This is a genomic window from Leptothermofonsia sp. ETS-13, assembly GCF_049200465.1.
GTDB lineage: Bacteria > Cyanobacteriota > Cyanobacteriia > Leptolyngbyales > Leptolyngbyaceae > Leptothermofonsia.
Genome location: NZ_CP120836.1, coordinates 4,435,238 through 4,550,580, shown reverse-complemented (window position 1 = coordinate 4,550,580; position 115,343 = coordinate 4,435,238). Strand labels below are relative to the sequence as shown.

Genomic DNA, 115,343 nt, shown 5'->3' with positions numbered 1-115,343 from the left:
CACCCTCCCTGATTAACGACTGATAACTAACAACTAGTTCTCCCCTTACTCCTCATTCTGAGCGGTTCTTGTAGGAAAAGCACCGGGTTGTACTGAAAGGGCAACGATTTGTCCATTCCGGCGCAACTCGACTTGCAGGGTACCGCCGATGGATGCACGATCAACTGCCTGCTGAACTTCATCCGCCGTTTTTACAGGCTGACCATTGATTTTTTTAATTACGTCACCCATTTTGAATCCGGCTCTGGAGGCAGGAGAATTCCGCATGACACCAATGATCAGGACTCCCTCGTCATCCTGAACATTAATATCCGTTTCGTTAGAACTGTTGATTTGCCTTCTCAGTTCGGGAGTCAGGGTGGTCATCTGAATGCCCAGGTAAGGATGATCAACCTTTCCTTTAGCAATGAGTTGATTAGCGATGCGCTGAGCCGTATTGATTGGAATCGCAAAGCCTAAGCCCTGAGCACCACCGATGATAGCAGTGTTCATACCGATGACTTCGCCGCGTTGATTGAGCAGGGGACCACCGGAATTACCAGGATTAATGGCCGCATCGGTTTGGATGAAGTTGACGCGCTTATCCGGGACACGAACCTGAGAGCTACGGCGACCCGTACCACTGATGATGCCTACCGTAACGGTGTTATCAAGCCCAAGGGGATTACCGATCGCGATCGCCCATTCACCAGGACGCAAGTTATCTGAATTGCCGAGCGCAACAGTTGGCAAATTATTTGCCTGAATTTTGACTACAGCAACGTCAGTGAGGCTATCGGTCCCCATTACCTTGCCCTGGAATTCACGTCCATCCTTCAGCTTCACGGTTACGGTATCAGCACCGCTGACTACGTGGGCATTAGTGAGGATCAGCCCATCCGACTTGATGATGAAACCTGAACCCGTTCCCTGCTCCACGCGGGTGGAAGGCGGCAAGGGAATATCGGAACCAAAGAATTGCCGGAAGAAAGGATCGTTAAAAATGGGTGGAACCCTAGTTCTTACTGTCCGCGAGGAGTCAATTCGGACCACCGCCGGACCCACCCGGTCAACGACATTGACGATGAAGTTGGGGTCTGTCGCTGAAAGGATGGCACTGCTGCGATTGGGTGCCTGAGCGACCACAGAGGTATCGGCTGTCGCAGTTTGTGCGATCGCCGGTGAATCGGGAAAAAGATTGGAAGACAGCAGGCGATCGCCTGCCAGAGCAGTTCCTGCTCCTACTAAAGGCAGTAGTAAGTAAATAGCAGGTTTCTTCCAGAAAGCCTTACGAGTTTTGTCCTGGGAATGATTCGGAGTCATCATCGTCATGCTGTTAGGTCGTCCACTAGATTGAATGATTGTGTCAAAGGATTAACTAGATGAATGCTGGATTACCCGGTTGAAGTGTTTCGCAGAAGCGGTTACACAATCAAGAAGCGACTCAAGGGATCAACAATACAACTATCCTACTGATTCCAAATACTAGATGGCATGTATGACATTTTCATCACATTGAAATCACATTAGGATAAAAAATTTTGGCGTTGTAACCCACCTACTCTCTCACCCTCACTTTTTCTATAGCAACCCTAAATCAGTTGTGAGATAGAAAGGCTTTTTAAGAACGGGGCCCTGCGGAACCTTTTATCACAATCCAATAGGATCACTGTAACAACCAGAACTACAACTCTCACTATAGCGATCCTTCTTGAAATTTGAACGGGGTACAAGGATTCCACCCCTGGCTGGGGGCGCCCCCTTGTTCACAAACAGTTTGTAAACGTCATAGCGATCCTATTTGGATTGTAAGAAGGAGTTGCAGAACTCCTTCCCACAAAGCCTGTCCATTTCACAGCTGATTTAGGACTGCTGTATATAGGAGACGTTAAAAAGAGAGATTTGCTCCCAATTCAAATTCTTTCCAAAGATAATGAATTTATGGATAGTGAATGCCAGATGTCAGGGGAGTCGTAGGTGAGGCAAGCATGATAGGATAGAGCCGAACCTGTCACTTCAAGTTCATGATTGAAACACAGGATTGACAAGTCCCCTTGATAGCTTTTAATCACAGGTGAATGAACTGCAAGGACAGAAAAGCCACACCAATCTGGTGCACCTCACACTCATTTTTAATCCTGGAGAAAGCATATTAGCTATTCTTTGGGGTTGCGGTGTAGGGTTGCTTAAGCTGTCCTTTTTTTTAGCAGGAGGCAGGAGACAGGAGGCAGGAGGCAGGAGAGGAAAGGCCAATGTGGGTGGGCGAAATTAAGCTATCAGTTTTGGGATGATGAGGTGATAGCGTGATGGGGTAAAGAGGTGAAGGGTTTTAGGTTCTGAGCTTTGAGTTCTAAGCTCAAGGTGAAAGGGCAAAGGTGAAAGGCCGTTATCCCATCATTCTGTCAGTCCATCACTTCTCCACATTACCGGCATAGAACTTTTGCCACAATGCACTAATGGTTCACCAAAGAAACTTTGCCTGGTTATCTAAACTCGGAAAAACTAATTTAGGGGGTTGTGATGGGTTGAAAAACCCTCAAAACACCCGAGAATTGGGTTTTGTAGATCTGAGTTATCCCTCAAATCTATCCTGACGGACTACTACTAGTGGCCAGGGATGAAAGTAATTAAGCTTTTTACTAAGCAGTCAAATCGTCAGATAGTTGAATGCCATAGTCTCAATTTGCTGCGTGGTTATGGGATTGAAGGGGATAGTAATGCTTGCGCTGGTAGTCCCCGGCAACTCTTACTGGTTGACCAGCCCACGCTTAAGCAATTTGATTTGCAGCCTGGGGATCTATCTGAAAACATCCTGGTTGATACCAGTCTCCAATCTTTAGAGTCAGGAACTGTCCTTCGAGTAGGAAATGCGTTAGTTCGCCTCACATTTCTTTGTGAACCGTGCTCTAAGCTGGAGTCTTTGCGTCAGGGGTTGGCCAAGGCAATTAAGGGCAGGAGGGGAATTTTAGGGATGGTTGTCAAGAGTGGGGTTGTGACTGTCGAGGATGCGATCGCACCCACTCCCTACACCCTCCCTGCACTCTCTGAAGATGTCAAGAGTCGATTTCAGGAGTTTGTTGCCAGAATTCCAGCGGGTAAAGTAGTCACTACAGTTGACTTGCTTCTGGCACTTGGAGTAGCCAACGCCTACTACCGGGTCATTCCAATTTTTATCAAAAACGCCCCTGCTTCTCTACCCCTACATCGGATTGTGTCGGTAGACGGCAAATTATTAACACCCCATATTCCCGACCAGCTTCAAAAACTGGTCTGGGAAGGCGTGAAAGTAGAGCCAGAAAGGATGGACGCTTCTCCTATCAGGGCATCAGATATAGATACAGAGCGATCGCTAAACCCGGCCAAACATACGGATTGGTTCATACGTTACCGCTGGGCACCTGAACAATTCCACGATCTGGGTAATTTTCTCTAGAAGGAGTTTTGAGTTTTCATCTCACTCCTCTCTCCTCACCCCTCACTTAACTAACAACTAACAACCAACAACTACCCCCTCAGACCGCTGCCAGTTCAGCGTGTTCAATCCGAGTTCCCAGTACCTTCAAGAATTCTGCTAACCACTTGGGATGGGCAGGCCAGGCCGGAGCGGTAACCAGGGTGCCATCCACAACTGCGTCAGTGATTGGACCTTCAATATAATATCCACCAGCACGGGTTACTTCTGGGGCGCAGGCCGGATAAGCAGAACAGCGTTTGCCCTGGATGACATCAGCCGTTGCCAGAAGCTGAAGTCCGTGGCAAATAGCAGCGATCGGCTTATTGGCTTTGGCAAAATGCTGCACCAATTCAATCACCGCTGGATTGAGGCGAATGTATTCGGGTGCCCGTCCGCCGGGAACCACCAGTGCATCATAGGCTTCTGGGCTGATAGAGTCAAAGGTAGCGTTCAGGGTGAAGTTGTGTCCTGGCTTTTCAGTGTAGGTCTGGTCACCCTCAAAGTCGTGTACCGCCGTGCGAACAAATTCTCCCGATTTCTTGCCGGGGCAAACGGCATGAACACTATGCCCAACCATTTGTAATGCCTGGAAAGGCACCATCACTTCGTAGTCTTCAACAAAGTCTCCAACCAGCATCAGGATGTTTTTCCCAGCCATAATGAACTCCTGGTTTTCTCAATTCGTTTGGTAGTCCGAGCAGGTGGTGATGTTCTATAGCTGCCGTCGCCAGACTTAGGACGGGGCACAGAGGGTCTACCCCTGGCTGGGGGCGCAGCCCCCACACCCTCTTTAAACCAAGGATACTAAGCAACCTGGCGACAGCTATAAAACACGACCGGTAGGTTTATTCTTTCAACTTTTGTTGTGAATCGCTTCTATCTGTAAAAGAACGTAGTGAATCGATCTGCGATCGCCCCCTTTTCCTTGTTACGAAAACCGCAACAACCGCAAATTCCCATATGGGAATCCGTCATAATTGCATCCAACCAATCAACTGTGCAGAGGCTTTTCCATGCTGCTCAAGGATGCCCGATTTTATCAGATCCTGTTTCTGGGGCTGTTTCTAATGCTAGGAATTGGTACACGGGATTGGACCCTCCACCTGCAGATGGTCGGGGTGATGATTGCTACCTGTCTACTAACGCAGTGGGGAATGGGATGGGGCATTGGCTGCAGATCATGGAGGGGTTGGGGGCAGGCGATGGGTGACAGGCCACAGACGACAGAGCGTTTGGGATTTTCTGCTCTCCCTGCCCTTACAACTTCTCTCCCCAGTGCTCTCATCACCTCCCTCGGACTCAGCCTCCTGCTTCGGGCTGATCATTACAGTACAGTCATCCTGGCGGGGATGCTGGCGATTCTGAGTAAGTTCTTGTTGCGAGTGCGGGGTAAACATCTGTTCAATCCCGCCAATTTTGGAATTATTGCAGCCTTGGTTTTGACACCAGATGCCTGGGTATCTCCGGGACAGTGGGGTGAGGAGGGGTGGTATGTTTTGCTGTTTTTAGGAACTGGTGGGGTGGTGTTGCAGAAGGTCGGGCGGTGGGATACAACCGTTGCTTTTCTGGGAACCTATGCCGGGTTAGAAGCTATCCGTAATTTCTGGCTGGGTTGGACCTGGGATGTGTGGGCGCATCGGTTAATGAGTGGCTCACTGTTGCTGTTTGCCCTGTTTATGATTACCGACCCACGCACCATTCCCAATGCTCGTGTGGGGAGGCTGATCTGGGCTGTTGCGATCGCCCTCCTCACTTTTATTCTACGGAATGTCTTCTTTATCTCTACTGGCATATTCTGGTCCCTCTTCGCCCTTGCCCCCCTGACACCTTTGCTGGATTTCATCTTTCCGGCGGATCGATTCTCCTGGAGTTCTTTTCCTCCTTCTGGGACTAACTCAAAAGCGGTCGAGGTTGACACGCCCCCTGCACCCTTTACTCCCCTCATTTCCTAACAAAAGTTCTTTGGGGAACAGACAATGAAACTTCTACGAATAGTTTTAACCTTCCTGCTTGTGTGCTTCACCAGTTTCGTAATTGCACCAAAAGCCTGGGCCTTTTGTGGATTTTATGTCGCGAAGGCTGATTCCAAACTGTACAACCAGGCATCGCAGGTGGCGATCGCCCGCGCTGGTAACCGCACCGTTCTGACCATGGCCAATGATTACCAGGGGGAAGTGAAGGATTTCGCGATCGTCGTGCCCGTTCCAGTGGTATTGCAAAAAGAGCAAATCAAAGTCGCCAAACCAAAGATCATTGAGCGATTAGATGCCTTTAGTGCCCCCCGGTTAGTTGAATATTTTGACTCCGATCCCTGTGCTACAAACAATTACCTTGCTGAAAATCGAGCAATGGAAGTTCCTGCTGCACCTGCTGGAGCAGCACCCCGGATAGTCAGCAATGAATCCCTCGGGGTCACCGTTGAAGCCCGGTACACCGTTGGCGAATACGACATCCTGATTCTGAGTGCGAAAGAATCCAGCGGATTAGAAACCTGGTTGATTCAGAACGGTTACAAAATTCCAAAAGGAGCCAGGAATTTACTCAAACCCTACATCCGGCAAAAGCTGAAGTTCTTTGTAGCCAAAGTTAACCTGAAAGAGTTTGACAAAGCAGGATATCAGTCCCTGCGACCGATTCAGATCAGCTACGAATCGCCCCGGTTCATGCTGCCAATTCGGTTGGGCATGATCAATGCAAAATCAGCGCAGGATCTGATTATTTACCTTTTGACCCCCAACGGACAGGCAGAAGTGACCAATTATCGGACGGTGAAAGTTCCCTCTGGTTCTGAAATTCCAGTATTCGTCAAAAATGAGTTTAGCGACTTTTACAAAGCCATGTTCGAGACGGCTTACAGACGGGAAGATCGCAAAGTGGTCTTCATGGAGTATGCCTGGGATATGGCAAGCTGTGATCCCTGCTCTGCCGAGCCGCTAACTCCAGAGGAACTTCGTCAGGCGGGCGTTTTCTGGTTGGATAATCTCGCACCGCCAGAGGCCATGCCCAACCGAATCATCATGCCACCCAGGCCCTATGGTGGAATTTTCATCACCCGACTACACGTGCGTTATACCCGTGACAAGTTCCCTGAAGACCTGATGTTTCAGGAGACGGGCAACCGTGAGCTTTTCCAGGGGCGGTACGTTCTGCGCCATGCCTTTACGGGCAAAATGGATTGCCCCGCTGGTCAAGAGTATGGGCGATCGCTGCCTCGCCGATTCGAGAAAGAAGCCCAAACTCTGGCGAACCTCACAGGTTGGGATATTCAAGACATTCGCAAAAAACTGCCACAAATTCAAGCCCAATGGCTTCCCTGGTGGAAGCGGATTTGGCTTGGACGGATAGGGGGATGAGTTGGGGGGATAGGGGGATAGGGGGATGGCCTTGACATTCAGGACTCCATCATTCCATTACTCTCACTCGTCTACCCTCCCACTCCCCACTCCCTATTCCCCACTCCCCAACCCAATGGTTACTGGACTTATGCCATTGTCCACTAGCCTTCTGCCAAAAATTCACGGATGTACTGGTTGACAAGTTGGGGCTGTTCCTGTTGAACCCAATGGCTGCAATTGGGGATGTAACGGATGCGGAAGTCTTTGACATATTTTTCAGTGCCATAGGTTAACTCTTTGCCCAGGGGCATGTCGTCTTCTCCCCAAATCATTAAAGTCGGTACTTCGAGCACTCCCCACGATCGCTCTGTAAATCCCTGCTGAAATATATTGCGGTAATAGTTGAGAGTCGCTGTCTGAGCACCGGGTTTGGCAAAGGCGTTTTTGTACGCTTCAATGTCTTCATCGGTAAACGCGTCTTTTCTTACAGCCATGCCTCGAAACATCTGCTCAAGCAAGCGATAGTCATCAAACTGCAATAGCAACTCTGGTAATAGTGGCAGTTGAAAAAGGAAAATATACCAGCTCCGGAGTAACTGCTGCGGAGTTCGCAAACCTTCAGCAAATTTCCCTGGGTGAGGAATGTTGAGAACAATCAGGCGTTCAACCATTTGTGGAAAGGCATAGGCAAAAGACCAGGCGATCGCACCTCCCCAGTCGTGCCCCACCAAAACGCAGCGATCATACCCCAGCCCTTCAATCACCCCTTGAATGTCTTTAATAAATTCAGCCATGACATAGGCTGATTGTGATTCCGGCTTATCACTGTCGTTGTAGCCGCGGAGATCAATGGCCACTACTTTGCGATCGCGAGCAAACTCTGGAATTTGGTGCCGCCAGGAATACCAGAACTCAGGAAACCCATGCAGCAAAAGCATTAACGGTCCTTCACCCTGAGTCACGAAATGCAGTTTAATTCCGTTGGTCGTGATGGAATTGTGTGTCCAGGCTTCTTCGGGCATATAACAATCCTAAATTATTCAATGAAATTAAGGAGCTTTGTGAAAAGGGTTTCTGAAGGAGCCCTTTTACCATCCAGATAGGATCGCTGCAGCAAATTCTAATCCACGCCAAAGGCAGTCTAGCAATTGACAAATAGAGGCATCGAGTCAACCAAACCAACCGTTTTATAGTAGTTCCCGGCATCAGATGACCCATGATCGACTGTATCAGCCAAAGCCTTCGCTTTGCGAGATAGTGGTTAATTAAATTCAGGAAATTGATATTATGATTTCCTTATTTTATCCTTATGTTTTTGGCTTATGCTCATATCTTCATGCGGTTCCTTGTCATCAATACTTTGGATTATCCAAAGTAGAAATTTAGGTTAAACATTGCTCTAATTAGCAGTAGCCTGGTAACCTCAAATTAATAAAAGATCTGGAAACTCTAACGGTTTAGATATGGTAAGCCTATTTGGATTGTGAAAGGTCTTTCTTGATGGGGAAAACCTTTGACGATTCTCCTTATTTGTAAAGGATTCAGGATTACTGTATCAGCACTATGGTTGTTGGATCTAGTTTCTATGACTTTTCAGGAATTAAAGGAGTTCATCAAAAATGCCACTTTCAAAACGTTGTCTTGCAGAATTCATTGGCACTTTCTGGCTAGTCCTTGGCGGCTGCGGAAGTGCTGTTCTTGCAGCGGCTTTCCCTTATGCTGTGGGTACTGAAAAGGGAAGTAACTATTTTGGGTTGGGCTTCTTAGGCGTTGCCCTTGCTTTTGGTTTAACCGTATTGACGATGGCCTATGCGATTGGTCATATTTCAGGTTGCCATCTCAACCCCGCTGTTTCATTTGGCTTGTTTGCGGCAAAACGGTTTCCTGGTTCTGAATTGCTGCCTTACATTATTTCGCAGGTGTTGGGTGCTATTGCCGCAGCTGGCATCCTTTATCTGGTTGCGAGCGGTCGGGATGGATACGTGCTTGAAGGATCTAATCCACTAGCAACCAATGGTTTTGGTGCTCATTCGCCGGGAGGCTATTCTCTGTTGGCCTGCTTCATCACTGAACTCCTGCTCACCTTCTTCTTCCTGCTAATCATTCTGGGTGCTACTGATCGTCGTGCTCCTGAAGCGCTGGCTCCTGTTGCGATCGGTTTTGCGCTGACCTTGATTCACCTGATCAGCATTCCTGTCACGAACACTTCGGTGAATCCAGCTCGCAGTACGGGACCGGCTCTCTTTGCTGGGGCAGAGTTAGTCGGTCAACTCTGGTTGTTCTGGATTGCCCCAATTCTGGGTGCAGTGCTGGCAGGAATTCTTTACTACTCAGTGTTTGAAGCACCAATCCGGGAAGAGGAACGGGAAACGGCTAACGTGTAATCTTTCAGCAGCTTTATTGGTTGAGAAACACTATTCCTGATCACGATCCTCAGTCTCCTCAAGCGAGATTGAGGATCGTGTTTTCAAACATTACCCATTGACTCATCCACCCCACCTATTTACCCCTTAAAGCTATATCTATCAGGCTTAGGACAGAGGACGTTGTTGAATTTGGGTATGAAATAGATGCTGTATGTTCGAAACTTTGTTTCGATTCATATTGCTTTGCAGCAACGCCTAAGACAGGGTGCAGGGGTAGAACCCCTGGCTGGGGGCACAGCCCCCACACCCCCTTAAAACCAATGTCCTAAGCAACCTGGCGACAGCTATAAGTGGGGTTGTGCTAGCAGAAAGGCACAGATTGACTTGGCATCTGCCAGTTCTCCTGTGTGAATTGCTTTCTCTATTTCTTCTGCGGTCATCAGCACGGGTTCAAGGTCTTCATCACTATCCTGCTCAGGTGGGTCATCCAACAGTTCAAGATCCTGTGCTAGGAAGGCGTAGATAATTTCATCGGAATAACCAGGAGCAACAAAAAATTCACCCAGCTTTTGCCAGCGATTCGCACGATAGCCAGTCTCTTCTTCGATCTCTCGTCGAATGGTTTCTTCGGGGTTCTCGCTGACCTCTACTGTCCCTGCCGGAAACTCTAACAGGCGACCCTGCACCGTAAAGCGGTATTGCCGCACGAGCACCAATTTTCCCTCTGGCGTGACTGGTACAGCCAGCGCTCCACCGGGATGGCGGACGCATTCCCACTCTCCTTCCGTGCGGTTGGGCAGCCGCAGGCGGGTCGATTCGAAGGAAAACTTTCGTCCCTGATAGGTGAAACGTCGTCTTAGCAGTTGAGGCGGTTCTCCACCGTATGGCATAGTTCTAATTCTTTGACTCCTGAACAGTCTACCGTTTGAATCAGTTCTGCGATCGCCTTTCCCGAAACAGGCTCTACCCAGGCAGGGGCAATCTCTGCCAGGGGTACCAGCACAAAGGCTCGTTCCGCCATCCGTGGGTGGGGAATTTGGAGGTTGGGACTATCCAAGACTAAATCATCAAACAGTAGCAAATCCAGGTCAAGGGTGCGGGGGCCGTTACGTTCTTGCCGCACCCGTCCAAATCTAGCTTCTATTTGTAAAAGAGCTTGCAGAAGAGCCTCAGGCATCAGGGCAACCTTCAGCAGGGCACAGCCGTTGAGATAGTCCGGTTGGGGTGGACCAACAGGCTTTGTCTGATACCAGTGAGATCGCGCCTCTAATTCAATTCCGGGAGTCTGGCTCAGGCGTTCGAGGGCAGATTCAAGGGTAGTCAAAGAATCTCCCAGGTTGCTGCCAAGGGCGATCGCCGCCAGGGTTAATTGGGTAGCTTCAGGCGATGGTTGCATCACGCCAGACGGTACAGAATTCATTCTTCCTGCTCCTATCGCACCACGCTCAAAATAGCCGTTGCGATGCTAAGCAAAATCAATACCCAGAGAACCCAGCCAGGAATGAAGGTCAAAATTCCGATTCCACGCAAAACCCAAACTATTCCCGTCATCAGTAGCATGATCAAAAAAGCTTTTGTACTGGGCTTCAGTGTCCTGATCATTGCCCATTACCTCCCGCGACTGCTACGAATGCCGCCCAGAATGCCCATTCCAATGGAGAGCAGCACCAGTGCCCAAATAGCATAGTTTGGCAGGGTCGTTAGCACCCCCAATCCCTTTAGCAGAATCAGCACCGCCGTCAGCACCAGCATGATGCCAATGATGTACAGGACAATTGAAATGACGAGGTTAGGAGTTTCACCCACAAGTTCTATCTCCCTCAGCCTGGTGTGTAATAGAGCTTTAAATTATCGCCCCTATTGTGACACGGCAGGTCATCAAAGGATTTTTGAGAAATTGTAGGGCAAGGAGTCAGGAGCCAGGAGCCAGGAATGTAAGAGGTGGAGGAGTGGGAGGGTGGAGGAGTAATGGGGTGATGGAGTAAGAGGGTGGATGGGTGCCTAAGCAGGAACCTGAAAGCTCTAACTCAGGTCAGAAATCCTGGGTCTAAAAAATTATTATTTTGTTTTTACAAGTCAATTATGGGATTAGGCTGGTTCATTAACCTTTCTTATACATTCATACTTTTACTAAAGTTATCCAAATCTTCATCGTATCATGTAACACTTTTTAACTAGGTGAGGGTAAGGTCTTGTATAACAGGGTGCACTTGTGATGAGGTTGCCCCTAGTCCTAAAACCTGATTTGGCTTGCTTCAGCTTAACCCTATAATTGGGAGTTCTTCACCTGATGACCGCCTCTCTACAAACCTTTGCTTATACTCCCTCTCTCCCATCGCTTCAAGAGGATCGTCTACCTGCTTTGCTGAACGGAGAAATATTGTTGACCACGCGATCGCATACCGATTGGGGTGCAGCCGTTACTGCCCGGATGCATCTACCCATTCAACGAGGGAGGGTCTGGGAGAAGATCACAGAATATTCCCAATGGGTTCGCTACTTTCCTGCCCTTACTCACAGTCAGGTATTGCACGAGGGAGATAGTGGAGCCGCTAGAATCACGAAACGGCTCTACCAGGTTGCTAGCAAAACCTTTTTTCTCTTTACCGCTCAAGTCGATATTCGTCTTAAGGTTGTTGAAACAATTCATCAGCGGATTCAGTTTTATCTGGAGTCGGGCAGTTTCAAGGACTTTTATGCGGATCTGCATTTGCAAGAGTGCCGGGGTGGTACCTTGCTGACTTACTCAGTTCAGGCAACTCCTACCATTCCAGTTCCGTCCTTGTTTATTCAGCAAGCTATTCAACTGGATCTGCCTTCTAATTTGCGTAACATGCGCCAGCTTCTCTGTCAGTAGCCCTCCTTTGATTACGTTTGAGACGAAAGAAACAGAGCTATTCTTTTTCTTTTGGAGATTGGTAGTACAATTGCTCTATGCAAACGGTTTATTCGTCTCGTTTTCTGATAGCGAAGCAATCCGTTTGTAGAGATCCGCCTCTCAAACACTGCATGAACGCCTTCCACGACTTAGAGGACCAAATTATTCTGGGGATTGACCCTGCCATTGCGGCGATCGGTTTTGGCATTATTCGCGGCAAACAGGCTCTGGATTATGGAGTCATTACCACTCCTGCGGATGCCCCCATGTATGAACGCCTGAACCAGATTCGCTCAGATATTCAGGACCTATGTGAGATCTTCAAGCCCGACATTGCTGCCTTAGAGATGCCTTTCTTTGGGCGAGAAAATACGAATGCAGGCCGAGTTTTGCGAGCATTGGGAGTGATTGAGTTAGCCCTGGGTGATTGCGGATTAATGGACCTTATTTTTGTGCATCAATCCCAGGTCAAAGCTGCTGTAGCCCAGTATGGAGCCAGCAAAGCTGAGATCAGGCAAGCCGTGATGCTGATCTTCAACTTACCTAACCTCCCTTCCCCTGATGATAGTGCTGATGGACTCGCGATCGCCTACGCAGCCCAGTGTGGGGTGCGAGCCAATGTTGCCTGAGGGGTTAAACCATTCTTATTAGCATAGGGTGAGCTCTGGTTAAAGGAGCCAGGAGCTGGAAAGGGTCTGTCATTTTGACTTCTGGCTTCTGATTTCTGGCTTCTGCTATTGCTCCTCTTCCTGAATCCCAAACACTTCGCTGAACACCTTCTGCACTTTGTAACCCGAATCAATTGATTCCAGAGGGTCTTTGCGCAGTCGGTGGCGCAGACAGAGGGTGACTACGCGACGGATATCCTGCACCGTGACTTTAGTACGACCTTCAAACGCCGCCAGAGCTTTAGCTGCACGGTTGGTGACGATGTCGCCGCGCAACCCATCGACGTTCAGTTCAGCGCAGACTTGAGAGATTTTAACTCGCAGATCGTAGTCAATCGTGACCTGCTTCAGCAGTTCCTGAGCCTTCACCAATCGATGCCGGAGTTCGTCTTGCTGGGCCTGGTGCTTTTCTAAAAATGCAGGGGGATCCTGGTCAAACTCGGTTCGCTGTTCGACAATTTGCACCCGCAGGGCCGGGTCTTTTACAGTCCGAATTTCGGCATGCATCCCAAATCGATCCAGCAATTGGGGCCGCAGTTCGCCCTCTTCGGGGTTGCCTGAGCCAACCAAAACGAAGCGGGCAGGGTGACGAATGGAAATGCCTTCCCGCTCAACGGTGTTCCATCCGGAGGCAGCAGAGTCCAGGAGCACGTCAACCAGGTGATCATCCAACAGGTTGACTTCATCGACATAGAGGATGCCCCGGTTTGCTTTGGCTAACAGCCCTGGTTCAAAGGCTTTGACACCCTCAGAAAGCGCTTTTTCGATGTCAATGGTGCCACACACCCGGTCTTCGGTTGCGCCCAGAGGCAGGTCAACCATCGTCACTTTTTTCTTAACAACAGGAAGCTCAATCCCCTGTTCTACCTGCTGGCGAACGGTTTCACCCATCAGTTCTGGATCCGTAGGGCTACTGTTAAAGGGATCGTCGGCCACCACATCAATTTCCGGGAGCAAATCTGCCAGGGCCCGGATGGTGGTAGTTTTGCCGGTGCCGCGATCGCCCATGATCATCACACCGCCAATTTTGGGGTCGATGACATTCAACAATAGCGCCAGTTTCATCTCTTCCTGCCCGACGATCGCCGTAAAGGGAAATACGGGGCGACGACGGACGGTTGCATGGCGAACCGCCTGACCATTCTCGACGGCAGAAGGGGTGCTGACTTTATGGGATTTTTTAGACGACACGGATTGACTATCCTCAATAGCAGAGGGATTTGCAATAAAACTCACAGCTTTTCCGAAGGATTAGGGATGTTGATCACTGCCTCCCATTGTGCCATAGAGGGGGTAGATGGGTGGATGAGTAAGTAGCTAGGCGCAATTAAATTAAGGATAATTTCGGGGGTGGAGGGGGTGAAATCCCCTGCCTGAGGGCTCAGCCCCCATTCCCCCCTTACCAATTCCTTACCAATTAAGGATGACTACTGGGTGAAGGAGTGAGGGAGTGAAGGGGAGACTGAGCCTTTGCTAACCACACAGGTTGCCTGTAAAAGAATCAGATGATTTTCCTGGAGTACGGTGCAGCGATCGCGGGCTTGCTGAAGGATAGGGATTTTTTGCTGTTGCAGGGCGTTGGCTGCCTGGCTGGCAGCGGGCTGGTATTGTTGCAGCCAGGACTTTTGCAGATAGCGGGGGGTGAAGGTATCTGCATCTACCAGCCAGAAGTCAATTCCATACTTTTTAGTAAATTGCTGGACTTGCCTGGGGTCGGTACTGTACTGTGCCTGAATCTGGTCAATCACCCGGGCGCGCAGCTGGCGGTAGTAGCCCAGATGATAGGGGATGGCAAATTCTCGCCCAATCAGGACGGAGCGCCGGGCAAAGGTAGGAAGATTGTTGGCTTCCAGCAGGGTTGAGGCAATTAAGGTATCTTTGGGTTGCTGAGCCAGAAAACGGTAAGTTTCAGGGGCGATGCCAGAGATATAGCCAGGGAAGGGATTGCCTAACACTCTCACAACAGGGTAGGAGGTCTTTAAACAGGCGATCGCCGGGTACATCACCAGCGCCAGGGTCAGAAGCCCCACAAATCCCCAGGTAACCTGCTTCTTACTGGCTGTAGGACGCTTGTTGACCCACCCCAACCAGGCATCCAGCAGAATGGTGAGTGAGAGGGCAGCCGCGATCGCCAGAACAATCCGCAGACTGTGCTGGGTATAGCGGTTAGGGAGATGGAGCTTAAACAACAACAGATGGGCAGCGAAAAACAGGGACAGGGAAGACAGCACAGTCCATTGCAATGCCCAAACACCTTGTGTGATCGGTCGAGTCAGGGGAAATCGCGGTGACCTCAATATCCACGGCAGGAACAAGCCCAGCACCATAGGGGCAGGCAGGAAAATGCGCTCTGGACGGGCAAGCATGCCGCTGCGTTCAGAAAAGAACCAGAACGTCCAGGGGCTATGGCTGAAGAAGCTGTTGCGACCGGGGTCCCAAAATTCTGGCATCTGCTTTGCCTGTGTTGCTCCAATTACGGGGCCAAATTCAGATCCGCCCTGCAAAACGAAGGGAAGAATCACGATCGCCGCCACCCCCAGCCCCCACCCACAAAACCGATAATCCTGCCAGACTGGCGACAACCGTGGCCATTTACCTTCCCACTTAACCAGAGAAAACACCAGCACTCCGCAGGCAATCAACATCACCTGGGGGTAAAACAACCCTTGCAGGGCGATCGCGAACAGACAGGGCAACAACGACCTGCGCAACAGGTAGTACAAAAACGCCAGAAACAGCGGGTACAAAAAAGCCCTGGGAGTTGCCGAGTAGAGGTCATCGGACATCATCAGGTTTTGACTCAGCAGCAGCGATGCCAGAAAACCCGCTACCGGCACGGGCAAAATTTGGAAACAAACGCCAAAGCAGTAAGCTGCCGTTATTAAACCCAGCAGAGCAGGTAGCAATTTGCTAAACAGTAATGGCTCCATGCCAAGCGCTGCGCCTAAGCGGTAAACAGTGGTGTAGCCCAGGGGGGCAACGGATTGGAAGTAGTCTGCTATCAGGTCGTTAGGGAAATGCTCCGGGTCTATCAACCGTTGCAGCCAGAACACATGCTGACGAGCATCATCCTGAACTATGTATTCACTGCTGAAGGCTTGCTGAAAGGAAAGCAAGGCAATGGCTCCGGCACCCAGCAGGCTCAGCATGAACCAGAAAAGGATGCTAGCTCTGGAGGGTTTGGGAGTCAATAGCCGTTGCAGGCGGGTGAACATGGATTTCAAAACTGGAAACAATTACTTCTGCAAGGTACGCACCGTTGCCATGAACTGATTGAGGAAGGGCAACCCTGCGATCGCGGGAATTAGGTAGCGCGACGTACATAATACGCCTAAAGCTGCCGCTGTTGCCGCATTGAAATAGGGGGCATAGAGAAAAATTAGTGCCGCATCACGGGTGCCAACCCCAGCAAAAGTAAGCGGCAACAGCCCGGCCAGGATTGCCAGGGGCGACAGTGCCAGGTTGGTAATAAAAGGTGTCCAGGCATTCAGAGCCAGGATAAAGAACCAGATTTGCAGCAGGTGCAAAAACCAGAGAAAGACAGACGTGAGCGTAATTTTCAAGAGTTGGGGGCAATCGCTCCAAAAGTATTCATGCATCTCCTGCCAGGCTGTTTGCAACTTCAAAAGCGCTGCTTTGATAGGTTTCGGAGCAACTTTCTGGCCCAGCAAGAAAAAGTGTTGTGCAAACTGGCGTGATCCCAATACCAATCCACCTCCCACAAACCCTACCCCTACCCCCACCAGCATGATCCAGAAAAACCAGTCTTTTTGCGGATAGAGTAACAGACCAAAGGCACACCACAGCAACAGTGACAGCATGTCACACGCTTTCTCAAAAACCACCAATGACAACGCCAGTGATCCACTCAAATGCCCCCGCTCTCGCATAAAGTACGCCTTGGCAATATCCCCCATTTTTGATGGCAACACCATGTTGAGTGTACTGGCAACCAGGATGAGCCGATTTGCTTCGGGAAAGGAGAGGGTTTTGAGTTCTGAGTTTTGAGTTTTAAGTTTTGAGTTTTTGCCCGCTGCCTGTCGCCTGTCGCCTATCCCTCGTTGCCCGTCACCCATCCCCCTTTCCGGCATCAACTGCTGCAACCGCCACGCAGTCATCATAGTGATTGGTACAACCATTCCCAGGCTGATCACCATCCAGGGGCGATCGCAGTTTTGAAAAACTTGAATCAGACTTTGAAAGTCAATCTTCCAGTAAATCGCCGCCAGGATGAGCAGGCTGATGAGGAGGGAGAGCGATCGTTTCATTACGAACTAAGGCAATTCTCAAAATTAAGTAGCTAGGCGCGATTAAATTAAAGATAATTTCGGGGGTGGAGGGGGTGAATCCCCTTGTCTGGGGGCGCAGCCCCCACTCCCCCCTTGACAAATTAATGATGACTACCTACTTATCTGTTTTCAAAATTGTTGAAATTGGCGTTAGAAAGTTGCATAAAGCAAACCCTCTTCCAATTTTGGAAGAGGGCAGGTAGGAGCACTCATCAAGATTGTCTCAAAGGATTAAAGAGTATAGCTGTCGGCAGGTTGCTCAGGACATTGGTTTTAAGGATGGGCGGGAGTGCCCCCAGCCGGGGCTTTCACCCCTGCACCCCGTCCTAAGCCTGGTGGATAGCTATACCATTACGGTTGGTCTGCAGGGTAAGTAATGGCTCCGTAAACGATGAATGCAACACAACCGGATACAAACACGAGTAATCCTAAAAACACCCCAATGGCAGTAGGAGTGAACTCATTGCTGATAGAGGGTGGGGTATCGGCAGAAGCGATCGCGCTATTTAATCCCGTCCAATCAATCTCAATCCCTTCCAGCAAAATCGAAGCATTAAAGAGTTGCAGAATGATGAGTAAGAAGAGGAAAAACAGCACCATTAAAACTGCCATCCACGGGGTAGTGCCCCAGCCGGGAACCACCATCCCTGCATTTGAGTTCAACTTTTTGAGGATGTATTGGATCGGTGCGATCCTCTTTGGCTGAAAACGTTGGATCTGCATAAACGGCTCCAAATCTTAGAACGTAAAGACATTGAAACTCAGGCTTCGGCCCCTTCCTGGGCTGTGGTCTGTTCTCTGGCGATCGCCTGAACCACCTCTGGTAAGGGTTGTAAACCGCCTGGCGCAGGTGGTAACAATGGAGTGGTTGGTTCTGGAGCTTGAGATGCGGTTTGTAGGGCGGGTTTTAAGCGAGTGCTGCGGTCTCCCACCTTCTGGAATATGCCCCATTCAACCTGTTCAATATCCAGTTCAGGATCAATGCCAGCAAAGACATCGCGGAAGAGGGTGCGAGAGCCGTGCCAGAGATGCCCAAAAAACCAGACCAGAGCAAAGCAACAGTGGAAAAAGGCAAACCAACCTCGATTGCTGGTGCGGAAGACCCCATCGGAATTGTGGACAGTGCGATCGAACTCAAACGGTTCACCCAATTGAGCCTGACGAGCATATTTTTTAACCGTCATTGGATCGCTAAAAGTTTGACCATTCAGCCTGCCACCCAGGAAACTAACCGTGACTCCCGTTTGCTCAATGCTATATTTTGCCTCTGATTTGAAAAATGGAATATCAGCACGGACGACACCTTCTTTGTCCGTTAGAACCACCGGGAAGTTTTCGAAGAAATTGGGCATCCGACGCACCGTCAGTTCTCGTCCTTCCCGATCTTTGAAAACAGGATGTCCCAGCCATGCCCGTGCAACCCCATCTCCATCCACCATGCGACCGACCCGGAACAATCCACCCTTAGCGGGACTGTTACCCACGTAGTCGTAAAAAGCAAGTTTCTCAGGAATCGCTGACCAGGCTTCGGATAAACTCTTGCCTTCTGCCAGGCTGGCCTGCACTCGCCGTTCAATTTCTTTGCCAAAATAGTTTGAATCCCACTGGTAGCGAGTGGGTCCCCACAGCTCAATTGGAGTAGTTGCCGTACCGTACCACATCGTGCCACAGGCAACGAAACCCGCGAAGAAGAAAGTAGCTAGAGCACTGGCAAGGACTGTTTCAATATTTCCCATCCGCAAAGCCCGGTACAGGTTTTCAGAGGGGCGGACATTCATGTGAAACAATCCACCAATAATGCCCACAATGCCAGCCGCAATGTGGTGTGCTACAACCCCCCCTGGATTGTAGGGATTAAATCCGGCTGGCCCCCATTCTGGTGCCACAGGCTGCATGTGGCCTGTCAAGCCATAGGGGTCAGACACCCACATCCCCGGACCAAAAATACCCGTCAGGTGAAAAGCACCAAAACCAAAACAGGCCAGACCTGCCAGGAATAGATGAATCCCAAAAATTTTGGGTAGATCTAAAACGGGTTCGCCAGTTTTGGAATCAAAGAAAGTTGCCAGATCCCAGTATTTCCAGTGCCAGACGGCAGCCAAAAACTCTAAACCGGAAAACAGGATGTGGGCGATCGCAACCATTTCAAACGTCCAGAATCCCGGATCAGACACGGTTTCCCCCGTAATGCTCCATCCCTGCCAGGAATTCGTGACCCCTAAACGAGCGACAAAAGGCATCAAAAAACAACCCTGCCGCCACATAGGGTTTAACACCGGGTCGCTTGGATCAAATAAGGCCAGTTCAAACAATAGCATGGAACCAGCAAAGCCAGCACAAAGGGCGTTATGCATCAAATGCACCGCAATTAGCCGCCCTGGATCATTCAAAACGGAGGTATGAACTCGGTACCAAGGGAGTCCCATTGACTAATGCTCCTTTTTCTAAATAAGTGATGGGTAATCAATATGGGATGTAATCTCAAAAGCAATTTAATTTGAGTCAGCGATACATAATTGTCCTTTCGTTGCTTCTCATCGTTTTGCTTCTGCCACTCTTTTGTCCCCATTTAAGTTTTTGAGAAGAACCCAGTGAGGATGCTGTGTATGGATTCGTAATTGCTTGAAAATCAGGACAACCGATCGCCGCTTCAGACAGTGCAGTTGATGGATGAATCGTACATTTGAGGTAATAATTGCGAGTAAAAAACTGGCATTTAGCGCAGGGAATTTGATGTAACTGTGCCGCTTGATTCACCGTATCTTTGATCACTGTCCACGTACTCCAGAAGATCAGCAGAATCAGAACCCAGGCAAAGAAGAAACAAAAGGTAACCACCAGTGGCTGACTGGAAGAGTTTTGCAAAACCATCAGGTAAGACATAAGCCGATAACAGATAACAATGACCGAGGGTAGAAGGCCCAACTCCCTTATCGCTTCTGGCTTCTGGCTCCTGGCTCCTGCCTTCTGCCTTGGCCTATCGCCCGTTGCCTGTTGCCTCTACCAGGTGAGAATGATTAGGAAAGATGAATGATGAATGAGGGATTCACATTCATCATTCATCGTGAAACCGCTGTCGAGGGGCTAATCTAAATCAGGCATAGACAAAACTGGTTCATTTTTACGGTCAATGCCTCGAACAAACCCAGCCGCCGCTGCCCGGGAGCGTCCTCCATGCCAGAGATGACCAACCAGGAAGAGAAAGGCCATGATGAAGTGAAATGCCGCCAGCCAAGTACGAGGCCCAATAAAATTGAAAGAGTTCACTTCGGTGGCTAATCCGCCAACGGAGTTTAACGAACCAATGGGGGCATGGGTCATATACTCCGCTGCTATACGAATCTGCCAGGGCTGTACATCGTTTCTGAGCTTGTCCAGGTCAAGACCGTTAGGACCCCGCAGCGGCTCCAGCCAGGGAGCGCGACAATCCCAAAAGCGCATTGTTTCACCACCGAAGATAATTTCACCCGTCGGGGCCCGTTGCAAATATTTCCCCAGGCCAGTCGGTCCCTGAGCCGAGGCGACGTTGGCACCCAGGTTCTGATCTCGCACCAGGAATACCAGTGCCTGAGCCTGGGAAGCTTCTGCAATGGTGGGTCCGTAAAATTCACTGGGGTAGGCCGTGTTATTGAACCAGATAAAGAAGGTTGCAATAAATGCCTGACCACAAATGTTACCGAGGCTCTGGGCCAGATAGGCTTCGCCTGTCCAGGTAAACACCCCGTGGGTCCATTTCCAGGGTTTGGTCAGAATATGCCAAATACCTCCTGCAATCAGGATTCCACCCATCCAGATATGTCCGCCGACGATATCTTCCAGGTTGTTGACGCCGATAATCCAACCCGCTTCGCCGTAGGGCGAACGAAACAGATAACCAAAGATCCGGAGGGGGTTCAAGGTTGGATGGCTGATGATACGCACATCCCCACCACCTGGTGCCCAGGTGTCATACAACCCACCCCAAAACATGGCTTTCGCAACCAGGAGCCAGGCTCCAATGCCCAGGAAGATCAGATTAATGCCTAAAATCGTTGTGATTTTGTCCTTATCTTCCCAGTCAAAATCAAAGAAGCCAGACAGCTTTTCTGGACCCCGGATGGCGTGGTAAATACCACCAAAGCCCAAAACAGCGGAACCAATTAAATGCAGGACTGCAATTACAAAAAAGGGCATGATATCAACCACTTCGCCCCCGTGCCCGACTCCAAAACCCAGGGTGGCCACATGAGGCATTAAAATCATGCCCTGCTCATACATGGGTTTATTGGGAGTGTAGTGGGCCACTTCATAGAGCAGCATGGCTCCTGCCCAGAAGGCAATCAGTCCGGTATGGGCCACATGGGCACCCAAAAACCGACCTGACATATTAATGAAGCGAGCATTGCCTGCCCACCAGGCGTAGCCTGTAGATGCTTCATCTCGCCCTTCTCTGGCAGTAGTGATGGTCAGACCCTTGGCAGTCTTTTCTGTTTTAACGACTGCCCGATCAAAAAGTGTCGTCATATTGTTAAGAGGGATTGAGAAGGATTTCTAGAAGGTTAGAGTGTCGCTTAGAATTTGAGGAAAGATGGGCTATGAGTTTTGAGCCGTGAGTGGAATCTCCATCGCAATCGGAAACTCAACCCCCATAACCCATCGCGCTGTTAGAGCACCTTTATCCCGCAGCATTACCTCGCGGTAGAACTTCATCGGGGAAGACGAAATGCTCATGAGGCTGGTCTTCTTCTGCCATCCAGACACGCAGCCCTTCGTTTAGCAAAATATTTTTGGTATAAAACGTTTCGAATTCTGGGTCTTCCGCTGCCCGGATTTCTTGTGAGACAAAATCGTAGGCTCGCAGGTTGAATGCCAGACCAATCATCCCGATCGCACTCATCCACAGACCCGTCACCGGGACAAACAACATGAAAAAGTGCAACCAGCGCTTATTCGAAAAGGCAATCCCAAAAATCTGTGACCAGAAACGATTGGCCGTTACAAAGGAGTAGGTTTCTTCTCCCTGAGTTGGGCTAAATCCGCCGAAGGTATTGTAACTGCGACTGTCTTCGTAGAGGGTGTTTTGCACTGTGGCTCCATGAATGGCACACAACAATGCGCCTCCCAGGACCCCGGCCACTCCCATCATGTGAAATGGATTGAGGGTGAAGTTGTGAAAGCCCTGGACAAACAAAATGAAGCGAAAGATGCCAGCCACTCCAAAACTGGGTCCAAAAAACCAGCTCGATTGACCTAATGGGTAGATCAAAAAGGTGGCAACAAAGGTGGCGATCGGTGCCGAAAAGGCAAGGGCATTATAGGGACGCACACCCACTAGGCGAGCGATTTCAATTTGCCGTAGAGCAAACCCCATCAATCCGAGAACACCGTGAAACGCGGTGAATGTCCACAGTCCGCCAATCTGACACCAGCGAGTAAAGTCTCCCTGGGCTTCTGGTCCCCACAGGGTTAGCAGAGAGTGGCCCATGCTATCGGCTGGGGTGGAAACCGCTGCGGTTAAAAAGTTACAGCCTTCCAGGTAAGAACTGGCCAGTCCATGGGTGTACCAGGAGGTAACGAAGGTCGTGCCTGTGAACCAGCTGCCCAGTGCCAGGTAAGCACAGGGAAACAGTAACAAACCCGACCAGCCAATAAAGACAAAGCGATCGCGCTTCAGCCAGTCATCCAGCGTATTCAACCAATCCACCCAGGTTGGGGGGCGTTGAATGGCAATGGTCATTTAAATTTCCTCCTTGATTCAGCGATTAGCGATTAGTTGTTATAGCTGTCGTCAGGTTGCTTAGAACATTGGTTTTAAGGGGGTGGGGGCTGCGCTCCCAGCCAGGGGTTCCACCCCTGCACCCGTCCCAAGCCGGGTGGCTATAGCTATAGTTGTTGGTTGTTAGAGAGGCATGAGGGGTGAGGAGTGAGGTGACAGGAGTGAATGGGTGATGGGGTGAGGATTAGTTGTTAATTAAGTGAGGCGTGAGGTGAAAACTCATCCACCCATCTACCCATCCACTCCCGACTCCCCGACTCCCTCACCCTCTTGACTCCATCTGAACTCAAAACTCAATCACTCAAAACTCAACCACTAATATTCCAAGTTGCCGTTGTGAACGAAATAAGGGGCACCGGGCAATGAAAGGGTTTGAATAATGTGGTCGAAATAGGGAATCACTTCAACAGCATCCTCTTTGCCTAAGAGTGCGATCGCCTCCTCTTTCAGGCAGCGCACAGCTTCGACCCAGTTTGCCAGAGGAATTCCCAGGGGAGATGTACATCTCTTTCATGCCGAGGGTACCAATGTCGGTTAACGGTTTTTCGTCCCCAGCTAAAACACAGTAAGCAATGAGCCGGATGTACCAGCCCTGATCTCGCTGGCAGGAAGCCGTTTTGCGGGGATTACCGCTATTGCTGGGGGTCACGGGGCAGCGCTTCCAAAACTTAACGCACCCCCTTTTCCACCAGTTCTTTTTCGTGGTCTGCCAGGGTTTGAGCAATCCGGATGCGGCGATCGCCCGTTTTGCAAAAGTTTTGGATCATTCGGATTTCGCTCGGTGTGGGATAGCGCAACTCTTCGTCGGCATTCAAAATAACTTGCTGAACAAGACTCATCGCTTCCCTCCTGAAACAATGTGAACGCCTCCAAACCAACCAATGTGTAACTGCTTGGAATTCGTGATTGGGTGAATCAATCGTTTCCAAAGACGGGTATTGGTCATTGCCGCAAACCCATGCTTAAGGAGACGTTCCAATGGGTTTGTCAGGGTTTTGCGGTAAAAGTGTTTGATAAAAACGGAATCGGCTCGATCAAGTTTTGGCATAGGGCTGTCCACTCCTGGAATCAATACGCATTAACTTTGCCCACCCGGTTCGCTGAAGGCAGGTTGAGTGGTTGGTTGTTGAACTGGGGATGTCTCTGCTTTTTGAGAATTGGGCGTTTCGTTCGCTTCAGCCGGTTCGGACTCAAGCTGAAGTTGCTTCGCGGCATCCAATACTTCGTAGCTGAGCGGTTTTTGCTCCAGCAGAGCAGCTTGCAGTTGAGCCCGTTTATGGGCAGCGTCGCCACCTCCTAAGGCGGCCTTAATCCAACCACTAAAGTTCTCTGCCACCCGTGGTCCTGGTACCGAACTACCAAGACGTTCGTGTTGCAGTCGTAATGTTCCAGTACTACTGCGCGATCGCAGTTCGTATCCCCGTGGGGTCACAAACCGCTCATAGGGAACCGTATCTTCTCCAAAAGTAGCGATGTACTCAGGGCTATCCACCAGTTCATCAATCAGTGCGTAAAAGCCTTTTTTGGCGCAGATATCGTAGTAACGGCCCATTTCCTGCCGCCCGTAGGTGGGGCGACCCAACAAGCGTCGATGGATGTACTCGATCGCCTTTGTGATATAAAGCGATTCCCAGTACATATGCCGGAACGAACGAGATTTCGCCAGTTGGCGGACAAACTCCCGTACCGTGATTTCTGCACTTTTTAGCTTCAGTTCTGCTGCAGTCAACCGCTGCTCCGGGTATACTTCCCGTCCAAATAGCTGGCGATAGGTGCCTTCGATAATGGCAGTGGGGGAGTTTTTGGCCAGGTTAACGCTGACCCCCTGGGGTGAGGCTTTACCATGCTTGCCATTCGGCTGAGCCATTTGATTCAGCTTGAGCAGGCGATTCGAGGTGCCCGGAACCTGTCCCCAATTCAGCGCGTGGCTAGTTCCATGACCATTGCCTGCTTCGCAACTAATTAAAATGCGACGATGATCCTTATTGAAAGAGGCAGGATGATCGTTTCCTTTCCAGCTTGGTTGCGGGAAGATGGCACCAAAGCGAATTTCTAGCGGATCGTTGCCCGCTCCATAGGGATGCTGATTGGGCAGCGGTTTCTGGTAATCTCCAAACTGGGTAATGAATTGGGGAATTTTGTGGGCAGGGGCACAGAACTTAAAGAGATGAAGTTGTGGCCCCCAGTTCCGGCATTCCTGCGCCTCCAGCCCATAGCCTCGCAGGTAGGGAACGGTTTCTTCACCAAAATAGTCCGCATATTCCTGGGAATCAACCAGCGTATCAATCAACGCATGCCATCCCCGGCTGGAAACAACATCAAAATACTGTTGAAATTCTTCTGGAGAACTCACGCCCCGCCCCAGGAAATGACGCACGGCCAGTTCAATAAATCGACTGACAACAAAGGGTTCATAAAACTCATTGCGATAGAGGCGTGACTTGCCCATGCGGCGAACAAACTCTTTGGTTGAGATTTCCCCACTCCGGAACCTGGATTCTAAATCGGTCAAACTGACTCCGTATTCACGGGTAATATCTCGCTCAAATACTTGCCGATAGGCCGCTTTAATCACTTCCTGTTTTTCCGTCTCTGACAGGTTTGGCTTCATCACAAACCGATGGCGCGGAATCACTGACAGGGCATAATTTTCCGGTAATTCCAGTCCTTGCTGATCGTTGGAAATCCCCTGCCGCACCCGGTTTGAAGGCTTCTCAGCCAGGTAATCGGTGATCATCCCATCGAAGTATTCTCGAATCAGATCACAGGCTTCGGCATCCTGTTTGAAATAGTTGAGCGATCGCCACCGCATCTCGCGCATGGCAACCACCGTGGCCTCTGTCACATCTTCAGGAATGACTCCACGTAACCCCCGCACATTCACCGTTAAAATGCTGGCATCTCCTGCCACAATGGCATAGGTGACATACCGCAAAAACCAGGCCAGGTCTCGCATCGAGTTCTTCATGCGGCGAGGTCCGTAGCGTTTCACATGGATTAGCCGAAAGCCGTCTGGCAGCGGATCGCGATCGCCCCTCAACTGTGTTTGCATAAACTCCAAAGCGCCCCGAAATGGGTTCCCATAACTGGCGGTTTCAACTTGCAATTTCTCCTTCGGAGGCGCGCTTCTTGGCCGCAATGGAGTGTTCGATCCTGGCAGGTTTTCACGATTAGGTGGCGCCTCTAAATACGCCATCGGCGAGCCACCATAAAAGATGCGATTGGCGGCTGCCGCTACAATTTCATTCGCATGTTCTGACAGGACGGCTGCAACCTCTAACCGCTTTGCACCAGAACGAAAAAAGTTCGTCAACTCTTGCAATTCGCTCTGCCTCAAGCCACGATCCTGTTGTTCAGCTTGAGAAATGACTGCAATCGGTAAGGTACGGTATTGCTGAGGAAATATGGCAGGACTTCCGCCGCTTGCATGAGCACTCATGAGGCTTCCATTGCTCCCTAAAAACAGTTTTGAATAACCAATTTCTGTATCCATCCACTCATCAGCCATCCACCCCCCTGGCACTCAAGGGGGGGATAACTCACACCTGACCCTATTGGGGCGTCAGCCCTTGAATGATGTAGTCAAAATAAGGGGCGACTTCTGCTGCATCCTTAAGACTTAGCAGTTCCAGTGCCACTTCTTTAAGACAACCCATGCATTCAACAACATTTCTGAGGGGTACACCGAGTGAGTTGTACATTTCCTTGCCACCCTTTACCCCAATTTTTTCAATTGGAGTGATGTCTCCCACAATTACGGCATAGGAAACCAGCCGCACGTACCAGGATTGATCACGTTGACAGGATGCCCGGTAGGTGGGGTTGCCGCTATTGCTGGGAGTCACCGGGCAGCGTTCCCAAAATCGCTGGCTGCCACGCTCAACGATGTAACGTTCATTCGCCATCAAAATAGTGGCAATTCGCAGGCGATCGCTCCCCTCGGCAAAATATTCGCTAATTGCGCTCAGTTCTCCTGGGTTTAAATAGCGAGCTTCCCGATCGGCGATCGCAATAGACCGTGTAACAATACTCATGCCAGTGACCTAAGATTCAACAATTGCAAAGTTCAGAAAATCAATTTCCTCAATTCAATGGATCGCTTTGATGGATCGAACTCACGCAGAGATGCAAATCCTTGCGCCCATCCAGTCGATTATGGATAGCCTGATTTTTGAGAATTGGTTCGAGAATTGGTATAGCGGTAGTTATTGTGGTTAGGACGGGGTGCAGGGGTTCCACCCCTGGCTGGGGGCAAAGCCCCCACTCCCTCTCTAATTCCAATGTCCTAATGCACCCGCGTAGAGCTCTATGAATTGGAAAAATCAGCAGCGGACTTCATAGCGCATCAAAGATGATGATGAAAGGGCGGAGGACAGCAACCCGTTGATTCATCGTTGTATCCGTTATTGATCCGCTGCTAACTACTCCATCTAGCAGAGTCCTAAACTCCTAGCAGACCACTAGCTCAGTCCAGAGCAGATGTAGTCGAAGTAAACACCCATTTCTTTTCCGGCTTCAGCACCGACTAAATCGGCAGTCACTTCTTTCATTGCCTGAATGGCCCGAATCGTTCCACCAATTGGAACTCCCAACGAATTGTAGGTTTCTCTCAACCCATTCAAAATTCGCTCATCTAGGATGGAAGGATCGCCTGCCAGCATGGCGTAGGTGGCATACCGTAAAAAGTAGTCCAGGTCTCGAATGCAAGCTGCATAGCGACGGCAAGTATACATATTGCCACCGGGAGCAGTGATGTCGGTATACATCAAAGACTTAGCAACGGCCTGGGTCACAATTGAAGATGAGTTTGCGCTGATGGTGGTTGCTGCCCGCGATCGCAATTCCCCACTTTGAAAGTAAGCTCGCAGTTTCTCAACTCCTGCATTGTCCAGATACCGACCCTGGACATCTGAGGCATTAATCAGTGATGTAATAGCATCTTGCATGTTGATAACTCCTTAAATTAGGTTGAACAGAGTCTGGGTTGAACAGAGTAGTCGAGAGAGTAGAGACGAGAATTGAAAGATAGTAAATCCATCAGGATAGCGATCGAATGATTAGATCAAAGTAGGGAGCAACCTCAGTTGCATCCTCAGGTCTCAGCAAAGAAAGCGTCTCCTCTTTAACACAGCGCATACATTCCACAATGTTTTTGAGTGGAATTTCCAGAGAGTTGTACATTTCCTTGATGCCAACGGTGCCAATCTCAACCAGGGGTTGTTCACTGCCCGCCAAAATTGAGTAAGCAATCAGGCGAATGTACCAGCCCACATCTCGCTGACAGGAAGCCGTTTTACGGGGATTGCCGCTATTGCTGGGCGTCACCGGGCACCGTTCCCAAAACTTTGCAAAAGCATTCTGGATAATGCGCTGCTCATTTTCTGACAACGTGCTAGCAATTCGAATCCGCTGTTCACCCGTTTTCAGAAAATCCTGGAAGATACGCAACTCTTTGGGAGCTGGATAGCGAGCTTCACTGTCAGCATTGAGAATTAATTCAGTTACGAGACTCATTGATTTCTCCTTGGTTAGGAAAGATTGAAAGTTGAATCTATCGCAGTAGTTAGAAAAATTAGGGATGGTGCCCAAATCGTAATGATTTTGGGGTTGTTAATGATGGCGTTAGCGCCGCGCATCATAACTTTGTCAGATTTACCGAATTAGGAATTCCCCATTACAACGGTTGCAATCCCAGATGCAATGGGGAAACAACCATACTCAACCGATCGCTGGAGCTTTCATGGCAATGGGAATCGCCTCACCCCCCGCCAGGTCAAGCGGGAAATTATGAGCATTCCGTTCATGCATTACTTCAAATCCCAAATTTGCCCGATTGATCACATCCGCCCAGGTGTTAATCACCCGTCCCTGAGAATCCAGTACTGACTGGTTGAAGTTAAAACCATTCAGGTTGAACGCCATGATGCAAATTCCAAGCGCCGTTGCCCAGATGCAAACAACTGGAAACACGCCCAGAAAAAAATGCAAAGAACGGCTGTTGTTAAAGCTGGCGTACTGGAAGATCAAGCGGCCAAAATAACCGTGGGCAGCCACAATGTTATAGGTTTCGTTTTCTTGCCCAAACTTGTAGCCTAGGTTTTGAGACTCGGTTTCAGTGGTTTCCCTGACCAGGCTGGAAGTGACCAAACTCCCATGCATCGCACAGAACAGCGAACCTCCAAAGACACCCGCAACCCCCAGCATATGGAAAGGATGCATCAGAATGTTATGTTCTGCCTGGAAAACAAACATGAAATTGAAAGTGCCGCTAATCCCCATCGGCAAACCATCCGAGAAACTTCCCTGCCCAATTGGGTAGATCCAGAAGACGGAAGTTGTGGCTGCCAGGGGTGCAGAATAGGCAACAGCAATCCAGGGGCGCATTCCCAGACGGTAGCTGAGTTCCCACTCCCGCCCCATGTAGCAGCAAAGGGCTGGAATATAGTGGGCACCAATCATCTGGTAGGGGCCCCCGTTGTATAGCCACTCATCAATGCTGGCCGCTTCCCAGATCGGATAAAAGTGCAAGCCGATCGCATTGGAAGACGGAACGACGGCGGCTGTGATGATGTTGTTGCCATAGAGCAACGAGCCCGAGACCGGCTCTCGAATACCGTCAATATCAACGGGAGGCGCTGCAATGAACGCAATAGTAAAAACGCAGGCAGAAACGCCCAACAGGGGAATCATTAAAACACCAAACCAGCCAATATAGAGCCGATTTTCGGTGCTGGTAATCCAGTCGCAAAAACGATCCCACAAATCAGGAATCCTGCGCTGTTGGATAGTTGTAGTCATAGGTCTTGACCAGGATTGAACTACGATTGCAGAGTGGCTTAAAAATCGATTGGGTAATCGATCTTTTAAGCAACCAAAAATATGAAACCAAAGCGATCGCGCATTAAAGAGCTTGCCATCGGCACCAAGTACCGATTACTAACTTTCAATGCTTGTTACCTGTGCCAACAACCAGAATTGTTGTAATGGCTTCAGTAGATAACCCTTTGACTTGGTCTATTTGATAGACCAGCCAAAACTCATGCTGATTTTCAGATAGCTCAGAACTGTGCATTATCGATTGTTAACGCACTCTATAACTATGTTCTAAGCCGTTTGAAAACACTGTATGAATGAAGTTTCATGATTTGTAAGAAGAATAGTGAAAAAAGCTAAAGAACCTCTAAAGGTCATCTTATGTTTAGGAAACTTTACATAAGAAGATTCAGAAGACAGGAGGCAGAGGGAAAAGGAATGAGGGAGGGAGTGATCGATGTAAAAAGCTATCCCCCCATCCCCCAGTTCCTATCTTCCTCTTAAGAGATTGCACTTAAGAGATTGCACTCGCCATTCCCCGTAGCAGTCGCTCCCGCTCCAGGCGATTCAGGATTCGAGTCAACAATTCAGGGTGGGCGATCGCCTTGCTGATGCAGTCATCGGCACCAGCTGCAAAGACCCGACTCACTGTCTTAAAATCCATCTCAATTGTCAGAAACAAAACTGGTAAATCACCCCACTGGGGAGTATTTCGCAGGGCTTGACAGAGTTCAATGCCATTGAAATGGGGCATGTTAATGTCCAGAACCAGCAAATCGGGCGAAACCTCTTGCAAAGTTCGCCAGAAATGAAGGGGTTCCTCTAAGGTGGTGAGCCGCAATCCCAATGGCTCTAGTAAAGTACGCATCACCATCAGTTGTTGAGGATCATCATCGACCACCATCACCTTTGCGGAAGTGGTTTGAATGTGCGATCGCACCCTCGAAACGGCATCCAGTACCTTTTCTGGAAACAGGGGTTTACACAAAAATGCGTGGGCACTGAGGCGAGCCACTTTGACGCGATAGGCCAGAGAATCCTGGGCGGTGAGAAACAGCACCGGGATAGGTGGCACTCGATTCACTAAATTGGCTAAAAACACCAGGCTTTCCTCAGTGGCACTGGCAAGGGAAAAGTTGAGCAGCAACACATCCGGTACTGATCCGGGACGGCGATTACTTAAATTACGAGCCCCTTCAGACCGTAAAGATGAGTGAGAACGCAGGATATTTCCCACCGAAAGGAGATCGGGAGCCAGTAATACAGAGAATCCCCAGGTTTCTGCCATATCAAGGATTCGGGCAGACAATTCCGCATTCTCATCTACAATCAGCAGCAACGGGCGAGGAAAGGAAACGCCTGCATTGTAGGTGGATTGTTTGGTGAGCAAATTGGGTGATGGGCAGACCGTAAGTGGTGACAAATTCGTCTCTTTTACATTCCCCATTCCAGGATGCCCATTGGTTGCTCCAGCTTTTGACTCCTGCATCACGGCTCTTAACTTTGCCAGTAGACCCGCTAAGTGAAGGGCTTTTTGCTGGTTTAACCGTCCTCCCATTTGAAAAATTTCTTCCACTTCCTTCGCCACTCGTGAGGCTTCCTCAAACCCAAAAATTCCTAACGCTCCCGTCAGTTTATGGGCCGACTCCTGTGCCTTCTGACGCTGGTCGTCCTTGAGTCGGTTTTCAAGCCATTCAGCGGCGGCCTGCTCCAGAATGGAAAGGCGATCGCGGTTGAGCCCCTGGTAAGTTTCCCAGACGCTGGTCAGTTCTTCTTTGGTTTGTTGATGAATAGCTTTTGGGGTTTGCTTGGATTTTGGAGGAGACTGGGATGCCCTATTTGATGAGGCATTTGGAGCCTGCTTTAAACGATAACCCTGACCATATACGGTTTCAATTAAGTCGGAGGGTGCGCCCGCTTTTTTCAGTTTTTGTCGTAAATCTTTGATGTGAACGGTCACGGTTTCTTCGCTGGGCGCCTCTTCACTCGACCAGAGGTGGTCTAAGATGGCACTGCGGCTGAACACTCGATGTTGGTTACGCAGAAAAAGTTCCAACAGTCGATACTCCTTGGGGGTTAGATGCAGGGCGCGATCGCCATAGGTCACTTCACAAATGCTGGGATCTAACCTCAAATTTAGCCATTCCAGAGCAACTGGTTGGCAGGCTCTTCCCCGCCGCAGCAGAACGCGAATTCGAGCTAGCAGTTCCGACAATTCAAAGGGTTTGACCACGTAATCATCGGCTCCTGCATCTAAACCCAAAACCTTATCTATACTGGAGCTTCGGGCTGTTAGCAGTAACACAGGAGTCTCATCGTGATTCGCTCGCAGTTGCTGGCAAAAGCGAATACCATCAAGTCCAGGCAAATTCACATCCAGCAAAATCAGGTCGTAGGTAAATGCTTTAACAAGCTCCCACCCCATTTCCCCATCGGCAGCTACATCCACCGCATAGTGCTGATTGCACAACGTTTTTTCTAAGGTTTTTGAGATAACCTCATCATCTTCAACAAGCAGAATTCTCATGGCGCATCACACCATTCACCTTTAAGCTGATTGAGCAACAGAATTGTTAATTGTTATAGAAATTTGATTTTTTAGAAAAATGAGAATGCAGGCAGGCTCTTTCTCAGGAAATGAAAGTGATTCCTCACAACCACAAGGGTGGTGTTTTCTTTCCTAGTCGGCATTACCAGCAAATCAGCCTAAAAATTTCTGAACCCGTTATTGATACAATTTATATATCTTTTATATATCTTTAGCTAGAAACAGATTTTATTTTGCATAATTTTACATTTTTAAGGATGGGTGTTTTGCAACAGATTGGGTTTCACATCGGTCGTTTCCATTGGTAAGAACGTCTATGGGGCGTCCTTACCAAACCTCATCCACCGATCTAGTGGTCAGTCAATCAATAATTGACGGGTAGCCAAAATCCAGGTTGTTGAGCAGGGTTGAATTTTGCGGGTCTTCGACCCGTCAAAATTTTCCTGACGAAACACTAGAACCTCACCCTGCAACCAATCAGTAATCCGCAGGGTCGCGCTGATCCAGCGTCGGATGGTTGCTTTGCCCATCTACAGAATCGAACTTCAGTAAGTAAGTAGGTAGGTAGCCATAATTAATTGTCAAGGGGAGGAGAGTGGGGGCTTCGCCCCCAGGCAGAGGGTTTCACCCCCTCCACCCCCGAAATTATTCTTTTAATTGCGCCTAGCTACTTATTTACTTCCGGTAACTTTACTTCCGGTAACAGTTCATCTGCATCGTGCAACGACCTCTAATAAAATCAGAAAAAATGTAAAGAAAAATAGATAAATCCAACGAAAAGCAAAGAAAGATGGATTATCGAATGCGCTTGTTGATAATACACTTTAACGGGTAGCTATCCTTAATTTTTCTCAATCTATCTTTTCTGAATTTGTTTAAGATTCGAGCTTAACAGGCAGATGGGGATTGCCGTGCATGAGAATTCTGCTGGTTGAGGATGACGAGTGTATTGCAAGAACCCTTGAAACAATCCTCACAAAAGAAAACTACGCGGTTGATATTGCCTTTGATGGTGAAGTTGGTTGGCGGTTGATTGAAACCTTCGCCTACGACTTGATTTTGCTGGACGTGCTGTTGCCCAAGTTGGATGGGCTGACACTCTGCCAGCGGTTGCGATCGCTCAATTATCAGACTCCTGTTTTGTTGGTAACGACCCAGACGTCCAGTAGCGACCGAGTGGCAGGGTTAGATGCGGGAGCCGATGACTACCTCACCAAACCATTCGAAGTGCCTGAATTGCTGGCACGGATTCGGGTTCTGCTGCGACGAAGTAGTTCACCCGTTCTGTCAATGTTGGAGTGGGAAAAATTACGGATCGACCCCGGCTCGCGGGAAGTCCGCTATGGCGATCGCCTCTTGCATCTAACGCCTAAGGAATATCGACTGCTGGAGTTGTTTTTGCGCAATCCCTATCACGTCTTTAGCCGCAGCGGCATCCTGGAACATTTGTGGGCATCGGAGGAAGCACCCGGTGAAGATACAGTGACTGCCCATATTAAAGGATTGCGGCAAAAGCTGAAAAAAGCCGGAGCCCCGTCAGACTTAATTGAAACGGTGTATGGTATCGGTTATCGCCTGAAACGAAATGGTAGTAACGGTTCTGGCTCAATCCCGTCTTCCTTCACCTCAGTTCAGAACCCTGCGGAAGAAAATGCCGCAGAGGGCTCAGAAGCGAATACTCAGCCATCCTGGCAGGGGCAGCAGACAAAAATGGCTCTCGCCGAAATTTGGGAGAAGTTTAAGGACCTGAACAGCGATCGCCTGCAAGTGTTGGAACGAGCGATCGCCCTCTGGCAGCAGGGCGACTTAGATAGTAAGCAGCTTGAGCAGGGGCGATGGGCTGCCCATAAACTGGCTGGAGCATTGGGAATTTTTGGCTTAACCAGAGGTTCCCAAATTGCCACCAATTTAGAACCCTATTTCAAGAATGGTGAGCGTCCAGCCCTGCCGATACTCCAGCATCTGACCCAGCAGTTGGCAGAACTAAAAGCTGAGTTGTACCAAGGACCCAAACCTTCACCTCAACTTGCTGTAAGGATGAGTTGCCCCCTGTTGTTGGTCGATGATGACCTCGACCTGGTTGAGCAGATTGTGCAATCCTCCAGGGCACCTGCAATCCAGGTCAAGCAAATCTTTCATTTCCAGGCTGTGCGAGACATCATCATGGCCCAGTCGCAAGAAATTGGCTTCGATGCTCTGGTGTTGAATTTTCCCCTCACCACAGCAACAAAAACAGACCTGGAATTGCTCCAAAGTCTGGCTCACCAGCTTCCGCCAATTCCTATCCTGCTTTTCACCGATCAGGACAATCTGGATTTGCGCATCTGGCTGGCCCAAACAGGCATTTATGCCGTCATCTCAAAGGCTTTGGCTGGACAGGTGCTGGATATCATCCAGCGTATACAGTTTCGGGCTGGCAGGCTGGCGGCTAATGCGCGATCGCCCAACCTCCAGCCTGCACGGGTGATGGTGGTGGATGACGACCCACAGGTATTGATGGTGATGCGGGCACTGTTAGAACCCTGGGGGCTACAACTCACCACCCTGGAGCACCCACCCCAATTCTGGCGGGCTCTAAAAACCTGTGTTCCCGATTTACTGGTTCTGGATGTGGAAATGCCCCATTTTAATGGCATTGAGCTTTGCCGGGTAGTGCGCAATGCTCCTCAATGGAGCCAAATCCCGGTGGTGTTTCTCACGGTACATACCGATGCCGCAACGCTTCAGCAGGCCCTCGCCGCTGGAGCCAACGACCTGATTAGTAAACCTGTTAGAGACTCAGAAGTGGTGAGTCGCATCCTCAGCCAACTGGAACGGACTCAACTGTTACGAAGTATGGCGGAGTTAGGAAATGCAGTCTGAATTTCAGCCGCTGAAAATATTGCCCCCTGTTCCATCTTCCAGGACGGTCGATGGCTTTGAAGGGTTATTGCACCGAATGACGAATCGCATTCGTCAGTCTCTAGAGTTGCCAGAAATCTTGAATGCAACGGTGGCAGAGGTGCAGGCATTTTTGGGAACAGACCGGGTTAAGGTTTACCGCTTTTACGACGATGAAAGCGGTGAAGTCGTGGCAGAATCCATTCGAGATCAACGCCTGCCTTCTTTGATTGGGCACAGTTTTCCGGCAGAAGATATTCCACCAGAAGCGCGAGAACTGTTTCTAAAAGCCCGCCAGCGCTCCATTGTGGATATTGAAAGTGGGCAAATTGGACTCAGCCCTCTTAGGGAAGACTCAGAAGAGATGAATGGCGACATTCGCTTTCGTCCAGTGGACCCTTGCCATGTGGAATACCTGACCACGATGGGAGTCCGATCTTCCCTCGTTGTACCGATTCTGGACCGCGATCGCCTCTGGGGACTGCTCGTTTCGCACCACAGTGAACCCCGCCACATTGCGGAACAGGAACTTCAAGTGGTGCAACTCATCGCAGACCAGGTTTCGGTGGCAATTGCCCAGTCCAATCTGCTCAACCAGGCACGGCTGAAAGCCACCCAGGAAGCTACCATTAACCAGATCACCACCCTGCTTCATGCGACTCCTGATATACAGTTGCGAGAGGCGTTAGAACGGGCGATCGCCGCATTGCAGGGCTGTGGTGGCAGAATTTACCTGGCACCCCAAAATACCCAGCAGTCACCGCAACTCTTCACCTGCGGTAGCCAGCCTCCCATGCCTGACTCCTGGAAACTGCGAGATGCGAATGGAAACCGGCGGAAACCCCTTCAAAATCCTCCTCCGATCTTCCCAATCGAGCAGCACCCCCACTGGCAAACCTGGCTGGAAATGGAAGACCCCATTGACCCAGAAAACGGCATCTGGGCCATCTCCGACCTGTACCAGGCGGTCATGCCCTCTGATTTGGCGGTTGCTTTTCTGTCTACTAAAGTCCGTGGCTTGCTGATTGCGCGCCTCCAATACCAGCAACAAATTTTGGGTTACCTCACCGTCTTTCGAGGCGAAATCGATCTTGAGCGAGTTTGGGCCGGACGGTGCGATCGCGATGACCCCCGCCAACTTCGCCCCCGCCAATCTTTTGAAACCTGGCGCGAATTAAAACGCAACCAGGCTCATCCCTGGACCCATGCTGACATTAGCCTGGTGCAAGCGCTCAGCAACCACATTGCCGTTGCTCTCCATCAAGTCAGCCTCTACCAACAAGTTCAGGCACTGAACAGTGACCTGAAACGAGACATTCAAAAACGCAGACAGGCGGAAATCAAAATCTCGACCCTCAATGCCCAGCTAGAGCAACGGGTACTGGAGCGCACTACAGAATTACAACGGGCCAATTCTGAGCTCATGCGAGAAATTGCCGAACGGGAACGCGCCCTGCTAGAGCGGCAACAGGCAGAAGCTTCCCTGGCACGCCTCAGTCACCAAAACGAACTCATTCTTAACTCTGCTGGGGAAGGCATTTACGGCCTCGACCTCCAGGGCAAAATTACCTTTGCAAACCCAGCCGCTGCCAGAATGCTGGGCTACGAAGTCACCAAACTGATCGGGCAATGGATGCACACCCTCCTGAACCATGCCCGCTCCGATGGTACCCCCTACTTGCTTTCCGAAAACCCCATCTACGCCACTCTGCGCGATGGCACCCTCCATTCCCGGTCAGAAGATCTGTTTCAACGACAAGACGGCTCCTTCTTTCCAGTTGAATACGTCAGTACGCCAATCCGCGAACAGGGCAACATCGTTGGTGCCGTCATTATTTTCAAAGACATTACCGAACGCCAGGTCGTTGAACAAATGAAAGACGAATTCATTTCCATCGTCAGCCACGAACTCCGCACCCCCCTCACATCCATCCGTAGTACTTTGGGCTTACTGGCAAGCGGTTGGCTCAGCAGCCATCCCGACAAAAGCCAGCGCATGCTCGAAATTGCCTTCTCCAACACCAATCGTCTGGTACGTCTGATCAGCGACATCCTGGATGTAGAGCGCATCAAGTTTGGTAAAGTCACCATGGAGAAAAAAAGCTGCAATGCAGCCGACTTGATGGTGCAATCAGTCGATGCCATGCGAGCAATGGCCGATAAAGCCGGAATTGCCCTCTCAGTCAATCCTGTCACAGCCACCCTCTGGGCAGATCCAGATCGCATCATCCAAACCTTTACCAACCTTCTTAGCAACGCTATCAAATTTTCGCCTGCTGGTTCTACCGTATGGCTGACTGCAGAAGTTAGGAGGCAGGAGTCAGAAGGCAGAAGTCAGGAGGCAGGAGGCACAGCTTTTAACTCCACAGGCGATACAGGCATTGGAAACTCCGAAAGGAGTAAGAATTCAAAACTCGAAACTCAAAACTCCCTCACCCCATCCCCCCCATCCCCCTTCCACCCCCTTTATCCTTTTTCGCGTCAAAGATCAGGGGAATTGGCATTCCAGAAGATAAACTGGAGACAATCTTCGATCGCTTTCAGCAGATTGATACCTCAAACTCTCGCAGCCGGGGAGGCAGTGGTTTAGGGCTAACCATTTGTCGCGGGATTGTGCAACAGCACGGTGGACAGATTTGGGTGGAGAGCCAGTTGGGAAAAGGAAGTACTTTTTGCTTTACGTTGCCGCTGGGTGAAGCAGCGAATGGTTTAAAGGTTAAAAACTAGAAGTTAAAAAGTTCCTGTTCAAAACTCTTGTTTTCAGTTGGTATCAACTCGCTTTTCCATTTCCATTTTTGATTTTTCACTTTTAATTTTCATGCCTAAACGCGTCCTCATCATTGACGATGAACCTGATATTCGTGAAGCAACTCAAGTTTGTCTGGAGATTGCCAAAGGTTGGCACGTCACTACGGCCAGTTCCAGTAGCGAAGGGCTGGAAAAAGCGGCATCCGAACAGCCAGATGTTGTTTTGCTGGATGTGATGATGCCCGATATGGACGGTTTAGCAACTTTTGAACAGTTGCGAACCAACCCAACCACTCGCCATATTCCAGTTATTCTGCTAACGGCTAAAGCCCAACCAGCCGATCGCCGCCGCTTTACCCAATTGGAGGTTGCCGCAGTCATCACAAAACCCTACGATCCGCTCACTTTGGCAGACCAGATTGCCGAAATTCTGGAATGAAACAGTGATATTAAAGGGTGTACAGCAGCATCTGTGAAATTAAGGAATCGGGAGCCAGAAGCCAGAAGCCTCTCCTGAATCCTGGCCCTGCCTTCTTCCCCCTAAAAGCCAGCAAATATAACTGTCGCCAGGTTACTGAGGACATTGGTTTTAAGGGGGTGTGGAGGTGCAGCTCCCAGCCAGGGGTGGACCCCCCGCACCCCGGCCTAAGCCTGGTGACTAAGCTATATAGCTCTATGCGGATGCGTTAGGACATTGGAATAGAGGGAGTGGGGGGCTGCCACCAGCCAGGGATTCCACTCCTACACCCCGTCCTTATCTATTAGGAGTACTGCTATACGATCTCTAGAATTCTTATGCTCTTTACAATTCAATACAAAAAACCATGAGATCCACTGGAATCGTAACTTTTTTTGAAAAAGTCCCCTGCCTTCATAAGTTCTTCACCTTTTTTCCCTAACCTCTCTACTTGAGTGTTTCGGTTTCTCTTCAGAAGCAGGAAGAACTGGTAAAGATATTCTGACTGGATTGTTCCTGCTCATTTTCTGGAGGAATTCCGAAATCTGACTTCTCAATTTCAATACTGGAGGGTTTTCCCAGCTTGTGGATAAAAGAGCAGCGCAAGCGATCTTTTATCCCAACAAAATCCCTGAAATAGTGATTTTGATTGGTAATCAGCATTGCCTGACGCCAAGCGCTCAGGAGAACCTGCTGAATTATCTGGATTGAAAAGAAGTTTTAACCATCGACCAAGGTTGTCTGAAACCCAACTGTGCAGTGGACGGTAGCTTTTTCCAGTTACTCCCGCTGCCAATTCTCAAATTCAACAATAATATAAGCCCGTCGCACCTGGCCTAGGAAACCTCTGCGACGGGCAACTCCCAACTATGAAAGAAAGGAGCTTATAGCCTCATGATGACACAATTTGGTCGGGCGATCACTGCTGATAGCGATCGCCCCGATCAAATCACTGCACCCGCCCATCCAACCCAACGGAAACCAAGAACCTTCTCCTGGGAGCGGTTCTGTCGATGGGTTACCAGCACCGAAAACCGGATTTACATCGGTTGGTTCGGTGTGATCATGATTCCCACTCTGTTAACAGCTGCCATCACTTTTATCATTGCGTTCATTGCAGCTCCACCTGTCGATGTGGCGGGTACGGGTGAGCTGCTTTCGGGTTCGCTTTGGAGCGGCAATAATATCATTACCGCAGCGGTGGTTCCCTCTTCTGCAACGATTGGGCTGCATTTTTACCCGATCTGGGAAGCGGCTTCAATTCAGGAGTGGCTTTACAACGGGGGTCCTTACCAGCTCATCGTTTTCCATTTTCTAATTGGTATTATTTGCTATCAAGACCGCGAATGGGAGTTAAGTTACCGCCTGGGAATGCGCCCCTGGATCTCCCTCGCGTTTACTGCCCCAGTTGCCGCCACAGTATCGGTGTTGCTGGTTTACCCCGTTGCTCAAGGCAGTTTTTCATCGGGAATGCCGTTAGGGATTTCCGGCACCTTTAATTTCATGTTTCTGTTTCAGGCAGACCACAACATTCTGATGAATCCTCTGCATCAAATGGGAGTCATTGGCGTGTTTGGAGGTGCTTTCCTGAGCTCGGTGCATGGTTCTCTGGTAACCTCTACCCTGCTGCGAAAGACGAATCCTGACGAATCGATCAACGCCGGATACATCCTAGGACAACGGGAAGTGACTTACAGTTTCCGGGCTGCCCAAATCTATCAGCAGCGTCTATTTTGGCGACGGATCAGCTTTCCCAATCCTCGCTCTGTGCATTTTCTGTTGGCAGCGCTTCCGGTTGCAGGCATCTGGTCAGCAGCGATAGGCGTTGATATGGCCGCCTTTAATTTTGAGCAGATCACGTTTAATGATGTTCCTCTTTATTCCCAGGGACAACGAGTTCCAACGTGGTTTGACATGATCTGGCAAACCAATCGGGGAATTGCGGAGGCGAGCGATCGCACAACTCATACCTTTCCCCCCGAATTGATTCTGCCGGATGAGTTTTTGAATGATGAAGGTTAGTCATTGGTCACTAGTCATTAAAGCATGATGCATCACACTGGCAATTGATCATTAATCGCTCAAAACTGGCTAATGACATCACTTAACTAATCACTCAAAACTCGAAGCTCTTCTAAGTTTTCCATCTAGCAAAAGGAGAGTCTTGAATGGTTCCACGCACTCCTGAGCAGAAGCAACGCGTCAGGGTGGTTGTAGACAGAAACCCGGTTCCTACTTCATTTGAGAAATGGGCACAGCCGGGCCACTTCGACCGTACCTTAGCGAGAGGTCCCAAAACCACCACCTGGATTTGGAACCTCCATGCCAATGCTCACGATTTTGATAGCCATACCAGTGATCTGCAGGAGGTTTCTCGCAAAATCTTCTCAGCTCACTTTGGGCATCTTGCTGTTATTTTCATCTGGCTTAGTGGCATGTATTTCCATGGCGCTAAGTTTTCCAATTTTTCCGCCTGGATGGCTGACCCACTTCATGTAAAGCCTAGCGCTCAGGTGGTTTGGCCAATTGTCGGTCAAGACATTTTAAATGCAGATGTGGGCGGTGGGTTCCACGGCATTCAAATTACCTCTGGATTATTTCAGATGTGGCGGGCGGCAGGATTTACAAATGAATTCCAGCTTTATTGCACCGCCATCGGTGGATTAGTGATGGCCGCCATTATGTTATTTGCTGGCTGGTTTCATTACCACGTTAGTGCCCCCAAGCTGGAATGGTTCCAGAACATGGAGTCTTATATGAATCACCACCTGGCAGGGTTGCTGGGCTGTGGTTCGTTGGGTTGGGCTGGTCACCAGATCCATGTGGCGCTGCCGACGAATGAACTGCTGGATCGGGGTGTTCCGCTCAAAGATATCCCCCTCCCCCATGAGTTCATTATGAATTCAAACCTGATGTCGGATATCTATCCCAGTTTTGCCAAGGGGTTGACGCCTTTCTTTACACTCAACTGGGCTGCCTATTCGGATTTTCTGACGTTTAAGGGTGGATTAAATCCGGTAACGGGTGGTTTGTGGCTAACAGATACGGCGCATCACCATCTGGCGATCGCAGTTCTGTTCATCATCGCGGGTCACTTCTACCGCACCAACTGGGGAATTGGTCACAGCTTCAAGGAATTGATGGATGATGCCAAAACCCCCAAAATGTTGCCATTTTTGAGTTTCATTGGCCCTCGCGGGCACGAAGGTTTGAATGAAGTCTTCGAAACCTCCTGGCACGCGAATTTAGCTATCCACCTGGTTCAAATGGGAACCGCCAGCCTCCTGGCAGCGCATCATATGTATGCCATGCCGCCCTATCCCTATCTGGCAACCGACTATGCTACGGTATTATCCCTCTTTACTCACCACATGTGGATTGCAGGCTTCCTGATTGTGGGTGGGGCTGCCCATGCCGCCATCTTTATGGTGCGTGACTATGACCCAGCTCAACATATCAATAACGTGCTGGATCGGGTGATTCGCCACCGGGATGCGATCATCTCTCACCTCGCCTGGGTCTGTCAGTTCCTTGGCTTCCACAGCTTTGCGATGTACTGCCACAATGACACTATGCGGGCGTTTGGCCGTCCCCAGGATATGTTTTCAGATACGGGGATTCAGCTTCAGCCCATCTTTGCTCAATGGATTCAGCACATTCATACCGCAGCGGTTGGGGCTGGTAACGTGGCTCAACCGCTGGGCAATGTGTTTGGTGGACTGCGAAATATTGAACTGGGCGGACTGGGTGTAACGGCTCCCAATATTATGGGTCCCGTAAGCCACGCCTGGGGTGGTGGGGTGGTTGCCGTTGGTGGCAAGGTGGCGATGATGCCGATTCCCCTGGGTACAGCTGATTTCCTGATCCACCACATCCATGCCTTTACAATTCACGTCACAGTGCTGATCTTGCTGAAGGGAGTGCTGTTTGCCCGAAATTCGCGGCTGATTCCCGATAAGGGGAACCTGGGATTCCGCTTTCCCTGTGATGGTCCAGGCCGGGGCGGTACCTGCCAGGTTTCTGCCTGGGATCATGTGTTCATCGGTTTGTTCTGGATGTATAACTCCCTGTCGATTGTGATTTTCCACTTCTTCTGGAAGATGCAGTCAGATGTCTGGGGAACGGTTAACCCGGACGGGACAATCGCTCACATTACAGCGGGCAACTTCGCTACCTCATCAATTACCAACAATGGCTGGCTACGAGATTTCCTCTGGGCTCAGTCTACCCAAGTGATCACGTCCTATGGTTCAGCTCTGTCTGCCTACGGAATTGTCTTTTTGGGTGCCCACTTTATCTTCGGCTTCAGTCTCATGTTCCTGTTCAGTGGCCGCGGCTACTGGCAAGAACTGATTGAATCGATTGTCTGGGCTCATAACAAGCTCAAGATTACGCCCGCGATTCAACCTCGCGCCTTGAGCATTATTCATGGCCGGGCGGTGGGGGTTGCCCATTACCTGCTGGGAGGAATTGCGACCACCTGGGCGTTTTTCCTGGCCCGGATGGCGGCGATCGGTTAGGGAGTTTTGAGTTTTAAGTTTTGAGTTTTGAATGATAAACCGAATCGATCGCCCAAAACTCAGGCTTAAAACTCGCTTCAATCACTTCCTTCCCTAACTCAACATTCAACATTCAAAACTCAAACCTATTTAGAGCTATGGCGACTAAATTTCCAAAATTTAGCCAGGACCTTCAGGGAGACCCTACGACTCGGCGGATCTTCTATGCGATCGCTACAGCCCACGATTTTGAAAGCCACGATGGCATGACCGAGGAGAATCTCTATCAAAAGATATTCGCCTCCCACTTTGGTCATCTGGCAATCATTTTTCTGTGGACATCGGGCGTTCTGTTTCATGTAGCCTGGCAAGGTAACTTTGAGCAATGGATCAAAGATCCGGTAAATATCAAACCCATCGCCCACGCGATTTGGGATGCCCAGTTGGGTCCGGCAGCGATCGAGGCATTTACCCGCGCCGGGGCACGGAACCCGGTTGATATCTGCTACTCCGGTGTTTATCACTGGTGGTATACCCAGGGAATGCGCACCAATGCTGACCTGTTTACCGGATCGATTTTTCTACTGCTGTTAGCAGCCATCTTTCTGTATGCCGGTTGGCTTCACCTCCAACCCAAATACCGCCCCGGCCTCGCCTGGTTTAAGAATGCAGAATCCCGCCTTAACCATCACCTGGCTGGGCTATTTGGGGTGAGCTCTCTGGCCTGGGCAGGACACCTGATCCATGTGGCGATTCCCGAATCGCGAGGTCAGCATGTGGGCTGGGATAACTTCCTCACCACTCCACCCCACCCGGCAGGTTTGGGAGCTTTCTTTACCGGAAACTGGGGAGTCTATGCCGAGAACCCGGATACGGCTGCCCACGTCTTTGGCACATCCCAGGGGGCTGGAACGGCAATTCTCACCTTCCTGGGCGGCTTCCACCCACAAACCCAGTCCCTCTGGTTGACGGATATGGCGCATCATCATCTGGCGATCGCTGTTCTGTTCATTGTTGCGGGGCACATGTACCGCACTAACTGGGGCATCGGGCATGGCCTCAAGGAAATGCTGGATGCCCTGCAAGGTCCGGGTTGGAAGGGGTTCTTCATTGCGCCCAGAACTGGACGGGGACACCAGGGCATTTACGAAACCTACAACAACTCACTGCATTTCCAGTTGGGCTGGCACCTGGCTTGCCTGGGAGTCATCACTTCCCTGGTGGCCCAGCACATGTATTCCATGCCGCCCTATGCCTTTATTGCGAAGGACTTTACAACACAGTCGGCACTCTATACCCATCACCAGTACATTGCTGGATTCCTGATGGTGGGTGCCTTTGCCCACGGAGCCATCTTCATGGTGCGGGACTATGACCCCGAACTGAATCGAGACAACGTTCTGGCCAGGGTATTGGCACATAAGGAAGCAATCATCTCGCACCTGAGTTGGGTATCCCTCTTCCTAGGCTTCCATACCCTGGGGTTATATGTCCATAACGACTGTGAGGTGGCCTTTGGTGCCCCTGAAAAGCAAATCCTGATCGAGCCTGTGTTTGCTCAATGGATTCAGGCGATTCATGGCAAGACGTTGTACGGAGTCAGTACTCTGCTCTCAAACCCAGATAGCATTGCCTCTACGGCCTGGCCCAACTATGGCAACGTCTGGCTACCTAACTGGTTAGAAGCGATTAACAACGGTACCAATTCCCTGTTCCTGACGATTGGACCGGGTGACTTTTATGTGCATCACGCGATCGCCCTCGGTTTGCACGTCACCACCCTAATCCTGGTCAAGAGTGCCCTCGATGCTCGCGGTTCCAAACTGATGCCCGATAAGAAAGACTTCGGCTACAGTTTCCCCTGCGATGGTCCCGGTCGGGGTGGCACGTGCGATATCTCTGCCTGGGATGGTTTCTACCTCGCCATGTTCTGGATGCTCAACACCCTCGGCTGGATCACCTTCTACTTCCACTGGAAGCATCTGGCAATCTGGGGTGGCAACGTCGCGCAGTTCAACGAAAGCTCTACTTACCTGATGGGCTGGTTGCGCGATTACCTGTGGCTATACTCCGGCCCCCTGGTCAATGGCTACAACCCCTATGGCACCACTTCCCTGGCAGTATGGGCATGGATGTTCCTGTTTGGGCACCTGGTTTGGGCCATTAGTTTCATGTTCCTGATCGTCTGGCGGGGTTACTGGCAGGAGTTAATCGAAACCCTCGTATGGGCTCACGAAAACACTCCCCTGTCCTTTGGTTATCCCAAGGATAAGCCCGTCGCTCTGTCTATTGTGCAGGGACGACTGGTTGGCTTAACCCACTTCACGGTCGGGTACATCGCCACCTATGGAGCCTTCCTGATCGGGGCAACGGCTTCCAAGTTTGGCTAGCCCTCCAAACATGAGATAGGGGCGTGTCATGAACGCCCCTATCTAACAAGCGTGAGACTCTCCTCGTCTCATGGAGTCCTGGTCAATGGCTATTACGATCAGGACTTTTCTCTCAATCACCTAAGAGTGTATCAGAAGGGGGCCAGACTCCCAAATGGTTGATTGGGCGATCGCCCCCTTCTCTTTCCAGCCCCCTTCTCTTTCCAGAAGGAATTCATCTCTTGTGTTCAAAAAGGTAAAAAAACATGGCTGCAACAAGTCAGACCGATCTGTCTTCTGTTTATGAAGGAGTTGACCCGGTTAAACCCTATAAAGGAGATCCATTCCGGGGCAATCTATCGACTCCGTTCAATGACTCTCCCATCGTCAGGGCTTACATTCAAAATCTCCCAGCATACCGTCCTGGGCTAACCCCTTTCATGCGTGGGCTAGAAATTGGGATGGCACACGGTTTCTTCCTGGTCGGTCCCCAAGTTGTTGTGGGACCACTGAGAGAAACAACCCATGGGGCTAACCTGAGTGGACTCATCACTGCCATTTACATCACCGTATCCGCCTGCCTGGGAATTTCCATTTTTGCCCTTGCAACTTTTCAGGGAGATCCACGAGGAACCTACAACTCCAACTCAACAGATGAGCTAAGGCCCCTGAGAAAAAAAGAAGATTGGTTCCAATTGAGCGGCGGCATTCTTTTAGGCTCGATGGGAGGGGCCATATTTGCCTATCTCTTGCTAGAAAACTTCACCGAGCTGGATGCCATTCTGCGGGGAGCCGTCAACGTCAGTCAAAATCTACTTCCCTGGATTTTTGGATAGGGGTTATTGGTCACCAGAGTTTTCCCATTCAGCTTCCAACAGACTCTATGACAAATGACCAAAAATCAACAATTATTAGGAGCAAGCATCATGGTTACAGACATAACCCAGTTAACAGGTGACTACGCCGCTTCATGGTTACCCTGGCTTATGATTCCCTTAGTTTTCTACATCCTACCTTTCCCAATCGTGGCACTTATTTTTCTTTGGATTGAAAGAGAATCCGTTGAAGAAGAAAGCTGACTTGAAAATAGCGATTGCTGTATCGACACACGAGGTTCTGTAGGGTGCTGTTAGCGATAGCGTAACGCACTGATCAAGTGGGAATAACGTCTCGTGTCATTACAAATAGCTAATATAGCAGGCCTAAATCAGTCGTGAGATTGAGAGGCTTTGTAAGAAAGAATTCCGTAGGAATCCTTTCTCACAATCCAAATAGGATCGCTATAGTTAACAACCAATCGCTAATAGTCAAAAGCCATTAGCCATCTTTAGTTTATCGATGCGAGCTAAGTAGCTAGGCGCAATTAAATTAAGGATAATTTTGGAGGTGGAGGGGGTGAAACCCTTTGCCTGGGAGCACAGACCCCACTCCCCCCTTAACAATTAATTAAGGCTACCTGCTTACTTAGCATCATTCAGGCAATAGAGCCAACAAAACCTGAAATTCAATCCCTACAGGAGACCATTTCATGCGTAAAATTTTGGTCTGTTTGCTAATACCCATTTCCGTACTGTTCATCTCCCTGAGTAATGTTCCTCCTGCTTCGGCTGATGGAGTCTTAGTCCCCTGCAATCAATCCCCCGCATTTCAACAGCGTAGAAGCCAGGCTCCTGATACCTACTACTTCAATAAACCATTTGAAGTTTATGGATCTGAACTGGCTTGTGGCGAAGATGGGTTGCCTCACCTGCCAATCCGATTGGATCGGTTCATTGATGTTTTGATTCCATTTTCCATATTTCTATACACGGCTGGATTTATTGGTTGGTCAGGTCGCTCCTACTTACAGGCGACTAACAAATCCAGTAATCCTGAGGAAAAGGAGATTTTTATTGATCTTCCTTTAGCCATTCAATCCTTCATCAAAGGGTTACTCTGGCCTGTCATGTTTCTTCAAGAATTGGTTAGCGGACAGTTAACAGCTAGGGATAGTGAAATTCCGATTTCACCGCGATAAAACCTTGTCTAAAAAGCCTTTGAATCCATCCAAACCTTACAGGAGTTTCCTCATGAAACACTTTTTCAAATACCTGACCAGTGCCCCCATCATGGCAACCCTTGCCATGATCATCTTCTCTGGAATCTTGATTGAGCTGAATCGTTTCTTCCCAGGTTTACAGTACGGAACTTATTTCCATTCAGTTCCCTAGTGGACGATGGCATAAGTCCAGTAAGTAGCTAGGCGCAATTAAATTAAGGATAATTTCGGGGATGGAGGGGGTGAAACCCCCTGCCTGTGGGCGCAGCCCCCACTCCCCCCTTGACAATCAATTATGGCTACCTACTTAGTCCGTTAGGTTAATTTAAGTTACCCCTTAAATCTATAAAATGCATTTCTAGGGTGTTTTAAGGGTTTTCGACCCCTTGAAACAGTCTTGCTAGACCACTAGACTTGAGCAACTTCCTTAGAAAGGGCTTCCCTGATCGCTCAACAGGGAAGCCCTCAGCACTCATTACGAACTGACAGCGCCGAGAGCGCCGACAGAAAAACCTACGCTTTCGGGGTCTTAGATGGGTCGCCTTCTCCGGCGAAGTATGCCCAGGTTCCAATTGTGGCAGCCAGTAGCCAGCCACCAAAGAACACGATCGCTAAAGTCAACATCAGATCCTCCTTTGAGTAGTGCACTCATCGTTGGTTTTCTTTGAGTCGTACCCGGGTAGACACCCAAATACGTTAACAAGGGGATCATGGGTTCGCAACGTTTCTTAACGATAGGCGGAAATTGTTACGTTCCGAAACAAGAACCTCAGACAGAAGAATTGCTATGAACATTGAGACGAGGAGAGGGGATCTCTAGTTCTGCATGGTTGAGTCAAACCATTTGGTCAGGTGGGAACCTATCCGCGGATTAAATCGCTACTAAAGTATTAACAGATTCTGAAAGTGGGCAGTGTGCTAGTTCTAGAGTTATTCTCTAGAGAGATGTTCCATGTCTCGACAGAGCCAGTAAGGTTTCTAAGTAGCTGGGCGCAATTAAATTAAGGATAATTTTGGGGGCGCAGCCCCACTCCTCCCTTCACAATTAATTGTGGCTACCTACTTAGAACACTTCCTGAAAGTGATTGAGTTTGGCCCAAGACGTTAGAAACCAGTCATCACCCCTTAGAATTTCAACTAGTGGTTTGTCAAGACTGTTTTCCTGAGTTGGGCCTGAAAAATACCCGGCAATTGGGTTTTGTATCTTAAGCAGGTCTCCAATCAATCCTGACAGACGACTTGTCCATCTCGGAAGGGTGAGCATGAGCGAAACAACCGATACCATTTTTGGCAAAATTGCCCGCAAAGAAATTCCTGCTGACATTGTTTATGAGGACAATTTGGCGATCGCGTTTAAAGACGTTAATCCCCAGGCTCCCATCCATATCCTGGTCATCCCCAAACAACCCATCGCCAAACTGGCAGACGCCGAATCCCAGGACCATGCGCTCATGGGTCATCTTTTACTTACCGCCAAACGAGTTGCAGACCAGGTAGGGCTTACCAACGGCTACCGCATCGTGATCAACAACGGCCCAGACGGGGGCCAAACCGTTTATCACCTCCATCTCCACATCCTGGGTGGTCGTCAAATGGGATGGCCGCCGGGGTAAACTCCCCTACCCCAAATCGCTAGAATTGTCATAAATTTGGAGGCATGGCAACGGTTTACACACGTCCCCTTGCTCGGTTAATTGAGCAACTGCAACATCTACCAGGAATTGGTCCCAAATCTGCCCAGCGGCTGGCCCTTCATATTCTGAAACGACCGGAAAATGAAGTAAAAGCCCTAGCAATGGCACTGATGGAGGCAAAGCAGCAGGTTGGTTATTGTTCTGTTTGCTTTCATCTGTCTGCCGAGCCGGTTTGTGAAATTTGCCGCGCCCCTAACCGTGATAGCAACATCATTTGTGTTGTTGCCGATTCAAGGGATGTTATTGCGCTGGAGAAAACTCGTGAGTATCGGGGTAAGTATCATGTTCTGGGTGGCTTAATTTCGCCTATGGATGGGATTGGTCCTGACCAGCTCCATATTCAACCACTAGTGCGGCGGGTCAGTCAGCAGAAGATTGAGGAGGTCATCATTGCAATCAGCCCCAGTGTTGAGGGAGAAACAACGACGCTGTATGTTGGTCACCTACTCAAACCCTTTACAAAAGTGACACGAATTGCGTTTGGATTGCCTATGGGGGGGGAGATCTGGAGTACGCCGATGAAGTGACTCTGGCAAGGGCATTGGAAGGTCGGCGTGAACTGGATTAGCCACCGTAAACTTTTGCCTGTTGGTATGAAGAATCAAATTGCACTGCTGATTATACTTAGTGTGTGTTGCTGGATACTTAGTGTGTGTTGCTGGGCGACGGCGGCAATCGCGGCTCCCCCCGATCCCGAAACGGAAACCCTGATTCGGGAACGGTACAACCTCCTGCTCTTTACTAGCCGCAGTTGCGCTTACTTTGCCAATCCCAAAACCCTTGAAAGTTCTGGTGATAATCGCTTCGTCTGGGTCTTGAATGCAGGCAATGAGGATACGGGTACACTCTGCCGGGGTGTGTTCAGGTTTCTCTGGTTGAATGTCAATTGCCAGACAAAAAACCCTCACCTTCACGGACTCCGCCCCATCTATGGAAGAGCAGCAGCGCAACAAAATCGAATATGTGGATGAAGCCGTTGCTCAGAAGCTATGCGAAATATCCGCAACCCCGGCTCCTGGCTCCTGAATCCCGGTTTCTCCCTTTCCCCTTGAACTCAAAACGCTCCCATTCCCTCTTCTTATCTCAACTTCTGCTTAATGAATGCCAGGATTTGAGCCATCTGCTTCTTCAAACCATCAATTTCAGCTTGCATCCTGGCGATTTTCTCATTCAAAGCCTGAATGTCTCCCGCTGGGGCAGCACCATTAGCAGAGGCAGTCGTTGCCACAGAAACCGGACGCCGCTTGGCTTTTGCCATCGCCGCCTTGATGGCATCAATCAATTCCTTCTGATCAAATGGCTTCTGGACAAATTCAAAAAACTCAAATGGTTCCTGAAGCTTTTCGGTGACTTCTTCCTTCCGACCGGACATCAGCACCAGGGGAATGGTTTGGAGTTCTTGACTGGCCTGGATTTGCTGATACACCTCCCAGCCGCTCATCCGGGGCAGCAAAAAGTCGAGCATAATCAGGTTGGGGCGCTCCTGGCGAATCAGGTTTAATCCCTGAATACCATCCTTTGCTTCCAGGACTTCAAAGTTACCTTTGGGTAACATATCGCGCACCATATTCCGGATGACGTTGCTGTCATCAATGACCAGGATTTTGTGACTTGCCACAACTGAACTCCTCTGGTTAGGACTGCAAAAAACGTGTCACGGCATCAACTAGTTTAGCCTCTACAGCACAGAATGATTCTCATCAGACCCTGGAGCGATCGCTCTAAAGCCAGCCATAGCGCTGAGTCAATTTCAATCCTTTAGAATTTGAAAGAATCCAACTGGAAACGTGGACTCTCTGCTTTTGCCAGTATGCCATTCTGATCGCCTTGTGCATCAACAATTCCTGACTGAGATCCCTTTTCAACGGCTATTATTCCCAACCCTATGTCTGCTGCAACGAATCCTGCTGCAATTTCTTCAAATACCTCCCGCCGCCGCGCAGAAATTGAAACCATGCCTGAGTGGCTGCGGCGCCCAGTTGGTAAAGCCAGTGAGATTTCCACGGTGCAACGCATCATCAAACAACGCCAGATTCATACGATCTGTGAGGAAGGACGGTGCCCAAATCGAGGAGAGTGTTATGCCCAGGGAATGGCAACGTTCTTGTTAATGGGTCCAACCTGCACCCGTGCCTGTGCCTTTTGCCAGGTGGATAAGGGTCACGCTCCCATGCCCCTTGACCCGGCAGAGCCTGAGAAAATCGCAGAGTCGGTAAAGTTGTTGGGGTTGCGCTATGTGGTGTTGACTTCTGTGGCACGGGATGACTTGCCCGATGGAGGCGCGGGCTGGTTTGCCCGGACGATCGCCCAAATCCGCACTGTCAACCCCGGCACCCAGGTTGAAGTGTTGACTCCCGACTTTTGGGGCGGGCGGGATAGCGATCGCTCGGCTGATGACCTTCAACGGCAGCGGATTGCAACCGTTGTTGCCATGCAGCCTGCCTGCTATAACCACAATATTGAGACAGTACGGCGGTTACAGGGCCCGGTGCGGCGGGGGGCAAAGTATGAGCGATCGCTGCGGGTACTCGAAGTCGTCAAAGAACTCAACCCTGCGATTCCGACCAAATCGGGCTTAATGCTGGGCCACGGGGAAACCGAGGCAGAAGTCATTGAGGCGCTGGTGGATTTGCGCAAAGTGGGGTGCGATCGCCTCACTTTGGGACAATACCTGCGCCCTTCGCTGGAGCATCTGCCCGTCCAGAAGTACTGGACACCCGAAGAGTTTGACCGTCTGGGAACGATCGCCCGCGAGATGGGCTTTTCCCATGTGCGATCGGGTCCCCTGGTGCGGAGTTCCTACCATGCCGGGGAAAATGGGTAATCCTCATTCCTAAGTGCTGTATGCTCGAAACTTCGTTTCGATTCATACTGCTTTTCAATAATGCCCCCATCCCCCCTACCCTCCCATTAGCGGAAACTCTTTATAGATAATCCATCGCTTTCCATCGTGAATTAGCAGTGTGAGATTCAAAACCTGGAAATTAAACCGTAGAGGTTGAGCTTGAAACTCTGCCCAGGCAGCTCGAAAATTTTGCTTCGTCAGATCGCGGTAACCGACCGTCATGTGGGGAGCAAACGATCGCGTCTTCGATACCGGATCAACGATTCCCAATGTCGTTTCCATGTAAGCCATCAGCTTTGCCTGCAAATCCAGCAATTCTGGTGTTTTCACTACATTGATGTAAATAACGCGAGGCACAAATGCTCCAAACCCTGAAAGCTCCACAGGTACAGGTGCCTGTTGACTGGCAAACTCACTCAATCGTTGTATTAGCGTTGGCAGATCTTCAGATAACCAATCAAACGGCGGCTGCAAGGTCACATGCGGTGGAGACTTCAGCGCAGCCCGACTCCCATAGCGATCAGCAAAAATTTGCTTGATTTCATTGGCATAATTCTGAACCTCTTGAGGAGGCAATAGAGCGATGAAAAATCGGCGATTGGAAGAACTCATGAGGGCTCACCAGAAGAAACTCCAACATTGGGCAAGTCACGCCGCCCCTTTTCATGCCCGGAAACGGTGAAGGCATGGCGAGGGGGCTGATCTGTACTTATGGTAAAGGTGAGCGGGTGTTGGGATTATTCAGGCTTTGCTGAAGTCGCAAGTAAAGCGGTTGGGTATAGGGTAGTCATTATGGTTAGGACGGGGTACAGGGGTAGAACCCCTGGCTGGGGGCAAAGCCCCCACTCCCTCTCTAATTAATTCCAATGTCCTAACGCACCCGCATAGAGCTATATCATCGCGAGTAGAAACAGGTTTGAAGGCAACCGCGATCGCCTCCTGTCGTAGCGTGAGGGAAATGCGCTGACCTTTGTAGGTGTAGTACAGGCCGGACTGGCACCCGCCTAGAGCTATAAATGTTTCATGATTACTTCACTACTTCAACCACATTAGAAATGGCAGCTAACTGAGTGGTATCTACCATCTGTTTACCACCTGATACTGGGAAATCGGCACTTCGGCTGTTGCGGTCAATATCACTCAGTAGCGCACCCACCACATCCAGTGAATCATCTCCACGGCTTAAGGTAAGTGCTGTTCTGGAACCGATGCCGCGATCGCCCGCGATCATTTGAATCGCTTTCAATGTGTTCCGTAACGGTTTTGTACTGGCAATGGTCAACACCTCAATAAATCCGGCTCCCCTCAAGGTGAAGTTGTATCCATCCCCCTCTTTCGGTGTGAGCAGTTCCTGCCCGGTTGGCACCAGTGCCGCATCCTCAGGCGCATCCCAATAGGGATAGAGCACCGTCAAATTGCCACTGCTGCCAATCACCAGCACAGCAATGTAGAGATTGCGCGTTTCATTGTTGCGAACTTTCACCTGAAAGTCGGTTCCGGCTTTGAACTGGTAAACATTTTTCGCCGTGCCCCGTCCTCCCTGGCGGGGAACAACGGATGTCGTCACGTTTAAGCGATTTTTCCCTTGCTCCCCACCAATTGCCAGTTGCAATATCTTGCCAGCCAGCAGTGATTTGAACCGGGGGCGTAACCGCTCAACCGTGTCTGAAATCGATTCTCCAGGTGTTTTAGAGAAGGTTGCAGTAATCGGAATTAGCCCAGCTGTAAACAAACCAATGCTGCCTGATACAGGAAGGTCGGTCAGTTTTTGTTGATTTGCCTGCTTCAGATACTCTGGCGTCATCCGACCCAGCAAGTAGTCAATCTTAGCCCCCTGACCAACTGGCACAATCTCAATCCTGCCCACCGATCGCAGTACCGTGGTAGCGTGCGATCGCTCCGGCCCCAGGGATGCATCCAATCCCATTTGTAATTTCACATCCGCTGGCACACCCCGGACCTTTTCCCGCATTAAAATGCCGGGTTTCACAATACTGATCTGCCCTCTTTGCAGCTTGCCATAGCCTACTAACCCCTGCCGCGAGGTCTGTTTCACCTCTCCCAGTTCCTGGCCAGAGGCATCCATCAGGGCAAAGATACTGTCCTCATCCCCAGCTTCCAAACTGTAGGAAGACACCCCGCCTAACCAGAACTCGATCTGGTTGCCATCCACTCGTCGCACAACCGCCTCAGCAGGGGGTGTGGCAGGAGCCAGAAAGTAAACAGGTTTCTGTCCGTTACTCTCTGGGTTGACTGCATAAATAGGGTCCTGAACCACACCAGACATATTTGCCACATCTTTTATACTGCGCGTCAGGTTGACAAACACCGTCCCGACTCCCTCGTTGCGGGTTTGCTGCCAGAGATAACGAGTCAGCAGATAGGTGAAAGCGCCTGCATAAAACCCATCGAAGGGAGCATCCGCAGCTAGCTGGTCATACTGAGCAGAGCCGATCGCCACTCCTTTAGCAATTTGAATCCGCTGCTGGTTAAATTCCTGCTCAGATAGCTTGAGGTTGGCCATCCAACGTTTTTGAAACTCCAGCTCTACCGGACTGGGATTGGCTGGATCATTTCCGCCGTAACGGGAAGAGGTTGCTCGAAACTCAAGATTACCCCGGGTCCCCCCGCCGGAGTGGCAACTGTCCAGGACTACCGTGACATTTTCTGTTTGCAAGGCAGACATCAGCAGAAACAGGCTGCGTCCCATGATGTCCTGCACCTGGTCGGGATTGGCGGTGGCGCGATCGCGGGGAACCATTGTCCCATTCACCCCCTTCCCCTCTTTTACAAAACCTGGGATAGGGTTTGGATCGAGTACTAAAGAGCCGTGTCCTGAAAAGTGAAACACCACTACATCACCCGGTTTTGCCTGTTGAATTAAATGCTGTTGAAATGCATCCAGAATGGTTTGACGGGTGGGTTTGAGAGATGCACTGTCACTCACAATTAAATAAAATGTCACTCGGATTGAAGCCATAGCGATATACCAACAGTTCCCGTTGCAATTCCACATCGGTGAGACAGCCCTGTAGGGTTCGGATGGGGGCAGGATAGTTGTTAATCCCTACCAGGAGAGCTAGCTTTCTACCAGGGCTCCCTTGGGCCAGGACTTGACCGTAACGGTCTGCCTGATGCAGAAAGGTCAACTGATTGGCTCCCAGCGCTGCCAGGGTTGATCCGGCAAATTGGAGAAAGTGACGGCGTTTTATTGGGGACATGGTGCAATTACCTTGCTACTCGGCTTCACCCATTAATGTAAATGCAGCCCAATGGAGTGGGTCGGCATATTTAGCTCTGGCGGTCAGCATGGCCTGGCGCAGTGCCTGTGCTTTGTCAGGAGATTTCTGCAAGTTTTTTGTAAAACTCAGTCATGAGCAAGGCCGTAGAGTCATCGGGGACTTTCCAGAGGGACACGACGATACTGGGAACGCCTGCGGTGATCAGCGATCGCGACAGTCCAATCACGCCGTCGCCGGTAATTCTCCCCCCGTCCCGTATCGCAGGCGCTCAGGACCACCAGTTCGGCATTCAGTTTCATGTCCAGAATTTCGTCGGCGGTAAGTAAGCCATCGTTGAGTTGACCGTTCCCCGCAGGAGCGAGGGCGATCGCACCTGGTACACCTAATCCTTTGGTGTCATCCAGTAATCCGTGAGTCGCCAGATGGATCATGCGAGCATTCGGCATTTGCTGGGCGATCGCGGCTTTGGTTGCCTGTGCCCCGGTAATCGCTTGGGTGTTGAGCAGCGTGGCAATTGCCATCGCTTCCCGTTTTGCCCCTGGCAGGTCAGCCAGTTGTACGGGTTGATCGCCAATCCGCGTGACGACCTTTGGCATCGTCGGATTGCCAACCACCAGTGCTTTCCCCCCTCCCCTCTCCCCCTTCTCCATTCCCCTCCTCCGCTGACGAGTCAATTCCAAAACCTGAATCGAAGGGGCCGTCAGAATGGTGTGGTTTTCAATCAAGGGTGTGTTGCTGGCATCGAGCAATGCCGGAAACGGCACCAGGAACAATTCATATTGTGGAATCAAGATGACTCGTTGATTTGGGTCCTGGGGCAGGCGATCGGCAATCGGCTCAATCAATAATTGGTGTAATTGTTTCAGGTTGCGGGTCTGTTGGGCTTGCAGTTGTTGCCGCCGTTCTGGTGTCAGGGGAAACCACCACCTCAGCCCTACCTCTGGCACCCATCGTCTCCCGACTTTGCACCACCAGATCTGCCAGGGAAATATTTTGCTGCTGCCACAGGGGTTTGAGGTCCGTTTTGCGGAAGGTGATAGTTCCATCGGGTTCGATCACCCAGATGTAGAGTTCAGACTGGCGAGCTTCCTGTTTACCCTGAAGTGTAAAGTCATCGTAAATGATGGAGTATTGTACCAGGGAAGCATTTTGGGCTTTGGCAATTTGCTGCAATTGGGCGATCGTAGGGGGCTTGACTCCTGGCTCCTGGCTCCTGGCTCCCCAACCGCTGCGCCAACAACTCCACAAACGCCCGCGCCCGTCCCCGTTCGGCAATTTCCAGAGCAGCATTGGGTTGATTTTGAGCGACAAACACTTGCTGCAAAGTGCGATAGGTACGAGCTTGTTCCTCAAAAATGGAAACTTTGTTGGCATCATTGCCTGCTCCCGTTTGCCGCAGCAATTCCTGGGTAACAATCCCATCCAGGAGCACCTTCGCCGCTGCCGTCAAATTACCAGACCGAAAGAAAGCTAAACCTACTAAACCTAAAAACCTACTAAACCTAAATTATTTTGGATTCCTCCCTCTCCCCGTCGGTCTTGGATTGCCCGATTAATCGCTAAACTTTGTTGGTGATACTCGATCGCTTTGCCATAGTTGCCCAGCGCGTGGTAAGCATTGCCCAAATTGCCCAGGGATGCTCCTTCCCCCTGTCGGTCTTGGATTGCCCGCTTAATTGCTAAACTTTGTTCCTGATACTCAATCGCTTTGCTATAGTTGCCCAGCGCGTGGTAAGCATTGCCCAAATTGCCCAGGGATGCTCCTTCCCCCCGTCGGTCTTGGATTGCCCGATTAATCGCTAAACTTTGTTGGTGATACTCGATCGCTTTGCTATAGTTGCCCAGCGCGTGGTAAGCAATGCCCAAATTGCCCAGGGATGCTCCTTCCCCCCGTCGGTCTTGGATTGCCCGATAAATTTGGAGGGCTTGTTGCCAGGACTCTAAAGCAGCTTCAACCTGGCTGATTTGAAATAGTTCAATGCCCCGTCGCAACAAGCGATCTGCCTCGGTTTTGCGGGCATCAATCGTCTGTGCCTGAGCCGGGGCGGGGGGGTGGGGGAGAGGGAGAGGAAGGGGGAAGAAGGTGAGCAACAGAGTCGCTGTCGTAAGGCTGAGGAACTGAATCTGGGAACGCATCATCGCTTTCCTACCATTGCAGATTAATTGGTTAATATAGCTCTACGCGGGTGCGTTAGAACATTGGAATTAGAGAGGGAGTGGGGACTTTGCCCCCAGCCAGGGATTCCACCTCTGCACCCCGTCTTAACCACAATGACTATCGCTATATCATCATCCCTCTCAGCCCTGACAACATATGCAGCTTTGTTGAACATGAACATTGATTGATGGGAAAAACCGTGCGTTATTGAGAGTATGGGTTTGCCCTGTGCATTTAGGGCTTTTGACAAAGCTCCCCGATCCGTATTCGCTACACTGGAAGGCATTATCTTAAATCACCCTGTCAAACTGACCGTTCAGTTCTGACGAAATCACCGTGTAGCGTTCAGACCTTTTGGAGTAAGTCTCGTATTTTATCAGACCAACTCTGGCATTCCCTTCCCGAATCCAAAGTTGCTCAACTGCTAGGAAGTGATACTGAACTTGGACTCACACCCCATGAGGCAACCAGGCGACAGCAGCGTTACGGTGCAAATGAAATCGAGAAAAAGAAAGCAACTGGCGACGATTTCTTCAGCAGTTTAATTAACCTGTTCAATATATTCTGCTAGTCGCAGCAGTGGTGACAGCACTGTTCAAAGAAGTGGTAGATGTAGGTGTGATTTTTGCCGTTGCGGTTAGCAATGCATTGATTGGCTACATTCAAGAAGCCAGAGCCGAAAATGCGATCGCGGCCCTCACAGAGGTTGTCACTACAGAAGCCACGGTAATTGGGGATGATGAGAAGGTGCGGATTCCTTCAAGTGAGCTGGTTCCTGGCGATTTGCTCCTACTGGCAGCAGGCGATCGCGTTCCAGCCGATGTGCGCCTGGTAGAGGCGTTCGACCTGCAACTGGACAAATCGGCATTGACGGGAGAATCGTTACCCGTGGAGAAGTCGCACACTGCTCTATACTTATTTGTTTTAGGCATGGCAACCCTGGCATTTGCCGTCGGTACCGCCCGTCCGGAATACTCTTTTGTGGAAACCTTCAAAAGTGCAATTGCTCTGGCGGTGAGTGCTGTACCAGAAGGGTTACCGGCAATCGTAACAATTACGCTGGCGATCGGATCGTGATAGTAAGCCAAGGCTGCATACACATCTGCCAGAGTAATGCTGGGATGAAGCGACACAATTTCATCCAGCGACAATCCTATCCGCCCGTGCCAGAGTGCCACATCCTGCACCGTGATTCCGATGCCCTGCAATGCGGGGTCTCCCTCCACACACTCCCGGCGTTATTTCAATGTGCTCAGCGATAATTGCAACCATCTCTCAACCGATTCCCTTCAACGTACCTAAATCACTGTTGCGCTTAGAGGTTCACCTGTAACTCACAGAGAACTTCGGAACGCCCGCATATTCGCTAACCATTACTCCCTTGGTTGAGGGGGTATCAGGCGGGCGACCTCTCTATCCAGCTCCACCAGTATTACCTCTTCAAACTACAAAAACCATTGCCGAAGAGGGTTTAAGAGGATGGACACAACTGGACTCGAACCAGTGACCCCTACGATGTCAACGTAGTGCTCTAACCAACTGAGCTATGCGTCCAGGGACGGCATATGAGCATAACACAAGTTCGCCCATGCTTGCAAGGCAACATTTCAGAAGCACTTGCCTCCTGCCAACTTCCGGATTCTAAATCGTGATTTATAAACCTTTAAATTTCTAAACAGTACTGCTGCCTATTGGTTAAACTTCGTTGCGAAGCCAGAAGTGTGTCTCCCTGCGTGATACCTTCAGTTACGTTGATTGACAATGCAGAGTTAGGAAAGGAGAACACTTTTGGATACGCGTTCACGGCAAAATTTCGATTCTTCTTACCGCGAAGATTTAAGTGAATACGTTGCCCATCTCCAACTTCACATGTCTTTGCAAGCTCGTAATCTGGTTCCTACTCTCACAAAAACCGTTGATAGCCGAGAGCAACTTTTGCATCAAACCCAGGCAACCTTTGAAAAACTGGTTTCTCGTCAGACCCTTTAAGAGACTATCTACTCCTCACAATTTTTCCACATCAGTATTAGAGCTGGTAACCAGCTCTTTTTTGTCTATTAAACCCTTGACCTAACCGCAGGGTAGCACCGCCTGCCTTATCAATGCGCCAGATGCAACGGCGCGATCGCTTCCTGAACTGCCCTTAGTTTCTGCATCACCTCTCCACCAGTGAGCAGACGTCTTGCCTCGACAATTCCAGCTTCAATGGAGGAACAGATACCACACCGCCAGAGATAAAACCCACTGCTCCAAAGGGTCGAGTTCATTAATTCGGAAGGTTCTCCTTGCAGGACAGACTGCATGGCTGCAAGAACCTGAGAAGTTGAGTCGAAGGGTACGTTTTTGCCTTCAAAGCCGTAGTCGCGGGGATGAAGATGTAAGCGCTCAAATTCAGCGTTGAATTGCCCTAACCCAATAATGGCAGTCCGTTCGCGGGGAAGGTCACAGCTACCTTCTAACCCTTTCACGGTGGTGAAAAGGGGAGTTTTGCGTCTGGCAAAGGCATCCTGGAACATCCCCTCCGTTGGTGGATGGACAAAGCCGGATACGACATGGGCTTCCCCGGCATAGGGACACCACATCAACTCCATTGTGGCGAAGGGAGGACGCTTGCCAATCTGTTCTCGGTAAGGGACAAGCCCGTAAGCCAGGGGAAAGTGAAGAGGCAGGTAGACAAAACCAATACCCGTTTGCTCCAGTACCTGCTGCACTCGTTCCAGGGGCAACTTTGTCCAGTCCACTCCCAGTCCCCGCCAGAAATTGACCAGGGGTTCGCCCTCCTTGGTGGGCATGCGATCGCCCCCATGCAAAACCACCGGACAGCCAGCCGTTGCCAGGATGAGGGCAATCAGGGGTGTGACAGGAGCGGTGCGCGATCGCCCATCATAGGGAACTCCCAATATCATCACCGGGTAAGGGGTAGAAACGGGGTGCAGTTTTGGACCCAGTTCATCATAGGCATCCAGCATGCCCGCCAGTTCTTCACCCGTTGGTCGTCGAATCCGATGGGCGATCATAAAAGCTCCAATCTGAGCGGGGGTCGCCTCCTGAAGCAGCATCATCCGAGTCGCAGCAGCGGCTTCCTCACGGGTTAAGTTTTCATTGGTATGTATGCCGCTTCCCACTTTGCGGAGCAGTTCTCTGAAGGCGTGGCTCATAACAGTTATCAGCTTAAAGTTTGGATTCCCCACTGGCGGTGGACAAAGGCAAACGGTTCACTTGAAGCGGCAACAGTTCAGAAACAAGCTTGTAGAAGTGCTGAATAGGAGGGATTTGAAGGCGATCGCAAGTCGTAACCAGTACAACCTGGCGGGTTAGAGGTGGGTCGGGCAGAACATCCGGTTTTTGATGACCGATGGTTAAACTGGGGGCGACTGGACGCACCGCCAGAGTGGGATCGGCATAAGCTTCGACAAGAGCCGTTTCAGGCAACAGGGCAATCAGTTCTCCCTGCCGCACCACTCCCCGAAATGCATCCGGGGTATTGAGTTCCAGTGCAGCCCGCAGAGTTGCTCCCCGTCGTTCAAACTGCTCCTGCACGATCCGCTGCATTCCATATCCATCCTTAAACACAACCTGGGGGTACTTTGCCAACTCATCCCAGGGCACCGCTTCAAACTGGGCTAGAGGATGGTCTACCGCTACCAGAACCTTAATCGGCTCATCATACAGCACTTCGACCACCATTTCGGCATTGGTGGTGAGAAAGCGGTTGTTCATGACGATCGCCAGGTCAACCAGTCCATCTTTCAAAACCTTAAGGGCGCGATCGCTGCCCAGAGCAGTAACCCGCAATTGCACATCTGGATAGCTCTGACAGAAGCGCTGCAAGATGGGCGGCAGGTGGTAGGCACAGAGGGAATGAATCGCCGCGACACAGAGTTCTGGCTGTTTGCCAGCGATCAGATCGGCCAGATCTTGCACCGCATTTTGCCACTCCTGACAAATCTTTTTAGCACGGGGCAACAGGCGATCGCCCGCCATAGTTAATCTGGCATGATTGGCTCGATGAAATAACGTGACACCCAGATCCGTTTCTAAGCCCTGAATCTGACGACTGATAGCAGATTGCGTTATCCCGCACCGCTGAGCCGCTTGTTGAAAACTCCCGGTCTCTGCTACAGCCAGAAACGCTTGTAACTGTTCTAGGCGCATGAAGGCACTGTCATTCAGGTCACAAAATTCAGCTTGAAGTGACCTTAACGGATCTCTCTAACCAGTTCGGTAGAGATTGATACAGTAAAGGCACGGCGTACCGTGCCCTGTTGGTTAAAGGAGAGTAGGTGTCAGGTTTAAGAGGAGTTGTTAGTTGTTGGTTGTTAGCTGTTAGTTAGGTGGGATCCGTGAGCCTTAGCGAAATCGATTGGGATTTAATCGGGGGGCTGGACGGTTAGGAGTTCCTCCCCGTAAATAAGTCCCCGTTCCTCCATCAGCCCGATCCAGGAATGGGCGCAGATCGATAGCATCTGAATAGCCTGAGCGTTGGCTTAGCCCTGGCAGATTGACATTAATCAGCCTGCCCAGTTCGTCAACAATGCCGCTGCCCCAGTTGCCTTCAACAAAGGTATTGACTGCTTGAGTTTGTTGTCCGCTATCCGCAACCGTCAGGTTTTGAAAGACGCGATCGCGCGTTGCGATTGGATCTTGTCCAGGCGGTACGGTCAGCACAATGCGGCAACTGGGAACCTTTTGAGTCGTGACACAGACGATGTTGTAGCCATTCTCAATCGCAGTCCGCATTTCCAGCAAGCCATCGGGACGGTAAGACTCCAGTCGGCGGCTGATTTCCCGGCAGCGTAGTTCTGGCGTCCAGCCGCCCCCCATCGCCGTTGGATTTGCCCATGGGTAAGACTGCCCTGGCTGGCTTTCTGGGTGGTACATGACAACAAACTGTCCCCCATTCTGCTGGCAGCTAAATCGAGTGCCTGCCAATCTGGAGGAAGACCCATTGCTGGTTGAATCTGGTCTCTGGGATTCCGTATCGACAATCACATCATCAGAAGCGGTGTTTGGGTCTTCGGCTGGCCTTTGCTGAGCCGTTTGAGAGGACTGGGATGCACTTGGAAATAGGGGTGCGGCGATCGCAGTACCAGTTCCCATCAGAACAATAGCGCCCAGGGATAACCCCAATCCTTTTAAAGCCAGTACTCTATTCGCCATACGTGATTTAACCCCCCGTGACAGCATAGTCAAATCCCCTCCAGGTATTTTTTAGTAGAAGTATTTCTAGTGAATGAGCTTTCTAGTGAATGAGCAAAATCAATGAACTGGGACTCTGCACGTCTGTCATAGCACCATGACTTCTAAGGGAGCATCAGAAAATTTGCAGATTTGCAGATAGGCCCAAACAATCACTCCTCCAGGGCTTCTGACTGAAAATCATTGCTCCAGGTTCCTCAATGTTACCTTTCTACAGTTTTCTTATGTGGCTTAGACTCTTATGTGGCTTAGACATTTAGGCCGTTGAGCCAGGAGAGCCAGGAAGAAATCCTCTTAAAGGATTCCAGATTACTTCTTGAATCTGTACCGTTAGATTAGATGAGCTAATTTCACAAAACTTTATTTCGTGCAATGGGTAGCGTATACTACCCTGTGGTGATTGCGAAGAGGAGCGAAGCTATAAATGTCGGAGGCAGTGAAGCCCCTGACGGTACCCAAGGAGTTGTTAAGTCCTCCCGGTGATTTTAACCCAACGCTGCTAATGTTTTTAGCGGCGGTTGCTATGGTGACTATTTCAACCTTTGGTTACTTTTGTTGGCATTGGTATCAGTGGTGTTCGTTTGTCTTAAATTTACTGGCATTGCACCTGGTTGGCACCGTCATCCATGATGCCTGTCACAACGCGGCTCATCGAAATCGGATTATCAATGCAATTCTCGGACACGGAAGCGCCCAGATGCTTTGCTTTTCGTTTCCAGTGTTCACGCGGGTGCATATGCAGCATCACGCAAATGTGAATGATCCTGAAAACGATCCCGACCATGTAGTCTCTACGATGGGGCCACTCTGGTTGATTAATGCAAGATTTTTTTATCACGAAATTTATTTTTTTCAGCGTCGGCTGTGGCGCAAATATGAGTTGTTGGAATGGGTGATTGCCCGTTCTTTGCTGGCTACGATCGTTTTTCTGGGATATCAGTACGGGTTCATTGGTTATATCTTTAACTTCTGGTTTGTGCCGCTGGCGATCGTGGGTTGGGAGTTGGGATTATTTTTTGACTACCTGCCCCATCGTCCATTTAAGGAACGCGATCGCTGGAAGAATGCCCGTGTCTATCCCAGCCCCATTTTGAACCTGATGATTATGGGACAGAATTATCATCTGGTTCATCATCTCTGGCCCTCAATTCCCTGGTACAACTACGAGCGAGCCTACTTTGCTACAAAACCCCTATTGGATGAGAAGGGCTCCCATCAGTCACTAGGGTTGCTGCAAACCACCAGAGACTTCTTTGGTTTCATCTATGACATCATTCTGGGAATCCACTTTCATAAAAAAGATCACAGTGAGACAAGCAAAGTAGGGGATCACCCACTGTCATCAAACTCATCCGAGGAGAAGATGGCTAGATAGGCCATTGAGTGAATAGGCAGGTGAGTGCTGATAGAGGCAACAGGCGACGGGCAACAGGAAAAGATTGAAGGGGTGAGGAGTTACTAGCCCCTGGCTCCCAATCCCTATTCAATGGCTCCTGGCTTCTGGCTCCTTTCTGACCCTCAGCTTTTTGGAGAGGCTTCGGGAGAGGGTTTTGTTTCCTTCTCTTTCTTATCTGTTTTAGATTTATTCGCTTCTGGCTTTTTATCTTTAGATTTGTCGTCCTTCTTCTTGTCCTTACTTTCCTCTTCAGCCGACTTGAAGGGCTTAAATGTATAGGTGCGTGAAATGGTCTGGCTGGGATAGCCCTCTGGATCGCCGGGAGCGTACTTATCAAACTTCACTTCGATTTTCCCCGCGTTGGCTGAAACGGTTTTCACCTTTACCTTTTCACCCAAAAATTCTGCTGAGGCATGTTTGGGATTGCCACCGTTGTTAACCACACCGACCAGGTAGGTAAAGCGCCTGCCGTCAATGGTGATGTCTAAAGGGGCGATCGCATCCTTAATGCCATCCCGGTTCAAGTCACCGTAGGCTACTGGATCGCCAAGCACAAATTTTCTTTTTTTCTTGTCCTCAAACTTTCCTTTGGTCAGCTTCGCAGGGCCTTCCGCAAGAATGTAGTATTCCGTATTTTTAAGCTTTTCAACCGTAAGCGGAATTTTAGATTTGGGCTTAGGCTTTGCCGCAGGGGAGGGAGCCGGAGACGCCGGTTGAACCGATGCGGCAGGCGATGTTGAGACCGCAGGAGAGGGTGAGGCACTGGAAGCAACGGGTTGCTCACCCAAAAATGGAAGGGAAGAAACGGAACAGCCGCTCAGACCAGTTCCGCAACCCAGTCCAATGATCGCAGCCAATAATGTGGTTTTGTAGTTGAAAATCATCGTTGCATAGGGAAGAATACTGTGTTTAATCGAAAGGGGCGAATGCTCCAGCTCAATGTACATCATTTTTCTAAATATGAAACTCCGGTATTTGCTGCTGTGCCTTGCCTCACTTACGCTGATCCTTGCCGCCGCAGGGATCAAGACGGCAACCCAGGTTTTGACAGACCGGGGGGGGCAAAAGCAGGCTCCGGCACTTAATAGTCCAACCCTTCAGGCAGGAAACCGCCAGCCTGCTCTAGTTAAGAGTGAACAGCAGATTGCCAATGAAATTTTTCAAACGGTCAACCCAGCCGTTGTAACGATTTACTGTGGTGCGGAAATTGGATCAGGGAGCATTATCACTTCTGAGGGGTTGGTGATCACCAACAAGCATGTTGTCTGGAGTTCACCCGTGATGACAGTCAAGACCGCTGGAGGCAAAACCTATAAGGGCTGGGTTACATCCGTTGATATGCAATATGATCTGGCGCTGGTTCAGCTTGAAACGAAGGATCGCCTCCCAACTGTGCGGCTGGCAAGCAAGATGAACCTCAAACCGGGTCAGAAGGTGTATGCGATCGGTAGTCCCGGTGGGCAGGCAGGCACCTTTACTAAGGGCACTTTTACCAGAATCACCAAACACGGCAGCCTGCAAACCAGCACTGGCTTGCTTCAACCCGGAAACTCAGGTGGGCCGTTGCTCAACTCCCAGGGGGAAATGGTTGGAGTCAACAAAGGGTTGTTAAAAGATGGGAGCGGATTAGCAACCAGTGTGATTCCGATGCGGATGTTTATTGAGCGTACCCGCCGGGCGGCTAAGAGTAGCTGAGGGGAGGTGATGGAGGGAGTGATGGAGTAAGAGAGGGAGGGAAGGAGGGAGTAAGGGGATATTCATTACCCCATCCCCCCATCCCCCTATCCCCCCTCACTTTTCCAGACCTGAGGTAGCTGAAAGCGATGGATGTCTTTTATCACCTGCACCCAGCCATCTGAGAGGGACTCCAGGATGCGATCGCCCTTCTCCCTGGTGGCGGTTGTCGGATCACCCAGGGTTCCGCTCTGGCTCAAATCTCTCGTTACCCAGGCGAAGGGTAAATTCCCTTCCATACTGAGCAAACTCCCGGTGGGTAGCTCCTGGGGGTACTCGGTAACTGCTCGTTCCATTTTGACCTGATGGGGTAAAAGGGAGAGCATCAGGCTGGTTTCCGCATCTCCGGCATGAATCCCAAACGCTAACTCTTTTTCGCTCAACAAATCTGCTGCAATGTTCGGTACTCGCCAGGTAAACAGCGGAAATACAGCAAAATCTTCATATTTCTGGTGTAGGTCCCGTGCGGCAATTTCTATCACCTGCGGTTGTCCACCGTGGGAGTTCATCAACACCAGCTTGCGGAACCCCGCCCGGTACACCGCTTCTCCCACTTCCATTAAGGTTGCCAGTAACGTTTGCACACTCAATGTGACAGTGCCCGGAAAGTGCCAGTGTTCATTGGATTTTCCGTAATAGAGAGATGGCAAAGCATAGGCCGGAACGTTGGAAGGTAGCTTTTCTAATGCCCGCCCCAACACCCCCAACCCGATCGCCGCATCCACGGCTAAGGGTAAATGGGGGCCATGCTGTTCGATCGCTCCCACAGGTTGAATCACCACCACATTGGCTCGATCGGGCATGGATTCCACATCAACCCAGGTGAGATAGGGAAAGAAGCGATCGGGCGGAATAAAGGTGTGCATCATAGGAAAATTGAGGGGGAGAGAGATTGTTAGTTGTTGGTTGTTATAGCGATAGCCACCAGGCTGAGGACGGCGTGCAGGGGTAGGAACCCTTGGCTGGGGGCGCTTTGCCCCCACACCCCCTTAAAGCCAATGTCCTAAGCAACCTGGCGACAGCTATAGCTATTAGAGAAAGGTGAGGGGCGGCAGAGAAGCCATATTTATCATCTCATTTCCCCTCTTCCCTCCCTACTCTCCCTTCATCTCCCAATCCAAAATCCCAAATTTCCAAGTCCCATGACCCTTGAAGAAAAACTCGGCTACTTCTTCTTTGATAAGCGGCTGTTAACCCGTGCCCTGACCACCAAAGCCCATGCTTTAGAGCAGTTTCAGAAAGGACAGGTGTGTGAAGATCAGCAGGCGTTTTGTGTATTGGGAGATGCCGTGTTAAAAGCAATTTTGACTGAATTACTGATCCGGGCAGGTTACCAGACCAAAGGGGAAATTACTGAAAAAGAAGAAAGCGCTAGAGTGTGAAGCCAATCTGGCAAGAATCAGTGAAGCTATTGGAGTGGGGTTTGTGATCAGGTTGGGGGAAGGGGAAAAAAAGCAAAGAGCCTATGAACAACCCCGCGTTTTAGCAGAAACCTTTGAAGCTGTAATTGGAGGGATTTATTTCGATGGAGGCTATCGTGCCGCCAGGGAAACTATTATTCGATTGTTTAGCGATGTATTTCAGGCAGAAAGAAATTGAGTATGTTATACCAGACTGAACTTTCCCTGAAATCTGACGTTTAGCAGGGCAACAGGCTATCGGCAACAGGCTACAGATATAGCGTCCTTCTTGAAATTTGAACGGGGTCAGGGTGAAACTCCTGCACCCCGTCCTAAGCCTAGTGGCTATCGCTATAGACTTTCTACCTGGGAGCTAGGGGTTAGGAAGCGTTGCTGTAAAGCAGCATAAATCGAAACGAAGTTTCGAGCATACAGCATCTATTTCATACCCAAATTCAGCAACGCCCCGTAAATTGGTTTTTCTGGGTTAGATAATCAGGCAAAGTTCCTTTAGCGAACCATTAGATAACAACCAACAACTGTCTCATGCTAAATATATGAGGATGCATAGAATCAGAACTCTCTGTAGTCCCCATTGGTAAGGGGGACAGCGATAGCCGGGGTTGATAATATACAGCTTCATAAAACATTGGTATCAGTTGAAAATTTTTGTACAAATGTTCCTATTTCTTCATCCTCGCGTATCCTGATGTGGAGCTGTGGTATGGAAGCAGGAGAGTTGGCTGTGCGTCTGGGCAAAATCGTCAAATCGAATTCTCATTGCGATTACATCGTAGAGGTAGACGATGAGAAAAGCCACGATTCTCCCCCTAAACCAGACGACTACGGGTTCGGTTCCTTTGTCAAATTAGAGAGCAAAGGACGGCATTGGGCAGTAGGGCTGATTTATAACTCCCAACTGTTCAATCCGATGTTTCTTAATATGGGACCGCGCCTCTCCAGTGAGCCTGACCCCATTTTTTCGCCGGATTTGATCTACGAAACTCGCACCCTTCTGGGAACCGTTTTGATTGGAACGTTTGTTAAGCAAAATGGAGAATCCTATGGCATTCACGGGATTCCCAGAGTCGTTGTTCCAGTCAATACGGTGGTGTATCGCATGACGCAGGATGAAATTTACCGCTTTCACCTCAACCAGGAGCAACGTCCCCAGTTCTGCTACTACAGTCACCTGCTGAAATGTGGTGGAATGTTTGCAGCACAACTCACTCAGCAAGTGCTGACAGAATTAATTGATAGCAATCTCTTTAGCGGAGCCGATCAACGGGCACTCAGCATTTTATGTAAAGAACTTTCCTGGAAAACAACAATGGGTGCAATGCGGTAAATATAGCTGCCGCCAGCTTGCTTAGAATACTGAATTGGAGGTGCAGGGGCTTCGCCCCCAGCCAGAGGTGGAACCCCTGCACCCCGTCCTAAGCCTGGTGGTAATGGCTATAAAAAACCGACAGTTTCTGGAAGAAACCTGCCGGCAGTCGTGTGTTCCCTGTTGATGACTCGGCTAAAGTTGAGTCTTCTTTAGTATGTCGGTTGTACTGGGCTGAAAGAGCGATCTCGATCAGTTGTAGATGTGATCTTTGTCACTGTGTAAAGGGAGAATTTGCGTAAGGGACACGGATTTAGCAACAGTTATTAACATTACCTGTCGCCAGGAACACCCCTGGAGGGGGCAAACACCTCTGGGCTAAATGGGCGGGTGCCGCTATTTTTAACACGGTACGGCTCAATCACTCTAAACAATAAAAAACCGACAGCTTCTGGAAGAAACCTGTCGGCAGTCGTGTGTGTTCCCTGTTGATGACTCGGCTAAAGTTGAGTCTCTTTTAGTATGTTATTTGTCCGTTTCTTCAGTCGCGATCTAAATCATGCATTTGTGTGATTTAGATCAATGTCAAAAAGGGTAAGAGTAGTCCGGTATCCTCTTTTTCCCTTTATCCGTATTGCCAAAGCTCTGTTCCCTATTACACTTACTGACAAATAAAAAACCGACGGTCTCCAGAAGAAACCTGTCGGCAGTTGTGTGTTCCCTGTTGATGACTCGGCTATAGTTGAGTCTCTTTTAGTATGTCGGTTGTGTTGCTGTGTTATCGCGATCAAGATCATTCTTCTGTGTGATCTTTATCACAGCTAGTAACGATTCATTGCGTAGCTTATTTTCGTTATAAGGGTTGTTTCGCAGGGAGGGTTGCGATCGCGACTCCTAATAGCAGCACCCCTGCCCCTACACTCACCATTAAGCTGGGCACTTCATTAAATATCAAAAACCCCAGAACACTGGATGCCACTGGCTCAAACAAAATAGACAGCGTCACCAATATGGGAGAAAGCCAGCGAAGAGACCAGTTCAGGCTGGTGTGCCCAATTAGTTGAGGCAGGAGTGCCATTAAGGCAATGTAGCCATAGGTCAACGGCGTGTAGCCTGTGTAGGAGGCCCCAAATAAGGATGGCAGGGGTAATAGGGCGATCGCTGCCACACTGTAAGCCACCGTGGCGTAACTGCCAATCCCCAGTCCCCGTCGCTGGGCTTCTCGTCCCAATAGAAAATACAAACTGGCAGCCCAGGCCCCCGTCAGAGCCAGCGCATCACCCAACAGTGGATTAGAACCGGAAGCACTGGCCTTGCCGCCCCAACCAATTAAAGCACCACCTGCTAAAGCCACAGTCATTCCTGCCAGGGTGAGGCGAGCAGGTTTCTCCCAGAACCACCACCAGGAGAGCAGGGCAACCCAGATTGGGTTTGTGGTAACGAGGGTCGTAGAGGCCGCGATCGACGTGTAGGAAAGCGACGTAATCCAGGTCGCAAAATGAACCGCCAGCGCAATTCCGGCAAAGGTTGCATAGCGAAATGCGGACAGTGCAGGTTTGCTATGGTAAAGATGAGCCCAGGTGGGAATCAGGGCGATCGCGGCCAAAGTCAATCGCGATGTAGCCAGCACCAGACTAAACCCTGCTCCGGATACATTCGCTTCAGCTATTGCCAACCGCACCAGAATGGCTGCGGTAGAGGTGGCTAGGATTCCAACTGCCAGAATGAGAGTGATTTTCCAGCTTTCAGGTGGGTTTAGTTTCATTGAAGCAATCCCGTATCTTCTCCCATCGGTTGGTGTGACTTGGTACAATCCTGTGTCGGAGATTTTCTTAAGCCAAGGACGCTTGTTGATCTTCAATGTTGGTCTTCAACTTTGCAAGTGGCAGTTAGTAGGGGCATTTCATGAGGCTTCCCTACCAGCCACCGACCTGACGCGCTACCAAACTCTGATATAGCTGTCCTGAATTGTTTGTGAACAAGGAGAGTCCGAAAGCCTTGCTCTGGCGGGAAAGCTCTTTCACTATCCAAATATAGGATTGCTGTAGCAGAAAACGCTGCACCGTGAACCACTCAAAATTTCAAATCCAACTACCATGACTGATCTTACTCCCAACTCCAGTTTCAGCCTGACGATTCGCTTTCAGGTTCCTAACCGCCCTGGTATGCTGGCAAGCGTGACTAAAGCCATCTCAACCCTGGGGGGCAGTATGGGGCAAATTGACCTGATTGAGCAAACTCGCCAGATTTCTGTGCGGGATATTACGGTGGATGCTGCCAGTACAGAACACGCTGAAACGATTGTGGAAGCAGTCAAGGCCCTGCCGGAAATTAAAGTCCTGAATGTTTATGATCGCACCTTCAACCTGCATCGGGGTGGCAAGATCAGCATTCAAAGTCGCATTCCGCTGCGGGGACAGGCGGATCTGGCAATGGCCTATACTCCTGGGGTTGGGCGAATTTCCACCGCGATCGCTCAAAACCCTGATGAAGTCTATAACCTTACTATCAAGCAAAATACCGTTGCAATTGTCACCGATGGCAGTGCTGTTTTGGGGTTGGGAAATCTGGGACCGGCAGCCGCTCTGCCTGTGATGGAAGGTAAAGCTATGCTGTTTAAGGAGTTTGGCGGTCTGGATGCCTTTCCGATTTGTCTGGCCACTCAGGATCCGGATGGGATTGTAGAAACTGTCAAAAACATTGCTCCTGTCTTTGGTGGCGTGAACCTGGAGGATATTGCAGCTCCTCGCTGTTTTGAAATTGAAGCCCGCCTGCAACAAGAGTTAAACATTCCCGTATTCCATGACGACCAGCACGGCACTGCCATTGTCACACTGGCTGCACTGTTCAATGCCTTGAAATTAGTGAACAAGTCGATGGCAGAGGTCAAAATTGTCATCAACGGAGCGGGGGCTGCGGGTGTGGCGATCGCCCGCCTCCTTCGCAAAGCAGGGGCAGAGTTCATTTGCTTGTGTGACTCCAGGGGAATTCTAGCAACCAATCGCACTGATCTGACTGAACAAAAACGAGAGTTTGCTGTTGAGCAAGGGGGGTCACTGGCCGATGCGATGCAAGGCAGCGATATCTTTTTAGGCGTCAGTGTTCCCGGCGTAGTAACGCCCGAAATGGTGCGGTCTATGGCCAAAGATCCGATTGTTTTTGCTATGGCAAATCCCATCCCTGAAATCCAGCCTGAGCTTGTCGCTGAAGAGGTTGCGGTCATGGCAACTGGCCGCAGCGATTATCCTAATCAGATTAATAACGTCCTGGCATTTCCAGGAATCTTTCGAGGAGCGCTTGACTGCCGTGCCTCCACGCTAACTACCAGCATGTATTTAGAAGCGGCTCATGCGATCGCCTCTCTGGTCAAGCCCAGCGATCTCAACCGGGAACACATTATTCCCTCAGTTTTTGATGAACGGGTTGCTACTGCTGTATCTGCCGCCGTCCAACGTTCTGCCCGTGAGGATGGCGTTGCGGGCGATTAGGGGGTGAGGCTAGTTGTCAATTAATAAGGGATGAAGAGCAAGGGGAGATAGGGGGATGGGGGGATGGAGTACTCCATCACTTCTTTTCCCTTTCCCCTTTTCCTTTTCCCCTCCCATCTCCTGGTCTAATCGGCCAGTCGCAATATTCCTTTGCGAATACCGTAAAGAATTCGGTTAAGCAAAATATGATCGGCTTCTGTCAGACTACCTCCTAAGATTGCTTGCTTGATTTGATGGCGATCAGCATAGGTTACCTGACGGGAAAGCAAAACCTGCTCAGCGAGAGCCTCGATACCAATCGTATTAAAAAAGGATGGAGTAGACATCGCCCTGAAATCCTAATTGCTAAACCTACAGCAATTTTCAGATGAATAAATCTCAATCGGCAGATGGGTATTGCCCTCCACAGAGTTCCCACAAGAGAGCAAAACCTAACCGGGAATGGCACCTACCTCCCAGCCTCCAATCCCTGGCCCCTGCTCCCAAGGTGTTGCTATCGATGCTCCTCCAGGGATAACTGAGCATAATCCCTTTTTGCAACTACTTTTGGTGCGTCAATGACCTATAGCCTTAGAATCGCAGACATGCCTGCGGCTGAGCGTCCCCGTGAACGCCTGGTTTCCTATGGACCTAAAAGCCTTTCGACTGCCGAACTGATTGCTATCCTGCTGGGAACTGGACAGGGGCCGGGAAAGCTATCAGCGGTGGGGTTGGGGCAATACATTCTGAAGAAGCTAGGGGAGCATGAGCGCGATCCGCTTTCGGCACTGCGGGAGATTAGTGTGGCGGAATTGACGGTCATTCCAGGGGTAGGGAATGCGAAGGCCGCAACTATTCTGGCGGCGGTTGAACTGGGCAAGCGCGTATTTCATGCGCGTCCTGCGGAACGCGCGATCGTGGATGATCCATCTGTTGCCGCTGCTGCCCTCAGTCACGATTTGATGTGGCAAACCCAGGAACGATTTGCAGTTCTACTCCTGGATGTGAAACACCGACTGTTGGGCACTCAAGTCATCACGATTGGCACGGCCACTGAAACCCTGGCCCATCCCCGTGAGATTTTTCGTGAAGTGTTACGACGCGGAGCAACCAGAATGATTGTGGCGCACAACCATCCTTCAGGAAATCTGGAACCTAGCTCTGAAGACATCACCCTGACTCGTCAACTACTTACGGGTGCACAGTTTTTAGGCATTCCCCTGCTGGATCATCTGATTCTAGGTAATGGCGATTTTCTGAGTATGCGCCAGGTCACCAATTTGTGGAATGAATGTCCTCAAGAAGAGTAAATGGTGCTGTCTCTCTATAACAGGCAATGGGGCGGTTAGGACAACTAGTGGACGATGGCATTAGTCCAGTAACCATTGGATTGGGGAGTGGGGAGTCGGAGGGAGCCAGAATGGTATTCGTATTCCCGCCGGGCTGTACTAGTGTTACAAACACTAAATTTTGCAACATGGGGGTTTGGGGGCTAGTAGTCCGTCAGGATAGATTTGAGGGATAACTCAAATCTACAAAACTCAATTCTCAGGTGTTTTGAGGGTTTTCAACCCATCAAAACAGTCTTGACAGACCACTAGAAGCGTTTTGAGTTATAGCTTTACGCAGGTGCGTTAGGACATTGGAATTAGAGAGGGAGTGGGGACTTCGCTCCCAGCCAGGGGTTCCACCCCTGCACACCGTCCTAACCATAAGGACTACCGCTATAACACCTGCCACCTGTCATCTGCTATCTAAATCTGAAGCCCTGAACCAGAGTGGCTCAGGGCTGTGCTTTGAGATAGTTGGTTAGAGATAGTTGGTTTGCTTCGACCCTCCATAGCTATGCCATCTGTGTTGGTGAACCATAGGTTTTTCATCTATGGTTTTAGTGTAGCGTTCTCTCTACTGGGCCCAATCTATCTTGAGATAGGAACAGAGTCTGGCTCTAGATGGACTTTTGGTTAACGTCTTCTAAAGCTGTGTGGACGGCTGCCAAAGCCACTGCCGAAACCCCGGTTAGGACGACGGTAGGTTTCATTGGAGCGGTTAGAGCGACGCAAATTGCTGGAGCCATAGCCCGAACCACTGGAACGGTTGCCCTGGGAAGTGCGGGTTCTGGTTTGGATGGAGGAGGGCGATCGCAATTGTCCCGTTGTTCGAAATGTTTGACGATTGCGAACTTCCGCAGGAGGCGCATTATAGCGGGTCTGGTAGCGCTGTACAGCCTGACCATAGGTAGACCCATAGCCACCAAAACCTGTCAAAGAAATTCCTGGTTGATAAACGGGTGGCACGTAATACTGGGGTCTAAATAACAAGCTACCCAACGCCTGACCTACCAGAGCCCCAGCAAACGGAGTCCAAAAACTCGTCTCCTGACGAACGATAACTGTTTCTGGCTGGCCAGTTTGGGGATTAGTCTGGGTTTCCGTTACGTTGTGGACGTACTCAATCTTGAAGTCTTCAGTCAGATATAGAGCAGGCTGTCCATTTTCGACTTTGAGATAGCTCTTTTTGCCCGCTGAAATTTCCTCGTTTGTCAGGCGTGCCATGGGCAAGTTGGTGGTGCGGTATACGGAAGACTCACCTGGTTTTGTATTCAGTAAAACGACGCTATATTCCCCATTGACGTCGTTATAAGTCGCCTGTTGTACCGGATACTCTCCATCAGAGAGACGATTTTCGTAAGCCGCAGGGGAAGCGGACTGGGTTGGCTGATTGGCGGATGGTTCATTGATAACCGGGCTACCGCAGCCAACAGCCGTTCCAATCAGGACCAGAGCCATTGAGTAAATCAAAAATTGGCGAAGCATAATCGTGTTAAAGCGGAATGAGTTCTGGAAAATTGAGTAGGACTTGATCGGAGGTGAGTTCGTCTCCCAGTTGGGCAGGAGAGAAGTGAACCTGAATAGCCCTTAGCCGCTGCTGATAATGCAGGTTGATCAATGCTTTTAACCCAGCCTTGAGGGCGGTGATGTTGGAAAGGTCTGTTTCCAGTTCTGGCACCTCACCTTCGTAAGCGACCGTCAGCATGACAACGAGATGACGGGTTACAGGGAGGGAAAACGGCTCATCAGAAGCGGCGGAATCATCTGGTTCTGGAATGCTGCCGTAGCGTTGGGCAGAATCTGTAAACAGTTCGGTAACGTAATCTCCGGCCTCTCCCTCATCCCAAAAAACGTTCCCTTCATTCGCCGCTGATTGCCAGTAGGTATCATACTGGAGCAGGTTCTGGCAAATTTCAACCAGCCCTTCCCCCAATACTTCCAGGTCACCCTCTGCATCTACCGCTTCACGAGCAGCTCGGTTAAGTGTTCCAAGCAGGGGGGCAACCTCTTCCCCTGCCAGATGAATAAATAACCGGCAAACGACAAACCGGGTTCTACCACCAAGCTGATTGAGGCGATCGCGCCATGAATTCATAATTAAGTTATTAGTTGTTAGTTGTTGGTTGTTAGTGAGTTGAGGGGTGAGGGGGCAGGCGATAAGGGAGACAGGAGGCAATCATTCGCACAACAGAATCTACTTCAGGTGTAGCTTTCATTCCGTCAGTCATGGGGTGTGGATATCTAAACCAGAACCGAACGTTGAGTTGATCTCTTCAGTTCTGTTGCCGATATGCCCTATTGCATCCGATCGCCCAAAGCGGCCCGTGCCTGTTCCCGGTCATCAAAATGGATCTTTTCGGTTCCTAGAATCTGGTAATCTTCGTGACCTTTGCCTGCAATGAGCACACCATCTCCTGGTTGGGCTTGCAGGATGGCGGTTCGAATCGCCTCGGCACGATCGGCAATCACAATTGGCTGCACCGAATCTGGAATTCCTTCCAGAATGTCCTGCAAAATACGCTGGGGATCTTCTGTCCGGGGGTTATCGGAAGTGACGTAGACCCCGTCGGCCAGGTCAGCCGCGATTTTTCCCATTTTGGGCCGCTTGCCCCGATCTCGATCACCGCCACACCCAAACACACAGACCATCCTGCCTTGAATGAAGGGACGAGCCGCCCGCAGTAAATTTTCTAAACTGTCTGGGGTATGGGCATAGTCCACAATCACGCTGATGTCCTGGTTGGGGGCAATGTGGACCTGCTCCATCCGTCCTGGCACTCCGCTGAAGGAGGGCAAAGCAGCCACCATCTCTTCTAACTCCAGCCCCAGATGCAGAGCGGCTCCTATCGCGGCCAGCAGGTTAGAGAGATTAAATTGCCCCACGAGGGGCGATCGAAATGGGACTTTACCCTGGGGCGCATGTAAAACACCGCTGACGCCGTCTGGTCCATAGCTCAAATCACTCGTCCACAGGTCTGCCTCAGAATTCTGGGTGCTATAACTCCAGACCTGTGCCTGTCCAGTCTGTTGAATTAGCCGTTGCCCATAGGAGTCATCCAGATTGATCACCGCGCGTCCCTTGAGATAGTCCGTGTTGAACAATAACGCTTTCGCCGAAAAGTAATCATCCATATCACGATGAAAGTCCAGATGATCCTGGGTCAGGTTTGTAAACACAGCTACTTCAAATGGACAGCTCAACACTCGCCCCTGAGCCAGGGCATGGGAACTAACCTCCATCACCCCATACTCACAACCCGCTGCCAGGGCTTCTGCCAGTTGCCGCTGGAGTTCCACAGCAAAGGGGGTAGTGTGGGCCGCTGTTTGCTGGTAGCTGCGCCAGCGAGCGTAGAGGGTACCTAGCAAAGCAGTTGGCTTCTGAGCCTGATTCAGCAGGAATTCAATTAAATGGGTTGTGGTTGTTTTACCATTGGTGCCCGTGACCCCTACCAGCTTCATCTGCTGAGCGGGATAGCGATAGAAAGCCGCTGCCAGTTGGGCACAGGCCCTTACCATGTCACTGGCGGAGATGATACACGGTTCCCTACCCAACGTCGATTGTCCGCTGCTGGATGCTTTCTGGGCGGCCTGGGGTGAAACAATGGCCGCGATCGCCCCGGCGGCGATCGCCCCGGCCCAGAAATCCCCCCCATCCACGCGGGTACCGGGCATACCGATAAACACATCTCCGGGTTGGCAGGCCAGGGAATTCGTCGCTAACCCCTTCACTTCCAGATCCAGGGCTGGATGGTCTGACAGTGGAGCGATTTCAGGAACCGCCGCCAGTAACTCTCGCAACTTCATGTCAGCTAACCCTCACAAAAGCACTTCTATTCTCTGCGATCGTTCGGCAAATATTTCTGTAACATCTGCTCCAACTGTTGCACTGTTGCCCGCGGAGAGAAACGGGGTAGAGGAGTGAGCGAAGGGGAAGAAAGCGATTTTAGATCTTGAATATTGCACGTTGAATGTTCCTCCGTTCCTTCGACTCTCCCCTGCTCCAGTCCCCGATCCAAAAACAATACAGGCACTTCATACTGATACGCCTGGAACCAGTCCTGGCGGGTAGTAATGTCTCGCACTTCCAGTTCCAGATCCAAACTCTGGATTTGTTCTAACTTCTCCTGCAACCCTTCACATAGATGGCATCCAGGTTTGCTATAAAGAATCAACCGAACGTGAGACATTTGTTGTGAGTAATGAGCTTTGAGCTTTGATGAAGGCTGAAGGCTATGGATAAAAGACCACAGGTGTTTCTCCTGCACTTTTTTCTTTATTTCTTCTTTCCTTTTTCCTAACCTCTAGCCCCTAACCCCTAAATTCTATCCCCTCGACCCTCCTGGGAGTTTGATAATAAGCGAAGCTTACCACCAAAACAAAATCAATAATTCCAGGGGGTTTGTTTGGATGAAAGAGTAGCTTACGCTACTCTTTCACCAGCAAGCTAGAAGAACCATCCCCTCAGAGCAATTATTTATCTCAAGGGATCCCCTAGTTGGGTATGTTAGAGATTACAGAAGCTCTAGCCATTTCACGCGACGATGACTCAATCGACTGACCCCCTGCTCCAACCAACCCTCCTTGATCTCAAAAAACTCAACCAGAAATTTGAAAAAGCCCATCCTAAGGATATTCTTGCCTGGTGTGTTGTCAATTTGCCCACAGGCTTGGTGCAGGCCAGCGCGTTCAATGTGGATGATATGATGATTACAGACCTGTTGTACCGGGAACTCAAACCTGCTCAACCTGTACCTGTTCTTTTTCTTGAAACGTTGCATCACTTTCCCCAAACCCTGGATCTGGTGGCGCGGGCAAAGGGAATTTATGATCTAAACTTGAAAATTTACAAAATTAAAGGCGTCAAGACGCGGAAAGCTTTCGAAGCGAAATATGGGGAGGCTCTTTGGGAAAAAGACATTGACCGGTTTTCCCAACTCACAAAAATTGAGCCGCTACAGCGGGGTTTGAAAGAGCTGGGCGCGATCGCCTGGATTACAGGCCGTCGCCGCGACCAGGCAAGCTCCCGGTCTGATATGCCCATCTTTGAATTAGACCAGCAACAGCGGCTGAAGGTAAATCCCTTAGCCAATTGGACTCGAAAGGAAACCTGGGCCTACGTTTTTGAACACGATGTGATTTACAACCCCCTCCACGACCAGGGCTACCCCAGCATTGGGGATGAACCCCTCACCGCTCCTGTCCGGGAAGGCGAAGAAGAGCGGGCTGGTCGCTGGCGGGATATGGGCGGCAAGTCAGAGTGTGGTATTCATTTTTAACCTACGGAAAAATCCTTTCACCATTTCGATAGGAGCACTATAAAATGAATCCTAGCCTATAGTTCATGCGTTCTAGGATCTCATGATTAAGCTGCTCCATCTGTCTGACATTCACATGGGAAGCGGCTTTTCCCATGGGCGAATTAACCCAGAGACGGGGCTCAACACCCGCTTAGAGGACTTTGTCAGCACCCTGGGACGATGCATTGATCGGGCTATTGCCGAACCCGTTGACCTGGTTTTATTTGGGGGAGATGCCTTTCCTGATGCTACACCACCTCCATTCGTACAGGAAGCGTTTGCCAGCCAATTTCGGCGACTGGTGGATGCTCAAATTCCGACAGTGCTGCTGGTAGGGAACCATGACCAGCATGCCCAGGGAACGGGGGGAGCCAGTCTGTGTATTTATCGGACATTGGGAGTGCCAGGGTTTATTGTGGGCGATCGCCTGGAAACTCATCTTGTCCAGACCTGTAATGGTCCAGTACAGATCATCACCCTGCCCTGGCTGACGCGATCGACCCTACTTACCCGTCCAGAGGCAGAAGGTCTTTCTATGGGAGAAGTGGGTCAGTTGTTGATTGATCGCCTGCGCGTTGCTCTGGAAGGCGAAATTCGCAAACTTGATCCAGAAGTACCCACAGTCTTATTAGCTCACCTGATGGTAGACAATGCCCGCTATGGGGCAGAGCGGTTTTTAGCCGTTGGCAAAGGCTTTACGGTTCCAGTATCGCTCCTGGCCCGCCCCTGCTTTGACTATGTGGCGCTGGGGCATGTTCATCGTCACCAGGTGTTATGTGAGCAACCTCCAGTGGTTTATCCTGGCAGCATCGAGCGGGTCGATTTTAGTGAAGAGAAAGAAGATAAGGGCTTTGTACTGGTGGAACTGACGCGAAAGCAGACCCGGTTTGAGTTCTGTCCTCTGCCGGTGCGGGCATTTCGCACGATTGAAGTTGATTTGTCAGAGGCGGAAGACCCCCAGTTAACTTTGCTGTCAGCCCTAAAACCAGCAGTTGTTCAGGATGCAGTCGTGCGGCTAGTCTATCAGCTCCGATCTGAGCAGCTTGAACAAATTGACACCCCATCTCTGCATCAGGCTCTGAACCTTGCTCACAGCTACACCATTCACCCAGAACTGGTGAGCCAGCTTGCCCGTCCGCGGCTACCGGAGCTGGGAGTGGGCCGCAGTATTGACCCAATGGAGGCCCTCAAGACTTATCTGGCAAATCGAGAAGACCTGCGAGAGCTTGAAGCAGAGATGGTGGAAGTTGCCCAGTGGTTGCTACTGGATGAACAGACGACAGGGTTTGATCTGGCTGAAGCCGCCGCGGGAGATCCTGAAATCGATTCTGATCTGGAAACCGTTGAGGATCAAAATACCCAGTTACGTTTGCTGTAATGGTTACGGACGCATGAGGCTCCAAACCCGTGCAAGTAGTTGCCGCCGCAAGAAGGGCCAGCCCTGAGATTGGCTTGAAACTGGGGGCCACTCTGCCCGCTGCTTTATCATGGAACATGCCAATATCGTGGGCATCCAGCGATCGCCGCAGGGTAATTTTGCCCTCGCCCTGAATTTCCGTCTGGCAAGCAAGCCACACGTTGGAGGTATAGCGATAGCCACCAGGCTTAGCTTAGGACGGGGTGCAGGGGGTGAACCCCTGGCTGAGGGCGAAGCCACCACACTCCCTTAAAACTAATGTCCTAAGTAACCTGGCGACAGCTATAAAGTGAGCTGCGGGGCCAGTTCTTGCTCGGCTGGAGTGCGGGGTGCACAGTTCTCTATGCTCTCTATGCATAAATGATTCAGGACTAACACATTGACCAGAACAGAATCTAAAGGAGCAGAGCTAAGTTCCCATCTGAGGTACCATCGAATAACTATGTGTAAGCCAAATAACACTTGTTATGGAGCCACACTCTCTGCCGACGGAGGTGATTCTCACATACCCCCGTCAATCGCTAGGGAACATTCAACTGGATTGGACACCACAGCCTGGTGCATACCTGGATCTTGCAGGCAAAACCTACACCGTTTTGGAACGTTGCCATCGTTATCAACTCAGGGCAGGGCGGTATCGACTTCATAAGGTCTCGCTCTACGTTCAAACTGCTCAACGCCCTTCTGAAAGGAGTCTGGTAAACGGGCGCTGGGTGGTCGGCGAGGTCAGTTGCCGTTTTAATGCCCAATCTGAACTGATTCGCTGCGCCGTCAATCCAGAAGGCCCCTGTTTGGGATGTCGGTACTACGAGCGTTTATGGGCAACTGATGAGGCGCTTTAAGCTCCGTTGCCAAGGACTTCGCCGATCGCAACCCGACTCCCATTGCCAAAGTCCCAACCCGATTGGGGGCGTTTCCCCGAAAGTTGAACTTCTCTCAGCAGCAAAAGCCCGTTTCCTGTCTGCACAACTGGTCCCAGCCCCCTGGCAAGGTGAACAATTTCTCCCGGCTGAGCGGCACATTTTTCCAGGAAAGACCAATCCTTCTCTAAAGCCTGAATTTCTAAAGGAAGATCGACCCAGTAGGCTGGCCCAAGGGGAGCCGTAGCCATGATTTTAAGCGGAGCATTGCGGAAGGTAGCGGTGCAATGGGGGTAAAAGCCCCGGATTTGATTATGCAGGGCGATCGCGTCTCGCCGCCAATCCAGCCGGTAATCTTCCTTCTTAATCAACGGGGCGTAGGTCGCTTCAGCATTGTTTTGAGGGATCGGTTGAATAGCCGATTGTTCCAGTTTCAGCAGTGTTTCAATCAGTAAATCTGCCCCTAAATCCGCCAATCTGGCCCCCAAGTCATAAAAATTCTCCAGTAGGGAAATCGATGTACGCGCCTCCAATAAAGCGGGGCCTGTATCCATTCCTGCATCCATCAGCATCGTGGTGATACCCGTCTCAGTTTCCCCGTGGTAAAGGCTCCATTGAATGGGAGCAGCCCCCCGGTATTTGGGCAAAATAGAGCCGTGGGCATTAACACACCCCAAACGCGGCATGTCCAGTATCTCCTGGGAAAGAATTTGTCCATAGGCAACCACAACAAAAGCATCCGCACCTGTCTCCCGCAGTTTGTTGAGAGTATCAGCATCTCTCTTAACACTCCTTGGCTGCCAGACAGGTAGATGATGGGCTAGTGCCACTTCCTTAACGGGTGAAGCTGTCAACTGATTACCCGGCCCCCGTCGCTTATCGGGTTGTGTAACCACGGCTAACACCTGAAATGCCGGGTGAGCCAACAAATATTTCAGACTGGGTACTGCAAATCGGGGCGTCCCAAAAAAAACAATCTTCATAAGTTGAATTCTTAGCCTAAATTTGTAGCTTGAGAAGTGAACGCTTCAAAAACATTAAATCTCTTGGAAACTTGCTGAGATCACTCACCTAAATTGTCGTTGCCTGCTATACATGAAAGTAAGGTTTCAAGCCTATCCTGTTGGTAGTTCTGCATTCAAGCCCCACTATCGAAGAGTTTGCTCTGCAAAGTTAGAGCCAGGCAGTAAAAACCTTACAGACCCTGACTTTAGACCCGTCTAGGCTTGCTCGCTTAGAGCTTTGATGTTCCAGCCTTCCGTCAGAGTCATCAGTTCAGAGTCTGACCCGACGTTTCAACGAAATACCCTGATTGCAAGGGTTCTCAAAAGAACCCTGGTAGGCTCAAGCACTTTGCACTCAGGGCTTTCGTAGAGAACGTCTGTCTTCTGCTCTCAATCACTGTTCCTTGGTAATGTTCAATCGGTTGCAAGGTCTGTTCTTGCTGTTAAAGCCAGAACGGATTAGGATTTTGTATTTTTAAGTTCCTCTATTGATTCTTTCTTTGCTATGTCTCAGCAATCGGTACAAATTGATCCCCTTAATAGCCCCCATCCGGTTCCCTGGAACTGGGTTTTGGCAACCCTAGGCGCAGCTAGTTTCCGCAACCCATCGACGGAGCAAGTTCTCGATGTTGCGGCAACTGTCCATTACTACCGCAGTCAGTCGTTACTGTCGCCGGATCACCGATATGCTGCCTATAGTCGAATTCAGATGCACGTTCATTCAGAGTTTTATCGCAGCCAGGTGAGTAGCGTTCTGTTTCTAGAAAACTTGGAGACAGGAGATTTACAGGCGGTCACTCCTGCTTCGCCGCTAGCGGATAATCCCTTTTTAAGAGAGGAGGCTGCATCAGGGGGCAATATTTCGATTGTGATTCCCATCTCCTGGTCAGAACAGGGCGATCGCCTCCTGGCACGGGCATTTGAGTCTCTCTTTGGTTCCGATATCGCTTCAGATTATGCCGTCATCGTGGACCGCACCTTTAACCGGGTAAATACGGTCGCTCCCACCACTCCCTACACCCATGCTGTATTGCTGGGCTGGAGTAGCCGTTACTCAACCCGTGCCCTATTTCGGGCAGGGAATCTGGGAGACGAGGAATGGCCCCTATGGGCGGTGGATGCGATGGGTAGAACCACTCAGGTAGAAGGCGATCGCCCAATCATCTTTGGTCAGCCCATCAGCAACGTCTGGATGGGCCCCCAGATGCAACATTGATCCCCCAGATGCAACATTGATCCCCAGATGCAACATTGATTAGGTGGTAGGGATCAGGATAGTTGTTAGTTGTTAGTTGTTAGTTGTTAGTTGTTAGTTGTTAGTTGTTAGTGGATAGTCAAGTGAGGGGTGAGGAGTGAGGTGAAAACTCACCTACTCATCCACCCATCCACTTATTCTTTCTGCCATCCACGCCAGGGGTTGATTTCTGCTACACCGTCTGGTTTAATGACAACCTTAAATATGGCGTGGGGAATATCCAGCGAATCGCTTCCTTCTTCGGCTGGTTTACCAAGTTTAGCGAAGGGGAGTTTCCTGCACATAGTTATAGGCCGCCTGGCTGTCCGGTTTGAAATCAATCACCGATCCGTCTTCTTTCACCCGGACCCGGTAAATCAGATCTGTCTTAAAGGATGGGTTCAGATTCTCAGAGTTGTCGTAGATCTGATCTTGCAGCTTTTCTAAAAGAGCTTCCAACCTCGCATTATCGGTAATTTCAGGACCGCTGTTTTTGGTTATGGGCGATGCCATAGCTTCTTTCCAGGGAGCAACCTCCACCACTTCACTGGAAGTAAAAACGACTTTATACTGAGCGATTGGCTCAGAGGCTGGACGGCTACCACCCTGAGGAGGAATGTAAAGTAGATCCAGCAGAGGCGTTTTGTTAGCATTTTCTAGAGCTACAGAATTGACGGGTTTATAACCTACGATCGCCCCATCCTTATCAACACCGACACGATACACCAGGTCTTGAGTAATGGGAGTCCGAGTCTTCCATGCCTCGTCAATCTGCCGACGTAACTTTTCTTGTAAATCTGTAATTGCCTTCGGATCTGTGATCTCCGGCGAACTGGTCAGCACGGCCTCTAATTGGGCTGGGTTTGGAGAAGCAGAGGCGGATGGGCTAGAATTCGCATTCGGGCTGGGAGTAGGAGAACTGCCTGCTGCTGGAGAAGGGCTGGTCGTTGGAGAACTGTCTGGCCTTGAAGTATTGGCACAGTCAGGTTCCCCAAGCCGCAAACAAGCAGGCTGAACGACTTTGGGGACGGGAGCCGCAAACAATGCGATCGCCGCCAGCGCCACACTGGATAACCCCAACGCCGCTGGAACCGCCTGTTTCGTAATCAATTCCTTATTGGGAACGTAGTGCCTTGGCAACGGCTTAAGAGCCAATGTCAGCTCAGGTAGGGTTTGGGAATCGGCGAAAAATTGATCCACCGCCTCCACCAGATCAAACAATTGCACCGTTGTTAAATCAACATGACGGGTCAATTGAGCCGCAATTCCAGAACCAGGAGTAGCTCCTTCCGGTAAAACACTGAGCCGGTGATGGTTGACATCAATCCGCTGCAACTGCACGAGCCCTGCACTTTGCTTAGAATGGCTAAAACTGTGGATACCGCTAAAAATTTCCTGAGCATAATGGCTCACCGTGCTAACCAGACTCTCCAGAAACTCTCGCCCACCCGTTAAAGGCTTCTCCTGCCCCGGAAGATGACATTCGGCATTAATCAACACTGTCATTAACGGGCGTGCCTCTCCCGCAGTCATGAGGGATAAATCCCCTAATCCTTCGAGTATCAGAGTGCAGTTCGGTAGACTGTACTGACGTTGAATGGTCATGCCACCTCTCCATCAAACAAACTAGCCCAAAATCGCTGCATCCCATAGGTCCCGGTACAAAACAGAAGCTGGGTCAACAGGTTGAGCGCCAATTCATCCAGCTTTTCATCTGAGTTGTAAGCCGCAACAGCCGCACGGCGGGGATTCATCCGCGATCTGAAATGGGCACGAAACCGTTCCAGGTACTCATACAGTCGAAAATGATGCTCTGGGGATAGCCGCTTTTCACTCAACTGCTGATAGGCCAGCAACAGTTGCCGAATCAGTACCGTTAACCTTCGAGCCAGGTAACAGCCTACCACCACCATGGCTTTCGCTTCTGGTAGAGTCAAAGAACGGCGTTGACTGTTACGCCGGAGGGGGTTGGTACTACGCAGCCGCCACAAAGCGACCCGATTTTTAATGATCCCCTGTAACTCCAGCTCATGAGCCATCAGCAAAATCGCTTCTGAACCACTCAGATCCAATGCCTCAATTGCCAACAGCATCAGATCAATTTGAGTCATCGCTCGTCGAGGGCAAACCTCATTGGCAACAGGCGGATTGGGCAAACTGTCTAGAATTAGGGGGGTTGGCTGGACAGGTAATTCGTTTGACTGCATTACATTCACAGATATATCCACGCGATCCGGCTCAATATTCACTTAATGGCTGCCAGATTCATCATTCCAGAGATTGAAACTAAAACAGGTGGAATTGATGACGAAAACTGTGCAACCTTATAGTGTACGATTTATCGACTTTTATTACATTACGCTGTAAATTTATCCAAAGTTCCCATAGAAAGGGTGAGGAACTGACGGATTAGAAAGCGAGGAGCCAGAAAGGGAGTGGATGGGTGGGAGGGTGGATGGGTGGATAAGTTTAAGGTCGGAGTTTTGAGTTCAAGGGAAAAGGCAAAAGCTCTACCTATCCACTCCATCCCTTCTATCTCTTGGCTCCCTCTGCCCATTCACCCCGCACCAACTCTAACAACTTCCCTACCATCTACTCTCCTTCTTCCCACAACTCGCCTATCGATAGTAACAATTAGTCACAGAGATGGGAGAATTTATGAGGGCCAAGTACTTTGAATTTGTGCTGGATTGATTTGCTGATATGCCGCTCAAGGAGAAAATTGGAGAGATGCTGAAACGATTGCTAGCAATGCTTCTAATCGTGGTTGCCTTAGGCTTGCAGGGATGTGTTTCTCCAGTCACTGGCTTAAAAAGCTACGTGGATAGCACGGATGGCTACCAGTTTCTTTATCCCAATGGCTGGTTACCTGTTAAGGTGAACCGCGACAATGGGGTAGATGTGGTGTTCCACGATATTATTGAGCAAACTGAGAATGTCAGCGTGGTTATCAATCCTGTACCGGATGGAAAACAACTGATTGATTTGGGCAGTCCGGGTGAGGTGGGCTATCAGATTGGCAAGAATGCGATCGCCCCTCCCGGTTCGGGAAGAGAAGCAGAACTGATCAATGCCGAAGCTCGCGAGTATGGCGACAAGACTTACTACACTCTGGAGTACACTGTAAAAGTCAACGGTCAGGAACGTCATAACCTGGCGAGTGTGGCTGTTAGCCGGGGTAAGCTGTATACCTTCAACGCCTCTACCCCGGAAGATCGCTGGGAAAAAATGCGAGATTTGCTGAAGCAATCTGTGAACTCGTTCTCGGTTTATTAGAGAGAAGGGGATTGGAGGTGGAGGGGTGTATATCACCTCCCTTGCCCCTAAGCCCCCAGCCCCTAGTCCCCTCGGCGTTGCTGAATTTGGGTATGAAATAGATGCGATATGCTCGAAACTTCGTTTCGATTCATACTGCTTTTCAACAACGCCCCCTAACCCCCTCCTTCCCTCTTTACCTATGCTCACTCCTCGGTTTATCCTGGCTTCGGCTTCTCCAGCGCGACGACGATTGTTGCAAAGCGTTGGCATTGAGCCAGTGGTTCAGCCAAGTCATTTTGACGAGTCCCAGGTTCAACTGTCTGATCCGGCGGAACTGGTGCAGACACTGGCACTGCGGAAAGCTGAAACGATCGCAGCCCAGATGCAGCCTTCCAATCTGCCAACGCTGGTAATGGGATGTGATTCGGTACTGGCAATAAAGGGGGAAATTCATGGCAAACCCGCCAATCCAGAGGAGGCGATCGCCCGCTGGCAGTTAATGCGCGGCCAAGTTGGGGAACTCTACACCGGACACGCTCTGATTCGGATCTCCTCCGATTCCTCTGATCAGGGGGCGGATGCCAGGAGCCAGAAGTCAGAAAACACAGCATTGGTGCGCTGCCAGTTGACCCAGGTCTATTTTGCCTGGGTCAGTGATCGCCAGATTCAGTCCTACGTCGCCACAGACGAACCGCTCAATTGCGCCGGGTGTTTTGCTTTGGAAGGAAAGGGCGGTTTGTTTGTCGAAAAACTGCAAGGCTGTCACAGTAATGTGATTGGTCTGAGCTTACCCTTGCTGCGTCAAATGCTGGATGCGCTCGGGTTCGACGTGACTGATTTTTGGCGGTCAGAACTTTAAAGATTTTCCACAGAGGCTTGAGTTTCTTTCTAGACTGGAAGCAATCTGGATAAAACCGTGACCGTCGCATGAATCGTTCGCCAGCAGATTTGTCTAAGTACCGTGCTGATCTTGCAGACCAGACTCACCTTGGACGGTTATGTGGGTCCAAACAGCGGTTTCGCGATCGCTATGAAATTTTGAAAACCTTGGGCAGAGGTGGCTTTGGCATTACCTTTCTGGCAAGAGATGTGTCCCTTCCAGGACTCCCCTTTTGTGTAATTAAGCAGTTGTGCCCCAAAGTCAACAATGAGAAAGCCCTCCAGCAGGCACGCAAACGGTTTGAGCAGGAAGCTAAAACCCTCAGTAAACTGGGCAGCCATGCTCAGATTCCCCGGTTACTGCATTATTTTGAGTCAGAAGGAGAATTCTATCTGATTCAGGAGTATGTGCGGGGGCACACCTTAACCAGGGAAGTTCAACGCTCCGGCCCCTTCTCCGAAATGGCAGTCAAACGATTTTTGCTGGAGTTTCTACCTCTCCTGCAATATGTCCACGATAACCACGTCATTCATCGGGATATCAAACCCCCCAATATTATTCGTTGTAGAGATGATGGTCGGCTGGTGCTAATTGACTTTGGTGCAGTCAAAGAGCGCATTGCTCAGGTTGGAGACTCCTCTAGCAGGGGGCATTCCAGCACTCAGTTTGTCGGCACCATTGGGTTTTCTCCACCTGAACAGTTGGCCTCTCGCCCGGTTTATTCCAGTGACATTTATGCACTGGGGGTCACCTGTCTCTATCTGTTATCAGGCAAGCCCCCACTGGAGTTCGACTATGAGTTTTTAACCGGTGAAATTCGCTGGCAAGAATTTATCACGGTCAGCGAACACTTCGGCAATGTGCTGACCAAAATGCTAAAGGTGTCGCCCCGCGATCGCTACCAATCGCCCAGAGAAATCATGCGCGTGCTGGAGTTGGAACCGTACCTGGACAACCTGATGTACTGCATGAACATTAATCCCAAACCGTTTCCACGGGAGAACCTGGTTTCGGAGGAGTACATTCCGCCTATGGTGCGCACAGCGATGGCTATTCGAGATTGGCGGGCAAAACTGAAAGCCCGGCGGGTCAGGGGCGATCGCTTCCATCCCCGGATGACCTTCACCAGCTCCAGCCTCAACCGGGATTAGTCGCCGTTTGTTAACTTGTGTGAAGTTAATGAGGACAACACCCCCATTCCCCCTTCCTTTGTGTCCCCTTCAGTCGCTAAACTACTGAGTGATATCCAGAGACAGCCATAATCATGAGTGTAATTAGTCAAGTCATTCTTCAAGCTGACGACGAACTGCGCTATCCAACCTCCGGCGAACTCCAGGGATTGGAGAACTTCTTTAAAACGGGTGAACAGCGGACTCGCATTGCGCAGACGCTGTCTGAAAATGAAAGAAAAATTGTTCAAGAAGCCAGTAAGGAACTTTGGAAGAAGCGCCCTGATTTCATTGCTCCCGGTGGCAATGCCTATGGCGATAAGCAACGTGCCCTCTGCCTGCGTGACTACGGTTGGTACTTGCGCCTGGTGACCTATGGGATTCTCTCAGGTAGCAAGGAACCAATTGAGTCGATTGGGATCATTGGAGCCCGCGAAATGTATAACGCTTTGGGGGTGCCCGTTCCTGGAATGGCAGAGGCGATTCGCTGTTTGAAGGCTGCTTCCCTGGCTCTGTTGTCCCCTGAAGATGCCCTTGAAGCAGCTCCCTACTTTGATTTCATCATTCAGGCCATGTCTTGAGTGATTGGTCAGAGTGGTACAGTACAGAATATAAATTTTTAACTCCCCACGGTTAGTGGAGGTACCTAGCATTTTTTCCTGGGTAGTTCACTGGCAGTGGGGAAATTTTTAGAAAACCTTGTGAAAGCGATCGGGTTAACCGATTGCGCTGGATGATTAGTGCGGTACGAACCGTTACTTTCTTTTTTATTTAAAAACCACCCAGAATCAGTAGGAAAAATGGAGGAAAGCCAGTGTAGGTTTCTCATGGAGAGGGCACACGCGCAAGCCTGGCCCTTTGAAGAAAAGTATAGCGGTAGTCATTATGGTTAGGACGGGGTGCAGGGGTGGAACCCCTGGCTGTGGGCGAAGCCCCCACTCCCTCTCTGATTCCAATGTCCTAACGCACCTGCGTAGAGCTATAGTACTTTTTTCTCCAGAAATGCAAACCCCCTTCTCCCTGGCGTGCTACCCCCAGAATCCCCCCCCTTCCCCCTTAAATGTCCCAACCCGAAGAAATCTTGAACTTCTGGTTCAACCGCTCACCTGACGAGCCAGGTAGTGGTAAAGCTCGAAAAGTCTGGTTTTCCAAAAATCCAGACTTTGACCAGGAAATTCGAACTCGTTTTCAGGCTATCTATGAGCAGGCAGCAGCCGGTCAGCTAGACCACTGGCAGCAAACGCCGGAGGGTTCTCTGGCATTGATCTTGCTGCTGGATCAGTTTCCCCGTAACATGTTTCGGGATCAGCCCCAGGCATTTGCGACAGATAATCAGGCTCTGGCGGTGGCCCAGGCAGCGATCGCCCGCGGCTTTCACCAGGCTCTCCCTCCCGTGAAACGCTGGTTTGTCTATCTGCCCCTGATGCACAGTGAGGATCTATCCCATCAGAATCAGTGCGTTGAGTTGTTTCATCCCCTGCGCGACCATCCAGATGTACCCGATGGCTATACCTATGCCCAAAAGCATCAAGCGGTGATCGAACGTTTTGGACGATTTCCTCACCGCAATGCCATTCTGGGACGATCAATCACACCAGAGGAAGAAGAGTTTCTAAAACAACCAGGTTCTTCCTTCTAATTCAGGTTTGCCTTTCACCTCGACCCAGGCCCCATCCCTACTATCCCCCATCCCCTCCTTTTTCCCTGAACTCAAAACTCAAACTCCATCCCTCTCACCCGACTAACAACCAACAACTAACAACTTTACTGCCCCAGGAGACATCCTCAATGACCAACCATGCCATCCTTCCGACCACTGACCAAATTAATCAGGCAAAGCAGTCAATTGATGCCTACATTCGCACCATTGACAGCCATCCAGATCGTCGAGAAGGTGCATACCCCTACTACCTGTTCCATGAATCAGGGAATTCCATCCGGGGCACCGTCATGATTTTCCATGGCTTCAGTGCCAAACCCCACCAGACCTGGCGGCTAGCAGACTATTTGTTTCGCAACGGCTTTAATGTCTATCAATGTGGATTGGCAGGTCATGCTTATGTGAATCCTGCCAAAAACTGGCCCCAGGTTGATCTGAAACCAGAGATTGCCGTTCCCTTGAAGGAAAAAGTAGCAAAGGACCCGGTATTGCAAAACTTCTTTGCTAACATGGCAAGCAGTTCTAACGGGAAAGGCCACCTGACCCCACTTCAGCAAATGGCATTAGTGGCCCGCCTGGTTGCGATTGAACCACGACTGCTCGACATCATCCAAGCGATCGAATATCCCGACGATCCAGATTTTGAGAAGTACTTCATCTCCAGCCATATGGAGTTTCTGTATCATGCAGAAGCGCGGCTCAATGAGCTGGAAGCTATGCCAGGTCCCATTTATACCCTTGGGCTTTCGGTGGGCGGAACAGTTGCGTTGGGACTGGCTGCCGCCCGACCCGAACGGATTGAAAAGGTTGTTGCCTATGCTCCCCTGCTGAAGGTATATGGAGAGGAGAATCGAAAATACATCAACCTGGCAGGTCCACTTGATATCAAAGAAACAGGATGGGACCCCAACCTAAAATTTCCAGTGGGATGCTTTACAGCCGCAGACCGCTTTGGCAGTAGCTATGTCATGAGTGGTCAAGCTATTCGCGCGCTACAAGATACTCCAATCTTTATGGTGTTAACAGAAAATGAAGATGCCGCAGACATTAAAGCTAACCAGGAGTTCTATGAGAAGACAGGCGAAGAGCGACAGGGTAACCGCTACTATTTCTACAGAGCGCAGGATCTGGTACCCCACCCTATGGTTGACCCAACGGAAGTTAGTCAGGGAATGAGCAATCGCTTCTGGCAAAGCCTTTATCAAGAAACATTCCGCTTCCTGACAACGGGCGAGATTGATGAGCGCAATATGGGTAATCTGGAACAGAACTCAGATCTGCCGCTGGTTTCCCCAGTCAGCTAAATTGGCTTGCAGTTACCAATTGTAATTTCAATCGCTACCGCTCACCTCACTGGGGACATCCAGTGGAATAGGCCATGAAACTTTCTATAGAAAAAGATCAACCATTGGTTCAGAGCATTATTCAGTTAAGAGCATTACTCATAACAGAGATGGACAAGTTGTTGAATAAGTTCTTAGTTGAGTTCAGGCACAAAAGGCGGAGCAAATGGGGTTGAAGCAGCAATTGATAAACTCGTTGCAATTGTTGCGGTGGCACAGAGCGAGTTTGGGATTGTTGCTGCTGTTATTGGCTGGCTATGTGGGTAATCTGACCCGATGGACACTATTCTTTAAGATTGACTTTGTTTTTGGTTCCATCCCTGTCTGGATTGTGATGTCCCTCTATGGAGTCGGTTGGGGTACCCTGGCTGGACTTATTGCAGGCAGTTGCACATATTTCCTGTGGGGGCATCCCTACGCAGCTATCATCTTTACCTGTGAAGCGCTGGTTGTTGGCTGGCTCTTTCACCGTTACCACTAAAACATTGTTTTACTGGACGGTATCTTCTGGCTCTGGATTGGGATGCCGTTAATCTGGCTGTTCTATTCCCAAATTTTGCAACTGGATCCAATACAGGCACAGATTATCCTGCTAAAACAACCTGTTAATGGGATTCTCAATGCACTGATTGCCAGTTTACTAATCACCCATTTACCCGTTCACCGATGGTTGCGTCGTTCCAGAGCGGTTAATACCCTTTCTTTTCAGCAAACGTTATTTAACCTGTTGGTTGCTTTTGTATTTTTGCCAACGTTGCTGCTAATTGTGCTGGCAAGTCGTGGCGTGGTTGAAACCATCAAAACAACAGCTCAGTCAGAACTCAACCAGGTTTCTGCTAGTGCATTGGCAGAAGTGCGTTCCTGGTACAGTCAATACCTTCAGGGCTTCAATGAACTGGCTCATCTTGGGGCGACCGAGGGTGTAACTTCACCAGAGCATCTCCAGCAGCGTCTTGTACTATCCAAGCGGCTGTTGCCCGATCTTGTTGCTCTTACTGTAATTAGTACTGATAAAACCATTATTTTAGCCAGTACCGAACCCCCAGAGAACCTGGCGATCGCCCACCCGATTAACCAGTCCTAGATTCAAACATCTCAAACAACCCTACAGCCCATCCTATCTGATCCTGTCAGAGCAAATGAAAATTTACCTCCCAAAGTCATCTTGAACGTGCCAATTGTTCAAGGTCCAGAGTTACTGGGATTTGTAGCGGGTGAAATTGCCCTGGATCGAATTGAAGCATTGCTGAAAAACTACGCTAGTGAACGAAGTGTACAGATCACACTGGTCGGTCGCAACCATTCAGTGGTTGTTAGCACCCAACCTGACCGGAAAATGGGTCAGGCATTTAACCTGCGTCACGAAGGTGACATTACTCCGCTAAAAGATCAGACCTATCAGTGGTTTCCCAAGAAGGGGAGTCAATTAGCGATGGCACGCTGAATGAATTCTCCCTTCGTTCGGGAAACGGCAATTTCACCTGGACTGCCATGGACAGCAATTATAGAAGCTTCGATAAAACCCAATGCTCACAGTATTCAAAGTCTCTATGTCCGCAACTTAGCCATCATTTTGGCGATCGCAGTATTGGCCCTTATTTTTTTCGGTACTCATCAGTCGCCAGTTAGTTCGTCCCCTGGCTCAACTGGCAACCATGACCACCAATTTACCCAATAAGCTTCTGACCGGAGAACACTAAAACATTGCCTCCCATTCAAGGACTGGTGATTCCCATGGCTTCTCTACCAGAGGTGTACCAGCAGCTCTTGAAATGCCAATATTTCCAATTTTGCATGACCATTCCCAACCCCGCCCGCCCGACCTGCAAACAAACGGCGATTTTAAGCTGCCCAATTTTTGATGATCAGGGGGTTCTGGGAGATCTATGGGTGTTTAAGGAAAAGGAAGAAATTTTCAACGATCAGGAGATTCGCCTGGTACAACAAGTCGCAAACCAGTGCGCGATCGCAATTCGCCAGGCCCGCCTTTACCAGCAAGCTCAAATTCAGGTGAAAGCCCTGGAAGAACTGAACCATCTGAAAGATGACTTCTTGAGTACCGTTTCCCATGAATTGCGGACACCCATTGCCAACATGAAAATGGCCATTCAAATGCTGAAGCTGTCCACCGACAGAGAAAAAACGCGATCGCTACCTCAAAATTTTGCAGATGGAGTGCGATCGTGAAGCAGATTTGATTAATGACCTCCTCGACCTGCAACGCCTGACATCAGGTACTCAGTCCTTAAACTTGGAACCTATTCACTTGCAAGAATGGGTGTCTCAAATTGCAGATTCCTTTCAGGAACGAATCCGTAGCCGTCAGCAAGTTTTGCAGGTTGAAATTTCAACCGAATTACCTGTCATCATGTCTGACCCCACTTGTTTGGATCGAATCCTGACTGAACTATTAAACAATGCTTGCAAGTACACACCACCCGGCGAACGGATTAAGGTATCTACAAAGACGATCAGAAATGAAGCAGAAACTGAAAAACTACCAAAAAACGGTTTATCCCTCCTTTCCTCACCCTTGTCCTTTGTATTAGATGTGTGTAACTTCGGGGTTGAAATCCCGGCGGGTGAACTCCCAAACATTTTTGAAAAATTTTATCGGGTTCCAGGCATTGATCGTTGGAAACAGGGCGGAACGGGACTTGGTCTGGCACTTGTGAAAAAAATGACCCAACATCTGGGCGGCAAAATTTACGTTGCAAGCACCGCTAACCAAACCTGCTTCACGATTGAGTTGCCAATCAGCCCATCCATCAACTGATCCATGAGATTTTGGTAGTCCTGCATAAGAATGCTTTCAAGGGCGTAGAGGACCCTTGAAAAACCAATCATTACATGCATCATTACCAGGATTTTGTAGCGGTAGTCATTATGGTTAGGACAGGGTGCAGAGGTGGAAACCCTGGCTGGGAGAGAAAGTCCGCACGCCTCCTCAAATTTAGTGTCCTAACCAAACCAAAGGTGATTATAGATGTTCACTAAAAACTGCCGTAAAACTACGGTGCCTCAATTTACAAAAAATTTAAATACCCTTTAGCTCTGTACAAGTACGAAACTACCAAAAACTGTACTTGAATCGTTAAGAAACAATGATGTTTCCAAGGCTAGATGTCCCCTTGTATAATCATGAATTCATATTTTTATGATGAACTTTCTGAAGATATACGGCATCCTCAAAACCATCATGTTACTTTGGATCATAGTAATAGGTCGGATTGCAGCTACTCATTTAAACAAGAAAAAGGGATAGCATCACTTTAATTGGCATGGCAATACGGCAATCTTTCCAGGGATTTGGAAAGTGCTTTCCCACAGAAAGGGATTTGGCTCTTTCAGTATGTCGGTGAAGGGGGTGCACAAGAAACTCCTGGATTCCACACAGAACCTCTGGAATACTGAGGCTCTCCCGGCTTACCGGTGAAAGAGTGGTTTAAGCTACTCTTTCACCCCAAACAAAACCCCTGGAATATTGATTTTGTTTTGGTGATAGGCGAAGTTTATCACCAAACTCCCAGCAGAGGGTTTGTCAAATTGTTTGTGGCAATCCTGGAAAGGGGGTTGAGGGAATCAGGGTTTCGAGGAGTCAGAGCCCTGTTTCTAGAACACCCTCCCAGGACAGCCAATATTGAGGTCAATCAGTTAATAGATGGTGCTTATTGACAAATTCTTAAAAGCTCTAAGGATTTTCAAACTTTTATCGTTACCATCGATAAAATTTACTATCCAATGCTAATTTGTCTCGAAAAGTAGGGTGAGTGATGAAGTTTATATGAGAAGAACTATTATTCTTAGTCTTCTTATACCAATGTTTTATGAAGCTGTACATTATCAACCCCCGGCTGTCGCCGTCCCTCTTACCAAGGGGACTACAGAGGGCTCTGATTCTACGCATCCTCATATTGAATTGGTCTTAATAGAAAAGAGTAGTTTTTATGGCTATTTCTGTTAAATTTCTGTTAAGTAGGTAGATAAAGCTATTTGAATTTTAAGTACCAATCATGAACTAACTGCTAACCCCAGGGCGCGCTCTGAAACCAGATTTTGAGTGCTATTAGCAGCAGTTCGCTATCTCGCCTTAATTGAAATTTTCTACCTGAGTGCTTTTGAGTCTTTAAGCAGACTTAGGAAAGTTTGCTGTGCAGAAAGGAGCTTTGCGGTGGTCGTCACGAATCAAAAAGCGTTTTCTCAAAATGATGTAGATATGGGCTTTGAATCAGTTTCTCCATTGGATAAATCAATTAAATCAGGTCCAGAATCAGGCTTTCAAAACCATGAGAAAAAAGTGATTCTGAGGCAGACCCATCATCAAGAACGAACGCTTTTACAATTACCCAGCGATTTTCTTAAAACACCGACTACTCCCTATCAACCTGAATGGTATCAATTTGCTCTGTCCGATCGCCTCACCAGTCTCTTGCACAGGAGCGATGACATGGAGGAGCGATCGCTCTTACTCGCCGCATTCAACGTCTTACTGTATCGCTACACTCAGCAAGAAACCATTTCCCTGAAACTTACAATTCATAAACTGGCTACAGCTGAAACCTCCATTATGGAAATTTGCACCCACTTATCGGGGCAATTAAAAGTTCAAGAGTTGATCGGTTATACCTCAGTTGCTTTGAAGGGAATTCGAGGTCAGTCAGGAGCATTGCAGGAGCGGTTATTGGTACACAATAGGCCAAACGTCCAATCCGATTTACCAGTCGCCGTCACCTTCATTGATGGCAGTTCCGTGGTTGAAGATTGGGAAGAATGGGTACCTACAGAGGAAAATTCAGACTTGCACCTACTCATCTTTCAGCAAGGGCAAGCTATTTCAGGGCTGCTGAAATACAATGCAAACCTGTTCAAACCTGACACGATCAAGCGTGTGTCCGGTCATCTGCAGGTATTGGTGGAGGGAATGCTCAGTGAGCAAAGTTGGGCGATCGCCCAATTACCGCTCTTGACCCAGGCAGAGAGCCATCAACTGCGGGTGGAATGGGCCAGTATTCCTGCTCCATATCCTCAAAACCCAATTCACCGAAAGATTGAAGTCCATGCAGTGCAGCAACCAGACGCGATCGCTCTCACCTTCAAGGATCAACACCTGACCTATGCAGAACTGAATCAACGCGCTAATCAATTGGCCCATTATTTAATCAGTGCAGGGGTGGGGGCCGAAACGCGAGTTGCTGTTTGTGTGCAACCCTCGCTGGAGGTTCTGGTAGCTCTGCTTGGTGTTTTCAAAGCAGGGGGTGTTTATGTTCCACTCGACCCGACCTATCCAATTGATCGACTGAGTGTCATCCTGGAAGACACTCAGCCCAGGGTTCTACTCACCCAGTCCCATCTCCTGCCCAATCTCCCGGTCACTTCCAAATCCGTTTTTTACTTCGACCGGGATTGGGAGACAATTCAGCATCAACCAACTCACAATCCTCGAATCGAAATTGCCTCTGATCAGACGGCTTACATTGTTTATACCTCTGGGACAACAGGCAAGCCTAAAGGGGTTATGGTGAGCCATAAAAATCTGGTGAATTACATCCAGGTAGCACAGGATCGATACGGCTTTAACCAGAACGATGTGATGCCTGCGATCGCCCGTTTTACCTTTAGCATTACTTTTTTTGAGCTATTGTCACCGCTGGTGGCAGGCGGGCGACTTGTGATTCTGGAGCGAGATCACATTTTAGATTTCAAACGAATGACGCAAACCCTGGAAGAAGTCACCGTTGTTCATGCGTCACCCAGTTTACTCAAAAAACTACTTGTCTATATTCAAGACAATGGCTTAGACATTCAAAAATTCGACAATCTGAGACACGTTTCCTCCGGTGGAGACATTGTTTCTGCTGATCTTTTGGAAACAATGAAACGTGTGTTTCGGCATGCAGAAATATACGTGATTTATGGCTGTAGCGAAGTCAGTTGCATGGGCTGCACCTTCCCAGTCAGAAGGAATGAAATTGTTACCAAGACCTGGGTTGGCAAACCTTTTAGCAATGTTTCTGTCCGTCTGTATGATCCTCATCAAAACTTAGTACCCATTGGGGTGGTGGGTGAAATTTACATTGGTGGGACAGGGGTTGCAAAAGGCTATCTGAACCGGGATGAATTGACGCAGGAGAAATTTGTTGTAATTGATGGGCAACGATTCTACCGCACTGGCGATTTGGGCCGTTTCAGTGCCGATGGCAACCTTGAAATTTTAGGTCGCAGTGATTTCCAGATTCAGTTGCGGGGCATTCGGATTGAGCCAGGCGAAATTGAAACGACGCTGCGGCAATTTCCTGGTGTGCGAGAAGCGGTGGTGGTTGCCCGTGAACTGTGGAATGGCGAAGAAGGCTTAGTGGCTTACCTGGTGCTGGATAAGGCACTCAACCCCACGATTGAGAACATCCGCCTCTTTCTGCAAGCAAAACTACCCGACTACATGGTGCCCGCCAGGTTAATGGTGTTAGACGCGCTACCAGTCAACGCCAACCAGAAGGTCGATCGCCGGGCACTACCTGCCCCCGAATTGGCACCTCCAGATTCTAATCCCGCCTCCTATGTAGCACCGAGAACGCGCCTGGAAGAATTGCTGGTAGACATTTGGGCAAAAACGCTTGGAGTAGAGCGGGTAGGGGTTGAAGATGATTTCTTTGCCCTGGGTGGACACTCCCTGCTGGCTGCTCAGGTAATTTATCGACTTCAAGCCGCTCTAAAGCTAGAAATTCCTATCAGCCGATTGTTTGAACGGCCCACAATCGCCACTTTAGCCGAATATCTCAGTCCCCTTTGCGAATCCGGTACCCCCCACTCCGCTACCTGGGAACCCATTACACCCACAGCGCGGGAGACAAACCTGCCCGCCTCTTTTTCTCAGGAGCAACTCTGGTTTTTGAGCCATTTAGAAGGGGGCAGTGTTGCTTACAATATTCCTCTCGCCTTCAGGCTGGTTGGGGCGTTGAATGTAGTAGCACTTGAACAGAGCCTGACCGAAATTGTACGTCGTCATGAAACCCTGCGGACGACGTTCCCAGTGGTGGATGGGTCGCCCATTCAGCAGATCCTACCACCACCGCCGTTCCGTTTGTCAGTGGTTGATTTACAAGCTCTGCCTGAAACAGACCGGATAGCTGAAGTTCACCGACTGGGGAGGGAAGAAGCCCAGCAACCCTTTAATTTGGCAGTGGATTTACTCTTACGGGGCAAGCTGTTGCAATTAGGAGAGGGCGATCGCGTGCTGTTGCTGACCATGCATCACATCGCCTCGGATGGCTGGTCTCTGGCTCTGTTCCGCAAGGAACTCGCCACTCTCTATACAGCCTTCTCCCAGGGAGCCGCTTCCCCCCTGTCACCGCTGCCCATCCAGTATGCTGACTTTGTCCACTGGCAACAGCAATGGTTACAGCAAGACTTTGTTCACCAGCAATTGGCCTACTGGAAGCAACAATTAGCGGGTGCTCCCTCGCTGCTGGAGTTGCCCAGCGATCGCCCCCGTCCTGCCATACAATCCTTCCGGGGCGGAACGGAGTCCGTTACTCTGGATGTAGAACTCACTCGCCAGCTCAAGCAGCTTAGCCAGCGCACTGGTTCCACACTCTACATGACATTGCTGGCAGTATTTGCAACTCTGCTCTCTCGCTACAGCGGCTGTCAAGATCTGGTCATCGGTTCTCCCGTCGCTAACCGCAAGCGCAGTGAAATCGAGTCTCTAATTGGCTTCTTTATCAACTTGCTGGCCCTACGGGTGAATTTGAAGGGAAACCCAAGCTTCCTGGAATTATTGGGACGGGTACGGCAGGTTGCTCTTGATGCCTATGCTAACCAGGATGTTCCCTTTGAGCGGGTGGTAGAGGCGGTACAACCCGAACGCAACCTGAGTTACAGTCCTCTCTTCCAGGTTCTACTAATTTTGCAGAACACTCCCGCCGAATCTTTGAACTTCCCCGGTCTGACGGTAACGCCACTGCGGGTTGATCACGGTACCTCCAAGTATGACCTGACCCTCATGGTGGAGGAAACAGAAGCTGGACTGGTGGCGGATTTTGAATACAACGGCGATCTGTTTGATCGAGTAACGATTACCCGCATGATTGGCCATTTCCAAACGTTGTTACAGGCCATTGTCAGCGATCCAGAGCAACCGATTGCAGCATTACCTTTGCTGACCGATTCTGAGCGCCATCAACTTCTGGTGGAGTGGAACGATACCGCCCTGGCCTATCCTCAAGACCACTGCATTCATCAACTGATTGAGGCACAGGTTGAGCGAACTCCAGACAAAATCGCCATTGTCTTTGAGCAATCATCCCTCACCTATCGGGAACTGAACCAGCGAGCAAATCAGTTAGCCCACACCCTGCGATCGCAGGGTGTCGGTCCTGACTCCCTGATTGGCATTTGTGTCGAGCGATCACTGGAGATGGTTGTAGGTTTACTCGGCATTCTGAAAGCAGGTGGCAGCTACGTGCCGCTTGACCCTGCCTATCCCAGGGAACGGCTGGCATTGATGATCGAAGATTCCCAGTTGCCCTTACTGATTACGCAGCAGGCACTTAGAAATCAGTTTTCTGAACCGAATGTCCAGGTGATTTGCCTTGATACTGATTGGCCTGCGATCGCCCAGCACAACGACGAGAACCTGGACAGCGGAGTAACCCCAGAAAATCTGGCTTATACTATCTACACTTCCGGTTCCACCGGAAAACCCAAGGGCGTTCAAATTTGCCATCGCGCCGCTGTTAATTTCCTCCACTCCATGCGCTTTGCTCCAGGGTTGACCGAACAGGATGTCCTTCTGGCCGTAACAACCATCTCTTTCGATATTGCCGTCCTGGAACTGTACTTGCCGCTAATGGTGGGAGCTCAGATTGTACTGGCGACTCGCGCCGTTGCCAGTGATGCGGATCGTCTGGCAGAAATCCTGGCTCAGGCTGGAGTAACCGTCCTGCAGGCGACCCCTGCAACCTGGCGCATGCTTTTGAGTGGAGGATGGCAGGGCGATCGCCGTCTCAAAATGCTCTGTGGTGGAGAGGCCATGCCCCGCGACCTGGCGGATCAACTGCTGGAAAAGGAAGGGGAACTGTGGAATATGTACGGCCCTACGGAAACCACTGTCTGGTCAGCCGCATACCAAGTCAGGCCAGGAAAAGGAGCCGTACCCGTGGCTGGCCCCATTGCCAACACACAAATCTATGTACTTGAGGAATTTTCTGATAGGCAAACAATTTCCCTTAGACCCACACCCATCGGCATATCGGGAGAGGTGCACATTGGAGGAGAGGGATTAGCACGGGGTTATCTCAACCGTCCAGAATTAACCGCAGAGCGGTTCATCAAGGACCCCTTCCGCGATCAACCCGGTGCCCGTCTGTATAAAACGGGGGACCTGGCCCGCTATCGCCCGGATGGTACCCTGGAATTTTTGGGACGAATCGACCATCAGGTTAAGCTACGCGGCTTTCGGATTGAACTGGGAGAAATTGAATCCCTGCTGAATCAACACCCCAACGTGAAACAGGCCGTTGCTATTGTGCGTGAAGATGAGCCTGGAGATCAGCGTCTCGTCGCTTACCTGACAATTCAGGGGAATTTGTCACCCACTCCACTGGAACTGCGCCAATTCCTGAAACAAAAGTTGCCAGGTTACATGGTTCCTGCCGCCTTTGTGGTCCTGGAAGCGCTACCACTGACTCCCAATGGCAAGGTAGACCGTCGAGCTTTACCCGTTCTTGACCTTTCTTCAAGTGAGGGCGATCGCAGTGATTTTGTCGCCCCCAGAGATGAATTAGAACGACAGTTGACCGAAATCTGGGAAACGGTGCTGCAAGTCAAGCCAATCGGCATTCGGGATAACTTTTTTGAACTGGGTGGGCATTCCCTCTCAGCCGTGCGAGTGTGGGCCCAGGTTGAAAAACTGCTGGGCAAAACCCTTCCCATCACCGCCCTGCTGCAATCTCCCACGATCGAAGACATCGCCAATCTTTTACGAATTGCCGATGGAGACGATGAGGTACTGAGCGACCTGGTGCCTTTACGGACTGGAGGAAACAAACCTCCCCTGTTCTGTATCTACGGCATTTTGCTCTACCGCGAATTAGCTGAACACCTGGATCCGGACCAACCGGTCTATGGCGTTTACCTTCAGGAAGAAGTGGATTTGATTAAAACGGGCAGGGTTGACCTGCATAGCGCTCTCTTTTCCAATGCCCAAACCATTGCAGCTCGATACCTGAAGGCAATTCGCACTCTTCAGCCGCATGGCCCTTACTACCTGGCTGGAGAGTCTTTTGGAGGAGTCATTGCCTATGAAATGGCTCAACAACTCCAGGCAGAGGGAGAAGAGGTTGCTCTGGTGGCATTGTTGGATGCTGTTGCCCCGAACTCCCTCTCCTTTTTCAAGCGCTTTCAGATCCACTGGCAAATGCTGCTCAAGCAAGGACACATTTACCTTGCCGAGCGGTGGCAGGAAAATATGCAACTGCTCCGGAGACAGTTATCTAGCCCATTTCGTAAAGTCAATCAACACTTGCACTCAATCGGAGCGCAAATATCTCAAGAGTTTGCCAGCACCGATTCGGAAGACATCCGTCAAGAAGTCCGCGATCGCGTACTCCAATCCTATTTCCCTCAGCCCTACACAGGTCGAGTGGTACTCTTCCGGGCAACGGAACAGAATCTGTTTGAGGGAAATCTGGATAAAGACCTGGGATGGGAACCGTTCATCAAAGATTTTCATGCCTTTGATGTTCCGGGTGATCACCTTGGTATTTTGAAAGCACCAAATGTCCAGGTCATAGCAGATCGGTTGAAACCCTATCTGGTGCAGTGAGGCGCGGGGGCAGGGGGATGGGAGAGTAATTGCCTCCACCTCATCAAGCCCCCACTTCTCCACCCATCTACCCCTTACACCTCACTGAAAGCTAACAACTCCTGCCCACGATCCCTTACGAGCTGGAGTTTAGAATTGATGCGAATCTGGCCCTCTCCATTCAGATCGACAATCGCCGTATCTCCTGACTGAATCCTGCCGGAAAGCATTGCTTCAGCGAGGGCATCTTCTAGCAACCGGGTAATGACTCGTCTGAGAGCACGGGCTCCATAGGCAGGGCTGTAGCCTTCATCAATCAGACGCTCTTTGACGCGATCGCTCACTTCTAGCGTAATTTCCTGGTCAGCTAATCGATTTTCCACATCCCGCAGCATCAGATCTGCAATTTGCTTCACCTCATCACGAGTGAGTTGCCGAAAGACAATCATTTCATCCAAACGGTTGAGAAATTCTGGACGGAAGAATTGCTTCAGGTCTTCGTTCACACGGGATTGAATGCGGCTGTATTGCGCAGCGCTCTGGTTGCTTTCAAACTCAAACCCAAAGGAAGCTCCACCTTTTTCAATTACTCTGGAACCGATATTGGATGTCAGAATTACCAATGTATTCCTGAAATCAACCGTTCGTCCCTGGGAATCCGTCAATCGCCCATCTTCCAGCAGTTGCAACATCAGGTTGAAGACATCTGGGTGGGCCTTTTCAACTTCGTCAAATAGAACGACGGTGTAAGGCTTACGGCGGACCGCTTCTGTCAGTTGTCCACCGTCACCGTAGCCTACGTATCCCGGTGGTGAACCGATCAGCTTAGAAACTGTATGAGATTCCATGAATTCAGACATATCCAGTCGAATCATGGCATCTTCTGAACCGAAGAAGTAGGCTGCCAATGCTTTCGCCAGTTCGGTCTTGCCTACCCCAGTCGGACCAGAGAAGAAGAAACTGGCAATGGGCCGGTTTGGATCTTTCAACCCAATCCGTGCCCGCCGCAGTGCCCGCGAAACGGCTTTGACGGCTTCATCCTGACCGATCACCCGTTGGTGCAGGGTTTCTTCCAGATGCAATAGTCGCTCAGATTCTGTTTCGGTTAGTTTGCTAACAGGAATACCTGTCCAGGAGGCAACGATTTGGGCGATGTCTTCTTCGGTGACGTGAGGGGTGAGGGAGTGAGGAAGTGAGGGGGTAAGGGGGTGGAGGAGTTTTGAGTTTTGAGTTTCGAATTTTGAGTGAACTCCCGCCTCTTGGCTTCTGGCTTCTGACTCCTGGATTCTCTTAATTTCCGCTTCTAATTCCAGTTCGCGATCGCGCAATTGCCCTGCCTGGTCAAAGTCCTGTTCTTTTACGGCTTCTTCCTTAGCCTGCACAACCTGGCGCAATTCTTGCTTCAGTCCTTTGGTGGCAGACTGGGGAGTATTTGCTAAACGTACACGGGAACCAGCTTCATCGATGAGATCAATGGCTTTGTCGGGCAGGTAGCGATCGCTGATATAGCGAGCTGAGAGTCTGGCAGCAGCCTCTAGAGCTTCGTTAGTGATCTGGACTTTGTGGTGCTGCTCGTAGCGATCGCGTAATCCGTACAGAATCTCAATGGTGTCTTCCACGCTGGGTTCACCTACCATCACCGGTTGAAAGCGACGTTCGAGAGCCGCATCACGCTCGATGTGCTGACGATATTCATCCAATGTGGTGGCACCAATGCATTGTAGTTCACCCCGTGCCAGGGCAGGTTTCAACAAATTTGCCGCATCCATACCGCCTTCAATGGAGCCTGTCCCCACCAGGGTATGCACCTCATCAATGACGAGAATGATGTTCCCAGAGGTACGGACTTCATCCAAAATCTGGTTCAGGCGTTCTTCAAAGTCACCTCGAAAACGGGTTCCGGCGACCAGCAAACCCATATCCAGGCTGATGACCTGTTTTGCTGTCAGGATATCGGGAACGTCGTTGTTTACAATCCGCTGGGCGAGTCCTTCGGCGATCGCAGTTTTGCCAACACCAGGTTCCCCAATCAGGATGGGATTGTTCTTGGTGCGCCGACCCAGAATCTGCACCACTCGCTCAATTTCTTTCTCACGCCCAACCACAGGGTCAAGCTTGCCCTCGACAGCCAGACGGGTCAGGTTGGTGCCAAACTCTTCCAGGGTTACATTCCTGGAATTGGTACGGCTAGCAGGTGCCTGTTCTTGCCAGCCACCCGCAGGAACTGCTGCCACCGCATTCATTTCTGTCAGTAACCTCTCTCGCAGTTCTGGTAGCTCCACACCCAAATTTTGCAGAACCTTGACTGCAACCCCTTCATACTCTACTGTGATTGCTAGCAGCAGGTGCTCTGGCTCGACTCGTCGTTGTCCCAGTTGGCGAGATTCTTGAATGGCTTGTTCAAACAATCGCTTGACGCTGGGTGTAAATGGAATTTCAGCTGGAATAACGCCAGAACCTCGTCCTGTAATGTTTTCTGCCTCGGCCCGAGCGTAGTCAAGAGTGATACCCAAATCTGTAAGCACCCGAGCCGCTATACTGGTGCCTTCCCGAACTACTCCTAGCAGAATCTGTTCAGTACCTACAAAATTATGTCCCAGGCGGCGTGCTTCCTCCTGCGCTAACATCACAGCCTTGATGGCTTCTTCTGTAAAAAATTCAAACATAGAGATCTCTCCTTTCACGCCAGCTTGCGCAGCGGATGAAAAATGGAAGCATGGGCAACACACCTTCTTGCCATGCCAGAATCGTAGCTACAGTTAACAAACTTAGGACAGGGTGCAGATGGGAAAGCCACAACTGTGGACAAAATCTCGTATTCCCCTCAAAGAAAACGTCCTAAGCAACCTGCGACGGCTCTAACTCCTGATGCGATTGGAAGAACCTGAATGAACCAGGAACCTATCACCAGGCTGGCAATGTAAACTTTTGTGTGTTAACTATTGTTACTCTATCGCCTTGAGTTTGAGGTCAGCAGTGGGGAAAGCCGTATAAAGAGAGGGGAGTAACCGTCATCGTCAAAAGGAGATCGCTCTAATCGACGGATGAGAGCAGTTGATTGGACAGTAATCAAAGTAATCAAAAGAATTATCAATTTGCTTTGGAGAGGCAATACTGCACTGGAGTCACCGGCATCTCAGAGGCCCAGAAGTTTACGCTGAAGGCGTTGGAGGCGATCGCTAATTTTCGGCGATCGCCCCCTATGTCTTATTCAGGTCTTATTCAGTCTTATTCAGGTGCTCAACCTACGGATTTGCTGGCTCCTCCGCCACCGTTACAATGGCCTCGACCGTGACCTGTTGTTGCGCTTCGTCTACCCTGGTGATTGCCCAGCGTAAGGGTTCTCCCCGTTTTTGCAGTTCAGTTGTGATCGCCCGTTGCATTTCTGCCGGAGACTCCTGAAGGTCGATTTCAGCCGTGATGAAGTGAGTCGTCATAGTTTCTCTTGCCTGCTACTTCTGTTGAAACTGCCCAAACTGAAGTTGGTAAACGGTTTCCTCCTTTTCCGTCTCAATCTTTAAATCTGAGCAGGGATAGGCAACACAAAGTAAAGCATAGCCTTGCTTTTTCAAGTCGGGACCAATTCCCATGGCATCACTTTGGTCCACTGTCCCTTCCAGAAGCTGGGCGGCACAGGTAGTGCATACTCCTGCAGTACAGGATTTTGGCAAATCAAGGCCCGCTTCATCGGCAACTTCTAAAATCTTGCGATCCGCAGGCACCTGAATTGTATGCACTGTGCCCTGGTGGTGAATTTCAACCGTATAGGTTTGAGACATAGAGCGTGCCCCTTGACTACCTTTTTTTACTGCAAAGCATTGGCACCACCAACGACTTCCAGAATTTCCTGAGTGATAGCTGCCTGACGAGCCTTGTTATAGGTGAGGGTGAGGCTACTGATCAACTCCTTGGCGTTGTCGCTGGCATTACTCATGGCCGTCATCCGAGAGGCCAGTTCACTGGCCGCCGACTCTTGCATTGCCCGTAGAAGCTGGTTGTTGAGATACAGCGGTAGCAAAGCATCCAGGATTTGCAGTGGATCTTGTTCAAAGATCATATCCTGAGGGAAGGATTGAGGCTGGCTGGGTGCAACCTTTTCCCGTTCTACCTGGAACTGTCCACCCCGGGTTGTTAAGCGGAAGATTTCGTCTTCTGCATCTTCGAGTCCCTGGGGGTCGAGGGGAAGCAGGGTCTGGATAACCGGGCGGGAGCTAATTAAGGACACAAATCGGGTATAGACCAGCTCGACCTTATCAACCGTCTCAGATAGAAACAGAGCAAACAATGTGTCGGCAATCCCAGAAGCATCTGCCGCTGTTGGAATCTGTTCCAAACCTGTGAAGGTTGCTTCGATGGGCTGGTTTCGCCGCTCAAAATATTGGATGGCTTTGCGACCCACCAGAACGTAGGTGTAGTCAATACCATCGGCTTTCAGCTCCTTGGCCCGGTTTTCGGCACGGCGGATCACGTTTGAGTTGTGGGCACCGCACAGGCCGCGATCGCCCGAAATAACGAGCAATCCAACCCTTTTGATATCCCGCCGCCGCAATAGGGGTAAGTTCGCTTCCTCAAACCGCAAGCGGGACTGTAGCCCATAGAGAACCTGGGCCAGCCGATCCGCAAAGGGACGGGTTGCAATCACCTGCTCCTGGGCACGGCGCACTTTCGCGGCGGCAACCAGACGCATTGCTTCGGTAATTTTCTGAGTATTTTTGACCGACTGAATGCGATCGCGAATGCTTTTCAGATTTGGCATAACTTTCAGGGAGTTTTGAGTTTTGAGTTTTGAGTTTTGAGTTCAGGACTTACTTTTGCCAAAACCTCGGAGGTTTAAGCGCGATGTGGGTTAGAGGCGCAGTTTCAGGTTAAAACCTCCGAGGCTTGCGTAAGCCCTAGACAACCCTCAACCCTATTTAGACCGTTGCCAAGAAGTTTTTCTTGTACTCACTGATGGCGTTCTTCAAGATACCTTCAGCTTCTTCGGTCAGTTGCTTTTCGGAACGGATGATTTCCCCATACCGGGAAGCACTGGTTTTCAGATACTCACGGAACCCTTTGAGAAAAGCCACAACTTTTTCAGTCGGAATATCATCCAGGTATCCATTAATCCCGGAATAGATAGCCGCAACCTGTTCGGCGACTGATAGGGGCGCATACTGGGGCTGCTTTAAGATTTCGCGCAGACGCTGACCTCGGGCGAGTTGGTTTTTTGTGGCCTGATCCAGGTCAGAAGCAAACTGGGCAAAGGCTTGCAGATCGTCAAACTGAGCGAGTTCCAGTTTCACCTTACCGGCAACCTTCTTCATCGCTTTGGTTTGAGCCGCAGAACCGACCCGTGATACGGAAATACCGGGGTTGACCGCCGGACGAATTCCAGCATTGAACAGGTCAGATGATAGAAAGATCTGACCATCGGTAATAGAAATAACGTTGGTGGGAATGTACGCCGAAACGTCACCGGCCTGGGTTTCTACAATGGGCAGTGCAGTCATGCTGCCCTCCCCCAGTTCGGGACTGAGTTTAGCAGCCCGCTCTAGCAAGCGAGAGTGGAGATAGAAAACGTCGCCAGGGTAAGCTTCCCGACCGGGCGGACGACGCAGCAAGAGGGACATTTGGCGATAGGCTTGAGCCTGCTTTGACAGGTCATCGTAAATCACCAGGGTATGCCGCCCTTTGTACATGAAGTACTCAGCCAGGCTGGCACCCGTGTAAGGGGCCAGGTATTGCAGGGCAGCAGGGTCGTTGGCGTTGGCGGCAACCACAATGGTGTAATCCATTGCGCCGTTTTCAGTCAGTACGTTGACGACGTTGGCAACCGTTGAAGCTTTCTGTCCAATCGCCACATACACACAAATCACATTCTCTTCTTTCTGATTCAGGATGGTGTCTACAGCGATCGCCGTTTTACCTGTTTGACGGTCGCCAATGATCAACTCACGCTGCCCCCGACCGATGGGAATCATGGAGTCAATAGCGGTAATCCCGGTTTGTAGCGGCTCATACACAGACTTCCGCTCAATGATGCCAGGGGCGGGCGATTCTAACAGGCGAGTTTCGGAGGCTTGAATCTCGCCCTTGTCATCAATTGGGCGGGCCAGCGCATCGACAACTCGTCCAATCATGGCTTCACCCACGGGAACCTGAGCAACCCTGCCCGTTGCGGTCACAGCACTGCCTTCTTCAATCCCCAGACCTTCGCCCATCAATACCGCACCAACGTTGTCTTCTTCCAGGTTAAGGGCGATACCCACCGTGCCATCTTCAAACTCCAACAGTTCGCTCGCCATCACCTTATCCAGGCCATAGATGCGGGCGATACCGTCGCCAACGCTCAACACGGTACCAACGTTAGAAACTTTAACCGTGCGATCGTACTGCTCAATCTGCTTGCGAATAATATCGCTAATTTCATTGGGCTTGATACTTACCATGGGAGTTGCTCTCTTGAGGGTGTGTTGAGTTTTAAGGTTTGAATTTTGAATTTTGAATTATGAGTTCATGAACCAACTCAAACCTCATAACTCAAAACTCATAACTTTTAAACTGTGCTGTTGAGTTGCAGGGAGAGTCGCCGCAGTTGCCCGCGCAGGCTCAGGTCATAAATTTGTGAACCGACCTGAATTACAACTCCGCCTATGAGGGAGGGGTCAAGTCGAGTTTCTAGTTCAACTTCACTGGCCCCCGTCAGTTGCTTCACTTTATCTCGCACAGTCTGTTTCTGTTCTTCCGTTAGCTCAATGACGGATGTGACTTCTGCCAGAACGGCTTGCTTCAGTTCTCGCAACAGCGCCAGATACCGCTGGCAAATTTCCGGCAGAAAAGCAATCCGACGATTATCAATCAGCAGTTTCAGGAAATTATTCATCAGAGGATGAATCTGCTCGCCGAGGATTTGCTGAAGGACAACTTTCTTGTCCTCCGAATCGACAATCGGGCTTGCCAGAAATAAGCGAAGTTGATCTGATTCTTCTACCAGACTCAGCAATCCACTCACATCTTCGCCAAACTGGTCGGTCAGATTCTGGTCTTTTGCCAGTGAAATGAGCGCTTCTGCATAGGGATCTGCAATCCTCGATGCAATTCCACCTTCTTTCATCAGGAGCCTCCTATGAGTGAAACGCTGCGATCAACCAGTTCTTGCTGTTTCGCTGGGTCTAGCCGGGAAGAGAGCTCCGACTCGGCTTTTTGAAGAGCGAGGGCAACCACCCGTTGCCGCAATTCTCGAATCACTCGCTCCTGCTCTCTGTCCAAATCTTGAGAAGCATTTTCGCGCATCCGGCGAATGTCTTCTTCTGCTTTTGACAGAATCGCAGCTGTGGCTGCCTTTGCTGCTTCTTCAGCCGATGCCCGAATCTTGGCCGCTTCCGTTTGAGCCTGCGCTAGTTTCTGTTGCTCATCTGCCAGGGCCGCTGCGGCATCTTTTTTACGTTTTTCCGCTTCCCGGATGGCGGCCTCAATGGTTGAGCGTCGATCGCCCAAAACCTTACCCAAAAAGCCTCGACCAAAGTAGATTAGAATTCCGATAACAATCGCAAGGTTAATAATATTGGTCTCCAATATATCCAGGTTGAGACCAAAGCCACTGCCCTCCGATGCTTCTGCCGCTTCGGTACCGAGCAGGTGAACCCCCAGCGCGAACTTTAAAAAAATTCCCATATTTCCGATGTCCACAACTGCGCTCTTCTTTGTTTAGGTGTCGGGTGGGAAAAGAGATTAGTAGCACTGATTAAAGCGTTTCAACTGCAACCACTCATCCCAAATGCCTCATCCCTTACAACGAAACACCCGCTAAAAGCTTGTCTATAATTTGGCGACTTAAGGATTCGACCTGTTGCTCTAAGGCTTTCATCGCTTCCTGCTTTTGCTGGTCTAGCTCTCGTTGAGCTTGCTCCCGCTGAGCCTGAGCTTCCTGCTGAGCTTCGGCAATTTTCTGAGCAGAAAGCTTCTGGGCATCTGCCTGAGCCGCAGCGATCGTCGCCTGGTATTGCTTACGAGTTTCCGCCAGCTCTTTCTGGTACTGCTGCGCCAGAGCTTCCGCCTTTGCCAGACGTTCTCGCGCCTCAGCTTCGTTTGCCCGGATATACTCGCTTCGATCCTCAATCGCCTTCATCAATGGCTTATAGAAAACCACATTCATGATGGCGGTCAGGAGTAGAAATTGAACTGCCATCAAAGGCAGGGTGGCATCAAAATCAAACATTGCTTGCTGACTTTCAGTAGAAGGTAATCTGGCTAGAGCAAATGGATTAAACGTCTAGAGAAAGGGGTAAGGGGTAATTGGTGACGGGCCACAGGAAGCAACCAGCGATTGCAATTCAAACTCCCATCGTTGACCACCAATCACCCTCTACCATCTATTTCCCTATCCTTGATTACCTACGAGAAGGGATTGGCGAACAGAAGCACCAGAGCAATCACCAGACCATAGATGGTGAGGGACTCCATGAACGCCAGAGTCAGCAGCAAGGTACCGCGAATCTTGCCTTCTGCTTCAGGCTGACGAGCAATCCCTTCAACGGCAGAACCGGAAGCATTTCCCTGACCAATACCCGGACCGATTGCTGCCAGACCAATTGCCAGAGCAGCAGCCAGAACAGAAGCAGCAGAAACTAATGGATCCATGATAATTTTCCCTCTAATGAACAAAACAAACGGACTAAGAAACGAGTTGCCAACTTTGAGTTTTGAATTTTGAATTGAACTTTTGAGTTGAACTTTGGCTGACTCAAAACCTTAGAACTCACAACTCAAAACTCCTGAGGACTAGTGCTCCTCATGCTCTTCTCCATGCCCTTCAAGCGCTTCGTGAATGTAGGCACCCGCCAGGGTCGAAAATACCAGCGCCTGAATGGCACTTGTAAACAGACCCAGCAGCATCACTGGCAGGGGAACAAACAGAGGCACCAGAAGGACTAAAACCGCGACCACTAGTTCATCCGCCAGGATGTTTCCAAACAAACGGAAGCTGAGTGAAAGGGGTTTGGTGAAGTCTTCCAAGATGGCGATGGGCAAAAGGACGGGAGTTGGCTGAATATACTTTGCAAAGTAGCCAAGCCCTTTCTTACTGAAACCTGCGTAGAAATACGCCAGCGATACCAGTAAAGCGAGTGCCACCGTCGTGTTGATATCGTTGGTTGGGGCTGCCAGTTCCCCTTCTGGGAGCTTAATCAGCTTCCAGGGAACCAGCGCACCTGACCAGTTAGAAACAAAGATGAATAAAAACAGAGTGCCAATAAATGGCAACCAGGGGCGATATTCCTTCTCCCCCAGTTGGTTTTTAGCAATCTCCCGCACAAATTCCAGCGCGTACTCCATCAAATTTTGCATGCCTGATGGAATTCGCTGGATATTTCGAGTTGCCAGGAGAGAGGCGATCAACAGAATGCCAATCACAATCCACGAAACAATAAAAACTTGCCCGTGGACTTTGAGACCGCCAATTTGCCAGTAAAAGTGATGCCCTACCTCCAGACTGGCAAGCGGAAGTATGGGAGTAGCGAGAAAACTTAACATTGGACTCTGAGCGGTTTCCCCAAAGGTTTAAGGAGCGTTAAATCCTGGCACTGCCCGACTAGCGCGAGTCAGGCGGCATCAGGCTACGAAACATATAGATGAGGAGCGTTCCTTTATAGGTAAGAAATCCTAAAAAAACCGGCATCACATGTAGCTGATTCCACTGAGTTGCCACTATAATCAACCCAATAAAAATTGCTAGATGGGATTTACCGATTCGTTTACGATCCTGACCCAGACGCTCGACGTTTCTAGCCAACACTTTCAAGTAAACCACACCTGTGCACGCTCCTAATAAATAATTCAGAGCGATGTTGAGTGAGTAAAAAATCCAGACAAACAAGAAGATTATCCCGGTCAATGCCAGTGTGATCATTAGCAACTCTTGCTGGAGTTGATAGAACTCCAGCATCGAGGCGCTTGTCTTCCCAGAGGGAGTGTTGGACTGTGACAGGTCGCTCATAACAGACAGTGGTTTAGAAAGCGAAGGCTCACACCCTTAAGCCGCGATTAACCTGGATTCAGTATTTGAATCCTTGAGCTACCGCGCATGCTTCAGACCATGAAGATCATATCACGCAGAGAGTAATAATACTTAACGTGAACCTGGAGTCAAAATAATCATTCGCTGAGTCAGTAATTCTCTGACAGAGGCCAGCTCTAGCGGGATGGTTGCCAGGAGATCCTGAACTGTCTTCCGCTCTGAATTGGCGTCGCAAGCTTGAAGAAACTGAAACATTTCTGGGGAAAGATTGACTACCTGATAGTCTTCGTTGAGTAGGCATTGACTAGGCCAGCCATTCATACAGGGATTTCGATCCGGGATGGCTGTTAACAGATCTTCATCAAGGGCCCAATCGTGGTGGGGGAGAGGGGGACGTCCCAGGAAGAATTCGTAGTGGGTAATGTTTTCAGAATTGAGAAGTTCAACGAGCCGATAGCGCTGGCGATCGCTCAATCCTTCGACCCGTGCCATCAGCTCAGGTTCTTTACCCAGTAATGGCTCCAACTCCCAGGATTGAGGATTGGAGAAACCCAGAAACTTCAGCCCAGATGCCTCAATTAACTCAAACAGGGTATCGATGGTGTAGTCAATTTCCTGGGGATGGACATACATATCGGCAAAGCATTCATCCCGATGGTTCTCCAGCGACCACCGCTCCTTCTCCCGCTTCACCAGACGATTGGTTTCAGGTAGCGCAGCAAAAATTTGCCGCCCCACTTTCACCCCATCCTGGTAGTCCCCTCGCTTATCTCCCTGGAGAAGGGCGATCGCCTCCTGCATCAGCTTAATTTCCCACCGCCCCAGTTCGGCATAGACAAAAATATGCAGCAGCCCACCGGGTGCCAGTTTGGCAGCCAGCGCTTGAATTCCCCGAATCGGTTCAGGCAGGTGGTGCAGCACTCCCACACAATTAATCAGATCAAACTCTCCCGCAAGCTGGTCAACCTCATACAAACTGAGGTGATGAAACTCAACCCGATCAGCTCCAGAGCGACGGCACCGCTCCCTTGCCACCTCCAAGGCACCTGAACTTAAATCAATGCCAACCACCTGCGCCTGGGGATTGAGATGCACCAGATACTCGGTTCCCACTCCGGTACCGCAACCCGCATCCAGAATCCGAATCACCTGTTTTGCAGGCATCCGCCCAGTACAAAAACTGTAAGCCGCCTGCCAGTTCCAGCGCCAGTTGTACCCTGGAGGAGGTTCATCCAGGAGAGGCTCTGGGGGAAACGGATAGGTATCGTAAAGTTTTGCAACAGCAGCACTAACAGTCTGAGCGTTAGTCATAGGGATGAAGTGAAGGAAGGTACAGGGTACAAGGGTACAAGGTATGGGGGACAGGGGATAAGGGGAGGTAGGGATAGGGGATCAGGAGGTAAGGGGTAGGGAATAGGGGTCAGTCCTCAGCGCTCAAAACTCATCCACCCATCCACCCCATCACACTACCTCCCCATCCCCTACCTCCCCATTCCCCACCCCCTGATTCCCTCCTCCAATTTGTAACAAAACCTTTACAACTTCTCAGCAATGTCCCCCCTTTCCTCTATGATCTGACGATAAATCGAGCGGTTGGGCTCTACATACTTTTTAATAAAACGAGTGGTAGAACCGAATCGTTTTAACCTGAATATTGAACTGGTTGACCCCGTGCCGTCACTGTTCGGGTTCATAAAATGTCTTCTTCTGATAGAAGAAGGCTTTAATGAAGGTTGCCAGGTGACACTCTGGTCAGATTTAACACGGTCACAATCTGTATAAGGGAGCTTTTGAAATCCAATGACTGTTAGAGCAAGTGGTGGAAGCTCAGTTGCGCGCCCAAACCTTTATCAAACCCTACCAGTATCAACCATTTCCCAGGCCGAGCAACAAGACCGCTTCCTGGCGAAGGGAGAACTGGATGAACTTTTAAGCTATTTCGGCTCTGGCGCAAAGCGCTTGGCGATTGCAGAAACACTTACAAGGAATTCCGATCTTATTGTGTCCCGGGCAGCCAACCGCATCTTTGTGGGTGGTTCTCCAATGTCTTATTTGGAGAAGCCACCTGTCGAAGAACCTGCGAAAACGCTAGCCGGTGTTGTGTTAGACACGCGGGAGGCCGCTCGATTGGGAACTGCAACCTATGTCGGTGCCGGTGGTGGGCCTGCACCTAGTGGTGTGCTAGGCGGTTTGCGATCGCTCTTTACCGTTTCCAGTGAGGTGGTTATTCCGCCTAACTTTAGACCGATCAACGTTTCTCGCTACGGTCCCAGTAACATGGCGAAGTCGCTGCGGGACCTGAGCTGGTTCCTGCGCTACGCAACCTATGCGATCGTGGCTGGGGATCCCAACATTCTGGCAGTCAACACCCGCGGTTTGCGGGAAATTATTGAGCGAGCCTGTTCCGGTGAAGCGACCCTGGTGGCACTCCAGGAAATGAAGTCGGCCGCACTTAGCTATGTTCGCGGAGACGCGGAGGCTGAGGCAATCGTGGGCCAGTACATGGATGTCATCATCACCGAGTTCAAAGCGCCCACACCATCTGATAAGCTGCGTCAGCGTCCTTCACCTGACTTGCAGGGACTCCAGTTGCCCCAGATCTACTACCTGGCTGCTGAGCGGCGGCAAAAATTCGTGATGAAGCCAGGGCTTTCGCCATCTGAAAAAAATGAAGTGGTGAGAGCGGCCTATCGGCAGGTATTTGAACGAGATATCACCCGTGCCTATTCACTCAGCCTGTCCGATCTGGAATCGAAGGTTAAGAATGGCGATATCTCCATGAAGGAGTTCATTCGTCGTCTGGCTAAGTCCCCTCTTTACCGCAAAAACTTCTTTGAGCCCTACATCAATAGTCGGGCGTTGGAACTGGCTTTCCGTCACATTCTGGGACGTGGTCCAAGCAGCCGTGAAGAGGTCCAGAAGTACTTCAGCATCGTTTCTAGTGGTGGTTTATCAGCGCTGGTGGATGCTCTGGTTGATTCCCAGGAATACGCAGATTACTTTGGTGAAGAGACAGTTCCTTACTTACGTGGCTTAGGTCAGGAGGCGCAAGAGTGCCGCAACTGGGGACCCCAGCAAGACCTGTTTAACTACAGCGCCCCCTTCCGCAAGGTACCTCAATTTATTACCACCTTTGCGGCTTACGATCGCCCCCTGCCTGACCAGCATGTTTACGGTTCTGGCAATGACTCGCTGGAAATCCAATTCGGAGCCATCTTCCCGAAAGAGACTCGCAATCCCAGTGCAAGCCCTGCTCCCTTCGGCAAAGATACCCGACGGATTTTGATTGCTCGTGGCCCTGGCATTAACAACCAGACTGGCAATCCAGGAGCCAGGGGGGTTGCACCGGGTAGCCTGGGTCCCAAAGTGTTTAAGCTTGACCAAATTCCCAGCTTTGGTGGTATTTCCCGGCGCGGTCTATTTGGAGAGAGTGTCAAAACAGCTTCACCCAAAGGTGTTAGCGTCAAATTCTCCGAAAGCTCGACTCAGGCAGTTATCCGGGCAGCATACTTGCAAGTGTTTGGGCGGGAGGTTTATGAAGGTCAACGCCAGAG

General features: G+C 50.1%; 108 protein-coding genes, 1 tRNA gene and 4 pseudogenes (1 of these 113 cut by a window edge). 49 read left to right on the top strand and 64 right to left on the bottom strand.

Annotated elements, in window-relative coordinates:
- Positions 1-45 precede the first annotated feature (45 nt).
- Positions 46-1,305 carry an HhoA/HhoB/HtrA family serine endopeptidase gene (locus P4D80_RS20670; protein ID WP_421655903.1) on the bottom strand — a complete coding sequence of 420 codons (1,260 nt, stop codon included), beginning with the start codon at positions 1,303-1,305 and terminating at the stop codon, positions 46-48.
- A gap of 1,291 nt (positions 1,306-2,596) precedes the next feature.
- Between P4D80_RS20670 and P4D80_RS20665 the strand changes: the two genes are divergently transcribed.
- Positions 2,597-3,412, top strand: coding sequence for an MOSC domain-containing protein (locus P4D80_RS20665; RefSeq protein WP_421655902.1), 816 nt, complete (start codon positions 2,597-2,599; stop codon positions 3,410-3,412).
- Positions 3,413-3,491: 79 nt separating this feature from the next.
- Here the strand turns inward: P4D80_RS20665 and P4D80_RS20660 are convergent, their stop codons facing one another.
- Positions 3,492-4,091: a DJ-1/PfpI family protein gene (locus P4D80_RS20660; RefSeq protein WP_421655901.1), complete on the bottom strand. Its 600-nt coding sequence runs from the start codon at positions 4,089-4,091 to the stop codon at positions 3,492-3,494.
- Positions 4,092-4,446: 355 nt separating this feature from the next.
- On the opposite strand from P4D80_RS20660, the gene P4D80_RS20655 reads away from it, so the two are divergent.
- Together P4D80_RS20655 and P4D80_RS20650 are read left to right on the top strand one after the other, a co-directional pair.
- Entirely contained in the window at positions 4,447-5,385 is a 939-nt protein-coding gene (locus P4D80_RS20655; protein ID WP_421655900.1) for an RnfABCDGE type electron transport complex subunit D, read from the top strand.
- 24 nt (positions 5,386-5,409) lie between these two features.
- Positions 5,410-6,786: a DUF2330 domain-containing protein gene (locus P4D80_RS20650; RefSeq protein WP_421655899.1), complete on the top strand. Its 1,377-nt coding sequence runs from the start codon at positions 5,410-5,412 to the stop codon at positions 6,784-6,786.
- A gap of 143 nt (positions 6,787-6,929) precedes the next feature.
- On the opposite strand, the gene P4D80_RS20645 is transcribed toward P4D80_RS20650, so the two are convergent.
- Positions 6,930-7,790 carry an alpha/beta fold hydrolase gene (locus P4D80_RS20645; RefSeq protein ID WP_421655898.1) on the bottom strand — a complete coding sequence of 287 codons (861 nt, stop codon included), beginning with the start codon at positions 7,788-7,790 and terminating at the stop codon, positions 6,930-6,932.
- A 597-nt stretch (positions 7,791-8,387) separates the two neighbouring features.
- On the opposite strand from P4D80_RS20645, the gene aqpZ reads away from it, so the two are divergent.
- The gene (gene aqpZ, locus P4D80_RS20640) at positions 8,388-9,152 is read left to right on the top strand and encodes an aquaporin Z (protein ID WP_421655897.1); all 765 of its coding nucleotides are present in this window, start codon (positions 8,388-8,390) and stop codon (positions 9,150-9,152) included.
- 326 nt (positions 9,153-9,478) lie between these two features.
- Here the strand turns inward: aqpZ and P4D80_RS20635 are convergent, their stop codons facing one another.
- Genes P4D80_RS20635 through P4D80_RS20620 form a run of 4 tightly spaced genes read right to left on the bottom strand, consistent with a single transcriptional unit; the run spans position 9,479 to position 10,940 of the window.
- On the bottom strand, positions 9,479-10,024 hold the full coding sequence (locus P4D80_RS20635; protein WP_421655896.1) for an NUDIX hydrolase: 546 nt from the start codon (positions 10,022-10,024) through the stop codon (positions 9,479-9,481).
- Complete coding sequence (gene folK, locus P4D80_RS20630; RefSeq protein ID WP_421655895.1) at positions 9,991-10,554, bottom strand: 2-amino-4-hydroxy-6-hydroxymethyldihydropteridine diphosphokinase; 564 nt, start codon at positions 10,552-10,554, stop codon at positions 9,991-9,993. The genes P4D80_RS20635 and folK overlap by 34 nt, the downstream gene beginning before the upstream one ends.
- An 11-nt stretch (positions 10,555-10,565) precedes the next feature.
- Positions 10,566-10,736 carry a hypothetical protein gene (locus P4D80_RS20625; RefSeq protein WP_421655894.1) on the bottom strand — a complete coding sequence of 57 codons (171 nt, stop codon included), beginning with the start codon at positions 10,734-10,736 and terminating at the stop codon, positions 10,566-10,568.
- Positions 10,737-10,742: 6 nt separating this feature from the next.
- Complete coding sequence (locus P4D80_RS20620) at positions 10,743-10,940, bottom strand: hypothetical protein (RefSeq protein ID WP_421655893.1); 198 nt, start codon at positions 10,938-10,940, stop codon at positions 10,743-10,745.
- Positions 10,941-11,424: 484 nt separating this feature from the next.
- Here P4D80_RS20620 and P4D80_RS20615 point away from each other — a divergent pair, with 484 nt between their 5' ends.
- Entirely contained in the window at positions 11,425-11,991 is a 567-nt protein-coding gene (locus P4D80_RS20615; protein ID WP_421655892.1) for an SRPBCC family protein, read from the top strand.
- 77 nt (positions 11,992-12,068) lie between these two features.
- A complete protein-coding gene (locus P4D80_RS20610) occupies positions 12,069-12,641 on the top strand; it encodes a crossover junction endodeoxyribonuclease RuvC (protein ID WP_421655891.1) in 573 nt (190 codons plus the stop codon).
- 105 nt (positions 12,642-12,746) lie between these two features.
- On the opposite strand, the gene bchI is transcribed toward P4D80_RS20610, so the two are convergent.
- The 19 genes and pseudogenes from bchI to P4D80_RS20515 all read right to left on the bottom strand — a co-directional run bounded on the left by bchI (position 12,747) and on the right by P4D80_RS20515 (position 32,615).
- Positions 12,747-13,916 carry a magnesium chelatase ATPase subunit I gene (gene bchI, locus P4D80_RS20605; RefSeq protein ID WP_421655890.1) on the bottom strand — a complete coding sequence of 390 codons (1,170 nt, stop codon included), beginning with the start codon at positions 13,914-13,916 and terminating at the stop codon, positions 12,747-12,749.
- 191 nt (positions 13,917-14,107) lie between these two features.
- Entirely contained in the window at positions 14,108-15,895 is a 1,788-nt protein-coding gene (locus P4D80_RS20600; RefSeq protein WP_421655889.1) for a hypothetical protein, read from the bottom strand.
- Between the two features lie 21 nt (positions 15,896-15,916).
- Positions 15,917-16,948, bottom strand: a complete 1,032-nt coding sequence (locus P4D80_RS20595) for a lysylphosphatidylglycerol synthase transmembrane domain-containing protein (RefSeq protein ID WP_421655888.1) — start codon at positions 16,946-16,948, stop codon at positions 15,917-15,919.
- Positions 16,949-17,479: 531 nt separating this feature from the next.
- Positions 17,480-17,692: pseudogene (gene psbH, locus P4D80_RS20590) on the bottom strand (photosystem II reaction center phosphoprotein PsbH); the annotation flags it as partial.
- 38 nt (positions 17,693-17,730) lie between these two features.
- Positions 17,731-19,395 carry a photosystem II chlorophyll-binding protein CP47 gene (psbB, locus tag P4D80_RS20585; RefSeq protein WP_421655887.1) on the bottom strand — a complete coding sequence of 555 codons (1,665 nt, stop codon included), beginning with the start codon at positions 19,393-19,395 and terminating at the stop codon, positions 17,731-17,733.
- A gap of 76 nt (positions 19,396-19,471) precedes the next feature.
- The gene (locus P4D80_RS20580) at positions 19,472-19,852 is read right to left on the bottom strand and encodes a hypothetical protein (RefSeq protein ID WP_421655886.1); all 381 of its coding nucleotides are present in this window, start codon (positions 19,850-19,852) and stop codon (positions 19,472-19,474) included.
- Between the two features lie 201 nt (positions 19,853-20,053).
- Positions 20,054-21,472, bottom strand: a complete 1,419-nt coding sequence (gene psbC, locus P4D80_RS20575; RefSeq protein ID WP_421655885.1) for a photosystem II reaction center protein CP43 — start codon at positions 21,470-21,472, stop codon at positions 20,054-20,056.
- Between the two features lie 151 nt (positions 21,473-21,623).
- On the bottom strand, positions 21,624-22,685 hold the full coding sequence (gene psbD / locus P4D80_RS20570) for a photosystem II D2 protein (photosystem q(a) protein) (protein ID WP_421655884.1): 1,062 nt from the start codon (positions 22,683-22,685) through the stop codon (positions 21,624-21,626).
- Positions 22,686-23,039: 354 nt separating this feature from the next.
- Positions 23,040-23,183: a hypothetical protein gene (locus P4D80_RS20565; RefSeq protein WP_421655883.1), complete on the bottom strand. Its 144-nt coding sequence runs from the start codon at positions 23,181-23,183 to the stop codon at positions 23,040-23,042.
- Entirely contained in the window at positions 23,128-23,373 is a 246-nt protein-coding gene (locus tag P4D80_RS20560; protein ID WP_421655882.1) for a hypothetical protein, read from the bottom strand. Before P4D80_RS20560 ends, P4D80_RS20565 begins: the two co-directional genes overlap by 56 nt.
- 19 nt (positions 23,374-23,392) lie before the next feature.
- Positions 23,393-23,563 (bottom strand): hypothetical protein, encoded by a 171-nt coding sequence (locus tag P4D80_RS20555; protein ID WP_421655881.1) that lies wholly within the window; start codon positions 23,561-23,563, stop codon positions 23,393-23,395.
- Positions 23,560-23,772, bottom strand: coding sequence for a hypothetical protein (locus tag P4D80_RS20550; protein ID WP_421655880.1), 213 nt, complete (start codon positions 23,770-23,772; stop codon positions 23,560-23,562). The genes P4D80_RS20555 and P4D80_RS20550 overlap by 4 nt, the downstream gene beginning before the upstream one ends.
- Positions 23,773-23,802: 30 nt before the next feature.
- Positions 23,803-26,163, bottom strand: coding sequence for a phycobilisome rod-core linker polypeptide (locus tag P4D80_RS20545; protein ID WP_421655879.1), 2,361 nt, complete (start codon positions 26,161-26,163; stop codon positions 23,803-23,805).
- A 112-nt stretch (positions 26,164-26,275) separates the two neighbouring features.
- Positions 26,276-26,758: an allophycocyanin subunit alpha-B gene (gene apcD, locus P4D80_RS20540; RefSeq protein ID WP_421655878.1), complete on the bottom strand. Its 483-nt coding sequence runs from the start codon at positions 26,756-26,758 to the stop codon at positions 26,276-26,278.
- A 426-nt stretch (positions 26,759-27,184) separates the two neighbouring features.
- Entirely contained in the window at positions 27,185-27,670 is a 486-nt protein-coding gene (gene apcB / locus P4D80_RS20535) for an allophycocyanin subunit beta (RefSeq protein WP_421655877.1), read from the bottom strand.
- A 91-nt stretch (positions 27,671-27,761) separates the two neighbouring features.
- A complete protein-coding gene (apcD, locus tag P4D80_RS20530) occupies positions 27,762-28,238 on the bottom strand; it encodes an allophycocyanin subunit alpha-B (protein WP_421655876.1) in 477 nt (158 codons plus the stop codon).
- Positions 28,239-28,442: 204 nt separating this feature from the next.
- The gene (gene psbA / locus P4D80_RS20525; protein ID WP_421655875.1) at positions 28,443-29,522 is read right to left on the bottom strand and encodes a photosystem II q(b) protein; all 1,080 of its coding nucleotides are present in this window, start codon (positions 29,520-29,522) and stop codon (positions 28,443-28,445) included.
- 529 nt (positions 29,523-30,051) lie between these two features.
- Positions 30,052-32,064 (bottom strand): response regulator, encoded by a 2,013-nt coding sequence (locus P4D80_RS20520; protein WP_421655874.1) that lies wholly within the window; start codon positions 32,062-32,064, stop codon positions 30,052-30,054.
- A gap of 377 nt (positions 32,065-32,441) precedes the next feature.
- On the bottom strand, positions 32,442-32,615 hold the full coding sequence (locus P4D80_RS20515; protein ID WP_421655873.1) for a hypothetical protein: 174 nt from the start codon (positions 32,613-32,615) through the stop codon (positions 32,442-32,444).
- 385 nt (positions 32,616-33,000) lie between these two features.
- On the opposite strand from P4D80_RS20515, the gene P4D80_RS20510 reads away from it, so the two are divergent.
- The 10 genes from P4D80_RS20510 to P4D80_RS20465 all read left to right on the top strand — a co-directional run bounded on the left by P4D80_RS20510 (position 33,001) and on the right by P4D80_RS20465 (position 47,248).
- A complete protein-coding gene (locus tag P4D80_RS20510; RefSeq protein WP_421655872.1) occupies positions 33,001-34,947 on the top strand; it encodes a response regulator in 1,947 nt (648 codons plus the stop codon).
- Positions 34,937-37,555 carry a GAF domain-containing protein gene (locus tag P4D80_RS20505; protein WP_421655871.1) on the top strand — a complete coding sequence of 873 codons (2,619 nt, stop codon included), beginning with the start codon at positions 34,937-34,939 and terminating at the stop codon, positions 37,553-37,555. The genes P4D80_RS20510 and P4D80_RS20505 overlap by 11 nt, the downstream gene beginning before the upstream one ends.
- Positions 37,453-37,692 carry a sensor histidine kinase gene (locus P4D80_RS20500; RefSeq protein ID WP_421659575.1) on the top strand — a complete coding sequence of 80 codons (240 nt, stop codon included), beginning with the start codon at positions 37,453-37,455 and terminating at the stop codon, positions 37,690-37,692. Before P4D80_RS20505 ends, P4D80_RS20500 begins: the two co-directional genes overlap by 103 nt.
- Positions 37,693-37,783: 91 nt before the next feature.
- A complete protein-coding gene (locus P4D80_RS20495; RefSeq protein WP_421655870.1) occupies positions 37,784-38,152 on the top strand; it encodes a response regulator in 369 nt (122 codons plus the stop codon).
- A 912-nt stretch (positions 38,153-39,064) separates the two neighbouring features.
- The gene (locus P4D80_RS20490; protein WP_421655869.1) at positions 39,065-40,192 is read left to right on the top strand and encodes a photosystem II q(b) protein; all 1,128 of its coding nucleotides are present in this window, start codon (positions 39,065-39,067) and stop codon (positions 40,190-40,192) included.
- Between the two features lie 146 nt (positions 40,193-40,338).
- Entirely contained in the window at positions 40,339-42,690 is a 2,352-nt protein-coding gene (gene psaA / locus P4D80_RS20485; RefSeq protein WP_421655868.1) for a photosystem I core protein PsaA, read from the top strand.
- Between the two features lie 137 nt (positions 42,691-42,827).
- Positions 42,828-45,059: a photosystem I core protein PsaB gene (gene psaB, locus P4D80_RS20480; protein WP_421655867.1), complete on the top strand. Its 2,232-nt coding sequence runs from the start codon at positions 42,828-42,830 to the stop codon at positions 45,057-45,059.
- Between the two features lie 245 nt (positions 45,060-45,304).
- Complete coding sequence (locus tag P4D80_RS20475; RefSeq protein ID WP_421655866.1) at positions 45,305-45,874, top strand: photosystem I reaction center subunit XI; 570 nt, start codon at positions 45,305-45,307, stop codon at positions 45,872-45,874.
- Positions 45,875-46,566: 692 nt separating this feature from the next.
- The gene (locus P4D80_RS20470; RefSeq protein ID WP_421655865.1) at positions 46,567-47,055 is read left to right on the top strand and encodes a Photosystem I reaction center subunit III; all 489 of its coding nucleotides are present in this window, start codon (positions 46,567-46,569) and stop codon (positions 47,053-47,055) included.
- A gap of 52 nt (positions 47,056-47,107) precedes the next feature.
- On the top strand, positions 47,108-47,248 hold the full coding sequence (locus tag P4D80_RS20465; protein WP_421655864.1) for a photosystem I reaction center subunit IX: 141 nt from the start codon (positions 47,108-47,110) through the stop codon (positions 47,246-47,248).
- A gap of 341 nt (positions 47,249-47,589) precedes the next feature.
- Here the strand turns inward: P4D80_RS20465 and P4D80_RS20460 are convergent, their stop codons facing one another.
- Entirely contained in the window at positions 47,590-47,724 is a 135-nt protein-coding gene (locus P4D80_RS20460) for a hypothetical protein (RefSeq protein ID WP_421655863.1), read from the bottom strand.
- Between the two features lie 614 nt (positions 47,725-48,338).
- Here P4D80_RS20460 and P4D80_RS20455 point away from each other — a divergent pair.
- The 3 genes and pseudogenes from P4D80_RS20455 to P4D80_RS20445 all read left to right on the top strand — a co-directional run bounded on the left by P4D80_RS20455 (position 48,339) and on the right by P4D80_RS20445 (position 49,741).
- Positions 48,339-48,689: a histidine triad nucleotide-binding protein gene (locus P4D80_RS20455; protein ID WP_421655862.1), complete on the top strand. Its 351-nt coding sequence runs from the start codon at positions 48,339-48,341 to the stop codon at positions 48,687-48,689.
- Positions 48,690-48,733: 44 nt separating this feature from the next.
- A pseudogene (gene recR, locus P4D80_RS20450) lies at positions 48,734-49,338 on the top strand (recombination mediator RecR).
- Positions 49,325-49,741: a hypothetical protein gene (locus P4D80_RS20445; protein WP_421655861.1), complete on the top strand. Its 417-nt coding sequence runs from the start codon at positions 49,325-49,327 to the stop codon at positions 49,739-49,741. Before recR ends, P4D80_RS20445 begins: the two are co-directional and overlap by 14 nt.
- Positions 49,742-49,848: 107 nt before the next feature.
- Here P4D80_RS20445 and P4D80_RS20440 read toward each other — a convergent pair whose 3' ends face one another.
- Positions 49,849-50,388, bottom strand: a complete 540-nt coding sequence (locus P4D80_RS20440) for a response regulator (RefSeq protein ID WP_421655860.1) — start codon at positions 50,386-50,388, stop codon at positions 49,849-49,851.
- 267 nt (positions 50,389-50,655) lie between these two features.
- On the opposite strand from P4D80_RS20440, the gene lipA reads away from it, so the two are divergent.
- Positions 50,656-51,594, top strand: coding sequence for a lipoyl synthase (gene lipA / locus P4D80_RS20435; RefSeq protein WP_421655859.1), 939 nt, complete (start codon positions 50,656-50,658; stop codon positions 51,592-51,594).
- Positions 51,595-51,669: 75 nt separating this feature from the next.
- Here the strand turns inward: lipA and P4D80_RS20430 are convergent, their stop codons facing one another.
- The 8 genes and pseudogenes from P4D80_RS20430 to P4D80_RS20395 all read right to left on the bottom strand — a co-directional run bounded on the left by P4D80_RS20430 (position 51,670) and on the right by P4D80_RS20395 (position 56,996).
- Positions 51,670-52,227, bottom strand: coding sequence for a 2'-5' RNA ligase family protein (locus tag P4D80_RS20430; protein WP_421655858.1), 558 nt, complete (start codon positions 52,225-52,227; stop codon positions 51,670-51,672).
- A 415-nt stretch (positions 52,228-52,642) separates the two neighbouring features.
- On the bottom strand, positions 52,643-54,595 hold the full coding sequence (locus P4D80_RS20425; RefSeq protein WP_421655857.1) for a caspase family protein: 1,953 nt from the start codon (positions 54,593-54,595) through the stop codon (positions 52,643-52,645).
- Positions 54,555-54,836 carry a hypothetical protein gene (locus P4D80_RS20420; protein WP_421655856.1) on the bottom strand — a complete coding sequence of 94 codons (282 nt, stop codon included), beginning with the start codon at positions 54,834-54,836 and terminating at the stop codon, positions 54,555-54,557. The genes P4D80_RS20425 and P4D80_RS20420 overlap by 41 nt, the downstream gene beginning before the upstream one ends.
- Positions 54,837-54,851: 15 nt before the next feature.
- On the bottom strand, positions 54,852-54,968 hold the full coding sequence (locus P4D80_RS20415; protein WP_421655855.1) for a CHAT domain-containing protein: 117 nt from the start codon (positions 54,966-54,968) through the stop codon (positions 54,852-54,854).
- Positions 54,952-55,804: pseudogene (locus P4D80_RS20410) on the bottom strand (CHAT domain-containing protein). The gene P4D80_RS20415 and the pseudogene P4D80_RS20410 overlap by 17 nt, the downstream one beginning before the upstream one ends.
- Positions 55,695-56,030 carry a hypothetical protein gene (locus P4D80_RS20405; RefSeq protein WP_421655854.1) on the bottom strand — a complete coding sequence of 112 codons (336 nt, stop codon included), beginning with the start codon at positions 56,028-56,030 and terminating at the stop codon, positions 55,695-55,697. The pseudogene P4D80_RS20410 and the gene P4D80_RS20405 overlap by 110 nt, the downstream one beginning before the upstream one ends.
- Positions 55,969-56,307 (bottom strand): hypothetical protein, encoded by a 339-nt coding sequence (locus P4D80_RS20400; protein WP_421655853.1) that lies wholly within the window; start codon positions 56,305-56,307, stop codon positions 55,969-55,971. The genes P4D80_RS20405 and P4D80_RS20400 overlap by 62 nt, the downstream gene beginning before the upstream one ends.
- A gap of 35 nt (positions 56,308-56,342) precedes the next feature.
- A complete protein-coding gene (locus tag P4D80_RS20395) occupies positions 56,343-56,996 on the bottom strand; it encodes a tetratricopeptide repeat protein (RefSeq protein WP_421655852.1) in 654 nt (217 codons plus the stop codon).
- A 278-nt stretch (positions 56,997-57,274) separates the two neighbouring features.
- On the opposite strand from P4D80_RS20395, the gene P4D80_RS20390 reads away from it, so the two are divergent.
- Both P4D80_RS20390 and P4D80_RS20385 read left to right on the top strand, forming a co-directional pair.
- A complete protein-coding gene (locus P4D80_RS20390) occupies positions 57,275-57,586 on the top strand; it encodes a cation-transporting P-type ATPase (RefSeq protein ID WP_421659574.1) in 312 nt (103 codons plus the stop codon).
- Between the two features lie 11 nt (positions 57,587-57,597).
- Positions 57,598-58,092, top strand: coding sequence for a hypothetical protein (locus P4D80_RS20385; protein WP_421655851.1), 495 nt, complete (start codon positions 57,598-57,600; stop codon positions 58,090-58,092).
- Positions 58,093-58,495: 403 nt separating this feature from the next.
- Here the strand turns inward: P4D80_RS20385 and P4D80_RS20380 are convergent.
- Positions 58,496-58,569: transfer RNA gene (locus P4D80_RS20380), tRNA-Val, on the bottom strand.
- A 234-nt stretch (positions 58,570-58,803) separates the two neighbouring features.
- Here P4D80_RS20380 and P4D80_RS20375 point away from each other — a divergent pair.
- Complete coding sequence (locus P4D80_RS20375; protein ID WP_421655850.1) at positions 58,804-59,004, top strand: hypothetical protein; 201 nt, start codon at positions 58,804-58,806, stop codon at positions 59,002-59,004.
- Between the two features lie 110 nt (positions 59,005-59,114).
- Here P4D80_RS20375 and P4D80_RS20370 read toward each other — a convergent pair whose 3' ends face one another.
- The 3 genes from P4D80_RS20370 to P4D80_RS20360 all read right to left on the bottom strand — a co-directional run bounded on the left by P4D80_RS20370 (position 59,115) and on the right by P4D80_RS20360 (position 62,175).
- The gene (locus tag P4D80_RS20370) at positions 59,115-60,173 is read right to left on the bottom strand and encodes an anthranilate phosphoribosyltransferase family protein (protein WP_421655849.1); all 1,059 of its coding nucleotides are present in this window, start codon (positions 60,171-60,173) and stop codon (positions 59,115-59,117) included.
- Between the two features lie 13 nt (positions 60,174-60,186).
- The gene (locus tag P4D80_RS20365) at positions 60,187-61,170 is read right to left on the bottom strand and encodes a LysR family transcriptional regulator (protein ID WP_421655848.1); all 984 of its coding nucleotides are present in this window, start codon (positions 61,168-61,170) and stop codon (positions 60,187-60,189) included.
- A 195-nt stretch (positions 61,171-61,365) separates the two neighbouring features.
- Complete coding sequence (locus P4D80_RS20360; protein ID WP_421655847.1) at positions 61,366-62,175, bottom strand: COP23 domain-containing protein; 810 nt, start codon at positions 62,173-62,175, stop codon at positions 61,366-61,368.
- A 463-nt stretch (positions 62,176-62,638) separates the two neighbouring features.
- Here P4D80_RS20360 and crtR point away from each other — a divergent pair, with 463 nt between their 5' ends.
- Positions 62,639-63,589 (top strand): beta-carotene hydroxylase, encoded by a 951-nt coding sequence (gene crtR / locus P4D80_RS20355; protein ID WP_421655846.1) that lies wholly within the window; start codon positions 62,639-62,641, stop codon positions 63,587-63,589.
- A 143-nt stretch (positions 63,590-63,732) separates the two neighbouring features.
- Here the strand turns inward: crtR and P4D80_RS20350 are convergent, their stop codons facing one another.
- Positions 63,733-64,560: a hypothetical protein gene (locus tag P4D80_RS20350; protein ID WP_421655845.1), complete on the bottom strand. Its 828-nt coding sequence runs from the start codon at positions 64,558-64,560 to the stop codon at positions 63,733-63,735.
- Positions 64,561-64,570: 10 nt separating this feature from the next.
- Between P4D80_RS20350 and P4D80_RS20345 the strand changes: the two genes are divergently transcribed.
- Positions 64,571-65,305 (top strand): S1C family serine protease, encoded by a 735-nt coding sequence (locus P4D80_RS20345; protein WP_421655844.1) that lies wholly within the window; start codon positions 64,571-64,573, stop codon positions 65,303-65,305.
- Positions 65,306-65,391: 86 nt separating this feature from the next.
- Here the strand turns inward: P4D80_RS20345 and P4D80_RS20340 are convergent, their stop codons facing one another.
- The gene (locus P4D80_RS20340) at positions 65,392-66,213 is read right to left on the bottom strand and encodes a creatininase family protein (protein WP_421655843.1); all 822 of its coding nucleotides are present in this window, start codon (positions 66,211-66,213) and stop codon (positions 65,392-65,394) included.
- 273 nt (positions 66,214-66,486) lie between these two features.
- On the opposite strand from P4D80_RS20340, the gene P4D80_RS20335 reads away from it, so the two are divergent.
- From P4D80_RS20335 to P4D80_RS20325, 3 genes are all read left to right on the top strand, one after another.
- Entirely contained in the window at positions 66,487-66,726 is a 240-nt protein-coding gene (locus tag P4D80_RS20335; protein WP_421655842.1) for a hypothetical protein, read from the top strand.
- Entirely contained in the window at positions 66,698-66,943 is a 246-nt protein-coding gene (locus P4D80_RS20330; protein ID WP_421659573.1) for a ribonuclease III domain-containing protein, read from the top strand. The genes P4D80_RS20335 and P4D80_RS20330 overlap by 29 nt, the downstream gene beginning before the upstream one ends.
- Positions 66,944-67,468: 525 nt before the next feature.
- Entirely contained in the window at positions 67,469-68,092 is a 624-nt protein-coding gene (locus tag P4D80_RS20325; protein ID WP_421655841.1) for a hypothetical protein, read from the top strand.
- Between the two features lie 832 nt (positions 68,093-68,924).
- Here the strand turns inward: P4D80_RS20325 and P4D80_RS20320 are convergent.
- Entirely contained in the window at positions 68,925-69,836 is a 912-nt protein-coding gene (locus P4D80_RS20320) for a DMT family transporter (protein ID WP_421655840.1), read from the bottom strand.
- A 331-nt stretch (positions 69,837-70,167) separates the two neighbouring features.
- On the opposite strand from P4D80_RS20320, the gene P4D80_RS20315 reads away from it, so the two are divergent.
- Complete coding sequence (locus P4D80_RS20315; protein ID WP_421655839.1) at positions 70,168-71,559, top strand: malic enzyme-like NAD(P)-binding protein; 1,392 nt, start codon at positions 70,168-70,170, stop codon at positions 71,557-71,559.
- 125 nt (positions 71,560-71,684) lie between these two features.
- On the opposite strand, the gene P4D80_RS20310 is transcribed toward P4D80_RS20315, so the two are convergent.
- Positions 71,685-71,885, bottom strand: a complete 201-nt coding sequence (locus tag P4D80_RS20310; protein ID WP_421655838.1) for a hypothetical protein — start codon at positions 71,883-71,885, stop codon at positions 71,685-71,687.
- Positions 71,886-72,116: 231 nt separating this feature from the next.
- Between P4D80_RS20310 and radC the strand changes: the two genes are divergently transcribed.
- A complete protein-coding gene (gene radC / locus P4D80_RS20305; protein WP_421655837.1) occupies positions 72,117-72,848 on the top strand; it encodes a RadC family protein in 732 nt (243 codons plus the stop codon).
- Between the two features lie 654 nt (positions 72,849-73,502).
- Here radC and P4D80_RS20300 read toward each other — a convergent pair.
- The 4 genes from P4D80_RS20300 to P4D80_RS20285 form a co-directional block, all read right to left on the bottom strand.
- Complete coding sequence (locus tag P4D80_RS20300) at positions 73,503-74,354, bottom strand: hypothetical protein (RefSeq protein ID WP_421655836.1); 852 nt, start codon at positions 74,352-74,354, stop codon at positions 73,503-73,505.
- Between the two features lie 7 nt (positions 74,355-74,361).
- Entirely contained in the window at positions 74,362-74,964 is a 603-nt protein-coding gene (locus tag P4D80_RS20295; protein WP_421655835.1) for a DUF1517 domain-containing protein, read from the bottom strand.
- A 200-nt stretch (positions 74,965-75,164) separates the two neighbouring features.
- A complete protein-coding gene (locus P4D80_RS20290) occupies positions 75,165-76,673 on the bottom strand; it encodes a UDP-N-acetylmuramoyl-L-alanyl-D-glutamate--2,6-diaminopimelate ligase (RefSeq protein WP_421655834.1) in 1,509 nt (502 codons plus the stop codon).
- A gap of 26 nt (positions 76,674-76,699) precedes the next feature.
- Positions 76,700-77,056, bottom strand: a complete 357-nt coding sequence (locus P4D80_RS20285) for a glutaredoxin family protein (protein ID WP_421655833.1) — start codon at positions 77,054-77,056, stop codon at positions 76,700-76,702.
- A gap of 354 nt (positions 77,057-77,410) precedes the next feature.
- Between P4D80_RS20285 and cysH the strand changes: the two genes are divergently transcribed.
- From cysH to P4D80_RS20265, 4 genes are all read left to right on the top strand, one after another.
- Positions 77,411-78,145 carry a phosphoadenosine phosphosulfate reductase gene (gene cysH, locus P4D80_RS20280; protein WP_421655832.1) on the top strand — a complete coding sequence of 245 codons (735 nt, stop codon included), beginning with the start codon at positions 77,411-77,413 and terminating at the stop codon, positions 78,143-78,145.
- Between the two features lie 82 nt (positions 78,146-78,227).
- Complete coding sequence (gene sbcD, locus P4D80_RS20275; RefSeq protein ID WP_421655831.1) at positions 78,228-79,544, top strand: exonuclease subunit SbcD; 1,317 nt, start codon at positions 78,228-78,230, stop codon at positions 79,542-79,544.
- 109 nt (positions 79,545-79,653) lie between these two features.
- Positions 79,654-79,836: a hypothetical protein gene (locus tag P4D80_RS20270; protein WP_421655830.1), complete on the top strand. Its 183-nt coding sequence runs from the start codon at positions 79,654-79,656 to the stop codon at positions 79,834-79,836.
- Positions 79,837-80,050: 214 nt separating this feature from the next.
- On the top strand, positions 80,051-80,425 hold the full coding sequence (locus P4D80_RS20265; RefSeq protein ID WP_421655829.1) for a DUF6464 family protein: 375 nt from the start codon (positions 80,051-80,053) through the stop codon (positions 80,423-80,425).
- Here P4D80_RS20265 and fmt read toward each other — a convergent pair.
- Positions 80,422-81,426: a methionyl-tRNA formyltransferase gene (gene fmt, locus P4D80_RS20260; protein ID WP_421655828.1), complete on the bottom strand. Its 1,005-nt coding sequence runs from the start codon at positions 81,424-81,426 to the stop codon at positions 80,422-80,424. The two genes, P4D80_RS20265 and fmt, sit on opposite strands and share 4 nt — an antisense overlap.
- 526 nt (positions 81,427-81,952) lie before the next feature.
- On the opposite strand from fmt, the gene P4D80_RS20255 reads away from it, so the two are divergent.
- On the top strand, positions 81,953-82,663 hold the full coding sequence (locus P4D80_RS20255; RefSeq protein WP_421655827.1) for a hypothetical protein: 711 nt from the start codon (positions 81,953-81,955) through the stop codon (positions 82,661-82,663).
- A 173-nt stretch (positions 82,664-82,836) separates the two neighbouring features.
- Here P4D80_RS20255 and P4D80_RS20250 read toward each other — a convergent pair whose 3' ends face one another.
- The 3 genes from P4D80_RS20250 to P4D80_RS20240 are packed head-to-tail and all read right to left on the bottom strand — an operon-like array spanning position 82,837 to position 84,930.
- Positions 82,837-82,986: a hypothetical protein gene (locus P4D80_RS20250; protein WP_421655826.1), complete on the bottom strand. Its 150-nt coding sequence runs from the start codon at positions 82,984-82,986 to the stop codon at positions 82,837-82,839.
- The gene (locus P4D80_RS20245) at positions 82,961-84,286 is read right to left on the bottom strand and encodes a DUF4335 domain-containing protein (protein ID WP_421655825.1); all 1,326 of its coding nucleotides are present in this window, start codon (positions 84,284-84,286) and stop codon (positions 82,961-82,963) included. The genes P4D80_RS20250 and P4D80_RS20245 overlap by 26 nt, the downstream gene beginning before the upstream one ends.
- Complete coding sequence (locus tag P4D80_RS20240) at positions 84,283-84,930, bottom strand: DUF3038 domain-containing protein (RefSeq protein ID WP_421655824.1); 648 nt, start codon at positions 84,928-84,930, stop codon at positions 84,283-84,285. Before P4D80_RS20240 ends, P4D80_RS20245 begins: the two co-directional genes overlap by 4 nt.
- A gap of 454 nt (positions 84,931-85,384) precedes the next feature.
- On the opposite strand from P4D80_RS20240, the gene psbP reads away from it, so the two are divergent.
- The 13 genes from psbP to P4D80_RS20175 all read left to right on the top strand — a co-directional run bounded on the left by psbP (position 85,385) and on the right by P4D80_RS20175 (position 101,813).
- On the top strand, positions 85,385-85,957 hold the full coding sequence (psbP, locus tag P4D80_RS20235) for a photosystem II reaction center PsbP (protein ID WP_421655823.1): 573 nt from the start codon (positions 85,385-85,387) through the stop codon (positions 85,955-85,957).
- 181 nt (positions 85,958-86,138) lie between these two features.
- Complete coding sequence (locus tag P4D80_RS20230) at positions 86,139-86,798, top strand: nucleoside triphosphate pyrophosphatase (RefSeq protein WP_421655822.1); 660 nt, start codon at positions 86,139-86,141, stop codon at positions 86,796-86,798.
- A gap of 68 nt (positions 86,799-86,866) precedes the next feature.
- Positions 86,867-87,970 carry a protein kinase domain-containing protein gene (locus tag P4D80_RS20225; RefSeq protein WP_421655821.1) on the top strand — a complete coding sequence of 368 codons (1,104 nt, stop codon included), beginning with the start codon at positions 86,867-86,869 and terminating at the stop codon, positions 87,968-87,970.
- Positions 87,971-88,083: 113 nt separating this feature from the next.
- Positions 88,084-88,569 carry an allophycocyanin subunit alpha-B gene (apcD, locus tag P4D80_RS20220; protein WP_421655820.1) on the top strand — a complete coding sequence of 162 codons (486 nt, stop codon included), beginning with the start codon at positions 88,084-88,086 and terminating at the stop codon, positions 88,567-88,569.
- 479 nt (positions 88,570-89,048) lie between these two features.
- Positions 89,049-89,627, top strand: a complete 579-nt coding sequence (locus P4D80_RS20215; RefSeq protein WP_421655819.1) for a DUF924 family protein — start codon at positions 89,049-89,051, stop codon at positions 89,625-89,627.
- Positions 89,628-89,776: 149 nt separating this feature from the next.
- Positions 89,777-90,952, top strand: coding sequence for an alpha/beta hydrolase (locus tag P4D80_RS20210; protein WP_421655818.1), 1,176 nt, complete (start codon positions 89,777-89,779; stop codon positions 90,950-90,952).
- Positions 90,953-91,157: 205 nt separating this feature from the next.
- Positions 91,158-91,472: a hypothetical protein gene (locus tag P4D80_RS20205; protein WP_421655817.1), complete on the top strand. Its 315-nt coding sequence runs from the start codon at positions 91,158-91,160 to the stop codon at positions 91,470-91,472.
- Positions 91,473-91,514: 42 nt separating this feature from the next.
- A complete protein-coding gene (locus P4D80_RS20200; protein ID WP_421655816.1) occupies positions 91,515-92,075 on the top strand; it encodes a hypothetical protein in 561 nt (186 codons plus the stop codon).
- A gap of 87 nt (positions 92,076-92,162) precedes the next feature.
- Positions 92,163-92,435 carry a hypothetical protein gene (locus tag P4D80_RS20195; protein ID WP_421655815.1) on the top strand — a complete coding sequence of 91 codons (273 nt, stop codon included), beginning with the start codon at positions 92,163-92,165 and terminating at the stop codon, positions 92,433-92,435.
- Positions 92,436-92,669 (top strand): hypothetical protein, encoded by a 234-nt coding sequence (locus P4D80_RS20190; protein ID WP_421655814.1) that lies wholly within the window; start codon positions 92,436-92,438, stop codon positions 92,667-92,669. It begins immediately after the preceding gene.
- A 26-nt stretch (positions 92,670-92,695) separates the two neighbouring features.
- Positions 92,696-93,178, top strand: a complete 483-nt coding sequence (locus tag P4D80_RS20185) for a histidine kinase dimerization/phospho-acceptor domain-containing protein (protein ID WP_421655813.1) — start codon at positions 92,696-92,698, stop codon at positions 93,176-93,178.
- On the top strand, positions 93,162-93,767 hold the full coding sequence (locus P4D80_RS20180; protein WP_421655812.1) for a sensor histidine kinase: 606 nt from the start codon (positions 93,162-93,164) through the stop codon (positions 93,765-93,767). The genes P4D80_RS20185 and P4D80_RS20180 overlap by 17 nt, the downstream gene beginning before the upstream one ends.
- A 1,395-nt stretch (positions 93,768-95,162) precedes the next feature.
- Positions 95,163-101,813 carry an amino acid adenylation domain-containing protein gene (locus P4D80_RS20175; RefSeq protein ID WP_421655811.1) on the top strand — a complete coding sequence of 2,217 codons (6,651 nt, stop codon included), beginning with the start codon at positions 95,163-95,165 and terminating at the stop codon, positions 101,811-101,813.
- 74 nt (positions 101,814-101,887) lie between these two features.
- Here the strand turns inward: P4D80_RS20175 and P4D80_RS20170 are convergent, their stop codons facing one another.
- The 12 genes and pseudogenes from P4D80_RS20170 to P4D80_RS20115 all read right to left on the bottom strand — a co-directional run bounded on the left by P4D80_RS20170 (position 101,888) and on the right by P4D80_RS20115 (position 113,100).
- On the bottom strand, positions 101,888-104,458 hold the full coding sequence (locus tag P4D80_RS20170) for an ATP-dependent Clp protease ATP-binding subunit (protein ID WP_421655810.1): 2,571 nt from the start codon (positions 104,456-104,458) through the stop codon (positions 101,888-101,890).
- A gap of 579 nt (positions 104,459-105,037) precedes the next feature.
- Positions 105,038-105,229: a hypothetical protein gene (locus P4D80_RS20165; protein WP_421655809.1), complete on the bottom strand. Its 192-nt coding sequence runs from the start codon at positions 105,227-105,229 to the stop codon at positions 105,038-105,040.
- Between the two features lie 15 nt (positions 105,230-105,244).
- On the bottom strand, positions 105,245-105,571 hold the full coding sequence (locus tag P4D80_RS20160) for a 2Fe-2S iron-sulfur cluster-binding protein (protein WP_421655808.1): 327 nt from the start codon (positions 105,569-105,571) through the stop codon (positions 105,245-105,247).
- Positions 105,572-105,597: 26 nt separating this feature from the next.
- Positions 105,598-106,548, bottom strand: a complete 951-nt coding sequence (locus P4D80_RS20155; protein ID WP_421655807.1) for a F0F1 ATP synthase subunit gamma — start codon at positions 106,546-106,548, stop codon at positions 105,598-105,600.
- Between the two features lie 157 nt (positions 106,549-106,705).
- Positions 106,706-108,223, bottom strand: coding sequence for a F0F1 ATP synthase subunit alpha (gene atpA, locus P4D80_RS20150; protein WP_421655806.1), 1,518 nt, complete (start codon positions 108,221-108,223; stop codon positions 106,706-106,708).
- 107 nt (positions 108,224-108,330) lie between these two features.
- Positions 108,331-108,888, bottom strand: a complete 558-nt coding sequence (atpH, locus tag P4D80_RS20145) for an ATP synthase F1 subunit delta (protein ID WP_421655805.1) — start codon at positions 108,886-108,888, stop codon at positions 108,331-108,333.
- Positions 108,888-109,448, bottom strand: a complete 561-nt coding sequence (locus P4D80_RS20140; RefSeq protein WP_421655804.1) for a F0F1 ATP synthase subunit B — start codon at positions 109,446-109,448, stop codon at positions 108,888-108,890. The genes atpH and P4D80_RS20140 overlap by 1 nt, the downstream gene beginning before the upstream one ends.
- 115 nt (positions 109,449-109,563) lie before the next feature.
- Positions 109,564-109,998 (bottom strand): annotated as a pseudogene (locus P4D80_RS20135) (F0F1 ATP synthase subunit B'); the annotation flags it as partial.
- Between the two features lie 170 nt (positions 109,999-110,168).
- A complete protein-coding gene (atpE, locus tag P4D80_RS20130; RefSeq protein WP_223048808.1) occupies positions 110,169-110,414 on the bottom strand; it encodes an ATP synthase F0 subunit C in 246 nt (81 codons plus the stop codon).
- A gap of 141 nt (positions 110,415-110,555) precedes the next feature.
- The gene (gene atpB, locus P4D80_RS20125; protein WP_421655803.1) at positions 110,556-111,305 is read right to left on the bottom strand and encodes a F0F1 ATP synthase subunit A; all 750 of its coding nucleotides are present in this window, start codon (positions 111,303-111,305) and stop codon (positions 110,556-110,558) included.
- Between the two features lie 58 nt (positions 111,306-111,363).
- Complete coding sequence (locus P4D80_RS20120; protein ID WP_421655802.1) at positions 111,364-111,768, bottom strand: ATP synthase subunit I; 405 nt, start codon at positions 111,766-111,768, stop codon at positions 111,364-111,366.
- Between the two features lie 132 nt (positions 111,769-111,900).
- Positions 111,901-113,100: a class I SAM-dependent methyltransferase gene (locus P4D80_RS20115; RefSeq protein WP_421655801.1), complete on the bottom strand. Its 1,200-nt coding sequence runs from the start codon at positions 113,098-113,100 to the stop codon at positions 111,901-111,903.
- Between the two features lie 489 nt (positions 113,101-113,589).
- Here P4D80_RS20115 and P4D80_RS20110 point away from each other — a divergent pair, with 489 nt between their 5' ends.
- Positions 113,590-115,343 carry the 5' portion of a phycobilisome rod-core linker polypeptide gene (locus tag P4D80_RS20110; protein WP_421655800.1) on the top strand. Its footprint extends 1,609 nt past the window's final position, so the window shows 1,754 of its 3,363 coding nt (coding positions 1-1,754); it begins with the start codon at positions 113,590-113,592; the stop codon falls past the right edge of the window.

What these genes read in the sequence shown, in the direction of transcription:
- psaB (WP_421655867.1), top strand. Translation starts at nt 42,828, where the DNA reads ATGGCGACTAAATTTCCAAAATTTAGCCAGGACCTTCAGGGAGACCCT.
- P4D80_RS20650 (WP_421655899.1), top strand. Translation starts at nt 5,410, where the DNA reads ATGAAACTTCTACGAATAGTTTTAACCTTCCTGCTTGTGTGCTTCACC.
- P4D80_RS20320 (WP_421655840.1), bottom strand. Translation starts at nt 69,836, where the DNA reads ATGAAACTAAACCCACCTGAAAGCTGGAAAATCACTCTCATTCTGGCA.
- radC (WP_421655837.1), top strand. Translation starts at nt 72,117, where the DNA reads ATGACCTATAGCCTTAGAATCGCAGACATGCCTGCGGCTGAGCGTCCC.
- P4D80_RS20455 (WP_421655862.1), top strand. Translation starts at nt 48,339, where the DNA reads ATGAGCGAAACAACCGATACCATTTTTGGCAAAATTGCCCGCAAAGAA.
- P4D80_RS20610 (WP_421655891.1), top strand. Translation starts at nt 12,069, where the DNA reads ATGCAAACGGTTTATTCGTCTCGTTTTCTGATAGCGAAGCAATCCGTT.
- P4D80_RS20600 (WP_421655889.1), bottom strand. Translation starts at nt 15,895, where the DNA reads ATGTTCACCCGCCTGCAACGGCTATTGACTCCCAAACCCTCCAGAGCT.
- P4D80_RS20315 (WP_421655839.1), top strand. Translation starts at nt 70,168, where the DNA reads ATGACTGATCTTACTCCCAACTCCAGTTTCAGCCTGACGATTCGCTTT.
- sbcD (WP_421655831.1), top strand. Translation starts at nt 78,228, where the DNA reads ATGATTAAGCTGCTCCATCTGTCTGACATTCACATGGGAAGCGGCTTT.
- psbC (WP_421655885.1), bottom strand. Translation starts at nt 21,472, where the DNA reads ATGACGACACTTTTTGATCGGGCAGTCGTTAAAACAGAAAAGACTGCC.
- P4D80_RS20180 (WP_421655812.1), top strand. Translation starts at nt 93,162, where the DNA reads ATGGAGTGCGATCGTGAAGCAGATTTGATTAATGACCTCCTCGACCTG.
- P4D80_RS20250 (WP_421655826.1), bottom strand. Translation starts at nt 82,986, where the DNA reads ATGTGCAGGAAACTCCCCTTCGCTAAACTTGGTAAACCAGCCGAAGAA.
- P4D80_RS20345 (WP_421655844.1), top strand. Translation starts at nt 64,571, where the DNA reads ATGAAACTCCGGTATTTGCTGCTGTGCCTTGCCTCACTTACGCTGATC.
- P4D80_RS20205 (WP_421655817.1), top strand. Translation starts at nt 91,158, where the DNA reads ATGGGGTTGAAGCAGCAATTGATAAACTCGTTGCAATTGTTGCGGTGG.
- psbB (WP_421655887.1), bottom strand. Translation starts at nt 19,395, where the DNA reads ATGGGACTCCCTTGGTACCGAGTTCATACCTCCGTTTTGAATGATCCA.
- atpE (WP_223048808.1), bottom strand. Translation starts at nt 110,414, where the DNA reads ATGGATCCATTAGTTTCTGCTGCTTCTGTTCTGGCTGCTGCTCTGGCA.
- fmt (WP_421655828.1), bottom strand. Translation starts at nt 81,426, where the DNA reads ATGAAGATTGTTTTTTTTGGGACGCCCCGATTTGCAGTACCCAGTCTG.
- atpH (WP_421655805.1), bottom strand. Translation starts at nt 108,888, where the DNA reads ATGAAAGAAGGTGGAATTGCATCGAGGATTGCAGATCCCTATGCAGAA.
- psaA (WP_421655868.1), top strand. Translation starts at nt 40,339, where the DNA reads ATGGTTCCACGCACTCCTGAGCAGAAGCAACGCGTCAGGGTGGTTGTA.
- psbA (WP_421655875.1), bottom strand. Translation starts at nt 29,522, where the DNA reads ATGACTACAACTATCCAACAGCGCAGGATTCCTGATTTGTGGGATCGT.
- cysH (WP_421655832.1), top strand. Translation starts at nt 77,411, where the DNA reads ATGACTCAATCGACTGACCCCCTGCTCCAACCAACCCTCCTTGATCTC.
- P4D80_RS20265 (WP_421655829.1), top strand. Translation starts at nt 80,051, where the DNA reads ATGGAGCCACACTCTCTGCCGACGGAGGTGATTCTCACATACCCCCGT.
- crtR (WP_421655846.1), top strand. Translation starts at nt 62,639, where the DNA reads ATGTCGGAGGCAGTGAAGCCCCTGACGGTACCCAAGGAGTTGTTAAGT.
- P4D80_RS20515 (WP_421655873.1), bottom strand. Translation starts at nt 32,615, where the DNA reads ATGGGCAAAGCAACCATCCGACGCTGGATCAGCGCGACCCTGCGGATT.
- P4D80_RS20490 (WP_421655869.1), top strand. Translation starts at nt 39,065, where the DNA reads ATGATGACACAATTTGGTCGGGCGATCACTGCTGATAGCGATCGCCCC.
- P4D80_RS20645 (WP_421655898.1), bottom strand. Translation starts at nt 7,790, where the DNA reads ATGCCCGAAGAAGCCTGGACACACAATTCCATCACGACCAACGGAATT.
- P4D80_RS20170 (WP_421655810.1), bottom strand. Translation starts at nt 104,458, where the DNA reads ATGTTTGAATTTTTTACAGAAGAAGCCATCAAGGCTGTGATGTTAGCG.
- P4D80_RS20215 (WP_421655819.1), top strand. Translation starts at nt 89,049, where the DNA reads ATGTCCCAACCCGAAGAAATCTTGAACTTCTGGTTCAACCGCTCACCT.
- P4D80_RS20165 (WP_421655809.1), bottom strand. Translation starts at nt 105,229, where the DNA reads ATGACGACTCACTTCATCACGGCTGAAATCGACCTTCAGGAGTCTCCG.
- P4D80_RS20335 (WP_421655842.1), top strand. Translation starts at nt 66,487, where the DNA reads ATGACCCTTGAAGAAAAACTCGGCTACTTCTTCTTTGATAAGCGGCTG.
- apcD (WP_421655878.1), bottom strand. Translation starts at nt 26,758, where the DNA reads ATGAGTATTGTTACACGGTCTATTGCGATCGCCGATCGGGAAGCTCGC.
- P4D80_RS20655 (WP_421655900.1), top strand. Translation starts at nt 4,447, where the DNA reads ATGCTGCTCAAGGATGCCCGATTTTATCAGATCCTGTTTCTGGGGCTG.
- apcB (WP_421655877.1), bottom strand. Translation starts at nt 27,670, where the DNA reads ATGCAAGATGCTATTACATCACTGATTAATGCCTCAGATGTCCAGGGT.
- P4D80_RS20285 (WP_421655833.1), bottom strand. Translation starts at nt 77,056, where the DNA reads ATGTCTCACGTTCGGTTGATTCTTTATAGCAAACCTGGATGCCATCTA.
- P4D80_RS20155 (WP_421655807.1), bottom strand. Translation starts at nt 106,548, where the DNA reads ATGCCAAATCTGAAAAGCATTCGCGATCGCATTCAGTCGGTCAAAAAT.
- P4D80_RS20670 (WP_421655903.1), bottom strand. Translation starts at nt 1,305, where the DNA reads ATGATGACTCCGAATCATTCCCAGGACAAAACTCGTAAGGCTTTCTGG.
- P4D80_RS20395 (WP_421655852.1), bottom strand. Translation starts at nt 56,996, where the DNA reads ATGATGCGTTCCCAGATTCAGTTCCTCAGCCTTACGACAGCGACTCTG.
- P4D80_RS20200 (WP_421655816.1), top strand. Translation starts at nt 91,515, where the DNA reads ATGCCGTTAATCTGGCTGTTCTATTCCCAAATTTTGCAACTGGATCCA.
- P4D80_RS20665 (WP_421655902.1), top strand. Translation starts at nt 2,597, where the DNA reads ATGAAAGTAATTAAGCTTTTTACTAAGCAGTCAAATCGTCAGATAGTT.
- atpA (WP_421655806.1), bottom strand. Translation starts at nt 108,223, where the DNA reads ATGGTAAGTATCAAGCCCAATGAAATTAGCGATATTATTCGCAAGCAG.
- P4D80_RS20230 (WP_421655822.1), top strand. Translation starts at nt 86,139, where the DNA reads ATGCTCACTCCTCGGTTTATCCTGGCTTCGGCTTCTCCAGCGCGACGA.
- P4D80_RS20545 (WP_421655879.1), bottom strand. Translation starts at nt 26,163, where the DNA reads ATGAGTGCTCATGCAAGCGGCGGAAGTCCTGCCATATTTCCTCAGCAA.
- P4D80_RS20190 (WP_421655814.1), top strand. Translation starts at nt 92,436, where the DNA reads ATGAATTCTCCCTTCGTTCGGGAAACGGCAATTTCACCTGGACTGCCA.
- P4D80_RS20115 (WP_421655801.1), bottom strand. Translation starts at nt 113,100, where the DNA reads ATGACTAACGCTCAGACTGTTAGTGCTGCTGTTGCAAAACTTTACGAT.
- P4D80_RS20475 (WP_421655866.1), top strand. Translation starts at nt 45,305, where the DNA reads ATGGCTGCAACAAGTCAGACCGATCTGTCTTCTGTTTATGAAGGAGTT.
- P4D80_RS20635 (WP_421655896.1), bottom strand. Translation starts at nt 10,024, where the DNA reads ATGCCATACGGTGGAGAACCGCCTCAACTGCTAAGACGACGTTTCACC.
- P4D80_RS20370 (WP_421655849.1), bottom strand. Translation starts at nt 60,173, where the DNA reads ATGAGCCACGCCTTCAGAGAACTGCTCCGCAAAGTGGGAAGCGGCATA.
- P4D80_RS20425 (WP_421655857.1), bottom strand. Translation starts at nt 54,595, where the DNA reads ATGGCTTCAATCCGAGTGACATTTTATTTAATTGTGAGTGACAGTGCA.
- P4D80_RS20465 (WP_421655864.1), top strand. Translation starts at nt 47,108, where the DNA reads ATGAAACACTTTTTCAAATACCTGACCAGTGCCCCCATCATGGCAACC.
- lipA (WP_421655859.1), top strand. Translation starts at nt 50,656, where the DNA reads ATGTCTGCTGCAACGAATCCTGCTGCAATTTCTTCAAATACCTCCCGC.
- P4D80_RS20325 (WP_421655841.1), top strand. Translation starts at nt 67,469, where the DNA reads ATGGAAGCAGGAGAGTTGGCTGTGCGTCTGGGCAAAATCGTCAAATCG.
- P4D80_RS20160 (WP_421655808.1), bottom strand. Translation starts at nt 105,571, where the DNA reads ATGTCTCAAACCTATACGGTTGAAATTCACCACCAGGGCACAGTGCAT.
- folK (WP_421655895.1), bottom strand. Translation starts at nt 10,554, where the DNA reads ATGAATTCTGTACCGTCTGGCGTGATGCAACCATCGCCTGAAGCTACC.
- P4D80_RS20615 (WP_421655892.1), top strand. Translation starts at nt 11,425, where the DNA reads ATGACCGCCTCTCTACAAACCTTTGCTTATACTCCCTCTCTCCCATCG.
- apcD (WP_421655876.1), bottom strand. Translation starts at nt 28,238, where the DNA reads ATGAGTCTCGTAACTGAATTAATTCTCAATGCTGACAGTGAAGCTCGC.
- P4D80_RS20210 (WP_421655818.1), top strand. Translation starts at nt 89,777, where the DNA reads ATGACCAACCATGCCATCCTTCCGACCACTGACCAAATTAATCAGGCA.
- P4D80_RS20555 (WP_421655881.1), bottom strand. Translation starts at nt 23,563, where the DNA reads ATGAGTCTTGTTCAGCAAGTTATTTTGAATGCCGACGAAGAGTTGCGC.
- P4D80_RS20360 (WP_421655847.1), bottom strand. Translation starts at nt 62,175, where the DNA reads ATGGCGAATAGAGTACTGGCTTTAAAAGGATTGGGGTTATCCCTGGGC.
- P4D80_RS20550 (WP_421655880.1), bottom strand. Translation starts at nt 23,772, where the DNA reads ATGCCAAAACTTGATCGAGCCGATTCCGTTTTTATCAAACACTTTTAC.
- P4D80_RS20340 (WP_421655843.1), bottom strand. Translation starts at nt 66,213, where the DNA reads ATGATGCACACCTTTATTCCGCCCGATCGCTTCTTTCCCTATCTCACC.
- P4D80_RS20140 (WP_421655804.1), bottom strand. Translation starts at nt 109,448, where the DNA reads ATGGGAATTTTTTTAAAGTTCGCGCTGGGGGTTCACCTGCTCGGTACC.
- P4D80_RS20470 (WP_421655865.1), top strand. Translation starts at nt 46,567, where the DNA reads ATGCGTAAAATTTTGGTCTGTTTGCTAATACCCATTTCCGTACTGTTC.
- psbD (WP_421655884.1), bottom strand. Translation starts at nt 22,685, where the DNA reads ATGACCATTGCCATTCAACGCCCCCCAACCTGGGTGGATTGGTTGAAT.
- P4D80_RS20520 (WP_421655874.1), bottom strand. Translation starts at nt 32,064, where the DNA reads ATGAGAATTCTGCTTGTTGAAGATGATGAGGTTATCTCAAAAACCTTA.
- P4D80_RS20595 (WP_421655888.1), bottom strand. Translation starts at nt 16,948, where the DNA reads ATGAAACGATCGCTCTCCCTCCTCATCAGCCTGCTCATCCTGGCGGCG.
- atpB (WP_421655803.1), bottom strand. Translation starts at nt 111,305, where the DNA reads ATGTTAAGTTTTCTCGCTACTCCCATACTTCCGCTTGCCAGTCTGGAG.
- P4D80_RS20290 (WP_421655834.1), bottom strand. Translation starts at nt 76,673, where the DNA reads ATGAAGTTGCGAGAGTTACTGGCGGCGGTTCCTGAAATCGCTCCACTG.
- psbP (WP_421655823.1), top strand. Translation starts at nt 85,385, where the DNA reads ATGCCGCTCAAGGAGAAAATTGGAGAGATGCTGAAACGATTGCTAGCA.
- P4D80_RS20120 (WP_421655802.1), bottom strand. Translation starts at nt 111,768, where the DNA reads ATGAGCGACCTGTCACAGTCCAACACTCCCTCTGGGAAGACAAGCGCC.
- P4D80_RS20255 (WP_421655827.1), top strand. Translation starts at nt 81,953, where the DNA reads ATGTCTCAGCAATCGGTACAAATTGATCCCCTTAATAGCCCCCATCCG.
- P4D80_RS20420 (WP_421655856.1), bottom strand. Translation starts at nt 54,836, where the DNA reads ATGTCCCCAATAAAACGCCGTCACTTTCTCCAATTTGCCGGATCAACC.
- P4D80_RS20495 (WP_421655870.1), top strand. Translation starts at nt 37,784, where the DNA reads ATGCCTAAACGCGTCCTCATCATTGACGATGAACCTGATATTCGTGAA.
- P4D80_RS20295 (WP_421655835.1), bottom strand. Translation starts at nt 74,964, where the DNA reads ATGAATTCATGGCGCGATCGCCTCAATCAGCTTGGTGGTAGAACCCGG.
- P4D80_RS20350 (WP_421655845.1), bottom strand. Translation starts at nt 64,560, where the DNA reads ATGATGTACATTGAGCTGGAGCATTCGCCCCTTTCGATTAAACACAGT.
- P4D80_RS20365 (WP_421655848.1), bottom strand. Translation starts at nt 61,170, where the DNA reads ATGCGCCTAGAACAGTTACAAGCGTTTCTGGCTGTAGCAGAGACCGGG.
- P4D80_RS20310 (WP_421655838.1), bottom strand. Translation starts at nt 71,885, where the DNA reads ATGTCTACTCCATCCTTTTTTAATACGATTGGTATCGAGGCTCTCGCT.
- P4D80_RS20300 (WP_421655836.1), bottom strand. Translation starts at nt 74,354, where the DNA reads ATGCTTCGCCAATTTTTGATTTACTCAATGGCTCTGGTCCTGATTGGA.
- P4D80_RS20505 (WP_421655871.1), top strand. Translation starts at nt 34,937, where the DNA reads ATGCAGTCTGAATTTCAGCCGCTGAAAATATTGCCCCCTGTTCCATCT.
- apcD (WP_421655820.1), top strand. Translation starts at nt 88,084, where the DNA reads ATGAGTGTAATTAGTCAAGTCATTCTTCAAGCTGACGACGAACTGCGC.
- P4D80_RS20270 (WP_421655830.1), top strand. Translation starts at nt 79,654, where the DNA reads ATGGAACATGCCAATATCGTGGGCATCCAGCGATCGCCGCAGGGTAAT.
- P4D80_RS20430 (WP_421655858.1), bottom strand. Translation starts at nt 52,227, where the DNA reads ATGAGTTCTTCCAATCGCCGATTTTTCATCGCTCTATTGCCTCCTCAA.
- P4D80_RS20580 (WP_421655886.1), bottom strand. Translation starts at nt 19,852, where the DNA reads ATGTCTTACCTGATGGTTTTGCAAAACTCTTCCAGTCAGCCACTGGTG.
- P4D80_RS20625 (WP_421655894.1), bottom strand. Translation starts at nt 10,736, where the DNA reads ATGATCAGGACACTGAAGCCCAGTACAAAAGCTTTTTTGATCATGCTA.
- P4D80_RS20510 (WP_421655872.1), top strand. Translation starts at nt 33,001, where the DNA reads ATGAGAATTCTGCTGGTTGAGGATGACGAGTGTATTGCAAGAACCCTT.
- aqpZ (WP_421655897.1), top strand. Translation starts at nt 8,388, where the DNA reads ATGCCACTTTCAAAACGTTGTCTTGCAGAATTCATTGGCACTTTCTGG.
- P4D80_RS20245 (WP_421655825.1), bottom strand. Translation starts at nt 84,286, where the DNA reads ATGACCATTCAACGTCAGTACAGTCTACCGAACTGCACTCTGATACTC.
- P4D80_RS20225 (WP_421655821.1), top strand. Translation starts at nt 86,867, where the DNA reads ATGAATCGTTCGCCAGCAGATTTGTCTAAGTACCGTGCTGATCTTGCA.
- P4D80_RS20660 (WP_421655901.1), bottom strand. Translation starts at nt 4,091, where the DNA reads ATGGCTGGGAAAAACATCCTGATGCTGGTTGGAGACTTTGTTGAAGAC.